Raw genomic sequence first — 93,119 nt, 5'->3', positions numbered from 1 at the left:
GCCACGGATGTGAAGGTGGCCACGGCGAGTGGTACGTCGCAGGCGCTGACCGGGTTGTCGGCGAGTACGTCGTACACCTTCTATGTGGTGGCGCGGGACGCGGCGGGCAACAGCTCGCAGGCCAGCAACCCGGTCACCTTCACCACGACCTCTGGTAGCGGGAACGGCGGCTGCACCGCGACCTACGCGATCACCAACTCCTGGCCGGGCGGCTTCCAGGGCGAGGTCACGGTCAAGAACACCGGCACGGCGGCGATCACCGGCTGGACGGTGAAGTGGACCTTCGCCAACGGCCAGACCATCAGCCAGCTCTGGAACGGCACCCTCACCCAGAGCGGGGCGAACGTCACGGTGAAGAACGTGAACTACAACGGCAACCTCGCGGCCGGCGCCTCCACCGGCTTCGGCTTCGGCGCGTCCTACGGCTCGGCCAACTCCGTCCCGTCCCCGGTCACCTGCACGGTGGGCTGACCGGACCGGTGAGCGAAAGGGGGCCCGGCGCCGGACACGGCGCCGGGCCCTTTCTCATCGCCGGGAGCCGGGCAGGTCAGCGCGCGGAGACGTAGGTGACCATCGAGGCCGACTCCTGCCGCGTCCCGCCCTTGTAGCACGCCACGTCACGCACGATCGCCTCGTTGCCGTACGTGGTCCAGGGCGCCAGCAGGTTGCAGAACGCCGGCCCGGAGCCGAACGCGGTGACCTGCACGTCGTCGGGCAGCACACCGACCTTGTGGAAGGTGACCAGGCGCAGCCCGGTGCCGGCGGTCTGGATCTCGTTGTAGGAGCCCACCGAGTTGTAGCTCACGCCGGGCGGCACCGGCGAGTACGGCCCGGGGTTGCCGGGGACGTTGTCGAAGGTGTAGGCGAAGTACCTCGGCGGGACCGCCCCACCGGTGATGGCACGCTCGTGGTGGTAGGTCAGGGTCCACCCGGTCGACAGCGGCGCGTCGGCCGCGTCGAAGCACCGCACCTGGATCTTCTGCCCGCTCCAGGTCGGCGACCACGCCGACGCCTTGCAGTGGGCGGGCCGCTGGGAGTCCACGGCGGTCACCTGGATGTTGCCCGCGGTGGTCGAGGGGCCGATCCCCGGCAGGTCGACGGTCCACACGCCCGGGGTGATGGACGGGCTGACGACGTTGAGGTTCCCGGCGGAGTTGTACGTCGAACCGATCGCGGCGCCGGTCCAGTACACGTAGCCGAACGCCCCGGGCGGGGTCAGGGTGCCCGTACTGGAGGCGAAGGTGATGGAGAACGGCGTGAAGATCGGCCGGCCGCTGTAGTGGTAGCACTGGACCGCGACGAGCAGGTCGGAGCCCGAAACGCCGTACTTCTGCACCTGGCAGTACTGCGGGCCGTCGGCGATCGCGGTGACGTGGGGCACCCCGTTGTTCTGGCGCTCAGGGGAGACGCCGATCGCGGGGAAGCGCACGTAGACCTGTCCGGTCGAGCCCGGGGTCACCGTGACGTTCTGGCCGGCGGGCCAGCTTCCGGCCTGGTGGGTGAGGTCGGGCAGCCCCGAGGAGATGTCGACCAGGGCGAAGCCCCAGCGGTCGGGTACGGCCGCTTGGGCGCCGGCCGTCGTCCAGGCCAGGCCTGCGGCGACCATCACGATCACGGTGAGCAGTCGTGACAGGGCGGTGCGTAACAGGGTCATGTCGTCCTTCCGTCCGGGTCAGGTCGGCGGCTCGCGTCGCGGCGCCGGCGGCGGATGCCAGGTGCCGGCGCCCGGGCGAGGGAACGGAGCGGCGCGGAGATCCGCGACGTCCAGCGTTCTTGTAACCCGGCCGCCCGCGGTTTGAGAAGGCCCAACGCCTTCGGCCCGCGCCGGCCCGTGCGCATCGGACCGTCCCCGGCCAGGGCATGGCGTGACCGAAACGCCGGTCGGGCTCAGGGGCGGCTCGGGGTCGGCTCCGCCCGCGGTCGGACGGCGAGTTCTACCTGCGGATGAGGCGGCCGGTGGAGGATCGCACCTATTCTGGACACATGAGCGGGCCGGACAGGGGGGGACGGGTGGCCGTAACCGACGAGCCGAGCGGCGACGCGGTGCAGACCGCGAAACGTGAAGGTTTCATGGGCTGGCTCGACGGGGTGCGCTCCACCCGCACCGGCCGGCTCACTCTGAAGATCGTCATCGGCGTGGTGGGCGCCGCCCTGGTGATCGGCGGCCTGCTGCTGGTGCCGCTGCCCGGCCCGGGCTGGCTGATCGTCTTCGCCGGCCTCGCCGTTCTGGCGACCGAGTTCGACTGGGCGCACCGGCTGCTGCAGTTCGCCAAGCGCACGCTCGCCGACTGGACCGACTGGCTCAAGCGGCAGAGCTGGCCGATCCGCATCCTGGTCGGCGCCGTCACCCTGGTCTGCGCCGCCGTCGTCGTCTGGGCCATGGTCAGGGTCAGCCTCGGCATCGACCTCGTCGAGCAGGCCCGCGCCTACCTGGCCTGACGGCTTCAGGTCGCGCCGCCCGTGCGTTCACGTCGTTGACCGGCCCGCGGTGAGACTGTCATCTCGGTACGAAAACCACCTATGCGAAATGACGCTAGACGTATAGCAATGTGGTGATCGTGGAGTAACGTCCGGATCACTGGAGCCGCCGGCCCGGCCGGCGGAGCCAAGGATCCTCGCCGGACCGAGAGGTGCAGAAGGTGAGCGCTGTCGAGGCTCGGGTGGGTGCCGCCCGGCGACGCGGGTGAGCGCGTACGGGGTCCCGGCGACACCTCAGGTGCCCCGCGAGTTCGCGGACGTCCTGCGCGCCCATCTCGCCGAGCTGACCGAGGAGATGATCGGCGAGATCCGGGCCGGTGTTCCCGAGTACTCCCGGCCCGGCGACGAGAAGTACGTCAAGGCCGTGCGCCGCGCGGTCGAGGAGGCGCTGCGGCTGTTCCTCGCCCGGATCGCCGGCGACGGCGACGAGCAGGGCAGGGCGCCGGAGGTCTACCGGGCGATCGGCAGGGGAGAGGCGAGCGAGGGCCGTCCCCTGGACTCCCTCCAGGCCGCGTTGCGGATCTGCGCGCGGGTGGCCTGGCGGCGGCTGGCCCTGGCGTCCGAGACGCTGGATCTGTCCCGCGAACGCCTGTGCGCGGTGGGCGAGGCGATCCTGGTCTATCTGGACGAGATCGCCGCCGCGGCGGCCGAGGGCTACGCCGAGGCGCAGATCAAGGTCGCCGGAGAGCTGGAGCTGCGGCGCCGTCGCCTGCTGGACCTGCTCGTCGCAGGCCCGCCCGCCGACCTGCGGGCCGTCGAGGACCTGGCCCGGGCGGCCGGCTGGACCATGCCGCGCTCGGTGGCCGGGGTCGCGCTGGCGGCCCGCCCGCTCGCGGCCGCGTTCGGCGACCGCGAGCCACCCGGCCACCCTGCCATGCCCCCGTCCGTCCTGGGACTCGCCTCCGCTTCCGCGGCGGTGGCCCGTACGGCGGGGCCGGTGAACGGCACCGTGGGCGGGGTGGCCAGGCCGGCGTTGCCGCCGGACGTGCTGGCCGCCCTCGACCGGCCCGACCCGTTCCTGGTCCTGCCCGACCCCGAGGCGCCCGGCAGGACGGCGCTGCTGGACCGCGCGCTGCGCGACTGGGTGGTCGTCCTCGGCCCGCCGGTGCCGGTACGGGAGGCCGCGCAGTCGCTCAGGCTGGCCCGTGAGGCGCTGGACCTGACCCGGCGCGGGCTGCTGCCGTCCGGCAGGGAGACGGGCGCGGGCAGATCGGCCCCCGCCGTGGTGCGCTGCGCCGACCACCTCGCCACGATGGTCGTCTGCAAGGACGAGGCGCTGGTCCGGATCATCCGCCGTACGCGGCTGGCGCCGCTGCGCGGGCTGCGCGCGGGACAGCGCGACCGGGTCGCCGAGACGCTCCTGGCCTGGCTGCAGTGCGGGCACAACGCCAACGAGGTGGCCGCACGCCTGCACGTGCATCCGCAGACCGTGCGCTACCGGCTGCGCCAGGCGATGGAGCTGTTCGGCGACCAGCTCGGCTCACCCGACGACCGTTTCGAGCTGGAGATAGCACTGCGCGCCCGCGCCCTCGAACCGCCGCGCACCGGCGGGCGCTGAAACCCGGGAAACCGTCCCGGGGAGAGCCAGGAGTTCTCTTCGCCGTGCCTGATGCGCGGTTTTGTCATCCGCGGACAGCGGCCCGGATTTCTTTCATTGTCCTGGACCAAGTCAGCAGGCCGGTTCCGGAAATACCGTTCTGCCGATCAGGCGTGCCCCCTCGCCGATCGGCGGAAGGCGGAAAAGGAAATGCGCTTTCGGTTCGTCCTCCCGGTGCTCGCCGGCGCGGTGCTGCTGTCCTCGCTCCTCACCGGGACCGCGCACGCCGAGACCTCTCCGCAGGGAGCGAACGACTGGACCTGCCGCCCGCCTGCCGCCCACCCGCGCCCGGTGGTCCTGGTCCACGGCACCTTCGCCTCCATGGCGGTGAACTGGCCCGCGATCTCGCCGGTGCTCAAGCGCGCGGGATACTGCGTGTTCGCGCTGAACTACGGCGGCGGGGAGGGCGCGCTCATCCAGGGCACCGGGGACATCGCCCGCTCCGCCCAGCAGCTGTCCGCCTTCGTCGACCGGGTGCTCGCCGCCACCGGAGCCGCCGAGGTGGACCTCGTCGGCCACTCGCAGGGCGGCATGATGCCGCGCCACTACCTGAAGTTCCTCGGCGGGGCGGCGAAGGTGCGCAAGCTGGTCGCCCTCGCGCCGTCCAACCACGGCACCACGCTCAGCGGCCTGGCGACGCTCGGCGACCTGCTCGGCCTCACCGGGCCGATCACCGACGCGTGCCCGGCCTGCGGGCAGCAACTCGCGGGGTCGGCGTTCCTGACCGCGCTCAACTCCGGCGGCGACACCGTGCCGGGTGTGGAGTACGCGGTCATCGTCACGCGCTACGACGAGGTCGTCACGCCCTACACCTCCGGCTACCTCAGTGGCGCGGGCGTGCGGAACGTGCGGCTGCAGGACGTCTGCCCGCTGGACTTCAGCGCCCACCTCGGGGTGATCTTCGACCCGGTGGTGCAGCGGCTGGTGCTCGACGAGCTGGGCGCGCCGCGCGGCGGGATCAACTGCCTGAACCCGCTCGGCTGACATCCGCCGGTCGCGGAACCCGGGCAGGGCCGCCCCCGGCGCGGCGCGGGGCCGGTGGGCGGGGAGACGAGAGGGCGGCGGCGAGCGCGGGACTTACAGGTACAGGCCGGTGCCCTGCTCGGTCTGCTGGGTGGCGATGGCGTGCAGGTCACGCTCGCGCATGACCAGGTAGACCTGGCCGTGCACCTCGACCTCGTACTGGTCCTCGGCGTTGAACAGCACCTTGTCGCCCACCTTGACCAGGCGGGCGCTCGACCCGGCACCGCACACCTCGCCCCAGATGAGGCGGTTGGCCATCTTGACGGTGGCGGGGATGACGATGCCCGCCGAGCTGCGGCGCTCCTCGGACTCCGCCTCGACCTTCACCATGACGCGGTCGTGGAGCATCTGTATCTCGAACTTGGGGTCAGCCACACCCGAAGCTTATGCCGAGCGCGCGCGAAGAGTGACCTCCTGCGTGCGGGGTGCTCCGGGAGCGCTCTCTCACCGGTGATCGATAAGGTGGCGGCAGGAGGGGTGATGACCGCAGATTTCAGCGACTGGCAGTGGATCAACGAGCCCGCGAAGTGGTCGGCGGACCCGGCGGGGACATTGCGGGTGACCGCGGACGCGCGCACCGACCTGTGGCGGGTCACCCACTACGGGTACAGCTACGACACCGCGCACCTCTTCGGCCGGACACTGCCCGGCGACCTGCGGGTGGCCGCCACCTTGGAGGCCGGCTACGCCGAGCAGTACGACCAGGCGGGCGCCGCGCTGCGCATCGACGAGGAGAACTGGATCAAGGCGGGCGTCGAGTTCGTCGACGGCCGGATCAACCTCAGCACCGTGGTCACCCGGGGTTTCTCCGACTGGTCGGTCACCCCGGTGGCCGGGCCGGTGGAGTCCATCCGCATCGAGCTGACCCGCGAGGGCGACACCGTGACCGTGCGGTACGGGCTCGACGGCGCGGAGCCGACCGTCATGCTGCGCCTGGCGTACTTCCCGCCGGGCGTCCCGGCGCTGGCGGGTGTGATGTGCGCGGCGCCGGTCGGCGACGGCTTCGAGACGCGGTTCACCGCGGTCGGCGTCGAGGCGTTCGGCGCGGCGTAACTCCGAATTAACCCATGTGGCGCCTGTTTCACCGGGAAGTCGGCCGAACGTGTGGGCGTGAGGCCTATATCGTGGTTCCCGGGGCAGCCAGAGTGCGATCCGGTACCTCTGGCGGTCGCCGTGGCCCGGTGACCCGGGCAGGCGCGTCGGCGGCATGGGAGGTGGACGGTGACCGAGGAAGCACGGCGCATGCGCGCGGCGCTCGACATCACCGCGCCGAACCACGCCCGCATCGCCAACTACTTCCTCGGCGGCAAGGACAACTTCGCCGCCGACCGGGAGGCCGCCGAGGCGATCATCGCCGTCGCCCCGGAGGTCCGGGTGATGGCGCGGGAAAGCCACCAGTTCCACGCCCGAGTGGTCCGCTACCTGGTCGAACAGGGCGTCACGCAGTTCCTCAACATCGGCGCGGGCATCCCGGCCGACCACAACACCCACCAGATCGCCCGCTCGCTCGCCCCCGACGCGCGCGTCGTCTACGTCTCCGACGACTCGGTGGTGCTCTCGCACTCGCGGGCGCTGCTCGCCACCGACCCGGGCACCGGGGTGACCGAGGGCGACATCATGCACCCGGACGAGCTGCTGGCCGACCCCGGGCTGCGGCGGGTCCTCGACGTCTCGCGCCCGATCGGGGTCATGGTGCCGAGCGCCCTGCAGTTCATCCCCGACGACGACGACCCCTACAAGCAGGTCGCCCGGCTGCGCGACCTGCTGGCGGTGGGCAGCCATCTGACGATCGTGCACGCGGTGTTCGACTCGCGGCCCGAGGTGGCCGGCCCGATCGTCGAGATCTACCGGCGGGTGCTCGGCCGTCCCGAGGACGCCTCGCGCAAGCGCGCTCAGGTGCTCCGCTTCTTCGACGGCATGGAGCTGGTCGAGCCCGGCCTGGTCTACGTCCGGCAGTGGCGTCCGGACAACCCGCTGAGCACGCACAATGCCGAGAAGTTCTGGCTGGTCGGCGGCGTCGCCCGCAAACCCGCCCCCTGAGCCGCCCGCACCCGACGGCCCCGCGCCGGCCGTCCGCCGCGCCGAGGGACGGCCTCCTCGGCGGCTCCGATGGCCGTGTCGCGGCGAGCAGCGGACGTGATGGCCGCGCGTGACAGGGAGCGCGGGCCGTGACCGATCAGCGGCCGTACGGTGATCGACCGCACCGTCCGGCGGTTCCATACTGTCAGGTGCGCTTTCGCTCCTGAGAGGTCTGTTACGTGCGGCTCGCCCCCTTCGCTCGCCTGTCCCGTCCGTTCCGCTGGGCGGCCCGCCTCCTCACCGCGCTGCTCGTGCTCGCGCTGCTGCTCGCCGCGGCCGGCGTCTGGACGGTGCGCCGATCGTTCCCGCAGGTCGACGGCAGCGTGCGGCTGCCGGGGCTGAGCGCCGAGGTGACCGTGCTGCGCGACCGGAACGGCATCCCGCAGATCTACGCGAGCACCCCGCGCGACCTGTTCATGGCGCAGGGGTACGTACACGCCCAGGACCGGTTCTGGGAGATGGACTTCCGGCGCAAGACCACCGCGGGCCGGCTCTCGGAGCTGTTCGGCGCCTCCACGCTGGAGGTCGACAAGGTGGTGCGCACCCTCGGCTGGCGGCGCACGGCCGAGCGGGAGCTGGCGCTGCTCGACCCGCGCACCCGGCAGGCGCTGAGCGACTACGCCGATGGCGTGAACGCCTGGATGCGGCAGCACGACGGCTTCGCCGAGCGGAGCCTGGAGTACGCCGTGCTGAAGCTCACCAACGGCTCCTACGCCCCCGAGCCCTGGGTGCCCGCCGATTCGCTGGCCTGGCTCAAGGCGATGGCCTGGGACCTGCGCTCCAACATGGACGACGAGCTGGAGCGCGCACTGGACGCGTCCGTCGTGCCCGCCGAGCGGGTGGCGCAGCTCTTCCCCGGCTACCCCTACGACCGGCACCGGCCCATCGTGACCGCCGGGGCCATCCGTGACGGCCGCTTCTCCGCGCCCTCGACCGGCGCCACCGCCACGACCGCCGTTCCCGGTGCCACGGCGTCCGCGCCCGCTAAGCCCACCGCGGTCCCCGGAGAGGCACGGGCACTGGCGGCGGTGGCGCGCACGCTGCGCGCGGTCCCCTCGCCGCTCGGCACCGGCGGGACCGACCGGGCGGGCATCGGCTCGAACTCCTGGGTGGTCGGCGGCGCGCACACCGGCACCGGCAAGCCGCTGCTGGCCAACGACCCGCATCTCGGGCCGCGCATCCCCTCCATCTGGTACCAGGCCGGCCTGCACTGCCGGGCGAAGTCGGCGGCCTGCCCCTACGACGTCGTCGGCTACACCTTCTCCGGGCTGCCCGGCGTGGTGATCGGGCACAACGACCGGGTCGCCTGGGGGTTCACCAACCTCGGCCCGGACGTCACCGACCTGTACCTGGAGCGGACCAAGGGGGACACCTACCAGGTGGGGGACGCCTGGCGGCCGATGGAGGTCCGCACCGAGGAGATCAAGGTCGCCGGACGGGCACCGGAACGGCTGACCGTCCGCGCCACCCGGCACGGCCCGATCGTCTCCGGCGTGCTCGGGAGCGCGGGCAAGGCCCTGCCGGGCGCCGCGGCGCACGCCGGTGAGCCCGCCGCCTCCGCCGACAACGGCCGGCTGCGGGCCGGCGGGCACGACCTGGAAGTGGCGCTGCGCTGGACCGCGCTCGACCCGGGACGCACCGCCGACGCCCTGCTGCTGCTGGACACCGCCGCGAACTTCGACGACTTCCGCCGGGCCGCGTCGTTCTTCGAGGCGCCCGCGCAGAACATGGTCTACGCCGACGTCGAGGGGAACATCGGCTACCAGGCGCCCGGGCGCATTCCCATCCGCTCGAAGGGGGAGAACGGGCAGGGACAGTGGCCGGCGCGTGGCTGGACCGACAAGGAGGAGTGGACGGGCTTCATCCCGTTCGACGAGCTCCCGACCGTGTACAACCCGCCCGAGGGGTACATCGTCACGGCGAACAACGCCGCCATCGGCCCCTCCTACGGCCGCTTCCTCACCGCCGACTGGTCCTACGGCTACCGTTCGCAGCGCATCACCGACCGCGTCAGGCAGGCGCTCGCCACGGGCGGCATCACGGCGCAGGCCATGTCCGACATCCAGATGGACTCCGCCAACGGCCTGGCGCCGCTGCTGGTGCCGCACCTGCTGCGTGCCGGGGCAGGCGTCCCGCAGGCGCGGGAACTGCTGTCCGGCTGGGACTTCACCCAGGGCCGCGACTCGGCGCCCGCCGCGTACTTCAACGCCGTCTGGCGCCACCTGCTCCAGCGCACCTTCGACGACGAGCTGCCCGAGGGCGGCCGGCCGGGCGGCGGCGACCGCTGGTACGAGGTGGTGCGCCCACTGCTGGACCGCCCCGGCGACCCGTGGTGGGACGACGTGCGCACCAAGGACAAGGCCGAGACCCGGGACGAGATGCTGGTGGCGGCGATGCGCGACGCGTCCGCCGAGCTGCGCGCCGCGCTGGGCGAGGACCCCCGGGCCTGGCGGTGGGGCGACCTGCACACGCTGGAGCTGACCAACGAGACGTTCGGCACCTCGGGCATCGCGCCGGTCGAGTGGCTGTTCAACCGGGGCCCGCTGCGGCTCGGCGGCGGTAAGGACGCGGTGGACGCGACGGGCTGGGACGCGACCGAGGGCTACCAGGTGGACTGGGTGCCCTCGATGCGCATGGTCGTGGACCTCGCCGACCTGGACCGTTCGCGCTGGATCAACCTCACCGGCGCGTCCGGGCACGCCTTCCACGCGACCTACGCCGACCAGGCCGAGCTGTGGGCCGGCGGCGGCACCGTCCCGATGCGGCAGACCGAGCCCGCCGTCCGCGCCGACGCCGTGGACACCCTCACCCTCACCCCGTGACCCGGCGTGCCGGGCACGGCACCCCTGTGCGCTAGCGGATCCGCACGCGGGTGCGCCGGCAGGTGGCGCAGCGCTGGGTGACCACGTGGCCGATGGTCTCCACGGTGAGCCACTGGTGGCGCAGATGCACCCGCGAGGTGAGGTCCCCGAACGTGCGCAGCAGCCGGCTGCGCACCTGGGTGCCCCGCCCGTCCGGGTGCCCTGCCGGCCCGCCCGCCAGGGACGCGGAGCGGTCGTGCTTCAGCGAGCTCATGTCCTCGCCCCCACTTCGGCCGTCGGCACGGCGGGAAGCGCCGTGTGGCGGAGGCTTCCCGCATAGTGCGCACTCATGCGCGAAGGGGGAGAAGAGCCAGGTCGGCGGCCATCTCCCCGTGGCCGCTTGCCGGTGATCATCACCGGCAAGCCTACCCGCTGGTGACCGAGGCGATCTCCGCGAGCGGGAACTCCAGGTAGTCGCCGGCCTCCTCGCACCAGGCGTCCAGGACGCCGCGCCGCAGCTCACCATGGCTGATCGTGGCGGTCAGCCCGTCGGACAGGGTGATGAGCGCGCGCACGCCCCGGTCGACGACGAAGCCGAGCAGCGACTGCTGGGCCGTGGGCAGGCGGGTGGCCATCCGGCCGATCACCGCCCACGTCTGCCCGGCCTGAACCTCTTCCCGCCCGGTCAGGGCGAGCCTGCGCGCGTGCTCGCGCGGGTCCGGCGTGGGCTCGGGCAGGTGCACGGGCGGCGGCTCCTCCAGCTCGGCCACCCGCCCCCCGGGCAGCAGGATGAGCCGCCCGCCCTGCGGCTCGCGCCGTACCGAGATCTCGCCGGTGTCGTCCACCGGCACAGGGGCGTACCCGGCGTCGCGCAGCGCGGCCAGCGTCCGGTCGGCGGGGGCGCCGCCGGCCAGCACGGTCGGCGCGAGCAGCCGCAGCCCGAGGCGGGCCAGGCGGCGATGCGCCGCGATCTCGGCGAGCAGGCCGGGGTCGGAGCCCTGGATGATGCAGCCCACCGTGGTCACGGTCACCTCGCCGTACCGGCGGGCGACGTCCCTGACCAGGTAGCCGAGCGCCTGGGGGACGGCACCCGCGGCGCGCAGCTCCTCCAGCAGCGAGTCGGCGGTGTACCCGGCGTCCAGGGCGCGGCGCACGCTCGCCGGGCTGAACCGCCACACCGACGCCGTGCCCCGCGACTCGCGGTCGGCGGCGCGGTCGAGCAGGCCGGCCAGCTCGGCGGCGGGCGGGCCGGTGACGACGGCGGTCAGGTCGGCACCGAACAGCGCGGTGCGCTGCGCGGCCGACAGCGCGTGCACCGACGCCTCCATCAGGCCGGGGTCGCGCTCGACCTCCGGCACGGTCTCGTCCTGCTCGTCCCCGGCGCAGCCTCCGCCGAGCGCGGCCAGGGCGCGGCCGAGCGTGGTCAGGGTGTCGGAGGCCACCAGGCCGAGCAGCCGTGCCTCGGCCAGCACGGCCGGGCCGCACTCGGCCAGCAGGTCGCGGTCGAGCAGCGGGGAGCGCCAGTGCACGGCCTGCACCAGCTCGGGCAGGCTCGCGAACGCGGCGTCCGGCGGGAGCGTGGCGAGGGTGGTCAGCACCGCCCAGCGGATGCGCGCCACCGTCTCCCCGGCGGGGTCGTCCCCCAGCAGGGTCGGGTAGCGGCCGGCGACGCGCCGCAGCGACGAGCGTTCCATGCGCCACCAGGCGGCGAGCAGCGTACGCAGCCGCGCCGGGGCCTCCTCCAGCCGCCAGGCGTCGAACCGCTTGGTCGGCACCAGGCCGCCGGAGGTCTCGTCCCAGGCGAGCAGCCGGGCCACGGCGCACGCCTCCAGCAGCAGCCGGGTCTCCTCCTCGGTGCAGCCGGTCTCCTTGGCCAGGCGGCGCGTCTCGCGGACGCCGACGCCGCCGCCCTTGAGCAGGGGGAGCGGGGTCTTGTCGGTGTTCTCCAGCAGGGCGGTGGCCCGGTCGACCGCGTGCGGCGCGGCCAGGCAGAGCTGGTGGTCGACGGCCTCGGGGTCGACGGGGACCGTGCCCGGCTCGGGCGGCTCGGGGGTGAACGGCGGGTGGTAGTCGGGGCCGCGCAGCGCGAGCGCGACCTCGCGCGGCATCTCGGCAAGGTCCCACTGGGGGCGGAAGAGCAGGCCGCGGTCGGCGGCCCACTTCTCCGGGGTGCCGATGGTGACGAAGCGGCCGCCGTCCACGGCGCGCACCGGCCCGTCCCAGGCGAACTCGTCCAGCAGGCTGACCGTGCCGTCGGGGGCGTCGCGCAACCGCCCGGCCAGCCGGTCGGCGTCCGACAGCGCCGCGGTGACCCGGGCGATCATCTGGCGCCTGCCGCCCTGCGTGCTGAGGCCGAGGTCGCGGCTCACGCGGCGCAGGCCCTCGGTGTTCAGCGTCCAGGAGTCCAGGTAGGAGGAGAGGGGCTCGCCGAGGCCGCAGGGCGCGGTCCACCATCGGGCGACCGCGCCGGCCAGGCGCAGGCGGCCGTCGGGGCCGGGCCAGGCGAGGGCGTGGTCGTAGAGCTCCTCCAGCCAGGGGAGCACCTCGGCCGTGGTCACGCCGAGGAAGCGGGCCAGCTCCTCCGGGGTGGCCCGATCACCGATGACCAGGCATGCCTGCAGGATCTCCAACGGGGGCAGCGGGAGGCCCCGCATGACCTCCATGACGGCGAAGGTGTCGCTCAGGCGCCGGGCCAGGGTGTCCAGACGGCGCGGCCAGGGGGCGGCGATCGCGTCGGGACGGTTGGCCAGGATGCGTGCGAGCCGGTCTTCATCGAGGGTCGTCAACCAGCCGAGCAGGTGATCATCCATCACAGCTCTTTCAAAGGTCTCGCGGGAGTCACCAAGAAGCCACCGTAATGCAGACACCCGCTTGACGGATCGGCCTTGCGGAATACACCCCCGAATCCTTTGGCTCGCCTTCACGTTCCGCGGGCGTCGCGTCTCGGAGAGCGAGGGGAATGCCCGCGAACGGCCCGATCGGGATGGTTCAGCTCTTCAGCACGGCCCAGACGACCTTTCCGGACGGCAGCAGGGGGTTCCAGCCCCAGCGCAGGCTCATCGACTCCACGATGTGCAGCCCCATGCCGCCGATCTCCAGCGGGGAGGGGTCGCGCATCACCGGCGCCGCGGAGCCGGGGTCGGCGAAGACGCAGCTCACCAGCGAGTCCATCCGGATCATCGACATCCGGATGGGGTCGGAGGGGGCGGGGCGGCCGGCGCCCGGTTCGAGCAGCAGGCCGTGCCGCAGCGCGTTGGTGGCCAGTTCGGAGACCACCAGTTCCATGTCCTGCACCAGGTCGCGCATCCCCCAGCCGGTGAGGCTGCCCGCGGAGAAGCTGCGCGCGGAGTGGACGGACTCGGGGCGGGGTGGCAGCACGAACGTGGCGCTCGACGTGCACGCTCCGGGTGGCACCAGATCGCGCGCGGGGTGGGGCCACCAGCCGATGGGGGGCCACCAGTCGAAGGCCGACCACTGGGCTCGACCACGTGTCAGGTCCGTGGAGTGCACAGGGATCATGATGGTCCATACTCATGTGCAGGTGCAAGAGCGAATGCACGTGCAGAAGAGTCGTGCAGGCGCTACGGTTGCCCTGGGAGTGACACCGAAGGGGGACCACACGCGCGATCTTTGACAGACTGTGAACCAGTCCACAACCGGAGGAAAGCAGTGTCCATCGATCCGCCCGGCTCAGGCTCAACGGTTCGGCGCATCATGTTGGGCGCCAGCCTACGCAGGCTGCGCGAGGAGCGCGGGCTAACGCGAGAGGTCGCGGGATTTCACATCCGCGCCTCCGAGTCCAAGATCAGCCGGATGGAGCTTGGACGGGTGGGGTTCAAGACGCGTGACGTGGAAGATCTGCTCACGCTCTACGGCGTCAACGACGACGCCGACCGGCGCGGGCTGCTCGAGATGGTCCGCGAGGCGAACACCCCTGGATGGTGGCACAAGTACAGCGACCTGCTCCCCTCGTGGTTCTCCACGTACGTCGGCCTGGAAGAGGCCGCCTCGCTGATCCGCACCTACGAGGTGCAGTTCGTCCCGGGGCTGCTCCAGACGGCCGCGTACGCCCGGACGGTCATTCGACTCGGGTATCCGGACGTCCCGGACGAGGAGATCGAACGCCGCGTGCATCTGCGCATGGAACGGCAGGAGCGTCTCCTCCGGAACGACGGGCCGAAACTCTGGGCCGTCATCGACGAGGCCGCGCTGCGGCGGCCCATCGGCGGCAAAGAGATCATGTACGAGCAGTTGCAGCACCTGATGGCCGTCGCCGGCCTGCCGGCCATCACATTGCAGGTGATGCCGTTCCAGTTCGGCATGCACGCGGCCGAGGGTGGAGCGTTCACCATTCTGCGTTTTCCGGAGTCCGACCTGTCGGACGTGGTCTACGTCGAGCAGCTGTGGGGTGCCCTTTATCTGGACAAGCGTGAGGACATCGACCCGTACCTCACGGCCATGGAACAGCTGTGCATCGAGAGCACAACTCCCGGGGGCACCGCCGAGATACTCGGCGACATACTCAGAGAGATCTAGATGAACCAGCCATACAACGGAATGCCGGCCAGCAGCCTCACCGGCGTCGCGTGGCGCAAGAGTGTTCACAGCAATTCGCAGGGCAACTGCGTCGAGCTTGCGAAACTCCCCGACGGGGGCGTCGCCGTCCGCAACTCCCGATTCCCGGACGGCCCGGCCCTGATCTACACCGCTGACGAGATCCGGGCCCTGGTGCTCGGCGTCAAGGACGGCGAGTTCGACAATCTGGTCGCGTAACACCCTGTTCACATATCGCGAGTCCGGTTAACCGGAGAGCGCAGATCGCGTAACCGGGGCCGCGCATCGGCCCGGCACACTTGGTCCATCCGCTTCGTGTGAAGTTCGTGGGGGCCGTGATGCTGGACCAGATGACTCTCTACCCCGTGGCCGATGATGTGCTGTTCGCACCCGGGGGCCGCGTCGTGATCCGTACCTACGGCGTCGCGTCCGCGGCCTCCACCGAGGAGGACGGCGCCCGCCCGGTCTCCTACCGCACCTGGGTCACCGGCGTCCGTGACCAGCCCCGATACTGGCGCTGGGGCCACTTCGAGGACGCCCGTCACGGCCACCGCAAGGTCCTCGAATGGCTGACCGGCCGAGGCCCCCAGCCCAAGCCCGTGGCCTCCGTCTGACCCCCTCCCGTCCCGTCCGGCCCTACCCGGCCCCCGCCGCACGCCGATCGGCCCTGATAGGCGGGCCTGCCAGAGGGGAATGGTCCCGCGCGAGTGGCTGTTGCACACGTCCGATCCACCGTCATCGGGTGAAAGGACGTCCGTCCCATGGTTCTGCCGCTGTCCATCCTGGATCTCGCGTACATCCGTGACGGGGGGACGGCGTCCGACAGTCTCGCCGCCAGCGTCGCCCTCGCCCAGCGGGCCGAGGAGCTCGGATACCGGCGCGTCTGGTACGCGGAGCACCACAACATGCGGTACATCGCGTCCTCGGCGACCAGCGTGGTCATCGCCCACGTGGCGGCGCACACCCGTACGATCCGCCTCGGATCGGGCGGCATCATGCTGCCCAACCACTCGCCGCTGACCATCGCCGAGCAGTTCGGCACCCTGGAGTCCCTGCACCCCGGCCGCATCGACCTCGGCCTCGGCCGGGCTCCGGGCAGCGACCAGCAGACCATGCGGGCCCTGCGCCGCACGCCGACCTCCGCGGACGCCTTCCCGCAGGACGTGCTGGAGCTCCAGGGGTACCTGAGGGGCGAGAGCCGCATCCCCGGAGTCGACGCCGTTCCCGGCAAGGGCACCGACGTGCCGCTGTACATCCTCGGCTCTTCCCTGTTCGGCGCCCAGCTCGCGGCGGCGCTCGGGCTCCCGTACGCGTTCGCCTCGCACTTCGCGCCCGATGCTCTTGAGGAGGCCGTCGCCCTCTACCGCCGCGACTTCCGGCCCTCCGCGCAGCTCGACCGGCCGTACGTCATGGCGGCGCTCAACGTGATCGCGGCCGACACGACCGAGGAGGCGCGGGAGCAGCAACTCGCCGCCCTGCGGCTCAGGGTGCACAACTTCCTCGCGGCCGGACGCCCGTACGACGAGGAGGAGGCCGACATGCTGCTGGCGTCGCCCGCCGGGCACCAGATCAGGCGGATGACCAAGTACTTCGCGGCCGGCGACCCGGCGCAGGTCGCGGCCTACGTGGCCGAGTTCGCCGAGCACGCCCAGGCGGACGAGCTGATCGTCTCGCTCGCCGCGCCGGACGCCAAGGCGTCGATCAGGTCGGCGGAACTCCTGGCCGAGGCGCACGGCCTGTCCACCTGACGGCACCACCCGGGCGATATCGAGAGGGCGTGCGCGATCTCCGGGACCGCGCACGCCCTCTCGACGTTCAGGAGGCGACCGGAGCGTTCCAGCGGATCAGGGCCGGCTCGCCGTGCTCGTACCCGAGCGCCGAGATGGTGCCGGTGTCCAGCACGAAGTGGCGGCCCTCCTGCGGCGGCAGCTCCAGCCAGCGGGCGGTCAGGACGCGCAGGAAGTGGCCGTGCGCGATCAGCGCGACGGTGCCCTCGACGTCCCTGACCCGGGCGATCACCCGGTCGGCGCGCTCGGCGACCTGCCCGACCGTCTCACCGGGATGCTCGGCGTCACCGGGGATCACCCCGTCGCGCCACAGGTACCAGCCCGGGCGGCCCTGCCGGATGTCCGCCGTGGTGATGCCCTCATAGCCGCCGTAGTCCCACTCCCACAGCTCCGGATCGGTCTCGGCGCCGGACAGACCGGCGAGCTCTGCCGTGGTCCGGGCGCGCCGGGCCGGGCTGGACAGGACGAGCGAGAACGTGACGCCCTTCAGCGCGGGCGCGAGGGCCCGCGCCTGGTCCTCGCCCCTGGGGGTCAGCGGAAGATCGGTGCGGCCGGTGTGCCGGCGGTCGCGGCTCCACTCGGTCTCGCCGTGGCGCAGAAGAATCAGCTCGTCCATAGCGCTCCATCATCCAGGGTCCCGCTCGCGCACCGGTGTCCGGGTACGTCCCCTCCTGTGCTGATGGCCGGATCCGAGGGATGGACGTCCGGCAGGACGGCGGCGCCCGGGGCGTTGCGCCTGAGAGAGTGGAGGGGAAGGTAAACCGCTCTGACCTGCAAGGAGTCCCTGATATGAGCGAGACGATCGCAGGCGTCGCCATCCCGGACTCGGCGCTCGCCACCGGCGCGACCGAGCTGGTGCGGTCGGCCGCGCCTCCGCTGCTGTACCACCACTCGCGCCGCGTGTACCTGTTCGGCAGCCTCCAGGGCCGGCGCCTCGGGTTCACCGCCGACCCCGAGCTGCTGTACGTGGGCGCGATGTTCCACGACCTCGGGCTGACCGAGACCTACCGGCGCACCGACCAGCGGTTCGAGATCGACGGCGCGGACGAGGCACGCCGGTACCTGCGGTCGCACGGCATCGCCGAGGCCGACGTCCGCAAGGTGTGGGAGGCCATCGCGCTGCACACCACACCGGAGATCCCTTACCACCTCGAACCCGAGGTGGCCCTGGTCACCGCCGGGGTGGAGACCGACGTGCTCGGCATCGCCTACGGTGAGCTGGACCGGGCCGACATCGAGGCGGTCACCGCCGCGCACCCGCGCCCGGACTTCAAGCGGCAGATCCTCGCCGCGTTCACCGACGGGTTCTCAGACCGTCCGGACACCACGTTCGGCACGGTCAACGCCGACGTCCTGGAACACTTCGTGCCCGGCTTCCGGCATATCGACTTCGTCGAGGTCATCCTCAAGTCCGACTGGCCGGAGTGACCCGCGAGCGGCCGGTCATGCCGACCCGGAGGCGCAGCGGTCCGGCATGACCGGCTGGGACGGCCCGGCGGGCCGGCCGTCGTGGTGACGGCGGCGGCCGGCCCGCCGGGAACCGCCCGCGGTCAGGCGGCCGATCCCCGTGGTGAGCACTTTTTGCGGAACCAGACGGTCTTCGCCGGGCCGTTCTGGGCCGGCTGGACGCCCCACTCGTCGGACAGGGCGGCCACGATGCCCAGTCCCCGGCCGTGCTCGGCCTCGCCGTCGTCGGTCCCGGGCTCGGGCCGGTCGGCGCCGTGGTCGGTGATCTCGGCGCACAGCGTCTCGCCGGTGATCCAGAGCGAGAACCGGATCGGCGGCAGGCCGTACAGCACGGCGTTGGTGAGCACCTCGCTTGAGGCCAGGACGATGTCGTCGGTGAGGTCGTCGGACTCGGCGAGGTCCCAGCCCTTGAGGGTCTGCCGGATCAGCTGCCGCACGTGCGCGAGGATGTTCGGGTCCCGGGGGATGTCCCAGTACGCGGTGCGTTGACCGTCCGCAGTGCCGACCATGCTCTTCCCTGTCCTTGCCGATGACCCGGATGACCCTACTCTGTCCGGGTTTGGGCTGTTAGTAGTGGTATGGCGTTGTGCGTAGTTCGATGTCAAACAGCAACGAATGGTGCGGACTTCCCGATGTCCGTCCGCTCGGCCTCGCGCATCAGCGACCGGAGCTCGCCCGGATCTCGCGCGTCCACCAGGATCGGCTCGTTCGCCCTCCAGGTGGCGATGGCGAAGTACCTGCGGCTCCACACGCCGTAGAAGACCGTCCAGGCCGGTTCGACGGCGTCCAGCGCCCGCGCCCGCGGCTCCCACTCCCGTTGCCGGGCCGGCGGCTCTTCGCTCCGGCCCCGCGCGTGCCGTCCCGTCCGCATGCGTTCCCATCTCCTCTCGTCCTCCCGTTGCCGCTGCCCTGTACGGCGAGGTGCAAGATCGTCCGTGCGCCATGGCGCACGGACGATCTTGCACCTCGCGGTCCGACGCGAATTCAGCGTGCCCTTGGGCGACGGAAATCGATGCTGAATACGGCGACATTGTGCGGACCAAGCGCTGTCCGGATCGCGTCACCATTCGTGTCCCATCGACCACGGCCGGTATGTCAAACTGCGGGAAACCGGTGGTCGTCCATTCGTCGGGAGGTGCGGTGGGGCGGGAACGCCATCTCGATCCGAATACCGGCCCTCGGGCCTTCTTCGGCAGTGAGCTGCGGCGGTGCAGAAAGCGGATCGGGCTGTCCCAGCCGCAACTTGGGGAGCGCACCACCTGCAGCCCGGACATGATCGGGAAAATCGAGCGGGGAGAACGTCCGCCGTCGCCGGAATTCGTGCAGAAATGTGATGAGATCTTCGGGCTGGACGGTCATTTCCACCGCCTCTACCAGTTCATGCTGCAGACCCCGGGCCCCGCCTGGTTCACCCGCTGGCTGGAGGAGATCGAGCCCCAAGCCACCGTCCTGCGCACCTGGGACCCCCTCCTCATCCCCGGCCTCCTCCAAACCGAGGACTACGCCAGGTGTGTCTTCCGCGGAGCGCCTGGCATCACTCCGGAGGAGGTCGAGGAGCGTCTGCAGATCCGCATGCGGCGAAAGGCGCTGCTCGAACGAGAGCCTCCGCCCATGATGTGGATTCTCATCGATGAATACGTACTACAGAGACCCGTCGCGGACCCCGAGACGATGACCGGGCAGGTGAGATATCTGGTCGAGGTGGCGCAGCGCCCTCACGTGACGGTCCAACTGGTCGCGGCCTCGTGCGTCACCGGAATGATGAGTGCGTTCATGATCGCGCAGCTTTCCGATGGTCGGCCCGATGTGGTCAACGTCGAATCCTCCGCTGAAGGCCGTATCACGGCAGATCATGAGGTGGTAGCTCAAATCTGGTCCCGATATGACACGATACGAGCATCGGCGTACCCCGAACACCTGTCGCGCCAGATGATCGAGGAGGCGATACCCGTATGGGAACGACGAGCCGGATTGATCTGAGCGGCGCCCTGTGGCAGAAGGCCTCGCACTCCGGGGACAGCGGGGGCCAGTGCGTGGAAGTGGCGGAGAACCTCCCTGACCTCGTCGGCGTCCGCGACAGCAAGATGCCCGATGGACCGGTTCTGCTCTTCCCGGCAGGGGAGTGGAGTGCGTTTCTCGCCGGGGTGCGGGACGGCGACTTCGGGAGCTGAGTGGTCTGGACCCGGAGATGGGGGCGATGGGGCGTGGGGGTGGGTCTTCCACGTCGGCGGTGGCGCCCAGTCCGCGGTCCCGGAGCCGGTGATCGGGGAGGTCATGGTGGTGACCGACGGCAGGCCGGTCGCGATGCCGCTGGATCCGTACCTCGCGTCAATGGTCGACATCGCCACGGTCGGAGCGGCCGTGGCCGTCGTCGCGACCTCGTGCATGCACGACCTCGGCCACACCTCGTGGCGGGCACCGGACATGTCGCGCATCCGGCGTGGCGGCAAGGACGTCGAGTTCGATCTCTTCCCGTATCTCGATCCCGCACAGGCCGCCGAGTCGGGGTACTCGCGTCCCGACCCCGATCCGGTGCCGTCCGGTTTCCCGGGGGATTCGCAGAGACGCCCGCTGACCGAGGCGGAGCAACTGGCCTACCGGGGCGCGCCGGACGAGCAGCCCGCCGACCCGCAACTCTCCGGGGGATGCCTGGGCGAGGGGGAGCGGAAGGTCCGCGGCGAGCACGGGAAGCTGCCGGCCGATCCGCGATTCCTGGCCGCCGAGTCGCAATCTCGCGCGCGCACCGACAGCAGGGTCCGCAAGACCATCGACGACTGGAAGCGGTGCGTGGCGGTGAACGGCCTGACCTATCCGGATCCGGTGCTCGCACGGCTCGGATGGCCCCGGGAGGCGAAGATTCCGGCAACGGCGGAGGAGAAGCGGGTGGCCGCGATCGACGCCACCTGCCAGAAGAGCGTCAACCTCGTGGGCGTCTACAAGACCGTGCGCAAGGCGTACCAGGAGCGGTTCCTGACCGAGCAGCGCGCCCAGATCCTGGAAAGCGCCCGCATCTTCACCTCATGGCTGGCCAACGCCAACAAGATCCTTAAGATAGGAAACACCTCCTGATCAGCTCGATCTCAGTCGCCGAGAATCCCAAGGAACCTGGGGCGCCTGATTGGAGGCAGTGGGACGCATGCCGGGTGCACGGATCGGCGAGGTTGAGCGGGGATCACCGAGTCGGCGGTGCGTCAGATTTTCGTGGCGGTGGTCAGGGTTGGAGTTCCGGGGGTGACTGGGCGCCGAGGGTAGTGAGCAGGCGGGCCAGGAGGGTGTCCAGTTCTCGGCCGATCTCGGTGATGTCCGGGTCGCCGTAGCCGGCGAAGAGGGTGCTCGGCTGCACGACCGTCAGATGGGTGACGTCGTCGGTGCCGGCGTAGATGACGATGCGCAGCGGGGCGTGCAGCATGACCGCCGGGTCATGGCGGAACATGCGCTCGGCGATGGTGTGGTTGCCGGTCAGGTACGTGCTGCACTTCCACGGGGTCCGCGAGGCGGGAGCCATCAGGGCCGCCATATCGCTCTTCCAGTAGTTCATGAAGCCGTGCGGCGCGTTGACCTTGGCGTGCTGCAGGATGGCCGGCCAGTAGTCGAGCCGTCCATAGCTCGCGAGGTCGGCGTCGGGAACGAGTTCCTCGAAGCGCTGGACGGCGCGCTCGTACGGCTGCGGCAGCGTCACATCGATGCGCCGGATGGTCTGTGACAGGGTAAAGGTGGTCATGGCGGTCCCCCTTCCAGCACCTTCCATCCTCGCTGACGGTATGGCCGGTTCCGCAGGCCGGGGAGGGAAGTGCGGATCGGGTGAACGACGAGGTCATCGACCATGCCCGGCCGATGACCCGGCTCCCGGGCTGTCGCCGGGGATGGGTGGGAAGGCCGTGCGCCAGGTCAGGGGATGAGGGTGGGGATGAGGCCGCCGTCGGACCGGAGGGCGGCGCCGGTGGTGGCCGAGGCGTGGTCGGAGCTGACGTAGACGACCAGGTTCGCGATCTCCTCGGGGCGGATCAGCCGGCGCAGGAGCGAGGTGGGGCGGTCCTCGGCCATGAACCGGCGCTCGGCCTCCTCGAACGGGACGTCCTCGCCGTACAGTTCGCCGATGAACTGCCGCACGCCCTCGGTGAGGGTGGGCCCGGCGAGGACGGAGTTGATCGTGACCCCGGTGCCGGCGACCGACTGCGCCATGCCGCGGGAGACGGCGAGCTGGGCCGTCTTGGTTATGCCGTAGTGCACCATCTCGGTGGGCGGCAGCATCGCCGAGTCGCTGCTGATGAAGATCACGCGGCCCCAGCCCTTGTCCACCATGCGCGGCACGTACGCCCGTGCCATGCGCACGCCGCTGAGCACGTTCACCTCGAAGTAGCGCCGCCACTCGGCGTCGGGGACCTCGAACACCGGCATCGGGCCGAAGACGCCCGTGTTGTTGACCAGGATGTCGACCTCGGGCTCGGCGGCGACGATGGCGTCCGCGCCCTCCTGGGTGGCGACGTCGGCGGCCACGCCGCGCACGCCGGGGTTGCCGGTCTCCTCGCGGATGGCGGCGGCGGCCTCCTCGGTGCGCTTGCCGTCCCGGCCGTTGACCACGACGCCGGCGCCCGCCCGGGCGAGCGCGGTCGCGATGGCCCGGCCGATGCCCGAGGTGGAACCGGTGACGAGGGCGGTGTGGCCGGTGAGGTCGATGTGCATGGTGGAACTCCGGAGAACGACGGGACGATGTGGGACGATGTCCCGCCGTCCCTACCCCGGCTCCGCCCTCGTCACGCCCGACCCGCCGAGCGGCGCGCGCGGGTCAGCCGGCGATCGGCTCTTTGGTGCTGCGGGTCTGCATGGCGTGCTGGACCAGGGCGACCAGCACGTTCTTGCTCGACTCCCGCTGCCGGGCGTCGCACAGCACCACCGGGATGGCGGGCCCGAGGTCGAGCGCCATCCTGATCTCGTCCAGGTCGTAGCGGCGGGCGCCCTCGAAGCAGTTGACCGCGACGACGAACGGCGTGCCGCGCCGCTCGAAGTAGTCCACCGAGGGGAAGCAGTCGGCCAGGCGGCGGGTGTCGGCGATCACCACGGCGCCCATCGCGCCCAGCGCCAGCTCGTCCCACACGAACCAGAACCGCTCCTGCCCGGGCGTGCCGAACAGGTACAGCACGTGGGCGTCGCCGATGGAGATGCGCCCGAAGTCCATCGCGACGGTGGTGGTCTTCTTCTCCTCCACCCCCGACAGATCGTCCACGCCGACGCCGCGGTCGGTGAGCGTCTCCTCGGTGCGCAGCGGGCGCGTCTCCGACACCGAGCCGACCATGGTCGTCTTGCCCGCCCCGAACCCGCCCGCGATCAGGATCTTGATCGCGGTGGGCAGCTTGGTCCGGGCCGCGCCGTTCGCGCGGGCGGCCGGGCCGCTGTCAGAGCGTACGGAGTCCATTGAGCACCGCCTTGTAGGTTTCCAAGTCCAGAACGTCCGTCTCGCGCGCGGGCTCCTGGATGGCGATGAGCCCTCTGTCGACCAGGTCGCCCAGCATGACGCGGACGGTGCCGGCCGGCAGGTCCAGGTGAGCGGCGATCTCGGCCACGGACAGCGGCCGCTCGCACAGCCTGACGATGGTGTGGTGCTCCGGGCCGAGGCCGGGGTCGACCGGCGTCGCCGGGTTGAGGGTCACGACGAGGGTGATCAGGTCGATCCTGCCGCGGCTCGGCTCGGTGCGCCCGCGGGTCATGACGTACGGGCGGACGATACGGCCGGCCTCGTCGTCGATCCACTGCTCCTCGGAGGGGTCGTCGGAAAGGTGCGTCATGTGCCGCCCTCCCGTCCGGACGCGGCGCCCGCCGTGCGGGCGGGGGAGGTGAGGAACTGGCCGACCCGGGTCACCAGCATCGCCATCTCGTAGGCCACCAGGCCCACGTCGGCGTCATGGGAACACAGCACGGCCAGGCAGGCGCCCTGGCCGGCCACCGTCACCACCAGGTAGGCCGACTTCATCGCGACGATCGTCTGCCGTACGGCGCCGCCGTGGAACCGCTCGCTCGCCCCCTGGGCCAGGCTCTGGATCCCGGCCGCCACCGCGGACAGGTGGTCGGCGTCCGCCTGGTCGAGCCCGTGCGACGAGGCCAGGAGCAGCCCGTCGGTGGAGAGAACGATCCCGTGTTCGGCTTCCCTCACCCGCTCGACCAGGTCGTCCAGCAACCAGGCCAGATCGGCGGTGGCACTCGTCCTATGCATCACTTGCTGTCCTCTTTACCGGCTCACAGTTCACAAACGTCGTCTCTCTTCGTCTCCGGCGGTCACCGGGCGGGGCGGGGGCGGTCCGCCCGGTGACCGCACGGGTTCATCCGATGCGCACGAGGCGCTCGCCGTGGGCGGGTACGGCGGGGGTCATGAGGATGGGACGGGGGGCTCGTCTCCGCGCGGCGGGCGGCGCGGCAGCTTGGCGGCGTCCGACCGCCCGCGCTCGGTGCCGCTCTGGAAGGAGCCCATGAGCCGACGCAGGTCCTCCGGCGACAGCTCGTCGTCCTCGGCCGCCTCCGCCTGGGGCGGCGTTGACGGCTGGTCGCGCAGCGCGGGGGCCAGGTGCGCCTGGGCGACGCGCCGGGGCAGCCCCGAGGGCGTGAACGCGGGCGCGGTGGCGTGCTCGTCTCCGCTCTCCTGCCCGGCCGCGTCACCGGCGCGCTCGCCCGTGATGTCAGGGGCGGACGCGCCGGCGCCGGGTTCGCCGGTGGTCAGGCTCGGCACGGGCGCGGGCAGCGGGCCCGCCTGACCGGCGGGCGTCTCCTTCCAGGGCGGTGCCACCGTCAGCAGGGGGCGGGCCTCCATGGCCTCATCGACCTCCTTGGGCTCGTCGGCGTACACGGGAACCTCCCCCGTCGAACGCAGCCCGCTCCGCCGGGGCTCGGGAGGGCCGCCCCTGGACACCCGCCGGGGCAGGACCTCCGGGCCGCCGGACGCGGGCTCGGCGTCGGAGTCGGACTCGATCAGGTCGCGCGGGATCAGGACGACGACGGTCGTGCCGCCGTACGCGGACGCCTTGAGCGTCACCTTGATGTGGTGCCGCGCGGCCAGGCGGCTGACCACGTACAGGCCGAGGCGGGGCGTGCCGCTCAGCCTGAACTCGGGCGGATCGGCGATCCGCTCGTTGGCCGCGGCCAGTTCCTCGGAGGGCATGCCGAGGCCGCGGTCCTCGATCTCCACGACGTAGCCCTTGGCGACCTCCTGCCCGCTGACCTGCACCAAGGCGTAGGGCGGCGAGAAGGAGACGGCGTTCTCGATGAGCTCGGCCAGCAGGTGGATCACGTCGCCGATCGCCCGGCCGGCGAGCCGCGCCTCGCCCATGGGCATCAGCGTGACCTGGGTGTAGTCCTCCACCTCGGCCAGCGCGCCGCGGACCACGTCCACCATCGGCACGGCGCGCCGCCAGGCGCGGCCGGGGGAGGCGCCGGACAGCACGATGAGGTTCTCGGCGTTGCGCCGCATCCGGGTGGCCAGGTGGTCGACGCGGAACAGGTCGGCCAGCTCGGCCGGCTCGGTCTCGCGCTTCTCCATGGCGTCGAGGATGGACAGCTGCCGGTGGACCAGCGACTGGGTACGGCGGGCCAGGCTGAGCAGGATGCCCCGGTAGCCGCGCCGCAGCTCGGCCTGCTCCACCGCGGTGTGGATCGCGGTCTCCTGCACGAGGTTGAACGCCTGGCCGACCTGCCCGATGGCATCGTTGCCCACGGCGAGCGGCGGCGCCTCGGCCGCCACGTTCACCTCGTCGCCGCGGCCGAGGCGCTCGACCACACTGGGCAGCCGTCGCTCGGCCAGCTCCAGCGCGGCGGCGCGCAGCTCCTCCAGCCGCCGCACCAGAGCGCGGGCGGTGGTGATGGACAGGACGATCGAGGCGATGACCGCGAGCAGGCCGAGGCCGCCGGCGAGCGCGAGGCGGACGATGACCCCGATCGCGATCGGGGCGGCCCGCTCGACCAGCGTGTCGCCGCCCGACTCGATGAGCCGGTCGACGTCGGAGTAGACCGCGGAGGTCACCGCCTGCCACCGCTCGCCGTCGATCGAGTTGACCTCGGGGGCGCCGGAGCGGATGAGCTGGTCCTCCATGCGGCGCAGCGCGGTGAACGCCTGGCCGCGCCACAGCTTCTCCCAGGCGGCGTGCTCGTCCGCCGGTAGCTCGGCCGCGGCCTTGGCCATGAAGAACCGCTGCGCGCCGACGGCCTGGGCGAACAGGCTCTGGTCGGTGCCGGTGAGGCCGCCCGCCGCGAGCGCGCCCGCGGCGAGGGCGTCCTCCTGCGCCAGCAGTTCGTTGGCGCGGCCGAGCTCGATGAAGGTGCGGGTGTCCTTGGCGAACTCGGTGTCGTCCAGTGTGGCCATCGAGTCGTAGACGCGGTACAGGGTGTCGATGACCTGGGTGATGGCCAGGGTGGCCCGCGTGCGGTCCACCTGGCCGTTGTCGACCTGCCTGCGCAGCGGGCCGAGGGTCTGCAACTGCCGGATCGTCTCGTTGATGCGGCGGGTGAGCGGGTCGCTCGCCGCGCCCCGCACCTCCGAGGAGGTGGTCTTCTCGCGGAAGTCGGTGATCGCGGTCTCGGTCCTGGCCCGCTGCGTGGTCATGACGGTGCGCAGCCGGGTGTCGGCGGGGTCGGCGAGGAAGGTGACGGTGAGCCGCCGCTCGCGCTGGAGCTCGACCCGCAGCCGTTCGCTCGGCTGGGCGACGCCCGTGTCCAGGGTGTTCACCCACAGGACGTTGAGCCCTTCGCGCAGCGTGACCCACGAGGCGAATGCCCAAAGGGCGATGAGTGACACGATCAGCGCCGTGACCTTGGCCCGTACACGCGGGTTTCGGAAGTGCATAACTCCATCCCTGGCGAAAGTCAGGAACCCACCTCACGGTGCACGGCGGATAACGCTATTTCTGGCGCTATGTCCTTATATGGTGCCGTATCACGTGGTAGGACGGTATTCAAGCGCAACGCACGAGAAACCCTAGCACGGTAGGAAATGTCAGGACGACCAACAAGAGTCATATACGGAAAAATGTCCCGGTTCGAAGGTTCAGGGCTGATGGGGGCTCGCGTTTTGTGGCACGGCATCCTGCTCGGCTGCCACCGCACCGTCACGCTGAGCGAGGTGCAGGGCCGCCAGGACGGCCGCCCGGACGATCGCGACGGGCAGGTACAGATCCTTGTCGTGCCACATCGGCGGATCGGCCGGCAGGTCCGTGCGTCCGGGCCTATCCCGCACGTTCGGCATGTCCGGCGAGGTGCCCGTGTCCCGTGCGCTCACCGTGTCCCGCGCGCGGAGCCGGTTCGCGCCGAGCAGGTACGCGTACCCGCGCGCGGCCGCCGTCCGCCTCGTCGCCCGGCGCGGCACGCGCTCGCCGGGGGAGGGCGGGCCGGTGGGCTCGGGGCCTTCGGTGAGCAGCATCAGGTGCATCGCGTACGCGGTCTCCTCGGCCGTCCCGTGCCACAGGCCCCACGAGCCGTCCGGCCGCTGCGTGGACAGCGCCCAGCGCACGGCCCGCCATACCGCCGGGCGCGACTCGGCGCCGCCGAAGCAGTGCAGCGCCAGCGCGCACGACATCGTGGCGTAGTACGGCGACGCGTGCCAGCGGTCCGACCAGCTCCCGTCCGGGGCCTGCCGCTCGCGCAGCCAGCCCGCTACCTGTGCCATGGCCTCGCGGTAGCGGGGTGCGGCCTGCGGGCACGCCGCCACGTACTCGCCGAAGGCGTCGAGCACGTGCGCGTTCACCGTGGTCGACGCGCCGTCCTCGCCCTGCCAGGTGCAGAAGTGCGCCCCCGCGCGGTAGGTGAGCAGGCTGCCGGGGTCGCACGGCTCACCCAGCAGCGCGAGCGCGTACAGCGCGACCGACGTGGTGTCGCTGTCGGCGGGCAGACCCGGCCCGGCCGGCATGCCGATGGGACCGAGGCCGTCGCGCAGGCTCGCCGTCAGCTCGCCCGGGACGGTCACCGGCACGCCCGCCCGCAGCAGCCAGCTCACCACCCAGCCCCGCTCGAACGCCGCGATGGGCGCCGCGCAGGGCACCGGCCCGCCGTACGGCTCGGCCGCCGCCCGCAGGTAGCGCTGCGCAGGGTGCCCCGGATCGACCGCGCCCAGCTCGCCGAGCCAGGCGGCGGTGGCCGCGGGGGAGGCGCCGACCGATCCGGCGGGGGTGAGGCGGACGCCGGACGCCTGGAACGCCGTCTCGCCTGCGATCTCCAGGGCGTGCAGCAGCTTCTCGGGGAGCGGCGCGCCGGCCCGCACCGCCGACCGGATCGCCTCCAGCCGGCGGGTGTCCATGCCCGCCGGCAGCGGTAGCGGTGCCCATCCCGCGCGCGCCGTCCCGCCCTTGTCCGTGATGCCCGCCCCGGCCGGCCAGGCCTCATCCAGCTCGGCCAGCTCGCGCAGGGACCGGTTCGCCGACTCGACCAGCGCCGGGACGATGAGCTCGATGGCCGGCAGGTCGGGCAGCCGCCGCCGGGCATCGCCCGGCCCGGCGAGCGGGCCGAGCAGGGCACGCAGGCCGAGGAGCCCGCGCCACGCGCTCTCGGCCACGGCGTCCCAGGTCAGGCGGGGATCGCGGGAGGGATCCGGTGCGCCCGCCGCGCCGCGGACGCACCGGACGAGTTCCGCCAGCAGCGCCTCGGTGGCGCTCAGCGTCGGGACCAGGGCGTAGTCCTCGTGCGGCCCCCACAGGCCGTCCGGCCGCCGGGTCGTCATCAGATACACCAGGCGCTCGCGGTGGCCGGGCAGCCAGGGGGCCAGCGCGACCAGCCGTCCGGTCTCGTAGACCGAGGGGGAAGGCTGTCCCTGCGGCCGGGTGACCAGGCCCGCCAGCAGCTCGCGTGCCGCCCCGGCGACGTCGGCGGCCATCCGGCCGGCGATCGCCGCGATCGGCTCGGCGGGCTCGGTGATCCCGGCGACGCGGCTGCCCGGTCGCGTGATGCCGGACAGGCCCGTGGCCCACCCCCTGATCCCCACGACCGAAGCGGTGCCGCGACTCGCCGCCGGCGCCGCGTTCTCCGCCGGCTCGTGCTCCGCGACGGCCGGGGCGGTTTCGGTGCGGCCGGCGACCTTCGCCGGCTCGACGGCCTCCTGTCCGGCCGGGCCGATGATCACAAGGCGCCCCAGTAGTCGGCCAGGCGGTAGAAACCGGCACAGAAGTCCATCTGGCGCTCCAGGTATCCGGCGATGTGCGGATGCGACCCGCGCAGCGGCTCGATCAGGCTCCGGCTCCGGGCGGCCAGCGAGGCGACCTGCCGGTCCACCTCCTCGCGGGTGACGCCGAGCAGCAGGGCGTTGAGGTCGCCCCAGGCCAGGTCCCGCTCGTAGGTGCCGAGGTCGTTCAGCAGGCGGATCACCCGCTGCACCGCGTGGCTCGCCCGCCGCACCGGCTCCACGTCCGCGGCGTCGGTGACCCCGCCGACGTGGATGAGGTGGGCGGCGAACGCGAAGGAGAAGCCGAGGTTGGCGGCGTTGCCGAGATACTCCTCCAGCGAGGGTGTCACCCCGGAGTCGCGCCACTCGCGCTCGCGGGACATCCCCTCCAGCATGAGCTCGAGCTCCTCGCGCCACACCGGGCCGAGCAGGGGGAACGAGGGCGACGCCGCCAGCTCGTCCCTGATCTCGCCGAGGAAGACGGTCAGGTCGTCACCCGCGAGCGGCGGGTCGCCCGCGGCCACGGCCAGGCACCGGCCCGCGATCTCCGCGACCTCCGGTGCGGAGGAGGCGACGTAGTCCACCAGCCAGTCGAGCCCGAACGCCCACAGGCACACCTTGTTCGCCATCCGCAGGCCCGCCGCGTCCAGCCACGGCCCGCTGAAGGCCATGGCCAGGGACAGGGTGCTGGACAGCGCGGCGTCGAACGGCCGGGCGGCGAACAGCCCGGGGTAGCCGGCCATCCACTCCTGCATCTCCCGCTGTGAGCGGCCGGCCACCGCGCAGATCGCCCCGGCGTCCACCGCCGCCGGCCACACGCGCTCCGCGCCGGAGGACGACGGCAGGGCGGGGGCGCTCACCTGGGGCTCCGCAGGGTGGTGCGGGCCGGGCGCAGGCGCAGGATGACCCGCCCCCGGGGGCGCAGCAGGGCGGTGCGTGCCGGGGTGAACGGTCCGCCGCCGACCGACACCGGACGGAACCGGCTGAGGAGGGCGGCCACGATCAGCGGCGCGTCCATGTAGAACAGGTGCTGGCCGAGGCACTGGTGCGGGCCGCCGCCGAAGGGGAAGTAGACGTACCGGTGCCGGCGGCGCGGCGCGTCGGGGGCGAACCGCTCGGGGTCGAACACCAGCGGCCGGTCCCAGAACCCCTCCAGCCGATGGGTGGCGTACGGGCTGATCAGGACCATCGAGCCGGCCTTGACGCGCGTCCCGCCGATCTGCTCGGACTCGGTGGCCATGCGCGGGAACAGCCAGCCCGCCGGGTACAGGCGCATGACCTCCTGCAGCACCATTTTGGTGTAGCGAAGCTCGGGGACGTGGGACGGCAGGGGTGGCCCCTCGCCGACCACCTCGTCGATCTCCGCGTACAGGCGGGCCGCCACCTCCGGGTGGGCGTCCAGCAGCGGCCACAGCCAGGTGAGGGTGGTCGCGGTGGTCTCCGAGGCGGCGGCGTACACGCTCACCAGGTCGTCGCGGATCCACCGCTCGTCCCGGGGCGGGCCGCCCGCGCCGTGGCAGAGCGCGGAGACGACGTCCACCTCGCCGTGGCCCGGTCCCTCGGCCTTGGCCTGGCGGATGACCGGGAAGACCACGTCGTCGATGGCGGCCACCGCGTTCATGAAGGCGCGGTCGCCGGGCAGGGGCAGCCGGTACGGCATGAAGGGCATCAGCAGCCGGACCGTGACCGCGGCATCGGCCGTGTGGTAGGCGGAGATGAGCCGCTCGCTGTCCCGCCGGGAGACCCGGTCGCCGAACAGCACCCGCACGACGCTCTGGTTGACGATCGCCGCCATCTCGCGGGCGGCGTCGATGGGCGCGCCGGTCCGCGCGAGGCCGTCCAGCTCGGCGACGCGCGCGTCGATGGTCGAGGCGATCACCCCGGCCAGCGAGGCGACGTACGGGGCGGTGAACAGCGACTGCAGGATCGCCCGGCTGGTCTCCCACACCGGGCCGTCGCCGAGGATGCCGTCGCCGAGCATGCGCTTGAGCGGGTTCCAGAACATGCCCTCGCGCCGGTAGTTCGCCCAGTTGCCACGCAGGACCTGCTGCACGTGGTCGGGGTGGGTGACCAGGTAGGGGCGGAACGGGCCGAGCTTGAGGCGGACGACCCCTCCGTGTGCTCGCGTGCCCAGTTCGGCGAGGCCGTTCGCGGGATCTCGGACGAACGTCGCCAACATCCGGGACATCAGGGGGTACCTCTCTGAACTCGGCGCGGGCGGCTTCGTTACCCTCGATAACGCCGCCAAAGCCACAACTGCCGCGAACGAGACAAGGGGCTACTCTCGCGGCAAAGTGGCCAATGGATCAATGAAGTATCACGATCAACTGACTCTCAGCAAGACGTGATGTCAATAAACTCCGGCACGTGTCACGAAGTGGCCACATATCGGAAGAAGCCCGTGAATAGCGCCATAGTCGGGGCAAGCTGCGCTTTTCTAGCGAACGGCCTGATCCAGGCGGCGTTCCGGTCTCCTTTGCCGCGGCGTTCCGGTCCGCCCGGACGTGGCCGGCGCTCCGCGGAATCGCACGAGCACGAGCACGAGCACGGGCACGGGCACCGGCCGCCGGATGAGGTTCGCGCCGCCGGATGGCCGGCGAGACGGAACGGCCGGGGGCGGCCTCGCCGGACGCCTGCGGCGTCGCCCGCGCTTGGGCTAGTCTCGCGACGATCGCCGGCGGGCGGGTTCGCGCACCGCCGGCGGGAATGACCGCCTGCGTATCTCGGGGAGCTGAGCGCCGTGGATCTGAGCGCCGAACGGCCGGTGTCGGTGGGCCTGATCGGAGCGGGACCGTGGGCGGAGGCCGTCCACGCGCCCACCCTCGCCGCGGGACCGCACACGCGGCTGGCCGGGGTCTGGGCGCGCCGGCCGCGGGCCGCCGCACGGCTCGGCGTCCCGGTGTACGAGCGCATCGAGGAGCTGTTCGAGGTCTGCGAGGCGGTCGCCTTCTGCGTACCGCCCGCCGTCCAGGCCGAGCTCGGCGTCCTGGCCGCCCGCGCCGGCAAGGCGCTGCTGCTGGAGAAGCCGCTGGCCGCCGACCTGGACGCGGCCAAGCGCCTGGCCCAGGCGGTCGGCGAGGCCGGCGTCGCCTCGCAGATGGTCCTCACCTTCCGCTACTCGGCCGCCACCAAGGCGTTCCTGCGGCGGGTGCGCGCCATCGAGCCGTTCGGCGGCTACGCCATGAACGTCTCCGGCGCGCTGTACACCATCGACTCGCCCTGGCGGCAGGAGCGCGGCGCCATCCTGGACGTCGGCCCGCACATGATCGACATGCTGGACGCGTCCCTGGGCCGGATCACCGGGGTGCGGGCGCACGGCGACAGCCTGGGCTGGGTCGGCCTGCTGCTGGAGCACGAGACCGGCGCGGTCAGCGAGGCGTCCCTGTCCATGGCGGCCCGGGTCGAGCACGGCTCCTCGCAGGTCGCCGTCTTCGGCCGCCAGGGCACCGAGACGCTCGACGGCGGCGATCTCGGCTACGACGTCTTCCCCGACATGGTCGCCGAGTTCGCCGCGACCGTGCGCCGGGGCGGCGGCCACCCGCTGGACGCACAGCACGGCCTGCGCCTCCAGGAGATCATCGCCGCCGCCGAGGCCCAGCTCCGCTGAGGGGGCCGCCCATCGGCCGGCCGCACCCGGCCACCCGCGCGCCCGTGCCCGGCGTCGTACCGGTCCCGGGGCACACGGAACCCGGTTCGCCCGGCCCTCGCATCGGCCCCGGCCACCAGCAAGTGCGACCGGGCCCGTCGCCAGGGGCGCCGCATCGCGGCGCCCTGGCCGCGGTCCTCGCCACCCGCGCGTTCCCCGGCGGGACGTGGGTTGGTACCGTTCCCCTGACGCGTGGCGCGCAGCGAAGTCCGGTGTGATTCCGGCGCTGTCCCGCAACTGTGAGGCCTGAAAGGCCCGAGCCAGGTCGCCTGCCCGCCGCGCCGACGCCATCAACCCTCGTGGAAAAGGGTGATCCGTCACTTCGCGGGTCTCTCGATTTCCCGGCAACAGGAGGAACCCCTCGTGAGGCCCGTACGCACGGCCGTCGCGGGCGCGTTGCTGGGTGCGCTGACGCTGGCCGGATGCGGCCAGTCCGACGACACCGCAGGCACCAGCGCGACCGCCCCCGCCACCCCCGCCGCCTCGGCGCAGGCCGCCGGTTTCCCGGTCACCGTCCAGGCCGGCAACGGCGCGGTCACCATCCCCGCCAAACCCTCGCGCATCGTCTCGATCTCGCCCACCGCGACCGAGACCCTGTTCGCCATCGGCGCCGGCCCGCAGGTCGTCGCGGTCGACGACCAGTCCGACCACCCGGCCGAGGCGCCCAAGAGCGACCTGTCGGGCTACAAGCCGAACGCCGAGTCGATCATCGACAGGAAGCCCGACCTGGTGGTGCTGGCCAACGACACCGGCGGCGTGGTGGCCGCGCTGACCAAGGTCGGCATCCCGGTGCTGCTCGAACCGGCCGCGACCAAGCTGGAGGAGAGCTACGACGAGATCAGCGACCTCGGCGCCGCGACCGGCAACACCGCCAAGGCCGGGCAGGTCGTCGCGGACATGCAGAGCCGCATCCAGCAGCTCGCCGCCGCCGCGCCCAAGGACAAGAAGCTCACCTACTTCCACGAGCTGGACAACACCCCGTTCTCGGTGACCTCCGGCACGTTCATCGGGCAGATCTACGGGATGTTCGGGCTCACCAACATCGCCGACAAGGCACCGGACGCGGCGGGCGGCTACCCCAAGCTGTCCACCGAGTTCGTCGCCGAGGCCGACCCCGACCTGATCTTCCTGGCCGACACCAAGTGCTGCGGCCAGTCGAAGCAGACCCTGGCCAAGCGGCCCGGCTGGGGCGGGCTGTCGGCGATCAAGAAGGACCAGGTGTTCCCGGTCGACGACGACATCGCCTCGCGCTGGGGCCCGCGCGTCGTCGACTTCGCCGAGATCGTCGACGCCGCCGTCCGTAAGGCGGCCGCCTGATCCGTCCCGCCCGGTACGAACCCGAGGAACCCGGGGAACGGCCCGCGGCACCCGAGCACATCCGACAGCACCCGAGCACCTGGAACACCCCCGCGACCATGAGCGGCAGCAGATCAGACCCCGGCCCGGGACGGCGGCCCGCCGTCCCGGCAGCGCCCTGCGCGCCATCCGGGCCGGAGGAGATCACGGCCGGGCCACCGGACGGCACCGGCCGCGTCGTCCCCGATCCGCGAACCGCCACGGACGCGGGGGAGCCCGGTGGGCCGGCCGTGGTCGCGGGGGCGCCGGAGACCGCCGTCGCGTCCGGTGCGATGCCGGTGGCGCGGCTGCGCCCGGGCGTGCTGGCCCTCGCGCTCACCGTGTTCGCGGTGTGCGCGCTGGCCGGGCTGCTGGTGGGCGCGGCGGGTCTCCCGGTCAGGGGCGTCGTCCTGGAACTGCTCGGCAGGCTCCCGTTCGTCACCCTGGACTCGGGGCTCTCCCCGGTCGAGCGCGGGCTGCTCCTCCAGCTCCGCATGCCCCGCGTCGTGCTCGCCGCGGTCGTCGGCGGGCTGCTGGCGTTGGCCGGCGCCGGATACCAGGGCGTGTTCCGCAACCCCCTCGCCGACCCGTACCTGCTCGGCGCCGCCGCCGGGGCGGGGCTGACCGCCACCCTCGTGATCGCCCTGGTGCCGTCGGCCGTCGGCATGGTGCCGATCGCCGCGTTCGCCGGCGCCGTCGGCGGGGTGCTGCTGGCGTACGCGCTCGGCACCAGCACCGCCCGCGGCGGCGGCACCGCGACCCTGGTGCTGGCCGGGGTGGCGGTGTCCTCCTTCCTGTCGGCGCTGCAGGCGTTCGTCCAGCAGATGAACTACGAGCAGCTCCAGCGGATCTACGTCTGGATCCTCGGCGGCATCGCCGGCGACTGGTCCCAGGTCTGGCTGATCGCCCCGTACGCCGTGGTGTCCTCCGTCGTCATGATCGCGCACGGCCGGCTGCTGGACGTGCTGTCGGTGGGCGACGACGAGGCGGTCAGCCTCGGAGTGAACGCCGCCCGTGTCCGCCTGGTCGTGCTGTGCGCGGCCTCACTGGCCACGGCCTCGGCCGTGGCGGTGAGCGGGCTGATCGGCTTCGTCGGCATCGTCGTGCCGCACGTCGTCCGCCGCCTCGCCGGAGGGTCCTACCGCGTGGTGCTGCCGGTCTCGCTGCTGGCCGGGGCGGCGTTCCTGGTGCTCGCCGACCTGGTCGCCCGCACGGCGCTCGCCCCGGCGGAGCTGCCCATCGGCGTGGTCACCGCCTTCATCGGCGCCCCGTTCTTCATCGGCGTGCTGCGGGCCACCAGGGCGGTGGAGACGTGAGCGCGCTGGAGGCGCGAGGGCTGTCGGCGACGCTCGGCGGACGGCAGGTGCTCAGCGACGTCGGGCTGTCGGTGCGGGACGGCGAGTGGCTGGCCGTCATCGGGCCGAACGGCGCGGGCAAGTCCACCCTGCTGCGCGTCATGATGGGCCTGCTGGAGGCGCGCGGGGAGGTCTCGGTGGACGGCGTGCCGGTGCGCGCGCTCAAACCGCGCCGGCGGGCCAGGCTGATGGCCTACGCCCCGCAGAACCCGCTGCTGCCACCGGGGCTGACCGTCGCCGAGTACGCCCTGCTCGGCCGCACGCCCTACATCGGCTACCTCGGCAGGGACGGCCGGCGCGACCGTGAGGTGACCGCCTCGGTGCTCGAACGGCTCCACCTGTCCGCGCTCGCCGCGCGCCCGCTCGGCCGGCTCTCCGGCGGCGAGCGCCAGCGGGTCGTGCTCGCCCGGGCGCTGGTGCAGCAGGCCCCCGTACTGCTGCTCGACGAGCCCACCACCGCCCTCGACCTCGGTCACCAGCAGCAGGTGCTGGAACTGGTCGACCGGCTGCGGCTGGCCGACGGGCTGACCATCGTCACGACGGTGCACGACCTCAGCCTGGCCGGGCAGTACGCCGACACGGTGCTGCTGATGGCGCAGGGGCGCCAGGTCGCCTCCGGCCCGGCCACCGAGGTGCTCACCGAGCCGCTGCTGACCGGCACCTTCGGCGCCCACGTCCGCGTCGCCCCCGGCGAGGACGGCCGCCCCCTCGTCAACCTCGTCCGCCCTGCCACTCCCTGATCAGCCGGCCTCCTCCGCCTGCTCGTCCCGCGCGAGGGACGGCGAGGCGGGGGCGAGGTGGAGGGCGGTCCAGGCGTGGGCGCCGTCGAGAACGGCGCGGTGCACGGCACGGGCCATGCGTGCACCCCAGGTGGAGCGGGGGCCGCCGAACAGCTCTTCCGGCCCGTCGGCGCGCGCGGCGACGCAGACGGCGTCCGAGGCGGTCCCCGTGCAGGCGTATCCGGCCTCCGCGAGGGCTTGGGCCTTGGCCTCGGTCACCGTCATCACCGCGTTGACCAGGGCCGCGTCGCTCATCGCCACCGGGACGGCCACGATGATGTTGATGGTCCCCGGGGCCGGGAACGTCTCACGGAGCTCACGGAGCTCACGGAGCTCGCGGTCGCGGACGCCCTCAGGGCTGGCGGCCCAGGTGGGAACGCGCAGGCCCACGGTGGCGACGGCGTCCACGCCACCGTCGTGAGCGCGGGTGTGATGGCGCACCGAGGCCGCGGTGAGCATGCCCACTCCAAGGCCGGGCGGCGCGAGCTCCAGCAGGTGCGCGACCGGGTCCATCCGGGAGTAGCCGGCCACGACCTGGGCGTTGAGCACCCATTCGACCGGGCCGATCCCGCCCCCCAGCATGGCCGAGGAGATCGCCCGCCAGCCGGGGCCGAACTCCCACAGCAGCGAGGCCAGGTGCTCGCCGTCCTCGTGCCGATGGCTCAGCGCCGGCATGCGATCTCCCTACGCCGTGGGGCGGAGGGCGGGGTCCCTTCCGTCCCGGACGCCGGCGTTCCGCCCGGGCGCCGGAAGCGTACAGAACGCCCCCGACCGTCGCCCCGGCCGGGTCAGGAGGTGAGCTGGAGGGTGGTGAGGATGCGGTCGATGGTGGGCTGGTCGCATCCGCCGGGCGGGCAGAAGAAGGCGATCAGGCCCACGGGCCGGCCCTGGCCCCGGCCGATGATGTAGGCGATCAGGTCCAGGCGTCCTTGCTGGGCGGGGTCGTTGACCACGCCGGTCAGCCGGAAGGCGGGGTGGCCGGCGACGGTGGCCGTGGTCAGGGCGGAGGCGAAGTCGGCGGGGCCGGGCAGGACGAAGCTCAGGCTCCGCTTCAGCGTCTCGGGCGGGTCGGAGGTGGTGATGGTGTCGTTGAGCTCGGCGAACAGCCCCATCGCCCGTTCGGGCCTGGTGCCGGCCAGGGCGTTGACCGCCGTCCAGTCCGAGGCGATGGGCACCGAGAACAGCGCGTCGAACTCCGCCGCCGCCGGCGAGACGATCACGTACTCGTCGGCGTGGGCGCGCGCCTCCCAGTGGCCGGGGTACTCGAACGACAGCGGCACCGCCGCGCTGCCGGGGTAGCGCTTGTCGCCCACGGGCGTGACCCCGCGGTCGACGAGCAGGGTGGCCGCGACCGCCACCGCGACCAGTACGGCCGCGGCGCCCGCCAGGACGCCCACCGGCCATCGCCGCCGGCGGGTGGGCCGGGCGGCGGCGGTCCCGGGCCGGGTCAGCGAGCCGTCCGCCATCACAGGAACGGGGCCGGGCGGCTGCGAGGTGCCCGGCGAACGCAGGGCCGTGGTCCGCTCGGTCCGGTCCGGGTGGCCGGGGTGGCTCGGGTGCGAGGGGTGCCCCGCCGGGGTGGGGACGGTGCCGGTGGAGGCCTGCCCCGCCGGCCCCGTCCGTGCCGCACCCCTGGTCTGGTCGTCGTCACTGATCGCGTCCCGCAGCGCGGTGACGAACTCCCGGCAGGTGGCGTACCGCTCGCCCGGTGACTTGGCCAGGGCCCGCGTCATCACCTGGTTCACCGGGTGCGGCAGATCGGGCCGGTAGGGGGTGAGCGGCGGCGGGTCGTGCGAGACGTGCGCGTACAGCAGCGCCAGCTCGGTGTCCCGCTGGAACGGCGGCAGCCCGGCCAGCGTCTCGTACACCACGCAGGCGAACGCGTACAGGTCGCTGCGGCCGTCCACGGTGAGCCCGCGGATCTGCTCGGGCGCCACGTAGCGCGGGGTGCCCATGAAGTGGCCGTGGCTGGTCAGCCCGGCCTCGGAGAAGGTGCTCTTGGTCAGCCCGAAGTCGGTGAGGTAGACGTGCTCGGGGTCGCGGTCGGACCCGTCGGCGATCAGGATGTTGGCCGGCTTCACGTCCCGGTGCACCAGGCCCTGCTGGTGGGCGGCGTCCAGCGCCGAGGCGATCTGGGTGAACAGCCGGTAGGCGCGGGCCACCGGCAGCGGGCCGCTGCCCTGGATGAGTTTGCGCAGATCGGCGCCCTCGACGTACCGCATGGCGATGAACAGCAGTTCGCCGTTCTCGCCCGCCTCGTAGATCGGGATGATGTTGGGGTGGTCGACCGCAGCGACCAGCCGCGACTCGCGGACGAACCGGTCGCGGAACCGCTGGTCGGCGGCAAGTTGCGGGGCCAGCACCTTGAGCGCGACCGCGCGGCCGAGGCGCTGGTCGCGGGCGCGGTAGACCGTGGCCATGCCGCCCTGGCCGACGACCGCCTCGACGAGGTAGTCGCCGACCTGGGCGCCGACAAGCGGCGGCATCGGGACCTGCCCGCTCATTGCTCCACCGGGTTCCCGCAGAAGCCGCAGAACCGGTGCGCCTTGCCCAGGCGCATGCCGCACTGGGTGCAGAAGCGCGCCTGCGTGCCGCCGGGCGCCGGCACCGGGACGCCGGCCGGCGGGGACGGGTCGCCGGCCCGCTCGGCCGGGTACGGCGGCTCCATGGCCTGCGTTCCCTGGGGCGGCCAGGACGCGCCACCGGGGGAGGGGACGCCGGCCGCGCCCGGGGCGGAACCGGCCGGCTGCGCGGCGCCCGGCGAGCCGGATGAGCCGCCGGAATCCCCAGAGCCTCCCGGGAAGGACGCCCCGGCGGCGCCCACCGGGCCGCCGTATCCGTACGCGCCGTCCGCACCGGAGTGACCGGACGTCGCCGGGAACCCGCCCGTGCCGGGCGAGCCGGCCGGGAGCGGTTCGCGGAACCCGCCCGGCTCCGCGAACTCGCCGAGCTCCGCGTGCTCCGCGAGCTGCGCGAACTCCCGCGGGCCGTGGGGATCGGTGAGGCCCCCCGGAGTCACGGCGGCGACCCGCCTGCGGCGGCGCAGCATGAGCGGCACCGCCACCGCGACCATGGCGGCCAGCGCGACCACCCCGGCCGAGACCGGCAGCAGCAGCCGGGACGCCGAACCCGCGGACGAACCCGTGACGGCCGGTGGTGTCGTGGACGGGCCGGGCGAGACGGTGCCGGCCCCGCCGCGGGCGGCGCGGGCGGTGCGCAGATGGTCCTGGGCGACCACGTGGTCGGGACGGAGCCTGAGCACCTGCTCCAGCACGGGGATCGCGCCCGCGTAGGACTTGTTGTGGAACGGGGCGAGCGCGGTCTCGTACACCACGTCGACCGGCCCGCGGCGCGCGGTCACGTCGGCGGCGACCAGCGCGGACCTGATGTCGTCCACCGGAGTCAGCGTCGCCGCGCCGCCGCTGCCGGTGAGCAGGCCGACGACCTCGCTCTTGGTGTCGTCGATCACCGCCGCCCCCTCGCCGTCGGCCTTGAGGAACGCGGCCAGCTTGTCCCGTTCGGCGGGCTTGAAGGTGCGGCCGCCCGGCGGGTCGAGGTGGGCGGTCTGCAGCACGGGCGGGTTCTTCGCGCTCGGCCGGCTGGGCAGGCCGGCGGTGTCCACCGACTCGATGCCGCTGCCCAGCGTGGTGCCGAGCGGCACGGTCGGCAGCGTGCCGTCCTCGCCGCCCTTGGCCAGCTTGAGCACGGCGGGCGATCCGGGCGAGCCACCGCTGTGCAGCAGGTCGGCCGGGTACCCCTCGGAGACCGGCGGGTCGGCGTAGGGGAACACCGTGATCTTCAGGTTCGTGGTGACGATGCAGTGGGAGTTGCGCGGCGGATAGCACGCCTGGAGCCGGGCGTTCAGCTCGGGGTTCTTCAGCTTGTGCCGGGAGAAGTCCGCCGGGACCTTGACCTTGAAGTGCTCGGCGAAGACGCGGTTGGCGGCGTAGACGGCCGGGTCCTTGGCCGGCCGCACGACGCCGGTGGCGGTCACCACGACACCGTCGGGGGAGACGGTGAACCCGCTCCCGGTGCCGGCCGGTGTGTCGTATTCGCGCACCACCTGCTGGATGACGCCCCGGTCGTCCAGCAGGTTGATGGTCACGTGGGTCGTGGCCTCGACGCGGACCGTTCCAGGGGTGACGCGGTCGGTCGAGCCGCTCGGATGCGGGTGGAGGGTGAGGACCAGTGATCCAAGGGCGCTCAGCCCCGCGACGAGGTGGTGCAGGCGGGGCATTTCCGCCTCCTGTTAGCGAGCCGCCGTGGTGCTCCCAGCGTCGCAGTGCATCCGGCGCCGGACAAGGCTCGGACGGCCGCCGACACGCACTTGCAATCGGTCGTTGAACGATCTGCTACCGGACGCGCCGGTGATCGCCTTCGCGCCTCGGGCGCCCTTCGAGCCCGTGGCGCACGGGTTTCCCGCTGCTTGGCGCACTGCATGTATATTTTCCGTACATATGCGGAGGAAGACGAAGATATTTCACCTACGGAGGGATGTGGCGGTATGAGGGCCTTTCCGCGAGTGCTGTTCGACGAGGCGCACAGCGAGTCCTGGACGATCCGCCGCGAGGTCGCCGAGGCGATCAACCCGGCGCACCCCGACGACAACAGCTACGCCCGCGCCGCGCAGGTCCTGTGCGGTCTCGGCCACACCGTCACCGCGCACACCGAGGGCCCGATCACCTCGGCCGTGCTGAACGCCTACGACGTCTTCGTCATCGCGCACCCCTCCGCCGACCGCTGGGAGCGCACCACCGGGCTCGGCAGCCCGGTCCTGCCCACCGAGGAGATCGACGCCATCGAGCGCTACGTCGCCGAGGGCGGCGGCCTGATCGTGCTCGCCGAGTGCGAGCAGGAGAAGTACGGCAACAACCTCGCCGAACTGCTGGCCCGCTTCGGCGTCGGCATCGAGCACACCACCGTGCAGGACCCGGGCGCCCGCTTCAACGGCGTGGCCACCTGGGTGCTCGGCCGGCCGGTCCCCGGCTCGGCGGACGACCTGACCGCGGGCGCCCGCGAAGCCTGCTTCTACCGGGCCGGTGTGCTCACCCCGCCGCCCGGCGCGACCGTCCTGTTCGAGACCTCCGCCACGGCCGACCCGGCCGGGCGCGCCCTGGCCCTGGCCCTGCGCCACGGCGAGGGCCGGGTCGTGGTCTTCGCCGACTCCGACCTGTTCGGCGACGACTCCATCGACGACCTGCGGCACGCCCGCCTGTGGGGCAACGTCGTCACCTGGGCCGCCCGCGTCCCGGCCGCCGTCGCAGGCGGGCGCACTCCGGACGCCGCGTTCGCCACGCTGAAGGCCGCCGTCGAACAGCTGCGCCCGCTCACCGCCAAGGACGGCTCGGTCGCCGACGCCGCGGCCGCCTCGCCCATCGTCGACCGGGTCGCCGCCGCCGTCGAGGCTCTCGCGCACCGCTTCCCGCACGACCGCGACTACCTCGCCGCCGTCGTCACCGACCTGCGCAAATGGCAGGCCACAGGATTCGGCGTGCCCGACTTCCTCGACTCGCTGAACGCCTTCCACCCCGACACCCAGCGGATCGACGGGCTGGAGCACCTGGTCGTCTTCCCGATGTACACCCAGAACGGCAACCCGGCGCGCAACCTGGAGGCCGTCTGGATCCGTACCGTCTGGCCCGGCTGGCTGGCCGAGCTGGAGCGCGACCGGTACGACAACCCGATGTTCGTGCCGATCACCTTCGTCGACTTCACCGCCGGGTACGACACCAACAGCGCCGTGCTGTTCCCCGAGACGGTCGCGGTGCGCGAGACCCCGCCGCGCTTCACCTGGGGCGCGATCTTCTGCGACCGCGAGGCCGCCCGGTTCCGCAGCGTCAGCCGCGCCGCCGCCGACATCCTCAAGCTCGCCCTCCCGCCGGACGCCGCCCGCCTGCTGTCGAGCCAGGAGCTCGCCCAGGACACCTTCGTACTGTGGGACCTCGTCCACGACCGCACCCACAGCCACGGCGACCTGCCCTTCGACCCGTTCATGATCAAGCAGCGCATGCCGTACTGGCTGTACTCCCTGGAGGAGCTGCGCTGCGACCTGACCGCGTTCGGCGAGGCGGTCGCGCTGGAGGAGCAGGGCGTGCCGCACGCCCGCTACGTCCAGTACGCCGTGCTGTTCGACCGGCTGTTCCGCTTCCCGATCACCGGCGAGCGGGTGCGCAACTACGACGGTCTCGGCGGCCAGCTCCTGTTCGCCTACCTGCACCGCAACGACGTGATCCGCTGGACCGACAACCGGCTGTCCATCGACTGGGACCGGGTCGCCGGCTGCGTCGCCGACCTGCGCGGCGAGGTGGAGAAGCTGTACCGGGACGGCATCGACCGCGCCAAGCTGGCGCACTGGCTGGCCGCGCACCGGCTGGTGGCCTCCTACGTCGCCCCGCACCCCGCCTCGGTGTGGAACCGCGGGGCCGACGCCCTGCCGGTGGAGGGATTCCCCAAGGCGGTGGTGGACGCGGTGCTGCCCGACGAGTTCCCCCTGAGCATGTTCTACGAAGCCCTGCGGCGTAAGCTTTCCGGAGTCATCGAGGCGACGAAGGGAATCCGCGCGTGAGCGACGGCGGCAAGGGCGCGACGACGGGCCGGGTCGTGGTGGTCGCGGGAGCGGGCGGCCCCACCGGGCGCGCGGTCACCGAGCGGCTGGCCGCGCGCGGCGACACCGTGATCGGCCTGGCCCGGCACGCCGCCGACGGCGTGCTCGCCGTCGACCTGACCGACCTCGAGGCCGTGCGCCAGGTCGCCGCCGAGATCAAGCGCGAGCACGGCCACGTCGACGGGGTCGTGCACCTCGTCGGCGGCTGGCGGGGCGGCAAGACCTTCGCGAGCACCGACCTGGCCGACTGGGACGCCCTGCACGTGCTGCTGATCCGCACGCTGCAGAACGTCACGCTGGCCTTCGAGCCGCTACTGCGCGACAGCGAGGACGGCCGGTTCGCCATCGTCTCGGCCAAGGCGGCCCAGGCGCCCACCCAGGGCGGCGCCGCCTACGCCGCAGCCAAGGCCGCGGCCGAGGCGTGGACGCTCGCCCTGGCCGACGCGCTGCGCGACACCCGCAGCGCCGCCACGATCCTGGTGATCAAGGCGCTGGTCAACGACGAGATGCGCGCCGCGAGCCCGGAGCGCGCGTTCCCGGGGTTCACCGACGTCGCCGACCTCGCCGCCGCCGTCGCCGCGCTGTGGGACCGTCCGGCCGCCGAGGTCAACGGCGTGCGCCTGGACCTCACGGGGTGACCGGCGGCGACGCGATCGGCACGCCCGCGAGCGGCGTGCGCGGGGAACAGGACGGGGGAGCGGGGCACGTGAGCCACGAGCGGGACGAAGGTCGGACGGCGACGCAGGCGCGGCGCCGGCACGACCCGGCGGTCAAGGGGTTCGCCAGCGACAACTACGCGGGGGTGCACCCGGAGGTCCTGCAGGCGCTGGCCCTGGCCAACGGCGGCCACCAGATCGCCTACGGTGAGGACGTCTACACCGAGGCGCTCCAAGAGATCTTCCAGCGGCACTTCGGGCCCGGCGCCCAGGCGTGGCCGGTCTTCAACGGCACCGGCGCCAACGTCGTCGGGCTGCGGGCGATGACCACGCCCTGGGAGGCGGTGATCTGCGCCGAGAGCGCGCACGTCAACACCGACGAGGGCGGCGCGCCCGAGCGCAGCGGCGGGCTGAAGCTCCTCACCGTGCCCACCCCCGACGGCAGGCTCACCCCCGAGCTGATCGACCGCCAGGCGTGGGGCTTCGGGGACGAGCACCGCGCCCAGCCGAAGGTCGTGACGATCAGCCAGAGCACCGAGCTCGGCACGGTCTACACCCCCGAGCAGATCTCGGCCATCGCGGCGCACTGCCGCGAGCTCGGCCTGCTGCTGCACATGGACGGCTCGCGCCTGGCCAACGCCGCCGCGGCGCTGGACGTGCCGCTGCGCGCCCTGACCAGCGACGCCGGGGTGGACGTGCTGTCCTTCGGCGGCACCAAGAGCGGGCTGATGTTCGGCGAGGCCATCGTCGTGCTCACCCCCTCGGCCGTCCGCGGCCTGGTCTACCTCAGGAAGAGCTCCATGCAGCTCGCCTCGAAGATGCGGTTCGTCTCGGCCCAGTTCGAGGCGCTGCTCGCCGGGGACCTGTGGCTGCGCAACGCGCGCGCCGCCAATGCGATGGCCGCACGCCTGGCCGCCGCCGTGCGCGACATCCCCGGCGTCACCCTGACCCGGCCGGTCGAGGCCAACGCCGTCTTCGCCGTCCTGCCCGGCGAGGTGGCCGACCGCGTGCGCAAGCGGTTCCGCTTCTACACCTGGAACGAGGCCACCGGCGAGGTCCGCTGGATGACCGCCTTCGACACCACCGAGGCCGACGTGGACGCCTTCGCCGCCGCCGTGGCCGAGGAGATGGGCCGCTGACCCGTCCCCCGGCCTGACGTCCGCGGGCCGGAGCGCGCCGCGGTCACCCGGCGGCGCGCGGCCCCGGTCGCCGCCGGCCGGAGTCAGGGTGCGGCGTCGCGCTTGGCGAGCAGGTCGGTCATGTAGGCGATCTCGCCGTCCTGGGTGTCCACGATGTGCTGCGCCATCGTGCGCACCTCGTCACGGGCGGTGAGCTTCAGCGCCGCCTTGGCCATGTCCACGCCGCCGCGGTGGTGGCGGATCATCAGCCGCAGGAACATGACCTCGGCGTCCTTGCCCTTGGCGCCGGCCAGCTCCTTGAGCTCCTCGGGTGTGGCCATGCCGGGCATCGCGGCGTCGCCGGTCGCCGCCGGTGCCGTGGTGGACGCGCTGCCGCCGTGCCCGCCGTGGCCCGCCATCCAGGCCATGGACGGCCGGTCGCCGGTCTGCGGCAGGCCCCACTGCTGCAGCCAGCCCATGAAAATTCCACGCTGCGCCGTCTGCGTCGTGATGATGTCGTAGGTGAGCCCGCGGATCGCCGGATCGGTGGTCTGGTCGCGGACGGTGAAGCTCATCTCCACCGCCTGAGCATGGTGAACGGCCATGTCACGGGCGAAACCGGCCTCGGGGGAGGCGTCGCCCGGGGGTGCGGACCTACCGAAGATCAGGAACGTGACGGCGGCCGTCACCGCGCAGGTGACCAGCGCGACGAGGACCAGGCGGAAGCGTGAGTTGACCATTGCCAGCCATGAGTTGGGGATCGTCCAGGACGTTGAACGCAAACGTTATTACCTACCCACTATCCTCCACATAAGTAATGGCAGCTTGACCGTACATGTCCTTAGACAGCCGCTGAAGGAGTCGCGATGGCCAAGGAGAGGACGCAGGCCCGGCGAGAGCATCTCGCCCAGCTGCGCGCCGCGCAGAAGCGCAAGGAACGGCGCACGGCGATGCTGATGTGGGGTGTCGGCGGCTTCGTCATCGTCCTCGTGATCGGGCTGGTCGGCTTCTACGTCATCAGGGAGAACAACGCGACCTCGCTGGGCGGGGTCAAGACCTTCGCCTACAAGGCCTCTCAGCACACGGCCGCCAAGGTCAAGTACGTCGAGGCCCCGCCGGTGGGCGGCGAGCACAACCCGAGCTGGCAGCGGTGCGGCACCTACGACGCGCCGATCAACTCCGAGAACGCGGTCCACTCCATGGAGCACGGCGCGGTCTGGATCACCTACCGGCCCGACCTGCCCAAGGCCCAGGTGGACAAGCTCAAGGCGCTGGTCACCTCCGACTACATCCTGCTGAGCCCGTTCCCCGGGCTGCCGGCCCCGGTCGTGGTCAGCTCCTGGAACAACCAGCTCGTCCTGCAGGGCGTCGACGACCCGCGCCTGCCGCGCTACATCTCCAAGTACAAGCAGAACCCGAAGACCACGCCCGAGTACGGCGCCACCTGCTCCGGTGAGGGCGCCACCGACAAGCTCGCCGCCGACAACCCGCTGCCCGCCACCGCGCCGTCCTCGGCGCCGAGCGGCTCGGCCGAACCGTCGGCGATGCCGACCTCCTGACGGCGCGGCCCGTCATCTCGTCCCGGCCGGGGAGGGAACCCTCCCCGGCCGGCGGCGTCTCCGGCGGCGCTGTTCAAAGGACCTCGGCCGGGTCGACCGCATCCAGGGCGTGCGCCTCGCCGACCGGGCGGCTGGTGAGCACGCCCGCGTGCGCGTTGAGCCCGAGGGCCAGCGCCGGATCCTCGCGCAACGCCTCCCGCCAGCCCTTGTCGGCGATCGCCAGCGCGTACGGGACGGTCACGTTGGTCAGCGCGTACGTCGAGGTGTGCGGCACGGCCCCCGGCATGTTGGCCACGCAGTAGAACACCGAGTCGTGCACCTGGTAGGTCGGGTGGGCGTGGGTGGTCGGCCGGGAGTCCTCGAACGCCCCGCCCTGGTCGATGGAGATGTCGACCAGCACCGAGCCCTCCTTCATCCGGGCGACCATCTCGTTGGTGACCAGCTTCGGCGCCTTGGCCCCGGGCACCAGCACCGCGCCGATCACCAGGTCGGCGTCCAGGACGGCACGCTCGATCTCGTAGCTGTTGGACGCGACGGTCCGCAGGTGCCCCTGGTAGATCGAGTCCACCTGGCGGAGCCGGTCGATGTTCTTGTCCAGCAGCAGCACCTGCGCCTGCATGCCGAGGGCGATCGCCGCGGCGTTCACCCCGGTCACCCCGGCGCCCAGCACCACCACCTTGGCGGGGTAGACGCCCGGCACGCCGCCCATGAGCACCCCGCGCCCGCCGCCCTGCCGCATCAGGTGGTACGCGCCGACCTGCGGCGCGAGCCGTCCCGCCACCTCCGACATCGGCGCGAGCAGGGGAAGCGCCCCGCCCGGGGTCTGCACGGTCTCGTAGGCGATGGCGGTCACCCCGGACTCCAGCACCGCCAGCGTCAGCTTGCGGGACGCCGCGAGATGGAGATAGGTGAACAGGACCTGTCCCTCGCGCATGAGCGGATACTCGGAGGCGATCGGCTCCTTGACCTTGAGGATCATGTCGCTGTCGTGCCAGACCTCCTGCGCGGAGCCGAGGATCACCGCGCCGGCCGCCTGGAAGTCCTCGTCCCGGATGGAGGAGCCCGCCCCCGCGCCCCGCTCCACGAAGACCTCGTGCCCGTGACTCACCAGTTCGTTGGCCCCCGCGGGGGTGAGGGCGACGCGGTGCTCCTGGTCCTTCACCTCGCGGGGTACTCCGACCTTCATGTGATCCTCCTTCCGCCCGGGGCAGCGGGCTGCCCCTGCTGTGCGCCGCGACCGGCCGTCCTCCCGGCTCCACCTGGCGCGCGGTCGTCCGCCGCGCCGATCCCCGCTGAGCGACTGCCCGGGACGGCGCCCGGCTCACCGGCTCTTTCCGTCAGATCACGGAGCGGGATGGGTGATTGATCCACATATATGACGCTTTGTAGAGATATGTTCAGCGTAGGCCCCCCTCCGGGAGGTCCGTCCCGCGGTTAGCTCGTACGCCCCGCCCTCGGTAGGCTCGGCCGAGCGATGTCGGTCACCGAACATCCCGGGCGGGAGCACCGCCCCGGAGGCTGAGGTGATGTCAAAGGGGTGAGGATGCGTAACCGTCCGGCGGCCGGCGATCACGATGATCGGGCCGGAGCCCTGCCGGGGCTTCCCGACTCCCCGCGGCTCGACCCCGGTGGCCGGCCGCCGAGCGCAGACCTTTCGGGGCGCACCCCGCACGAGCCGCTGCCCGGTGCCGAGGAGCAGGGGTACGGCGCGACCGAGGAGCTGAGCTTCGGGCCGGACGAGCCGGCCGCCGGCGGCGAGCGCCCCAGGGCCGTGACCGGCGACCCCGTGCCCGGCGACGAGCCGCCCGTCCTTCCGGGAACGCCCGGCGGCCCCGGGGAACCGGCCGATCCGGGCGTGCCGCCCGGCCCCGGCGGAACGCCTCCGGGCCCCGCCGCCCCTGATGGGCCCCCGCGCGCCGCCCGCGGCACCACCATCGCCCTGTTCGCCGGGCTGGTCGTGGCGATCCTGGTCAGCGGTGTCCTGGGCACGATCGCCGTGCTCATGACCCGGCAGCCCGACCTGCCCCTCGGTGCGGCCCCGCCGAGCCGCCTGGCCACGCCGATCCACTTCGCCCCGGTCACCGGGGTGCGGGCCGCGCCCTGCCCCGGCGCGGAGGCCGTGCTGGACGACGCCGGCACCACCTGCTACCAGGTCGCGCGCGGCGTCACGGTCGCCACCGTGGTGCGGATCGGCGCGGTCGCCGACAAGGACGGCACCTACTCGGTGCGCATCGTGCCCGGTCCCGAGGGCCGGGCGAGGCTCGCCGACCTGATCAAGGACACTCTCGAACAGCAACTCGCCATCGTGGTGAGCGACAAGGTCGTGGCCGCGCCGCGGGTCGCGCAGCCGATGACCGAGGACAGCCTCAGCATCGCGGGCCTGAGCAAGGAGACCGCCGAGGCGCTGGTGACCCGCCTGCTCGGCGGCTCGGCCCCGGTCACCGGCGCCACCCCGCCCGGCGCCACGACCGGCTCCACCTGCCCGCCCGGCACGGGGACCACGGGCGACCCCGGGAATCCGGGCACCGGCACCAATCCGGGCACCGGCACTGACCCCGGTACCGGCACGAATCCCGGTACCGGCACCTCCGGCGACTCGGGCACCGGGACCGGTGGGAACTCCGGCACCGGCGGCACCAGTGGGAACCCTGGCACGGGAGGCACCAGCGGGAACTCCGGCACCGGGACCATCGAGAACCCCGGCAGCGGCGCGACGAACGGGAACCCCGGCACCGGCGGGACCAATGGGAACCCCGGCACCGGCGGGACGAACCCGGGCACTGGGGGCACCGTAGGCGACCCCGGCACCGGGGGGACGAACGGCAGCGGCGCCGCCGACTGCCCGCCCGGCGGCTCGGGAGCCCCCACCCCGTCCGGCGCCTCACCGTCCCAGCCCGGCTCCGTGCCTCTGGTGCCACCCGGCAGCGGCGCCACCGGCACCACCGGCTCGCCCGCGAGCAACCAGAGCAACCAGAGCAACCAGAGCGGCCAGGGCGGCCAGGGCGGGCAAGGCGGCCAGGGCGGGCAGGGGGCGCAAGGCGGTCAGGGCGGCCCGACCGCTGCACCCCGGCCCACCGCCGCGGCGGTGCGCAACGCCGGGCGCACCCCCGACCCGCGGTTCGCGAGCTGCAAGCAGGCGCACGCGGCGAACTACGGCCCCTACACCAAGGGCGTGCACCCCGAGTACGAGTGGTACGTCGACGGGGACAAGGACGGCGTCGCCTGCGAGCGCGGCGACATCACCTGACGCATCGGCCGGCCGCGCCGCTGCCCGGCGGCGCTCGGCCGGGACGCAGGCCGCTACCGGGCCGGCGCCGCCGGGGCGAGGGCGATGTCCTGCGGGCGGATCGGGACCCTCGGGAGCGCCAGCCCGCTGGCGGCGCGGACCGCCGCGGCGATCGCCGGCGTGGAGGACAACGTGGGCGGCTCACCCGCGCCGCGCAGGCCGTACGGCGCGGCCGGGTCGGGGTTCTCCAGGATCGACAGCCGCATCGGGGGCATGTCGAGGATCGTCGGGATGAGGTAGTCGGTGAACGACGGGTTGAGCACCCGGCCGTCGCGCACCTGAATCTCCTCCATCAGCGCGAGCCCGAGGCCCTGTGCCGAGCCGCCGTGGATCTGCCCCTCCAGCGCCGGCGGGTTGAGGATCTTGCCGACGTCCTGTACGGCCGCCAGCTCGACGACCTTGACCAGGCCGAGGTCGACGTCCACGTCCACGACCGCCCGGTGGACGCACAGCGCGAGCTGCACGTGGGAGTCGCCCTGCCCGGTCAGCGGGTCCATCGGGTGGGTCGGCCGGTGCCGGTACTCGCGGGTCTCCTCGACCGGGCCGTGCGCGCGCAGCAGTTCCGCCGGCCCGAGACCGGGGTGCTCGGCGCGCAGCGCGGCCAGGCGCTCGCGCACCGCCACGCACGCCGCGCGCACCGCGCCGCCGGTGACGTAGGACTGCCGGGACGCCGAGCTTGAACCGGCCGAGCCGACCGAGGTGTCGGCCGGCGCGACGGTCACCCGGGCCGCACCGAGGTCCGCCAGCTCGGCCAGCTCGGTGCGGGCGATCTGTGCCTGCACGGTGACCAGGCCCTGCCCGACCTCGGCCGCGGCCGTGTGCACGAGGATGTGCGGCTCGTCGCCGAGCAGCTCCACCCGCACCCGGGCCGTCGAGTAGTCGTCGAAGCCCTCGGAGAAGCAGATGTTCTTGATCCCGACGCCGTACCCGACACCGCGCCGCACTCCCTCGCCGTGCGTCGTCTGGGCCACCCCGCCGGGCAGCGCGCGCAGGTCGGGCGAGCAGGAGGAGCCGGGCAGCGGCATGGCGGCGAGCTCGCGCAGCATCCCGGCGAGCGGCGCCGGGGAGTCGATGACCTGGCCGGTCGCCATGCGCGACCCCTGCGAGACCGCGTTGCGCACCCGGATCTCGACCGGGTCGAGCCCGCACGCCTCGGCGAGCCGGTCCATCTGGGACTCATAGGCGTAGCACGCCTGCACCGCGCCGAAGCCGCGCATCGCCCCGCACGGCGGGTTGTTGGTGTAGGCGCCGTAGGCGTCGATGTGGATGTTGTCCACCTCGTACGGGCCGACGCCCAGCGAGGCGGCGTTGCCGACGACGGCCGGCGAGGAGGAGCGGTACGCCCCGCCGTCCAGCACGATCTCGGCCTTGACGTACACCAGCCTGCCCTCGCGGGTGGCGCCGTGCTCGTACCGCATCCGCGCGGGGTGCCGGTGCACGTGGCCGAAGAACGACTCCTCCCGGCCGTAGACGAACTTGACCGGCCGTCCGGTGCGCAGGGCGAGCATGCAGGCGTGCACCTGCATGGACAGGTCCTCGCGGGCGCCGAACGCCCCGCCGACGCCGGCCAGGGCCAGCCGCACCTTGTCCTTGGGCAGGCCCAGGCACGGGGCGATCTGGTCCTGGTCGACGTGCAGCCACTGGGTCGCCACGAACAACTCGACGCCGCCGTCCTCGGCCGGGACGGCCAGGCCCGACTCCGGGCCGAGGAACGCCTGGTCCTGCATGCCGACCTCGTACTCGCCGGTGACCACGACCTCGGCGGTGGGCGGCACGGTTCCGACGCGCACCGGCTGGTGGCGCACCAGGTTGCCCTCGGGCCCCACCTTCGGGCAGCCGGGGTCGAACAGGGCGCGGCGCGGGTCGGTGACGGCCTCGCGCGGCTCGTAGGTCACGACGATGGCGTCCGCCGCGCGCCGCGCGGTCTCCGGGTGGTCGGCGGCGACGATCGCCACCGGTTCTCCCTGGTAGCGGACCTGGTCGATGGCGAGCACCGGCTGGTCCTTGTGCTCCAGGCCGTAGAACCGCTCGCCCGGGACGTCCTCGTGGGTGAGCACGGCGTGGACGCCGGGCATCGCCAGCGCGGGGCCGACGTCCACGGCGCGGATCCAGGCGGAGGGGTGCGGGCTGCGCAGCGTGGCGCCCCACAGCATGTCCGCCAGGTACAGGTCGGAGGAGTAGGCGAACTCCCCGGTCACCTTGAGCAGGCCGTCCGGCCGGGGGACGCCGGCGCCGACGCCGAGGTCACTGCCGGTGCCGCGTGCGGTCTGGGTCACACCTGCAGTACATCAGCCGAGCCCGGGACGGCCAATTGGCGTGCGGGTGAAACGCCGGGCGCGGGCCGCGCGATGGATTGGAGGTTCGTCCAAATCGACTGGTTAGCCTGGACAAGTGCGGATACGTGATCTCATAGCCATCGACCGGCTCGGTCTCAGCCTGCTGTCCGACGAGCGGCATCTGGAGCGGCGGTTCACCGGAGCGCACATCACCGACCTGCCCGATCCCGGCCGCTATCTGTCCGGGGGAGAGCTGGTGCTCACCGGGCTGATGTGGCGGCGGGGCCCGGAGGACTCGCGGCGGTTCGTCACGGCGCTCGCCACGGCGGGGGTCGCGGCCCTGGGCGCCGGGCGGGCGCTGCTCGGCCACGTGCCCGCGGACCTGGTGGAGGCGTGCCTGGAGCACGACCTGCCGCTGCTGGACGTCCCGGTCGAGGTGTCCTTCCGCACGCTGACCGAGATCGTCCAGGCACGGGCGGGCGGCGCGTCCGGCGATCCGCGCGGGGCGCTCGGCAGGCACCGCCGCATCGTCGCCGCCATCGCCGAGGGCACCGGGCTGGAGGAGCTGTTCGCGGTGATCGCCCAGGAGCTGGGGCTCACCGGGGCGGTGGTGTCGGCGAGCGGCGCCGTCGTCGCCGGACGGCTGGAGGGGGAACTGCCCGCGCTGCTGGCCCGCGAGTTCCTGTCGGCCACCCGGCTGCCCCACCTGGTGCGCACCCCGGGCGGGACGTTCACGCTGTTCGCCGTGGACCGGTCGCACCGGGCGGCCGGCTGGGCGCTGGCCCTGAGTTCCGACCTGCTCGGTCACGCCGACACCGGCTTCGAGCTGGCGGCGTGCGTCGCGCTGCACCGGGGGCGCACCGAGGAGGGGCGCCGGGTGGAGCGGCGGCTGGCCGAGGAGCTGATCGGCCTGGCCATGTCGGGCGCCGCGAGCACGGCGGAGCTGGCGGCCCGGTTGCGCACGTGCGGCATCGGCGCCGACGAGCCGTACGCGGTGGTGACCGCGGCGGTGCCACGGCCGGGTGCCACCGACGGGCCGGACCCGGCCACACTGGGGGGCCAGGTGCTGGAGGAACTGCTGGACCGCCGGGTCGTGGCCGCGCCGGGGGCGGACGGCGCCGTCGCGCTGGTCCCGCTGCGGGTGGCGGAGGCACTGGCGGGGGCCGCGGACTCAGCCGGCGACTACGGTGGAGGGCGCGGGAGGGAGCGCTCTCCCGGTGGCGCCGGGCCGGAGGGAGCCGAGGTGGCAGGGCGGTCCGACCGTGATCATGACGCTTCAGTAAGGACGGTTGCCGAGTCGCTGCAATTTCATCCGCAAGTGCATGGGCAAATGCAGAAGTATGTGCAAGCATTGGTACACACGTTGCGGAACCGTGCGACGGCCCTCTCGGCGGGCATCCCGAGGGCGCGGGTGGCCATTGGCGTGAGCGCCTGGCTCACCGGAGCCGCGGGCATCCAGGGGGGTGCCGAAGAGGCAGGTCATGCGCGGCGTCTGGCCGAGGCGCGAGGCGGAGGGGTGGTGACCAGTGACGAGATCTACACGCACGCCCTGTTGCTCGCCACAGTCCCCGCAGAAGTGCGCCGGTCCTTCTCCGACCGCCTCCTCGCGCCGCTGTTCGATTACGATCGGCGGCACCGGTCGGAGCTGGTCCGTACGCTGGATGTCTTCCTCGAGTGCTCCGGGTCATGGAACATGTGCGCTGAGAAGCTGCACGTGCACGTGAACACGGTGCGCTATCGCATCCGGCGGGTCGAGGGGCTCACCGGGCGAGATCTTGTGTCGATGGCGGACAGAGTGGATTTCTTCCTCGCCTTGCGGGCGAGTTGATTTGGCAGGCTCCGAAATGACGGATCAGCAGCAAAGGAAGTCGGCGCGGGCGTTGGGAGTGAGTGGGGATTCGGCAACGGCCATGCCATTGCCGGCGAGGGCAAGGGCGGCCGAGGCCGCGAGGCCCAAGGCGAGAAGCGCGAGGCGGCGGCGCAAGACATACTCCTGTCGGGCGTGGATAGTCGGGACTTACATCTTGAGGGGATGCCGGTGAGCGGTCAAGATCTTATTGGACAGCGAATCAGATTGACCCGCCGCCAGCGCGGTCTTTCCCAGGCGCAATTGGCACATCCGGAACTCTCCGACAGTTATGTATCACTGATCGAGAGTGGGAAGCGTACGCCCACGGCGGCCGTGCTGGAACTGCTGGCCGCCAAGCTCGAATGCTCCCTAACGTACCTGATCAATGGTGTGACGGCCGAGCAGATGCAGGAACTCGAGCTCCGCCTCGGCTACGCGAGCCTGGCCCTCAACAACGGCGAGGTCGCCGAGGCCAGGCAGCGCTACGCCGAGCTGCTGGAGGACGGCAGTCTGGTCGGGCTCCGCTCGCTGCTGCACCAGGCCGAGTACGGCTACGCGCTGGCGAGCGAGGCCTGCGGTGACCTCGACGAGGCGATCAGCGTCCTGTCGCGGCTGCGCGAGGCGGCCACCGAGACGCCGCCCACCGACCAGACGCTCGCCATCGCGGTGGCGCTGTCGCGCTGTTACCGCGAGCGCGGTGACCTCACCGCCGCCGTTCAGGTCGGGGAGGAGAGCCTGTTCGGCACCGACCGGCCGGCCTGGAACGACGGTCTCGTGGAGCTGGGCGCCACACTGCTCGGCGCCTACATCGTGCGCGGAGACCTGCTTCGTGCCCGCCAGTTCGCCTCGGAGCTGCTCGCCGCCGCCGAGATGCTCGGCACTCCCCGCTCCACCGTCGCGGCCTGCTGGAACGCCGCGGTCGTCGCCGACCTGACCGGTCGCGGCGACGAGGCGCTCTCCTTGGTGGAGCGTGCGCTCGCCGTGCAGTCGGAGACCGGCGACCCCCGCAACCTCGCGCGGCTGCGCATGGAGTACGCCGTCCTTCTGCTGCGCACGCGTCCCTCGGAGGCCAAGGCCTGCCGCGACCTGATGCTGCGCGGCGAGCGGGAGCTGGCCGAGTCCTCGGCGGGCACCGTCGACCTGGCGCGCGCGGCGATCTATCTGGCCAAGGCCGAGTTCGTCCTGGGCAACGCCAAGAAGGCGGCCGAGTACGCCCGCCGCGGCAGGGACATGCTCAACGAGCGCACCCCCGCGCTGCTGGCCGAGGGACGGCTGGTCCTCAGCAGTGCCCTTCTCCTGCTCAACGAGGCCACCGAGGCCACCGTGGAGCTGCTGGCGGTCGAGCAGTCGCTCGAACAGACGCCGAACTCCCGCAAGGCGGCGGAGGGCTGGCTGTCGACGGCCAGGGTGCTGGAGCGGCTCGACGACGGCGGTGCGGCCAGCGTCGACGCCTACCAGCGCGCGCTCGCCAGCGTCGGTCTCTGAGCCAGGAGCGCCCGCCGACGTCCCCGGCCGCTCACGGATCTCCCGTGAGCGGCCGGGGACGTCGTGATCTGTGCCCGCTCTCCCGCCCGCGAGCCGGGAGAGCGGGTGCGGCACGACGCGCTAGGGGGTGATGTGCGGTGGGGACCGGGCCCCGGGCTGAGTAGCCTGTGGGGCTATGAGGACTTCCCCACTGGCCGCCGCGCTCGCGCTCGTCTTCGCCGTGCTGTTCGGCGCGGTGACCGCCTCCCCGGCCCTCGCTCACACGGCGCTCAAGAGCAGCGACCCCGAGAAGGGGGCCACGGTCAAGACCCTCGACAAGGTGACGCTCACGTTCACCGAGTCGGTGCGCTTCCCCGTGGTGCTCGTCCGCGACGCCGATGGCCGCGACTACCAGGACGGCAAGTCCAAGGCGGACGGTCCCACGGTCACCCAGAAGATCTCCGGCGCGCTGCCCTCCGGGAAGTACACCATCGCCTGGCGGATCGTCTCCACCGACGGCCACCCCGTCGAGGGGGAGATCCCCTTCACCGTCAAGGCCCCCGAGACGAGCCCGTCCCCGTCTCCGTCCTCGGCGGCGTCCGATCCGGCCTCGCCGCAGCCGGCCACCTCCGCGCCCGCGGCCGCGCAGACCCCCGGCGCGGACGCCTCGCCCGCTCCCGCGACCCATGTGGCCGACGAGTCCTCAGATGACGGGGGCATCCCCGGCTGGGTGTGGATCGTGGTGTTCGGCCTGGCCGGCGTCGGCATCGGCGTGGCACTCAGCCTGCGGAAGAAGTCGTGAGCAAGACCGCCCGCCTCGCGGTCGCGGGAGCGTGCCTGGCGCTCGTCGCGCTCGCGGTCGCGCTGATCCTCGGCGGGGCCGCCACCCCGCGTGTCATCCCCGGCCTGCCCGACGAGGGCATGCTCACCCGCTGGGCGCTGCCGGTGTCCAAGCTCGCCATGGACACGGCGGGCGTGCTGACGGTCGGCCTGCTGCTGTTCGCCGCCGCGCTGCTCCCGAGCGACAAGGGCCTGCTCGGCGCGCCCGCGCTCACCTACGCCCGGGCCGCCTCCTGGACCGGCCTGCTGTGGGCGGTGGCCGCGGCCTCGACCCTGGTGTTCAGCCTCTCCGAGACCCTCGGCGCCCCGGTCGGCGACGTGCTGGCCGGCGAGGAGCTGACCAGCTACGCCAGCCAGGTGCCGCAGGGCATCGCCCTCACCCTGGTCGTGCTGTTCGGCACGGCCATCGCCCTGTTCGCGCGCGGCGCGATCACCGCGGGCGCCGCGGCCGGGCTGCTGGTGCTGTCGCTGGCGACACTGCTGCCCCCGGCGCTCACCGGCCACTCCTCCTCCGCGCCCAACCACGGGCTGGCCACCACCAGCGTCGCCCTGCACCTGCTGGTCATCGCGCCGTGGGTGGGCGGGCTCCTGCTGCTGTGCGCGCACGCCCTGCGCGGTGGCCCCCACCTCGACCTGGCCGCCCGGCGCTTCTCCCGGATGGCGCTGTGGTGCTACATCGGCGTCGGCCTGTCCGGCGTGTTCAGCGCCATCAGCCGGCTCACGTCCGTCGCCGAGCTGTTCACCACCTCCTACGGGCTGATCGTCCTGGTGAAGATCGCCGCGTTCGCCGCGCTCGGCGTGGCCGGGCGCCGGCACCGTTCCCGCACGCTCTCGGCCGTGGCCGCCGGCCGGCCGGGCGCCTTCGTCCGCCTGGCCGCCACCGAGGGCATGATCATGCTGGCGACGATGGGCATCGCCGTCGCGCTCTCCCGCACCGCCCCGCCGCCGCTCGACCTGCCGGTCGACCGCGCCTTCGAGCTGCTGGGCTACCTGGTGCCCCCGCCGATCTCCGTGGCGAACCTCCTCACCCTGTGGTGGTTCGACCTGTTCTTCGCGGTACTCGCCGCCCTGCTGGCGGGTCTGTACGGGGCGGGCGTGCTGCGGCTGGCCCGCCGCGGCGACCGCTGGCCCGTGGGCCGCACGGTGAGCTGGGGCATCGGCGTGCTGATGCTCGTCCTGTCCACCCAGAGCGGTGTCGCGCGGTACGCGCCGGTGCTGTTCAGCGTGCACATGGCCGAGCACATGGTGCTGTCCATGCTCGTGCCGATCTTCCTGGTGCTGGGCGCCCCGGTCACCCTGGCGCTGCGGGCGCTCAAGCCCGCCGCGCGGCGCGGCGACCGCGGCCCGCGTGAGTGGCTCACGACGATCCTGCACAGCAGGTTCGTCAAGGTCGTCACCCACCCCGCCGTCGCGACCGCCCTCTTCGTCGTCTCGACCTACGCCCTGTACTTCACGCCGTTGTTCGCCGCGGCCATGGAGGAACACCTCGGGCACATCGCGATGACCCTGCACTTCCTGGTGACCGGCTCCCTGTTCTTCTGGGTGATCATCGGCGTGGATCCGGCGCCCACCAAGCTGCCGCACGTCGGGCGGCTCCTGCTGCTGTTCGTCACCATGCCGTTCCACGCGTTCTTCGGCATCGCGCTCATGAGCATGGGCGTCCCCCTGGCCCGCGACTGGTACGACCAGCTCGGCCGCACCTGGGGCGCCTCCGCCCTGGCCGACCAGAGCACCGGCGGCGCCATCGCCTGGGCGTTCGGCGAGATCCCCACGCTGATCGTGCTCATCGCCCTGGCCTTCCAGTGGTACCGCGACGACCAGCGCACGGCCCGGCGCGCCGACCGGCGGGCCGACGCGCGCGCCGCCAGGGAGGGCGGCAGCGGCGACACCGAGCTGGACGCCTACAACGCCTATCTGGCCCGGCTCAACCGGTCCGGACGGGAGTGACGGCCGGGCGCGACTCGGCGACGTGCCGTGAGAACGAAAAGGTCAGGCCGTCGTCACCACGCGCCAGGCGGTCCCTGCGGGTAGCGTGGCAAGCAGAGAGTCAGGGCATAACCCCCTAGGACGGGCATGCGGACGACCCGTCCCGTGGGGTGGCGTCCCACTCCGAATTTTCTCGACCGCTCTTCAAGCACGCGCCGGTACGTGCCGCCGCCGGGATCCGGCGAAAGGCACGGTGGGGGCCGGGAGCACGCAGCCCGGGAGCGGCGCGCGGCCCAGGAGGGTTGGGGGAGTTGTACGAAGAGTTGCGCATGCGCGGGAAGCGAAGTCTGGCAGCGGCGATCGAGGACTATCTGACGGAGTGGTCGGAGCGCACCGGGATCTCCGTCGAGGTCTGGGCGATGCCCAGGGAACGGGTCACCGGCCCGGTCGCGGACGCCGTCTACGCCGTCGTGCTGGAGGCGCTGTCCAACGTCGAACGGCACAGCGGAGCCCACACGCTCTCCATCGCGCTCACCACCGGACGGGGCGGGCTGCGGCTCACCGTCAGCGACAACGGCATCGGTTTCCCGCCGGGGCGCACCGGCCGTGGCATGGACACCATGAAACGGCGCTTCAGCGAGGTGGGCGGCACGCTGACGATCAACAGCGTCGTCGGCGAGGGCACGACGGTCAGCGGCCACATCTGACCGGGCCGCCGCGGCGGCATGGTGTCCCGGCCGGGTCAGCACAGGGACGTGGAATCCTGCTGGGCGTACAGCCGGCCGCACTGGCGGACCACCACCTGATCGCCCTTGGGATCGACGGTCACCAGCAGGATCGGCCGGTCCAGGGCGTGCCGCCCGTCCGGCGCGCCGTGCAGCTTGACCAGTCCGCTGTCCCCGTCGATCTCGTGCAGGCTCGACAGGGCGAGCAGCACGCCCGCCCGGTCCACGACGCCGGCCCGCCCATCGGTGTTCGCCGGGCCGCCCTGACCGGAGAAGGCCACCTGGGCCGCGCGCATGAGCGTCTCGGCGGCGTCCTCGGCCTGCACGGCGTACTCCCTGGAGGGCCGGCGGTCCTCGGGCAGCCCCGCGACGCCCAGATCTTTGATCAGCCCGTCGAACCGCTGGTAGAAGTCGGTGCGGAACGACGCGGGGACGTTCCGCCAGGCGCTGCGGGCGGCCAGCGCCACGTACATCACCGGGACGCGCGGGTTGCCGCCCAGTTCGCGAGCGTGATCATTGACGTACTGCGTGATGTCGTCGTTGGCCATGACCGTCAGCTGGTGGCACTGTGACCGGGCGATGGCGCCGATGAACGTGCCGAACTGCTCGGTGCGCCCGGCGTAGTAGACCAGGTCCGGCTTGGCGCCCCGGGCGCACACCTCGATGACCTTCTCCTCCAGCCCGGCCGCGCTGGCGTACGGGAAGGAGGTGGCGCCCTTGCCGAAGGCGCTGACGAACCGCGCCCCGAGGTCCTTGGTGTACAGGTCGCTCAGCAGGGTGTCGGTGAAGACCGCCGCCGTGCGCGCCGGTGGCACCCGCCGCTGGGGGATGCCCTGCCTGGCCCAGCGGGCGGCGGTCTCGGCGAGCGAGGTGTTCGTCGGGGCCAGCGGGAAGTGGGAGGGGATGTAGGAGCCGTCTTCGCGCCGCCCGAGGCCGTCGTAGGTCGAGGTGGTGCTGATCACCGGCACGGCCTTGCGGGCGAGCATCCGGATCGCCGACCGCACGTTCTGCCGGCTCTCGCCGAGACCGACCACGCCGATCACGCTCGGGTCCCGGTCGATCGTGCGCAGGATCTCCTGGGCGACCTCCTCGGCGTACCGGAAGCCGGCGCCGCCATTGGCGATGAGCACCCGCATCTGCAGCTTGCTTCCGTCGCCGCTGTTGCCGATCAGCGTCGCCTGCTCCAGGGCGATCCCGGCCAGCTCGCCGTGGATGTCGGTCAGCTCGTCCTTGGGGCCCGTCCCGGTGGTGGTCAGTTTCCCGAAGTAGACCACCGTGGCATACGGCTTGCCGGAGGCGAGGACGGCGCGGTTCTGCGCGTCGATGCGGCCCAGGACCGGGGCGAGCTGCGGGGAGAAGACGAAGCCGCCGTCGCCGATGCCCACGCACTCGCCGGTGCCGGCCGCCCGCCAGATGCCCGGGTCGCAGGTGCCGGTGGCCGTGGCCAGCACCCGGACCAGCGACAGCGCGACCAGCGCGGTCACCGCGACCCACGGCAGGATCGGGTGCGCCAGCGCCGGGCGGCGCCGGGCGCGAACCGGCACGTGCGCCTTCTCCAGGATGGGCGCGTCCTCGGGCTCCATGTCGATGCGCAGCAGGCGATGCGAGCCGAGGGCGCGGTCTCTGCCCAGCTCGTGCCCCCAGCGCTGCCACAGCTCCTCGGCCAGCTCGGGCCGGCCGCTCATGGTCCCCGTCCGCGTCTCCCCGGGCTCGGGGAGCGGCAGGACGGGCCGATCGGGCGGGCCGGTGGCCACGATGAGCAGCGGGTCGAGCCGGGAGGTCGCCGCGCGCACCTGCTCGATGCGCTCGGCCAGGCGCCCGGAGTCGCCCTCGACCAAAAGCACCGGGTAGGAGGTGCGCGCCCAGGCGACCCGCCGCCACACCTTCCACAGGCGGCGCTCGTACCCCTGCCGCAGATCCTCCAGGAACGCGTTGACCAGCAGCAGCTCGATGCCCTCGTTCGCCTGGACGGCCTCCAGCCGCTTGCGGTCCTCACCCGGCTCGGCCTGCCGCTCGCGCTGCGAGCTCTCCACGCCGGCGACGCCGGGCGGCGCGGAGGGCGGGCCGCCGGGCAGGGCGGCCATCTGCGGGAGCCGGGCGGTCTGCCCGGCCGGAGGCGAGGGGGCCGGAGCCCGCGGCGCGACCTCGATCGCGGTGGCGCGGCGTCGCACCTGGAGCAGGCGCACGGCGAACGCGGTGACGTCGTGCGGCTGGTTGCGGCGCTGGCTCGGCATGACGAACGGCTGGCGGTGGAACCACCGGTAGCGGCGCCGGCCGGCCCAGCTACGCGACAGCAGCAGCACGTGGAACGATCCGATCACCGGGCCCGCGACGATCGCCGTGACGCCGAACAGTGTGGTGAGCTGGTCGGCCCAGCCCGCGCCGAGGATCGCGGTGGCCGCCGCCCAGGCGGGCAGCGGGCCCTCGGCGTAGGCGCGGACGTTGGCCCAGAAGTTGCGGCGATCCTGGCCGGTGCCCGCGCTGATCTGCCGGCGGCGCTGGCGGACGGCCTTCTTCACCCCGTCGTGCAGGCGGTCGGGCTCGTCCTCGGGCACCTGCAGGTCGAGCATCCACAGCACCTGCGCGAACAGGGGGAAGCGCAGGTGCGCCTCGCCGGGCGGGGCGACGGCCGCGAGCTCTCTGGCCGCCTCCCGCAGCCATGCGGCGAGCGCGGCGTACGGCGGGGCGGAGCGCTCGGGCGTCTCCTCGGGGTCGGGGGAGGGGCCGAGGTGGGCATAGGGGGTGCCGTCGCAGCGGGCCTCGAGCGCCTGCACGACGGCCGCGGTCTCCGCGTACTGCCCGGTGACCCACACCACCGGCAGGGGGACGTCGCCGCCGCGCCAGGACGGGCGGACGCGCATCTGGTCGAACACCCGCAGGAACTCCCGCACGCCCTCGTGCCGCCGCCGGTAGCTCTCGTCGGGATCGTGGCGCGGGGGCAGAAGGCTCACGTGGCGCACTCCGGGTCGAGATGGGGGCCGCCCTCGTTGCCGGACGCGTGCGGTGAGCGTTGTCCGTCTCGCGGGCGGATGACTCGGTGCAGGGACCGCGCACCGTTCCCCCGACGAAACGGTGGGTCACCGTGTTCCAGCATAAGCTCCCCGGCGGCGGCGCGCGGGGACCGCCGTGAACGGCCGTGTACCGGGGCCGTCGCAGGGCCTCGTGCCGCAGGCGGGGGAGGTGGGCTCATCGGACCGGCGTCCGGCGGGAGCGTGTTCGGGAGGGGATGGCGTCCGGAGGAGCCTCAGAGGAGGATGGGGTCCGGAGTGTCGCGGCCGGGGGTGGAGCGGGCCGCGCGAAGGGTGGTCTTCGGGGCAGGGCGGGGTGAGGCGGATTCGCGCGTGTGTCAGCGGGTGATCGAGCCGGCTTTGAGGGTGTCCACGAACGTGGCCCACGCGCCGGAGTTGAAGATGATGGGCAGGCCGTCGGGGTTCTTGGAGTCGCGGACGGCGATTGCGTCGTGGTCGGTCAGGTTGCTCGCAACTTCGACGCAATGGCCGCCGTTGTCGCCCGAGCGCGAAGACTTGCGCCATAACGCGTGTTTCAGGTCCATGTTTCGACCGCTTCCTTGATGACCTTGAGAGATTGGGATTGTGGGTATGCCTCCGACCTGATGGCGTCGTAACGAGCGGTGAGTGACGCGATGCTGTTTCGATCGCTCATCGTACGCCCGTCGGGTACCGAATCCACGTATACCGTATATGGGGTGCCACGCTGTTCGGCTATAACGAAACCGGCGAGCAAACCGGGTATGGCCTCGGCGTCGAACGGAACGATCTGGATGGTGACCCGCGGATGCGCGGCGATTTCCAGAAGGTGCCGCATCTGCTCGCGCATCACGTCCTTACCGCCGATCGGCCGGCGCAGAACGCCTTCGTCGATCAGGCTGAGGATCAGCGGCGGATTTTCCTGGCTCAGGACGTTCTTGCGCTGCATCCGGCCGGCCACCCGTTCCTCCACCATTTCCGGCGTGGCGTCCGGCGCCCGGGTGAACACGCGGCGGGCGTAGGACTCGGTCTGGAAGATCCCCGGGACCAGCAACGGGTCCCAGGTCTGGATGGCCGTCGCCCGGCGCTCCTCGAAGGCGAAACTGCGGAAGTGGTCGGCGACGGGGGGAGGAGGCGGCCAGCCCTCCACATGCAGGGCTTCCAGGACGCCTTCCAGGCCCAGAGCCTGGTCGCAGCGCCTGGCGAAGTCGTCGCTCGGGGTGCGCTTGAGATTCTCCACGGCGCCCACCAGGCTGCCGGAGAAGCCGACCCGGCGGCCGAGCTGCCCCTGGGTCAGCCCGGCGAGCAGGCGGTGGCGCTGCAACTCGTAGGCGAAACGCGAGCGCGCCGATTCTCCGGGGTTGATTTTCGTCATATGTGGCATTTGCAACTCCTATTCCTTTTGCCGGATAACACGCCGCGTGGCCGGGATCCGGGGTGTAGTCAAGTGAATACCAAAGGTAATGGAGGAGCGCGCCACGGGAAGGCGGAATTGTTATCGCATGGCCCATCGGCCCTGCTGGACCGGGTGAACCACGGGCGGTTCGGTGCCGACGGCGCGGGGCGGGCCGGCCGGACGCCGATTCTTCCCGTCCGGACGCCGGGCGCTCAGGTCATTTCCCCGGGGGTTGACGCTCTCGTGGCGCACTTTTCCGGCGGTCCTGTTCCTGCCCGCGGACCGGGAAGACCGCCATCGCCGTGAGAAATGCACGGTCCTTGTTGACTTGTCGTGTTCACCCGGCGGAGGGTGGCGCGATCGGTGCGCCGAATGCCGCTGTGATCGCGTCCGCCGGAGGGGGCCCCCATCGCGTGTGCCCGCCGTGACCGTACGGCGATGACGAGATGCGACGGTGGCTTCTCGCCGCCGATGTACGGCGACATGGCATAGGCGGAGGTTCACGCCGCTCCAGAAGCCGGGTTCGGAAGCGAAACGATCTCTTAATGGCACCGAATCAACTGAGAAGGGTGACGCGGCACCGCCGAGTCGGTAAGGCTCGACGACCACGTCCGTTTTCGCCGGGGCGCCTGTCAGGGAACGCCGAACTCAGTCAAGGGAGGACGAGTGTCGGTGGCTCGTTCGGACTCGGGATTCTCGCCCGAGGTGGCGGCGGCGCTCAGCCTGGCCGACCGCGGCATCCGTATGCGGATGGGCGATCATCACGCGCTGTTCGACTACTGGCGGTTCGCCATGAGCACCATCTGCGCCGTGGACGCCTTCTACGTCGGGTTCTACCGGGAGGGGCGCAGGATCGTCTATCCCTACACCTACGACGACGCCGTCCCGGTCGAGCGGTACGTGCCGCCGGAGGTCTTCGGATACGGGCCGAAGGGGCAGGCGGCCTGGATCCTGGAGCACGAACGCCCCTACGTGTACGCCAGCGACAACGGCCTGCTCCTGCACCACGGTGTCTCCTTCGGCGACGAGCAGCGGCCCTCCGCCGACGCCATCACCATCCCGATCTTCGCGGTCCGGGACGGCGGGCGGGAGGTGATCGGGCTGGCGTCCATCCAGAGCTACAAGAGCCGCACCTACACCGCCGAGCACGTGCGGGCCTTCGAGTGGACCGCGCGGTCGGTGGCGACGGTGCTCGCCCGGGAACGGGAGGACGAGCTCAACCGCGAGGAACTGGCCGTCGCCGGGCAGGGCCAGGAGACCGAGCGGGCGTCGGTGGTCGAGGTGGTCCAGGACGTCTCGGAGATCCTCGCCGGCCTGCACGCCAGGATCTGTGCCGTCGAGGAGGCCGTCCCGATCGGCGAGCCGGAGCTGGCGCGTCTGGTCAGGGAGCTCCGGCACGAGTGCGAGCGGGGGCAGACCGAGACCATGGACATCATCGCCCGGCCGTCGATCCGGGCGGAGAACCTGCTCAACTCGCTCTCCGCCAAGGAAAGGGAGATCGCCTTGCTGATCGCCCGCGGCGGCCTGAGCAACAAGGAGATCGCGGCGCGGATCTTCGTCACCGAATCGACCATCAAAGGCCATGTATCCCGTATATTGCGCAAACTGGGAGTAGAGCAGCGTTCGGGTATCGCCGCGAAGCTGGAGCGTTTCCTCGACTGAGACCGCGCCCGACCGGGACGGTCACGGGGCGGTGTCGGCCGCGCCCCGCGCGCCGATACCTAATCGGTACGTCCGCCCAGGTCTCGGCCGGGTTTGCACGTTACTTGCGAACAATAGGCAATTCACGTGCGTATGCACGGTCCACCGTCCCCGTATGGCCGCCATGTTCCGTTTGACGAGTTTTCCAGCCCGGCCGGTGGGCGCTCGATCGTCACCCGCTGTCCGCCCGGCTTCACCCTGTGCCTTCGGCCAGTACTTAGTACTGCGGGAGGGGTGCGAAAACCCGCCGGGTGGCGTGGCGCTATGGGTGATCGGTGTGGATATCTTCCTAATGTCAAGAGGGAGGGGTTTGTCGGCACCTGGCGGCTTTCGGCCGTCGACCGGGGGGAAGACGGGCCGGCGCCGCCGGCCGTGCCGGCATGTGCGAGGAGCAGGCTATGGAGGGGTTGACCATTGCCATCCTCGCGATCGTTCTGCTGTCCGGAGCCGGGTTCTCGTGGGTGGTCCGCAGGGGGGACGACGCGCTCGCGTCGATCGCCGGTGACTTCCCGCTGGCTCCGGAGGACGTGGTGAAGATCGCGAGAGAGGCCGGCCTGACGTGGCGGGAAAGGGCGGCGGGGCGGCATGTCCCCGTCGTCAGGGATGGGGATGCACTGAAGGTCGAGATCGAGTGCCGGGCCGGGGTGATGTCCTTCGAGGTCAGGCGGACGCCGTCCGGCAGCCGGGTCACCGCGCGGGCGCAGGCGGTCGCGGTCGTCCGCCTGCCGGAACTGGGCGGGCTCGGCGCGTCCGCGGCGGGCGCGCTGTACCTGCCCGCGGGGCTGCCGAGGAACCCGGCCAGGCTGCTGCGGCGGCGCGGCCGGGTCTTCCGGGCGCTCACCCGCGCGGCCACCGGCCGCGCGGTCCCGGCGACGGCGGACAGGTGGGCGGCGGACGCCGAGCGGGCGGCGCCGGTCACCGTCGGCTCACAGGGGTTCGGCTCCCGGTCGGTGAACCTCGGCGCCCTCGTCGAGGGAAGAAGGCGGCGTCGCGGGGAGGGGCCCGGCCGCGCGGCCGGGCCGTCGATCCCCGGCCTGGGCCGTCGCCGCGGGAGGAGGGGCGCACTGGCGTGACCGTGCCGTCCGTCCCCGGCCATCATGGCCGGGGACGGACGGCTCGCGGCGCTGACCGGTGTCAGGCGATCCGCGGCGGGTCTGGTGGTCAGTCCCGGAGAATGTGGACGTCCACCACGGCGGACCGGCCCGACTCGACCGCCTGGAGACCGCGCTGGAGGGCGGCCGGCAGCTCCGACCGGTCGGTCACCGTCTCACCGTGGGCATGGCACGCGCGGGCGACGGCCGCGAAGTCCGGCGGCGCGCTGAACCGCGTCCCCTCGGCGTCCCCGCGGGTCGCGGAGAGCCCGTCGGGAAAGAGTTCGAAGACCGGCAGCCGGCTCGCGCGGTAGCCGTCGTTGTTGAGCACCACGGCCATGATCGGCGCGCCGGCCTCGGCCGCCAGGCACAGCGCCGCCGTCGGCACGCTGAACATGAAGCCGCCGTCGCCCACGACGCTCACCACCCGGCGTCCGGGCGAGGCCATGCTGACCCCGACCGCCCCGGCCAGGCCCCACCCGAGCCCGGGGGCGCCGGCGCCGAACATGGTCGCGGGCTCGGTGCGCTCAAGGTGGTCGTGCAGGGCGCGGGCGTTGGTCACCGCCTCCTCGATGACCAGGTCGTCCGGGCGCAGCAGGCCGTTCAGCGCGCTGATGACCTCCGCGCCGGTGATCGGGCCGTCCCCGGCGGCCGCCGGAGCCCGGCTCGCCTCGGCGGCGCGCTCCTGTGCGGTGTGTCCCATCTCCTCCAGCCGGTCGGCGATCTGCCCGAGCGCGGTGGGACCGTCGGCGGTGACCGCCACGTCGACCGGGAAGGTCCACATCGGCATGCTCGTCTTGAGCGGGTCCAGGTCGATGTGGACGATCGTCGCGTCCTCCCTGGGACGGGTGAACCGCGGGATCCACGGCGCGTCGGCGTCCACCGCGATGATCAGGTCCGCCTCCTCGACCGCGCGCTGCGCGTCCGCCGCGGGCAGCAGGTTCATCGGGTGGGACGTCGAGATGCTGACGCAGCCGCTCTCGGCGAGGTCGATCACCCGCACGCCGGCGAGGTCGGCCAGGCGGGTCACCGCGTGGAAGCCCGCCGCCCGCCGGCCCACCTTCGCGGTGATGAGCAGCGGACGCTCCGCGGCGGCCACCTTGGCGGCGATCCAGGCGACGGTTTCGGGGTCGGCCGCGGGCGGCCGGGGGACGGCGTACCGGGTGGTGCGGCCGAGTTCGGGCGCGGGCGGGTCCATGAGGACGTCCCGCGACACCATCAGGTAGGCCGGGCCCGGCAGGCCGCCGGTGGCGACCTGGACCGCCCGGCCGATGGCGCGGGCCAGCATGCCGGGCCGGGTGATCTCCATCACCCACTTGGCGTACCCGCGGACCACCCCGGCCTGGTCGGGGACGTCCTGCTGCCAGTGGATGGTGTGCGAGCGCCCGCCGGGCGCGCCGGGCTCCTCGGCGTACGGGGTCTTCCCGGCGATGATGATCACACCGGCCCGGTCGCGCAGCATGTTGTGCATCATGGCGCCGAGGTTCTGCGTGCCCACGTCCACGTGGACGAACACGCACTGCGGGCGGCCGGTCACCTGCCAGTAGCCGTGCGCGGCGGCCAGCGCCAGCGACTCGAAGGAGCAGATGACGACCTTCGGAGTGGCGACCCCGGCCTTGGCCAGCGTGGCCATCGCCTCCTGCAGCGGAGCGGAGTCGGTGCCCGGGTTGAGGAAGAGGTGCTCCACGCCGTGCTCGGCGAGCAGCCACAGCAGGTGCTCGGCGGTGGTCGCCGGCTGGAAGTCGTCCACGCAGCATCTCCTGACATATCTGGCATAGAGGATTTACCTGATGAATCTTCGTCGAGAGCTGAGCGTAGAAGATCGACGCCCGGCCCGGCGCCCTTTCCTCACCGGCGGCTCTCCGCCAGCCGCTTGACCGCGAAGGCCACCAGAGCCAGGACGACGACCACGATCACGAACTTCGACATCACCCCGGCGTAGCGCTCCACCAGCGACCACTTCTCGCCCAGTTGGTACCCCGCGAGCACGAAGACCGAGTTCCAGATGAGGCTGCCGAGCGAGGTGAAGGTGACGAACGTGGTGAGCGGCATGCGCTCGACTCCGGCGGGCACGGAGATCAGGCTGCGGAAGATCGGGATCATCCTGCCGAAGAACACCGTCTTGGCGCCGTGCCTGGCGAACCACGCCTCGGCCTTCTCGATGTCCTCGACCTTGACCAGAGGCAGGCGGGCGGCGATCGCCACCGTGCGCTCCCTGCCCAGCGCCGCTCCGACGCCGTAGAGCGCGAGCGCGCCGACCACCGACCCGAGCGTGGTCCACAGCAGTGCCTCCAGCAGGCTCATGTCCCCCTTGCTCGCGGTGAACCCGGCGAGCGGCAGGATCACCTCACTCGGCAACGGGGGGAAGAGGTTCTCCAGGGCGATGGCCAGTCCGGCGCCCGGAGCCCCGAGCCGTTCCATCATTCCGATCGCCCATCCGGCGACTCCGTCAACGGTGGTGTCCATGTCCGACACGCTATTCAAGATCGGGCATCTCGCGGCATGAGGACGGCCACCGGCCCCGGCAGGGGGGTGGCCCGGCCGCCGAACCGTGGAGGGCCACAGGCCGGGGCCCTGTTAGAGACGTTGTCCACAGGGCAGAGGTCGGCCTGCTCACGGCGAAGATCAGGCCGTTAGTCTCGGGGCACGTCACCGAGTGGTCCCGGGCTGGAGGAGATGGATGTACCGGCCGTTGCGCGGTTTCGCATGCCTGACCCGGCGATGGCCGGCACTGGGGGTCGTCCTGTTCGCCCTGACTCCCCCTCTCCTCCTGGCGGCCCTCGCCCCGCCGTCCGCGGCGGCCACCGACCACCCCCGCACCGCCGTCGCCGCCGCGCGGGCGCCCCGGGTGGAGGCAGGGGCCTGCCAGGTGCCGGTGCCGGCGGGCACGCAGTGCGGCTTCCTGGTGGTGCCCGAGCGCAGGGACGTGCAGGGCGGCCGGGAGATCCGCGTCGGTTACACCCTGCACCGCTCCACGGCGGCCGACCGCAAGCCCGATCCCGTCGTCTACACCAGCGGCGGCCCGGCCTCGGCCTCCATCCAGCTCACCGGCTACCTCGCCGACATGCCCTTCGGCCGTGACCGCGACATCGTCGTGCTCGAACAGCGCGGCAGCCGGTGGTCACGGCCGCGGCTCGACTGCCCCGAGATCGCCCGAGCCCTCCTCGACACCCTGAGCATGCCCGGCGGGCCCGCAGACCCGGCCGAACGCGAGCGCATGGCCTCCGGCGCCACGGCGTGCCGCGACCGGCTCACCGGGCAGGGGGTCGACCTGCGCGGCTACGTGACCTCCGAGATCGCCGCCGACGTCGTCGACCTGCGGCACGCGCTGGGATACGACCGGTGGAACCTGTTCGGGGTCAGCTATTCCACCAGGTCGATGCTGGCCGCCGCCGAGGCCGACCCCGAGGGCACCCGGTCGGTCGTCCTCGATTCCTTCCTCCCCCCACTGACCCGCTGGTACGACGAGGCCGCCGCCGATCTGGCGGCCTCCATCGCCTCGCTCGGCCGCCGATGGCCGGGCCTGCCCGAGCGCTTCGCGACGATGGTCCGGCGCCTCGACGAGCGGCCGGCGCGGGTGCGCACCGTCGACCCCCTCACCGGCCGTTCGATCACCGTCCGGCTGACCGGGGACGACGTGGCCGCGATCCTGAAGGAGGCGATGCACGAGGTGGACGTCCTGCCGGTCGTGCCCGCGCTCGTGGACGCGCTGGCCGACGGGGACGAGCGTCCGTTGCAGGTGCTGGCCGACCAGGCCGGCGGTGGGCTGGTGTCCCACGAGTTCGGGCTGTTCTACGCGGTGCTGTGCCAGGACGAGGCGCCTTTCAACGCCTTCGCGGACCAGGGGCGCCCTCGCCTGTTCACGGTCGAGGGCGACAAGGCGGTCTGTGACGCCTTCGGGCTGCCCGCCTCCCCGTCCGCCCTCCTCACCCACGGCCCCGCCCAGACGGCGCCTCGGCGGGTCGTCAGCGCGCCGGTGCTGGTGGTGGGCGGGCAGTTCGATCCCGCGACGCCCGCCGCGAAGGCCAGGGCCGCGGCGCGGGCGCTGCCGGGCGCGAGGTTCGCCGAGTTCGCCGGGGTCGGGCACGCCGTGTTCCTGTCGAGCCGGTGCGGGCGCCAGACCATCTCGGCGTTCGTGGCCGATCCCCGGGCGGCGGCGCCGTGTGATCCCCGCCGGGCGCCGTACGAGATCTTCGGCCCGGGGGACTTCCACGTCACCCCGGTCGCCTACCGCGCGAGCACGGGCGCCTGGTGGCTGCTCATCCCGTTCGCCCTGTTCCTGGTCACGTCGATCGTCCAGCTCGTGGCGGGGATGCGGGCGCTGGTCCGGCAGAGCGCGACCGGCAGGGTCGCCTCGGTGGTGGCCCTCACCACGGTCGCCGGGTTCACGGGGGTCACGTTCGTCCTGCTGACGGCCGTCGGTCTCTACCGCGCCGCGGCGTCCAACGAGACCGCGCTCGGCATCGGCGTCCCCTCGGCCGTCCTGTGGTACGGCACCGTCGCGGCGCTGTCGGCCGCGCTGAGCCTGGCGGCGCTGCTCCGCGGCCGCCGCCCGCGCCGGTGGACCGCCGTCCCGGTGATCGCCGCCGTCACCCTGCTCGCGTGGTGGCTGCTGTACCTATGACCGGGCAAGCGGGTCAGGGGAGGGTGAGGATCTCGCTGCCGGTCTCGGTGACGACGATGGTGTGCTCGAACTGCGCCGTGCGCTTGCGGTCCTTGGTCACGGCGGTCCACCCGTCCGGCCACAGGTCGTACTCGATGGTGCCGAGCGTGAGCATGGGCTCGATCGTGAAGGTCATGCCGGGCACCAGCGTGACCGTCAGCGACGGGTCGTCGTAGTGCGGGACGATCAGGCCGGAGTGGAAGGAGGTGGAGATGCCGTGCCCGGTGAAGTCGCGCACCACGCCGTAGCCGAAGCGCTTGGCGTACGCCGAGATGACCCGTCCCACGATGTTGAGCTGACGCCCCGGCACCACCGCCTTGATCGCGCGCATCGTCGCCTCATGGGTGCGTTCGACCAGCAGGCGCGACTCTTCGTCCACCTCGCCGACCAGGAAGGTCGCGTCGGTGTCGCCGTGCACTCCGCCGATGTAGGCGGTGATGTCGACGTTGACGATGTCGCCGTCCCGCAGCACGGTGTCGTCGGGGATGCCGTGGCAGATGACCTCGTTGATCGAGGTGCACAGCGACTTGGGATAGCCCCGGTAGCCGAGCGTGGAGGGGTAGGCGTCGTGGTCGCAGAGGAACTCGTGCCCGATGCGGTCGAGCTCGTCGGTGGTGACCCCGGGCGCGACGTGCCTGCCGACCTCCTCCAGCGCCTGGGCGGCGATGCGCCCCGCGACCCGCATGCGCTCGATCGTCTCAGCGGTCTGCACGTCGGACTCGCCCCGGCGGGGCTCCTTGCGGCCGACATACTCCGGGCGCTCGATGTGGGCGGGGACCTTGCGGGTGGGCGAGAGCCGTCCGGGCCGGAGCAGTGTCGTCATGCGGCAAGTCTAGTTCCGCCGCGAGCGGGCAGGATCTGCCGCACAGTGAGTGCCCCGCACGTTCCGCGGCATTCTGGTGGTTCACCGTACAAGGAGGGGACATGAGCGCCGGCCAGTGGTGGTTCTGCCTGAAGCATCTGGCGGTCGAGCCGGACGAGGGGTGTCCGAACAAGGACCGCATGGGGCCCTATGCCACCCGGGAGGAGGCCGCCGCGGCCCTGCAGACGGCCGCCGCCCGCAACAAGCAGTGGCAGGAGTCCGACAAGGACTGGGACGGTGACTGACCGCCGGTGCCTCCCGTGGCGGCTTCGGCATCGGCACGGCCGAGTCGCTGTGTCAGGCCTTCGCTGACACCTGCGGCATCCCGCCCTCGCGTCCCCTGACTCGGGCCTCCGGGTGGCCGCGCCGCGGCTCGCACGGCTCCGGTCACCCCGGCACGGCGAGGCGCGCGCGGTGCTCGGCAGGCTGGAGGCGGCCCTGCGCGACCGGCCGGCCCGGTTCCGCACCCGCAAGGTATGCGAGGTTGGCGGTAATCGCCGGGATCGATGGGGTGCAGGGGGTTTTCGGGCGGTAAATGTACCCCTGAATAGGACGTCGTTCCGCTCGCTGCTGATGCCTGCCCAACCGGGTGGCATCTCGGGCAGGGGTCCGGCGCGATGGCGCGACGGATGGGGCGTACCGTATCCGTCAGTGGCCGCCGAGCGCTGTGAGCTGGGGAGATGGTGACGCCGCCCCCGGCCGGGACGGTGTGGTACGTCCCGGTGGACGCGCATGGAGAGCCGGTGGCCGCAGGCACTGACACCTATTGGGGAGGCCACGTGCGCCGTGCCTTGCTGAGGCCGAAATGTCACGCTATATCCGCCCAACACCTGGTCCTTCGCGCTCGCCGGCGGCGCTCCATGCGCACCGGAGACTGAGCGCGTGCCCCTCCTGGTCGACATCCTCGGCATGATCGGCGCGGGCGTGCTGCTCTACGCCTACGCCATGCTGTCCATGCGCAAGATGCCCGGGGACGGTCTCGCCTACCAACTGCTCAACCTCGGCGGCGCGACCGCCCTGATGATCAACTCTGCCTTTCATTTCGCCTGGCCGTCGGCGCTGCTGAACCTCGTCTGGTGTGGCATCGGCATCCTGGCCGTCTATCGCCTCGTGGTCGCGAGGTCCTGGAAGCGCCAGCTCTAGCGCGCGATCGACGCGCCTGCTTCCCTGCTCCTCTCCTCATCCCCACCGGCCACCATCGCGTGGCGCGGGCCGAAACCGCGCCGGTACGCACCGCCCCGCCGAAGAGCGGGGCTCAGTCGGGGACGCGGGGACCGGTGATGCGCTCGGCGAGGCGGGCCAGCCGGTCGATCAGCCGGCCCCCCGAGCGGGGACTCTCACCCGCGGCCATGCTGACCAGGTGCTGCGCGGCGTCGAAGGTGAACAGGCGCTCGTCCGGCGGCACCGCCAGCGCGTCGTGGGCCAGCCCTTCGAGGTCGGGATCTCCGCCGTCCAGGGCGAGGATCGTCGCCCCGGTGCGCCGGGCGTCGTCGACCCGATCGAGCAGGGGGGCGGGCGCCTTGTCCTCGGCGACGACGAACAGGGTCTCGCCCCGTCTCGCGGCCTGGATGCGGTCGATGCCGACGGCGAGGTGCGCGGGAGCACCGGGCGGTGGTGACCAGCGCACCAGGGTGGGGGCGAGTTGGCCGAGCCCGGACAGGCGGGCCTCGTCGTCGAGGTGGGCGGCGAGGTGCCACGGCTCCACCTCCGGGGTGCCCACGACCAGCAGCCCGCCCGGAGAACGGGTGGTGCGCAGGCGGGCGCCGAACTCACGGGTGCGCTCCACCCAGCGGGTCGTGGAGAGCGCCTCGCGCAGGAAGGCCACCGACGCAGCGTCCATGGTGACCATGGTGCATCATCGCCCCCGCCGCCGTCCCGGATTGGAAAAGCTGACATGATCGGATGGTCGGAGCGGGACAAGGAGATCGGCCACATGATGAGCGACGCGGCTGTGGACGTGACCGGGCTGTCGATCGGCATCCTCGGCGGCACGGGAGACCAGGGGAAGGGGCTCGCGCTCAGGTTCGCGCTGGCGGGGCACACCGTCCTGATCGGATCGCGAAGTGCCGCCCGGGCGCAGGAGGCCGCCGAGGCGCTCGGCCCGGGCCTGCCCGTGCGGGGCGCCGGCAACGCCACCGTCGCGGCCGAGGCCGACGTGGTGATCGTGGCGGTCCCCTGGGACGGGCACCGGGCGCTGCTGGAGTCGCTGCGCGCGGAGCTGGACGGCAAGATCGTCGTCGACTGTGTGAACCCGCTCGGGTTCGACAAGCAGGGCGCCTACGCGCTGGACGTCGAGGAGGGCAGTGCCGCCCAGCAGGCGGCGGCGGTGCTCACCGGAAGCCGTGTCGTGGCGGCCTTCCACCACGTGTCGGCCGTGCTCCTGCTCGATCCCGGCGTGCGCGAGATCGATCTGGACGTGCTCGTGCTCGGCGACGACCGTGAGGCGACGGACACCGTGCAGGAGCTCGCCTCGCGCATCCCCGGCGCGCGCGGCGTGTACGGCGGCCGGTTGCGCAACGCCGGCCAGGTCGAGGCGTTCACCGCCAACCTCATCTCGATCAACCGCCGCTACAAGGCGCACGCGGGCCTGCGCGTCACCGACGTCTGAACCGACGGCCGTCTACCGGGACGGATCTGACAATACGTCCTGTTTGACGTCATTCTTAGGTCTATGACTCCTTCGTTTCGCCGGGAAACGCGTGCCGTCCACCTGCCCAGCCCTTCCCTGAACGGCAGCACGCCGATCGCGCCGCCGCTCTACCAGACATCGGGGTTCGCCTTCGACGACGCGGCCGCCTTCGCCGACGGGATGGGCCGCCCCGACGGAGCGTTCGTGTACGGGCGGCTGAGCAACCCCACCGTACGGGCCTTCGAGGAGGCGGTCGCCGGCCTGGAGGGCGGCGTGGGGGCGGTCGCCGCCGGGTCCGGGATGGGCTCCATCAACACCGTCCTGTTCGCGCTGCTGAAGCCCGGGGACCACCTGATCGCCCAGCGGGCCCTGTACGGCGGGACCGCGGCCGCGGTCGCCGACCTGGAGAGCCGGTTCGGGGTCACGGTGACCTACGTGCCGCAGGACGACCCGGCGGCGGTGCGCGAGGCGGTCCGGCCGGAGACCAGGATGCTGTACCTGGAGACCATCGCCAACCCGATGACCCAGGTGGCCGACCTGCCCGGCATGTGCGCCGTCGCCCGCGACGCCGGGCTGCTGTCGGTGGTGGACAACACCTTCGCCTCGCCCATGCTCTGCCGCCCGATCGAGCACGGCGCCGACATCGTCGTGCACTCCGCGACCAAGTACCTGAGCGGCCACAGCGACGTACTCGCCGGGGTCGCCGTCTTCGCCGACGCAGACCTGCACGCCAAGGTCTGGTCGTACGCCGTCAAGCTCGGCGCGACCCTGGACCCCTTCGCCGCGTGGCTGGCCCTGCGCGGCATGCAGACGCTCCCGCTGCGGATGGCCCGGCACTGCGAGAACACCCGGCTGCTCGCCACCCGGCTGGCCGGGCATCCGGCCGTCGCCGCCGTCCACTGGCCGGGCCTGCCCTCCCACCCGTCCCACGACTTGGCGGGCAAGCTGCTGCCCGACTTCGGGGGAGTGTTCTCCTTCGACCTGGCCGGCGGCCGTGCCGCCGGCGAGCGGTTCATGAGCTCCATCCGGCTCGCGCTGCTGGCCCCCTCGCTGGGCGGCGTCGAGACGCTGGTCCTGCACCCGGCGACGACCTCGCACCGGATGCTCACACCGGAGGAACTGGCGCGGGTGGGCATCGGCGAGGGCACGGTCCGGGTCGCCGTCGGCATCGAGCATGCCGAGGACCTGTGGGCCGACTTCCGTCAGGCCCTCGAACGGGATTGACCCCCGCCCGGATCGCGGGCCGGCCGGGCCCGCGTACCGATCCTCCGTCGAAGGCCGACGAGCCTGGTGCGACCCGAGCATGACCGGCCGCGCGAGCGAGGAGCAGCCCGCCAGGTGAGGCTGCGCCAGGCCGGCGATCGTCATCGCCGGCACCTGGCGCTTCTCGCGGCGCGTGCAGCACGCCCCTGTCCCGGCCGCGTCGGCCGTGAAGCCGAGCGAGGACTCCGCCGGTCGGGCCGCCTCTGGCACGTGGGTCATGGCCGGTACGGGCGGAGGCGGCGGTGACGAGGGGCCGCGTCCGCCCGTACCGGCCGGGGCCGGGTACGGGCGGCGCGGTCGCGTGCCGCACCACGCCGGATCAGCGTCGCCGCCGGAGGTGTGGCGGGTGTCCGGGCGGCTGGGTGCCGGCGGTGCCCGGGAGTCAGCGGTAGCTGTGCTCGGGGGCGGGGAACGCTCCGGTGACGACCTCGTCGGCGAAGGCGCGGACCGCGTGGTCCATCTCACCGGCCAGGTCGAAGTACTTCTTCACGAACTTCGCCGGGTGCGGCGTGAGGCCCATGAGGTCCTGCCAGACCAGCACCTGCGCGTCGCAGGACGGTCCGGCTCCGATGCCGATGGTGGGGATGGACAGTGCGGCGGTCACCCGCGCGGCCAACTCGGCCGGCACGCATTCGAGCACGACGGAGAAGGCGCCGGCGTGTTCCAGGGCCTTGGCGTCGGCCATCAGCTCGTCGCCGGACTGGCCACGCCCCTGGACGCGGTATCCGCCGAAGACGTTGACCGACTGGGGGGTCAGGCCGAGGTGGCCCATGACCGGGATGCCGGCCGAGACCAGGGCCTCGACCTGGGGCAGGACGCGTCGGCCGCCTTCGAGCTTGACGGCGTGGGCACCGGCCTCCTTCATGAACCGCGCTGCGGAGGTGAGGGCCTGCTCGGTGGACGACTGGTAGGAGCCGAACGGCAGGTCGGCGACCACCAGTGCCCGGGTGGAGCCGCGGACCACGGCCGCCGTGAGCGGGATGAGGTCGTCGACGGAGACGGGAAGCGTCGAATCGTAGCCGTAGACCACCATCGCGGCGGAGTCGCCGACCAGCATGACGGGGATGCCCGCCTCGTCGAAAACACGGGCGGTCATCGCATCGTAGGCGGTGACCATCGGCCACTTCTCGCCGCGCTCCTTGGCGGCCGAGATGTCGCGGACGGTCACCCTGCGCCCAGCTTGGCCGCCATAGAGCGCGGTCGGCGAGCTGGAAATCTGTGACGTAGAGGACATCGTGGATCCCTCCAAGCCTCGAGGCGCCCTTGTGGCGTCCCCGGACGGTCAGATCATCGCATGTCTAACGGTCAGGACAACACCCTGGACCCCCTCTCCTCATCCCGCCGCCACCCCCTTTCCGCCCGGCCTCACCGGGCATCCGGCCGCGCACGCCCGGGCGCGCTGACCTCGGTGGACGCCGGTCCCGACCGTGACAGGAAAGGGCCGCACCCCTGGATCCGCGAAGCCTTCCCCCGAGCGCTCCGCGCGGCTCCGGCGCCCCTCTGTGGCACCGCCGGGGAGCGCCGTGTCCCCCCTTATTGGGGTTGTGGGCGGGTCGTGGACGTACGGACCGGTCGTCGCCGCACGCGTGCGCCCGGCCTTCTTGTCGCGAGCACGGCGGGGCGGCCATGCCGGCCGGAGTATCGAAACGGAACGGTTGCGTATCGAATGTAGAACCGCTACGGTGTCGTTGCGAAACTCGATCGTATCGAAATGTGGCAGTGCATCTCCCGGGGGGATGAAGAAGTGGAACAACCGACAGGTCACCCACGCCGATGGCAGATCTTGGGCGTGATGGTGTTCTCCCTATTGGCCATCGTGCTGGACAACACGATCCTCAACGTGGCCCTCAAGGTCATCTCTGATCCGGTGGCCGGGCTCGGCGCGACGCAGAGCCAGCTCGAATGGGCCATCAACTCCTACACGCTGGTCTTCGCCGGCCTGTTGTTCACCTTCGGCGTCCTGGGTGACCGGTTCGGGCGCAAGCGCATGCTGCAGGTCGGCATGGTGCTGTTCGGCCTGGCGTCCCTGGCCAGTGCCTACTCCCAGGACCCGACGCAACTGATCTTCGCGCGGGCGGCCATGGGCCTGGGCGGCGCCGCCGTCATGCCGGCCACGCTGGCCATCATCTCCAACGTCTTCGCCCCGCAGGAGCGTGGCAAGGCGATCGGCATCTGGGCGGGCGGCGTCGGCCTGGCCATCGCCATCGGCCCGATCACCGGCGGCCTGCTGCTGGAGCACTTCTGGTGGGGGTCGGTGTTCCTGGTCAACGTGCCGGTCGTGCTCATCAGCACGGTGCTGATCGCGCTCCTGGTGCCGGAATCCCGCAACCCGGACAAGGCCCAGCTCGACCCGGTCGGCGTGCTGCTGTCCATCATCGGTCTCGTCGGCATCGTGTACGGCATCATCAAGGGCGGCGAGCTCGGCACGATCACCCACCCCGAGGTGTGGCTGCCCGGTCTCGGCGGCGTCGCGGTGCTCGCGGCCTTCGTCTGGCACGAGCGCAGGACGGCCCACCCGGCCTTCGACGTGCGTTACTTCGGCATCGCGCGGTTCTCCACCGCCGTCGCCAGCGTCGGCCTGGTGTTCTTCGCCATGATGGGCGTGATGTTCTTCCTGGCGTTCTACCTGCAGATCGTCAAGGGGTACACGCCGTTGCAGGCGGGCGCGCTGGTGCTGCCGTTCGCGGCGGCGCAGCTCATCTTCTCCCCGCTCAGCGCCCAGATGGTGCGCAGGTTCGGCGGCAAGGCCGTGGCCACCGTCAGCCTCGTGGTCGTGGCCGCCACGCTGGCCGGTTACTACCTGATAGAGGTCGACACCCCGATCTGGGCGTTCGAGCTCCTCGGTTTCGTCCAGGGCGCGGCCATGGCCAACATCAACCCGCCGGCCACCGAGGCGGTCATGTCGTCCCTGCCCCGGGAGAAGGCGGGCGTCGGGTCGGCGATGACCAACACCGTGCGGCAGGTGGGCGGCGCCCTCGGTGTCGCCATCATGGGGTCACTGCTCTCGGCGAGTTACCGTGACAACATGGCCGGCCCGCTGTCGTCGCTCCCGGAGAACGTCCGGCACACGGCGGGCGAGTCCATCACCGCGACGCTGGGCGTCGCGCAGGCGCTCGGCCCCAAGGGCGCCGCGCTGATCGCACCGGCGAAGCAGGCGTTCATGGACGGCATGCACGTGACCGCGCTCTGCGGCGCGGCCGTCGCGCTCTTCGGCGCCGCGGTGGTCGCCAAGTGGCTGCCCGGCAAGAACGCGGTCGCCGCCCAGGCGCCGCGCCCGGAAAGCAAGGAACCGGCAGTAGTGTGATCTGACCATGATGAACGAGCAGACGGGGACGGTCCGATCGCCCGGCCGTCCCCGCAGCGAGAAGGCGGAGAAGGCGATCATCGACGCGGCGATCGACATGATCGCCGAAGGCAGCGGCATCGGTGAGCTGTCCATCGAGGCGATCGCCGCGCGGGCGGGCGTCGGCAAGACCACCATCTACCGGCGCTGGTCCAACAAGGAGGACCTCGTCGTGGACGCGCTGGCCAGCCTGAGGCCGCCGATACCCGAGCTGGCCGGCGGTTCGGTGCGCGAGGACGTCATCCGCTATCTCGCGGTGCTCCAGCGGGAGGGCAACAACCGGACCACCCGCTGCTTCATGAACATCGCGCTCAGCGAGCACGACCGCTATCCGCACCTCATGGAGCGCTTCCGCGCGACCGTGCTCCGGCCGCGGCGCGAGGTGCTGCGGTCGCTGCTCCAGCGCGGCATCGACCGCGGCGAGTTGCGCGCCGACATGGACATCGAGGTGGCGATGGCCGCGCTGTCCGGGGCGATGATGTTCTTCACCAAGTGGCACGAGGGCGACGGCGACCTGCCCGCCGACCTCGCCCAGCGCATCACCGACAGCATCCTCACCGGCCTGCTCGCCCCGAACACGGGCCTCGGCGGCGCCGTGCTCCACGGCGAATGACGGGAGGGGCGCCGCCGAGGTTCCACACTTGGGCAGAGACACGCCCTGTCGCCGTCACGCCGTAGCAGGTCGCCGGGGACCTGCTGGTGCCCACGCCGGCCGCGCCAACGGCAGGCCCGCTCCGTGCCCCCCCCCGCACTCCCCGCCAAGGAACGGGTCGCGCGTTGCGGGCGGGCGGGTGAACGGATCGGGGCCTGGCCGCGCTCCCGGCCAGTTGGTGGCCATGGTGCGGCCACGGTCCGGCCCGAGGAAGCGACACCGGTCCAGCCGGTCGTCGCGCTCGTCCACCAGGGGTCACCAGGCGGGAATCCGCCTGGTCGCCCCGGTGACTCCCGTCAGGTGGCGGGGGTCTCGCGCCAGCGGTTGGTGATGGGCAGACGGCGGTCACGGCCGAAGTTCTTCGGCGTGATCTTCGGGCCCGGGGGATACTGCCGGCGCTTGTACTCCGCCAGGTCGACCAGGCGGATCACCCTGGCCACCAGCTCGGCGTCGTGGCCCGCGGCGACCAGCTCGCCCTTGCCCATGTCGTGCTCGACGTAGTCGGACAGCAGCCGGTCGAGCACGTCATAGGGCGGCAGGGAGTCGGTGTCCCGCTGGTCGGGACGCAGCTCGGCGCTCGGCTCCTTGGTGATGGAATTCTCCGGAATGGGCGGCACGTCGAAGCGGCGCAGCAGGTCGCTCTCGCGCCCCGCCTGCTCGTTGCGCCACCGGGAGAGCTGCCACACCGTCGTCTTGAGGACGTCCTTGATCGGAGCGAAGCCGCCGGCCGAGTCGCCGTAGAGGGTGGAGTAGCCCGTGGCCAGCTCGCTCTTGTTGCCCGTGGTCAGCACCAGGTGGCCGTGCTCGTTGGACAGGCTCATCAAGAGCATGCCGCGCACCCGGGCCTGGAGGTTCTCGGCGGCCAGGCCGTGCAGGTCGATCTCCTTGTCGAAGGCGTCGACGATGCCCTCGATGGGGACCACGCGCGAGTGCAGCCCCTGCCGCTCGACCAGGTCGCGCGCGTCGCTCACGGAGTGCTCCGAGGAGTGCCGGGACGGCATCAGCACGACGTGCACCCGATCGGGGCCGACGGCGTCGGCGGCGATGGTCGCGGTCAGCGCCGAGTCGATGCCCCCGGACAGCCCGAGGATGACCGAACCGAAGCCGTTCTTGGTGAAGTAGTCGCGCACGCCGAGCACCAGCGCCGAGTAGACCTCCTCCAGGTCGTCCAGCCGGGGGGCGAGCGCCGGCGGCTCCGGCGCGTACGCGGGCAGCGGGTCACCGGACAGCACCAGCCGCTCGACGGTGATGGTCGTGCCGTCGCCGGCGTCCACCGGGAACGTGCCGGGGGTCGCCCGCGGGTCGGCGAGCGGCAGCTCCAGATCGGTGACCAGGAGCTCCTCACGGAACTGCGCCGCCCGTGCGACCAGCTCGCCTGAGGCGTCCACCACGATGGAGTCACCGTCGAAGATCAGCTCGTCCTGCCCGCCGACCTGGTTGGCGTACGCCAGGGCGCACCCGGCCTCCCGCGCGCGGTCGGCGCACAGCTCGAGCCGCACGTCGTCCTTCTCGCGCTCGTAGGGGGAGGCGTTGGGAACCACGAGCAGCCCCGCGCCCGCCTGGGCGACGGCGGCGACCGGGCCGCCGTCCTGCCAGAGGTCTTCGCAGACCGCGATCGCGACGTCGACGCCGTGCAGCCGGAAGATCGGCAGCCGGTCGCCGCGGATGAAGTAGCGGTATTCGTCGAAGACGCCGTAGTTCGGCAGGTGGTGCTTGGCGGTCTTGGTGACGACACGGCCACGGTGGAGCAGCGCCGCGGCGTCCAGCGGCGCCCCCTTCGGCTGCCCGGCGCGCGGCGTGACCCCGGAGCGGTCGACGTATCCGACGACCACCGGCAGCTCGCCGAGGCCCTCGTCCGCCAGCCGCGCCGCGGTGGCGGTCAGCGTCGCGATCGAGGCGTCGACGAACGACGTGCGCAGCACCAGGTCTTCGACGGGATAACCGGTCAGGAACATCTCGGTGAACACGACCAGGTGCGCGCCACGGTCCGCGGCGCGCCGCGTCCACTCGACGAGTGCCGCGGCGTTCGCGGAAAGGTCGCCGACCGCGGGGTTGGTCTGGGCGAGGGCAATTCGCAGTTGAGGCACGGTGTCCACCTTACGTGTGACACCGCCGCTCCGACGGCGCCGGACCGTCTCCTGTGGACGACCGGCCGCTCAGGAGGGCATCGGACCGGCAGCCTGTGGAAAACCCGGGCCGAGGGACATCCGCCCGAGCCCGGCGACGGCCGGACGCCTCGGGCGAGCCGTGGCGAGGGCACGCCGGCAGGCCCTTGCTCCAGCCCGCCGGCAGGGCGATGGCGAGGCCGTCACGCCGGGTTCACGAGGCAGGGCCGGAGACCAGGGGGGCGGTGGCGCGGCGGCGGATCGCCGGGCCGATCGCGAGCTGCCCCACCGCGGCCAGCAGCCCGAGCACGCCCACGGTGATCCACAGCACGCCCTGCCCCGCGGCGAGCAGGCGGGTGCCGATCAGCGGTGCCAGCAGGCCGCCCGCCGACCAGGCGACCCCGGACAGACCGTTGTAACGTCCGCGCAGGTGCGGCGGAGCCATGATCGCGACCAGCGCACCCGGCATGCCCGCGGTGATCACTTCGCCGGTCGTCCAGATCGCGACGGTGACCGCGTAGCCGGCCGCCGAGGACACGAGCGCGGTCAGCGCGAACCCCACCGCCGTGACCGTCAGGCCGAGGGCCAGCACGCGGCTGGGGTCGTGCCTGGCCAGCCAGTGCCCGATCAGCGGCTGGACGACCACGATGAGCAGGCCGTTCACCGCCATCGCCAGGCCGTACGCCGAGGCGGGCAGGCCCGCGGCCGTGACCGCCAGCGGCAGCGTCGTGTAGGCCTGCAGGTAGACGAAGGTGAACAGCAGTGTCAGCGAGACGTAGGCGACCATCAGCCGGTCCCGCAGCACGTCGCGGAAGCCGCCGGTCTCGCGGCCGCGCTCCGGCCTGGTCTCCGGCACGGCCCGCCACACCAGCGCGCCGAAGACGAGCGAGGTGATCGCGTCGATCCAGAACAGCCAGAGGAAGCCGGAGTGCGCCAGCAGGCCGCCACCGATCATCGCCACCGCGAAGCCGAGGTTGATCGCCCAGAAGATGAGCCCGTACGCACGCGGCCGGTCGTGCGCGGGGATGAGGTCGGCGAGCAGGGCCTGCGAGGCGGGACGGTAGGCGTCCATGACCAGGCCGAGCACGGCCATCGCGGCGACGATCGCCGGAAGCGAGGTGCTGTACCCCAGAGCGATCATGGTGAACGCCGTGGCGACCATCCCGCCCGACAGCGTGGCCCGGCGGCCCAGACGATCGGTCAGCCAGCCGGCCACCAGCTGCGACACGAGGGACCCCACGCCGAAGACCGCCAGCACCACGCCGGCGGCGGCCAGCGACATCCCCCGGGACTGGGTCAGATAGATGCCGATGAACGGCTCGACCATGGTGCCGAGCCGGTTGATGAACGTGCCGGTGAACAGGACCCAGAACGCGCGGGGGAACCCGCCGATCCTGGCTCGGAGCAGAGATGGCTTTTCGACGACGGTGCTGGTCACGCGGATAACCTTTGGACATGTCCGAATCCGGGTGCCAATCTTTTAGGCAGCACTAAAAGTTCGGCGCAGGGCGGGGGCCTCATGAGCGTGGAGTGGCGGTTCGACGCCGGTGACCTGGCCCGGCTGCGGTTCGCGTTCTCGCCGCTGTGGGAGCTCGTCGCGAGTCTGCGCGTGCTCCGCGCCCCGGCGCGGCACTCGGTGCACCTGCCGTGGGTGCGGACCGTGACTCCCCGGCTCGGCGGCATCGACCTGTCCGAGCTGTTCGCGCTCGCGCCCGTCCACGGGTACATCGCCGACTTCCTCACCCCGCCGCCGGACACTCCGCTGCCCGACTTCGAGGCCGAACTGGACCGCGTGCGAGGGACGCCGCCCGCCCAGGCGGCGCGTGAGGCCGGCCACCTCACAGCGGGCCCAGGCTCGGACATCGTCGCCCGGTTCCGGGACGATCCGGTCGCCGGGGTGCGGCGGGTGGCCGACGCCCTGGCCGCGTACTGGGACGTGGCGCTGGCCGAGTACTGGCCCCGGGTCCACGGGCTGCTGGAGGCCGACCTGATGTGGCGCACCCGGCGGCTGGCCACCGGCGGCGCCCGGGAACTGTTCGCCGACCTGCACCCCTCGGTGCGCTGGGAGGGCGACCGGCTCATCGCCGAGCGGCACTGGTGCCATGCCGGTGACCTGGGAGGGGACGGCCTGCTGCTGGTGCCGAGCGCCTTCCGCTGGCCGGACATCGCGATCATGACCGAGCCCTACCAGCCGATGCTGGTCTACCCGGCGCGCGGCATCGGCACGCTGTGGGAGACCGCGCCGCCGGCCGCGCCCGGCGCGCTCGCCGCGCTCATCGGCCGCACTCGCGCCCGCCTGCTGGTCTCGCTCCGGCACCCCGCCTCCACCACGGCGCTGGCCAGGCGGATGTCCCTGACCCCCGGCGCGGTCTCCCAGCACCTGTCGGTGCTCGGCGCCAGCGGGCTGGTCACCCGCAGCCGCATCGGCCGCGAGGTTCTCTACCGGCGCACCCCCACCGGCGACGTCCTCGCCGGCGGCTCCGGCGACTCCGGCGAGACGAGCCCCGCCGCCGATGCCGGTGCGCAGGCGGACCCCGATGCGGCGGGCCGCCGCACCGGCCGACGGGAGGCGGCGGACGGCCGGAGCAGGGGCGCGGTCAGCAGAAGAACGGGCGGGCGGAGGGCAGCGCGGTGAGCGGTGCGCGGCCGGGGGAGGCGCGCGGGTCGCCGGGGGAGGCGTCCATCGTTCCCCTGGCCGCGCCGGCCACCCGCCCCGCAGGGCCGTCGCCCGGCGCGCCGGGGACCCGGTGAGAGCCGGCCGACGCGGTCTCCCGCGACCGGCCGGAGGCGCCGGGCGTCCGTGACGCGTCAGCCGGGCCGGACGAGGCACTCGGCGCAGTTCCGGGGGCGCCGGGCGGCATGCCGTCGGCCCGCATCCCATCGCGTGCCGTGCCGCCGGACGGCGGGGGTGCCGCACCCGCGGGCGACGACCAGGCTCCACCCGCGGCGGTCCCGCCGCTCGCGGACGGCGGCCGAGGCGGGCGCCCTCCGGTCGTCTCGCCGGATGGCGCGGAGGTCCCGCCGGTGATGGACGGCGCGACACCGCCGCCAGGGGACGACACCCTCTCACCGGCCCTGTCCGCGGAGCCGCGGCCGGTCACGTCCGGGGACGTGCCCTCCTGTCCGCCGGTCGCCCGCGGAGGCATGGCGTTCGCGTCCCACTGCGACGTCCGTTCCTCCGCGCGGCGCGGACCGCGCCGCGCTTCGCCCGGCACGCCTGCGCCCAGCCGGGGCGCGGTGCCCCCCGCGGCCCGCCGCGCGGCCGTGCCCCGCACGGACGGCGCAGGAGTGGCGGCGGACGGGGCGTACAGCCGATGCTCGGTGCGCTGCAGCCTGCCGGGAATCAGCCGGATGCCACCGGCCACCAGCCGCTGTCCGTACACGTCGGTGACGCGCACGGTGTACGGCCCGGGGCCGGCGCCGCGACCGGGGAGGATCCAGTGGTTGTCGAAGGTGCGCGTCAGGTCGAGCCAGCGCCCGCCCTGCAGCATCTGCACCAGACGCAGCGGGTTGCCGTGGTCGATGGCCTGGATGGCGAACCGCCGGGCCGAGGAGCCCTGCTTGAGGCGGAACGCCACCGGGCGTGGCACCTCGGGGTTGCGTACGCGGTGGTAGCCGACCGGCACCACGCCTCTGCCCGGGCCGGTGATGCGGGCGAAGGCCCGGCGGCTCAGGTCGAGCTCGCCCGCCGGACACGACCGGCACTGGTCGACGACCTGGACGCGGACGGTGCCGCGCGGCCCGGTCACGTCGAGGTAGGCGCCGCACGCGGCCGAGCCGGCGTACTCGGCCGGGGAGACCGAGGCCACCAGGTCGTCCTGCACCGCGCCCGACAGCGAACAACCGCCGCCGAGCATCCGCACCAGCCATGCGGGCCGGTCGGGGCCGGGTGCCGCGGCGCAGGCGGCGTCCCGGCCGGTCTGGGCGCCGAGCAGCACGAGTGTGAGCGCGGTGCCCAGCGACAGCGCCCAGGCCAGCCGGTGCCACCCCGCTCCGCGCGGCGGACGGCCCTCGCCGCCGGGACCGCCGGACCGCGACCAGGCGGCCCCCGACCAGGGCCGGGCGGCCTCCGGTCGGGGGCGCCCGCCCCCGGCACGGTGGGCGGGCCGCCGCCCTCCGGCCCGCGCGCGCGACCAGAGCCGGGCCACCTGACCGGGCCAGGACCAGGACCGTGGCCGGAGCCAGGGCCGGCGCCGGAGCCGGAGCCGGGGGCGTGGTGCCACCGGGCCGGCGTGCCGCTGATCCGCCTCCATGTGGGTTCTCCTCGCCGGGCGTGACTCGTTGACGAATGCGGAACGGCACCATGCTGTCACATTGGGCAACCAGAGGCTGGTCTTGTCCCACCTCTGGTGTCGAATGGCGTTGAGAGGGCATTCGGTGACCGAGGCGCGCGCGGCGGATCCACCCGGTGGGTCCGCATCGACTCCTCACTACGGACCCGCGTAACGTGTGCGAAACACCAAGCGGGCAGACTGGTAGATGACCAGACATGTCTTCCGCCGACTCAGAGACTGGCTCAGCGTGACGACGATGGTGTCCGAACACCGTCCGGCAGAAGGGGATGCCTTGGACCGCCAGCAGGAATTCGTGCTCCGTACGCTCGAAGAACGCGACATCCGGTTCATCCGGCTGTGGTTCACCGACGTGCTCGGGTTCCTCAAATCCGTGGCGATCGCCCCCGCCGAGCTCGAAGGCGCGTTCGCCGAGGGCATCGGGTTCGACGGGTCGTCGATCGAGGGCTTCGCTCGCGTGTACGAAGCGGACATGCTGGCCAAGCCAGACCCGTCCACCTTCCAGATCCTGCCCTGGCGCAGCGAGACGCCGGGCGCCGCCCGCATGTTCTGCGACATCCTCATGCCGGACGGCTCGCCCTCGCACGCCGACCCTCGCTGGGTGCTCAAGCGCACGCTGGCCAAGGCCGCCGACATGGGCTTCAGCTTCTACACCCATCCCGAGGTGGAGTTCTTCCTGCTGAAGGGCAAGCCGGAGGACGGCGAGCGGCCGGCGCCCATCGACTCGGGCGGCTACTTCGACCACACGCCGCACAGCTCGGGGCACGACTTCCGGCGCAACGCGATCATGATGCTGGAGGCCATGGGCATCTCGGTGGAGTTCAGCCACCACGAGGGCGCCCCCGGCCAGCAGGAGATCGACCTGCGGTACGCCGACGCGCTCACGACCGCCGACAACATCATGACCTTCCGCCTGGTCATGAAGGAGGTCGCCCTGGAGCAGGGCATCTGGGCGTCCTTCATGCCCAAGCCCTTCACCGACTTCCCCGGCTCGGGCATGCACACCCACATGTCGCTGTTCGAGGGTGACCGCAACGCCTTCTACGAGCCGGGTGCCGACTACCAGCTCTCCAAGGTCGGCCGGTCCTTCATCGGCGGCCTGCTGCGGCACGCCCCCGAGATCACCGCGGTCTGTAACCAGTGGGTGAACTCCTACAAGCGGCTGTGGGGCGGCTCGGAGGCGATCGCGGGCCTCGGCGGAGAGGCGCCCAGCTACGTCAGCTGGGGCCACAACAACCGGTCCGCGCTGGTGCGCGTCCCCATGTACAAGCCGCACAAGGGCAACTCCACCCGGGTGGAGTTCCGTTCGCTGGACTCCGCCTGCAACCCCTACCTCGCGTACGCGGTGATCCTCGCGGCGGGCCTGAAGGGCATCGAGGGCGGGTACGAGATGCCGCCCGGCGCCGAGGACGATGTGTGGGCGCTCACCAGCGCCGAGCGGCGCGCCCTGGGCATCGAGCCGCTGCCGCAGAGCCTGGACGAGGCCATCACGGCGATGGAGCGGAGCGAGCTGGTCGCCGAGACGCTCGGTGAGCACGTCTTCGAGTACTTCCTGCGCAACAAGCGCACCGAGTGGCACGAGTACCGCCGCCAGGTCACCGAGTTCGAACTGGGCCGCTACCTGCCGGTGCTGTGACCACGGTCCGCCGGCCCGCACGCCGGCGGACGAGGTGCGGCAGAAGGACGCGACATCGGGTCGACCGCCTTCTGCCGCACCCACGTGATCATGTCCGGTGCCGCTGATGAACATCGGCGACTACATCGAGTTCTTCGATCCGGACGTGATCGGCGCGTGGCTGGACTGGGACGCGGTCACCTCATCGGACTGCCAGGTCAGCGAGACATGCTCGCGGTCGAGGGAGTACCTGGCGGGGTTGTACACCATGTGGTACGCGACCCCGGACGATACCGACGGCGACTGGCGAGGCGAGCGGGACCGGCCACTACGGGTGGGTGAAGCCCGGAGGACATCGAGGAGCTGGCCGCAAGGGCGGGCGAGCGGCGTCACGCGCCTGAGGGACGCCTTCGTACGGGAGAACCGCCCTGTTCACCTCGTACTGCCTGGATACTCGCTGGGGAACGGCCGGGTTCTGCTGCTCGACGGCACCCACCGCGCGGTCGCGGCTCATCTGTCCGGCCTCGAGGTACGGGTGATGGTGTTCTCCATCGAGGGTCCGCTCGACGCGGCCGTGCTTCCCGATCTCGCCCACTACTCGGTCTCTCCGGCCGGATCCGCCGGTGAGGTGGACGCGTAAGGAGGACGGGCGGCGGCGCGGCGGGCCAGGTAGTCGATGACCAGATTCTCCACCGCCTCGCGCTTCTCGGCGACGCGCAACCTGAGCAGCGAATCCAGCAGGATCGCGCAGAACAGGACGACGGCCGTCGGCGCGGCCACGACGGCCGCCCAGTGGAAGTCGAAGGCGACCATGAGGTTCAGCGACGAGAACAGGACCGGTGCCAGGATGGCCGCCAGGACGTTGATCTCCAACTCGGTCTTGTCGATGCTGTAGAGGGGCGCGTACGCCCGCAGCCAGAGCTTGCTGTACACGAAGCGGTAGTACTGGAGATCACCTGTGTGGTAGCCGCCCGTCGGGTGGAAGGAACGGCTCGCCGGCTCGGCCCGCCGGGTGGCCCCGTCGTCGTTCCGCGGGGGCGAGGCTTCTTCCCCCGAGGCCGCCTCGCCGGTCCGGGAGCTCTCGTGGTCCTCTCGGAGGGGCTCGCGCGATCGCTCCCGGTGCCGGAGATGCGCGTGGGCCTCGAAGCAGTCCGTGAGATCCTCCGGCGCGAACCACTCCTCCAGCCGGTTCTGCGCCCCTGTGCCGTAACGGCGCCTGACGAACTTCAGCCGCTCCAGGCGTCCCAGCAGCTTCAAGCTCAGCTCACGGCATATGTAGCCGAGGACGAAGGCGCCGGCGAGTGCGCAGATGGCGACCATCACGCCGAGGACCCCGGTGGCGCCCGCCAGTGCTTCCAGCGTCTTCTCGTGACGTAACTGGTTGACGAGCACGGTGCCCTCGGTGAGGAGCACCAGGCCCGGTGCGATGGCGCTGGACAGCTGAAGGCTGATGTAGAAGGACATGCGTCCGCGCGCCAGTTCCGTGCCTCCCAGAAGAGTGAGTGGATCCACCGTTCGCACCCCCGGAAGCGTCCGCAGCGACCCACCAGAGGTACCGATCGGGTGATCTCCCGTCAAGGGGGTCGCTCTTGTGCGTCATGTCGTCGTTGCACGCGGCTAACGGGTCCGTCATCGTTGCCTGCTGTAATGGTGATCAAGCGGTACTAGGTAATATCTGGCGGTACCTAACGGAATTTACGGTTCATCGCTCCTGTTGGGAGCAGCATTGGGGGTGCTACCGAAATGACAACGACGTCCGCAGGTGTGCAGACCACGCTGTCCGTGCCGGCCCGATTCCGCGGCCCTGAGGGCATCGCGAACGGCGGCTGGGTCGCCGGGACTCTGGCGGCGACACTGGCGGACAGGCTGGACTGCGCGCACGCGCTCGAGGTGACCCTGCGCCGCCCGGTTCCCCTGGACACCGACGTCATCGTGGGCCACATGGCCAACTCGGCGTCGCTCTCGCTCGATGGCGAGGTGCTCGCCGAGGCGATCCCCGTCGCCATGAACGTGACTCCGCCGCCGTTCGTGCCGTTCGCCGAGGCGGCGCGGGCCGAGGCCGGGTTCGCCGGGCTGACCGGTCCCCACCCCGCTCCCGGATGTTTCGTCTGCGGCCTGCGCGACCCCGGCGACGGCCTGCGCATCTTCCCCGGCCCCGTGGAGGGGACGGACCTGGTCGCCGCCGGCTGGCGGGTGCCGGTGACCGTGACCGACGACGACGGAGTGGTCCCCGACGCCGTGGTCTGGGCCGCGCTCGACTGCCCCTCCGGGTGGGCGAACGCCGCGAACGCCGCGAACGGCGGGCCCGGCCTGCTCGGGCGCATCACCGGACAGGTGTTCCGCCGCGTCTACCCCAACGGCACCTACTCGGTCGTCGCCCGCGCCACCGGCCGCGAGGGACGCAAGCTCTTCGGCGAGAGCGCGGTGTACGAGGTCGACGGCACTCTGGTGGCCGCCGCCAAGGCCACCTGGATCCTCCCCGCCTGACCCGCGTGGAGGCCGGGCACGTGGCGGTCACAGGGCCAGGCCGGTGCGCACCACCGAGACGGCCCAGGTGACGAGCAGCACCAGCACGCCGCAGCCGAGCAGGGTCGCCGCGCCGAAGACCGACCAGCGCAGCAGCTGGTAGGTCAGCGGCACGCGGTCCTGCCGGCCCCTGCCCGGCGCCCACGGACCGCGCAGGTCGGCCGTGGTCAGCTCCTCGTCACCTTCCGCGGTGTCGCCGTCGCCGGTCTCCTCGCGGTCATCCGCCTCGTCTGCGCCGTCCCCGCGGCGGCCCTCACCCGGGCCGCGCGGAGCGGGGACGGCGAGCCGCGGGTGGGCGTGGCCCTCCGAGCCGGCGTCGGCCGGCGGCAGGCCGACCAGCCAGGCGATCAGGCCGGCGATCGCCGCCTCGTCCGCCGGTAGCCCGGACGCCAGATAGCGCACCTCGCCCGCCGTCCGGGCCAGCTCGCGCACCATGTTGCCCAGCCCGATCCCGTCGAACCACTCCGGCAGCCGGTCGGCGTCGTGGCCGACGGCGGTGGTGCGCAGCAGGTCGGTCTTGGTGACGACGACGGCGACCCGTTTCTGCCCGCCGCCGTCCGACCGCGCGGCCAGCTCGTTCCTGACCCGCTGGAAGGTGTCGGAGGGATCCTCCGGGGACAGCACGACGCCCGCCTTCTGCAGGACCTGCCGTTCGGCGTCCGAGAGCCCCAGCTGCACCAGTGGCAGGGCGAACGGGTCCACCACGATCAGCATCGCCTCGCCGTGGGCCAGATAGCTCATCGCCTCCACCTGCGTGGCGCCGGTGAACCCCTCCCCGGACGGGTCGAAGAGGTACAGGATGCGGTTGCCGCTCCGGGTGCGCGAGCCGGGCAGCGTGACGTCCACCATCGTGGCCGACGGCGCGCGGGTCGTCGTCTTGGACACCCTGCCCAGGCGCAGCTCCTGCCGCAGCCGGGAGAAGGCGATCTCGTCCCCCTCCACGACGAAGCCGGCCCGACCTCGCGCGTCCTTCACCAGCCGGTGCAGCGCGTTGATCGCCAGCACCATGAACGTCGTCTTGCCCGCGTCGGGCCCGCCGACGAAGGGCAGCGGCTCGATGCGGGCACGCCCGATGCGCGGTGGCAGCGCCCGCCCGCACTCCGGGCAGTACGCCGGCAGGCGGAACCGGCCGAGCACGATGGCCGTCGGCAGGCGGGTGCCGCACCGGCACACGTGCCGGAAGACCCCGTCGAGGTTGGGCGACAGCCGCCGGTGCCGCCGGCCGCAGGTGGGGCAGGCGTACTCGGGCAGGGTGATCCGCGCGTAGCACTGCGGATGCGGGCAGGTCTGCAGGATGCGCCGCACGCGCATGAAGACGGTCTCGACGGCGAGCAGCAGCGTCAGGCAGGCGGCCCACAGCAGCGTCCCGGTCAGCGCGACCAGCACGTACGCGGCGGTGAGCGCGCCGGCCACGGCGGCCAGCGGGATCACCGCCGCCGCGACGCCCACGACCAGGGCGAGCCAGATGGGGAAGACGAAGAAACCCTGCGGGCTCCGCATCAGCCGCCGGGTCGCGCCGCCCAGCGCCGACCTCGCGGCCCGCGCCATCGCCGGCACCGCCGTGCGCTGGGTCCGCCACCAGTCGAGCGCCACCTGCCCGAACAGGTAGTGCCGGTAGGCGGGGTCCCGGTCGGACTCCGGCGCGCCCAGGCGATCTTCGGTCTCGCCGGCCCCCGCGACCACGGGGGAGGCGCCGCGCGATGTGACGGGCAGGAGCACCTCTCCGGCGCGCACGAAGTAGTGGCCGAGGCCGGTCAGGGTGGCCGCGGCCACGGTGGCCGCCGCCACGAACGGGAACCCGTACAGGAACCCGAAGTACATGCACACGCCCCACAGGACGACCAGGAAACCGACGACGAGCGGCATCAGCGCACGCTCGCCTTCCCGTGCCCGCCGCCTCCGCGGGGGGCCGGCGCGTCAGGACCGGTCATCGGGGGTCTCGCTTCCATGGACGGGCGCGGCGGCCTTTCGCCAGCTCTTTCAGCGCGGCGGAGAGTTCGGGGTCGTGCTTGAAGCGCGACTCCGCCGACCCGGGCAGTGACCAGCCGTTCAGCCGTCCCCTCGCCCACGTTTCCAGTTCGGGCACGGTCACCTCGGACTGGTACAGGCGGACGGCGGTCTCCAGCAGGGCCGCCTGCCCGTCGCGGGTCAGGCGGCCGTCCAGCCAGGCGCGCGCCACGGCGGACCGCTCGGGGCCCGGGAGCAGCCGGACCACCTCCGCGCGGAAGCGGGGGTCACGCTCGGCGAGGGCGCGGGCGGCGCGGGCGAGCACCTCCTCCAGCAGTTCCTCGTCGGCCTCCGGCCGCAGGGCGGCCAGGCGCCGCAGCGTCGCCGCCGCGCCGCCGGGGTCGGTGAGGTCGCGCACCGAGGCGAGCAGGAGCACCGCCTCGGCGTCCGCGGCGGGGTAGCCGGGCACGGTGTCCCGGACGAGCCCGGCGAGCCGCGCGATGTCCGCGTCCTCGACGTCCCCGGCCAGGAACGTGCGGGCGGGCAGGTCGCCGAGGTTGGGCGACTCTCCGAGGGCCGGGCCGAGCGCCCGCACCAGCGCCGCGCACTCTGGCACCTGCGGTGCCTGCTGCCACACCGCGAGCACCGCCGCGTCCAACTCGGCCGAGGCCGCCTCCTCCCCGTCTCCGGCGCGCTGCCCGCGCTCGGCCTCCGGCGCGCCCGCCGTCTCCGGACCGGCCCCGGAGACCCCCGGCCCACCGGGACCGGCACTCGCGTCGAGACCGGGATGCGTAGGGCCCGGCGCACCGCGGTCAGGGCCGGGGGCCGCGCCGGGGTCGGGGGCAGGAGGGCCGGATGTGCGGGTGGTGGCCGTCGCGCGGTGCAGGGTGACCAGGGCGACGGTGGCTTCGACCCGGGTGAGGTGGCCACGCCGCACACGGGACAGCAGCACCGCCGTCCCGGTGAGCGGAGCGGCGGAGAGGTCCAGCGACGCCAGCCCGTCGCACACCTCGTCGGTCAGCATCCGGCGCCGCACCTGCGGCGCCGCCTCCTCCACACCGCGGACCGCTCCGGTGAGCGTGGCCTCGCGCAGGCCGGCGGGCACCCGTGCCAGCAGCGCCCCGAGCTCGCCCCGGCCCTCGCGAGCCAGTGCGCGGGCCGCAGCGGCGAGCTCGGCCGTGCCCGGAGCGGCGCCCACCGCGGCGGCCACGGCCGCGACCTCGCCGAGCGCGCCCAGGTCGGCGGCCGTCGCGAACGCACGGGCGGCCTCGGCGCGCAGCCCCTCATGGGTGCCGCTCGCCCAGCTGGGGGGCGCGGGCGGCGGCAGGGCGGGGTCGCGCAGGGCCAGGACGGCGCAGCGGGCGGCGCACAGCTCGGCGGTCTCGGGCGGGGCGAGAGCGCGGACGGCGGCGGCCAGGGGGTACTCCATGCGGTCGCAGGCGCGGCCGAGGTCGGCCCACAGCCACTCGGGCAGGCCCGGCGAGAGGGCGCGGGCGATGGCCGCCTGCTCATCGCTGGTGACGCTGCCGTCGCCCCGGCAGAACGCCAGCAGCGCGGCACTGGTCTCCGGCTGGAATCCGCCGCCCGGTACGGCGTACCGCCCGCCGCCCGCACCGTCCGGCCCGGGTCGCCGGGACGCGCCGCCACCGCCGGGTCCGCCCGGCGTGCCGCGTCCGGTGTCCGGGCTCACGCCCTCGCGGCCATCGCCGCCGGTC

At 72.5% G+C, this 93,119-nt stretch carries 78 protein-coding genes, 1 pseudogene and 1 riboswitch; of the genes and pseudogenes, 42 read left to right on the top strand and 37 right to left on the bottom strand.

Annotation, left to right across the window (positions count from 1 at the left end):
* The coding region (locus IEY93_RS17065) for a cellulose binding domain-containing protein (RefSeq protein WP_189164045.1) at positions 1 to 471 on the top strand (471 nt) is incomplete at its 5' end.
* Positions 472 to 547: 76 nt separating this feature from the next.
* On the opposite strand, the gene IEY93_RS17060 is transcribed toward IEY93_RS17065, so the two are convergent.
* Positions 548 to 1,654 (bottom strand): hypothetical protein, encoded by a 1,107-nt coding sequence (locus IEY93_RS17060; RefSeq protein ID WP_189164044.1) that lies wholly within the window; start codon positions 1,652 to 1,654, stop codon positions 548 to 550.
* 329 nt (positions 1,655 to 1,983) lie between these two features.
* Here IEY93_RS17060 and IEY93_RS17055 point away from each other — a divergent pair, with 329 nt between their 5' ends.
* The 3 genes from IEY93_RS17055 to IEY93_RS17045 all read left to right on the top strand — a co-directional run bounded on the left by IEY93_RS17055 (position 1,984) and on the right by IEY93_RS17045 (position 5,059).
* Positions 1,984 to 2,439 (top strand): TIGR02611 family protein, encoded by a 456-nt coding sequence (locus IEY93_RS17055; protein ID WP_203967865.1) that lies wholly within the window; start codon positions 1,984 to 1,986, stop codon positions 2,437 to 2,439.
* Between the two features lie 244 nt (positions 2,440 to 2,683).
* Positions 2,684 to 4,036 (top strand): helix-turn-helix domain-containing protein, encoded by a 1,353-nt coding sequence (locus IEY93_RS17050; RefSeq protein WP_229691214.1) that lies wholly within the window; start codon positions 2,684 to 2,686, stop codon positions 4,034 to 4,036.
* A gap of 189 nt (positions 4,037 to 4,225) precedes the next feature.
* Positions 4,226 to 5,059: an esterase/lipase family protein gene (locus IEY93_RS17045; RefSeq protein ID WP_189164043.1), complete on the top strand. Its 834-nt coding sequence runs from the start codon at positions 4,226 to 4,228 to the stop codon at positions 5,057 to 5,059.
* Between the two features lie 93 nt (positions 5,060 to 5,152).
* Here the strand turns inward: IEY93_RS17045 and IEY93_RS17040 are convergent, their stop codons facing one another.
* The gene (locus IEY93_RS17040) at positions 5,153 to 5,473 is read right to left on the bottom strand and encodes a GroES family chaperonin (protein ID WP_189164042.1); all 321 of its coding nucleotides are present in this window, start codon (positions 5,471 to 5,473) and stop codon (positions 5,153 to 5,155) included.
* A gap of 105 nt (positions 5,474 to 5,578) precedes the next feature.
* Between IEY93_RS17040 and IEY93_RS17035 the strand changes: the two genes are divergently transcribed.
* The 3 genes from IEY93_RS17035 to IEY93_RS17025 all read left to right on the top strand — a co-directional run bounded on the left by IEY93_RS17035 (position 5,579) and on the right by IEY93_RS17025 (position 9,999).
* On the top strand, positions 5,579 to 6,151 hold the full coding sequence (locus tag IEY93_RS17035; RefSeq protein WP_189164041.1) for a DUF1349 domain-containing protein: 573 nt from the start codon (positions 5,579 to 5,581) through the stop codon (positions 6,149 to 6,151).
* A 168-nt stretch (positions 6,152 to 6,319) separates the two neighbouring features.
* Positions 6,320 to 7,138 (top strand): SAM-dependent methyltransferase, encoded by an 819-nt coding sequence (locus IEY93_RS17030; protein ID WP_189164040.1) that lies wholly within the window; start codon positions 6,320 to 6,322, stop codon positions 7,136 to 7,138.
* 218 nt (positions 7,139 to 7,356) lie between these two features.
* Entirely contained in the window at positions 7,357 to 9,999 is a 2,643-nt protein-coding gene (locus IEY93_RS17025; protein WP_189164039.1) for a penicillin acylase family protein, read from the top strand.
* 31 nt (positions 10,000 to 10,030) lie between these two features.
* Here IEY93_RS17025 and IEY93_RS17020 read toward each other — a convergent pair whose 3' ends face one another.
* The 3 genes from IEY93_RS17020 to IEY93_RS17010 all read right to left on the bottom strand — a co-directional run bounded on the left by IEY93_RS17020 (position 10,031) and on the right by IEY93_RS17010 (position 13,497).
* On the bottom strand, positions 10,031 to 10,252 hold the full coding sequence (locus IEY93_RS17020) for a hypothetical protein (RefSeq protein ID WP_189164038.1): 222 nt from the start codon (positions 10,250 to 10,252) through the stop codon (positions 10,031 to 10,033).
* A 151-nt stretch (positions 10,253 to 10,403) separates the two neighbouring features.
* The gene (locus tag IEY93_RS17015) at positions 10,404 to 12,788 is read right to left on the bottom strand and encodes a helicase-associated domain-containing protein (protein ID WP_189164037.1); all 2,385 of its coding nucleotides are present in this window, start codon (positions 12,786 to 12,788) and stop codon (positions 10,404 to 10,406) included.
* A gap of 178 nt (positions 12,789 to 12,966) precedes the next feature.
* Entirely contained in the window at positions 12,967 to 13,497 is a 531-nt protein-coding gene (locus tag IEY93_RS17010; RefSeq protein ID WP_189164036.1) for an ATP-binding protein, read from the bottom strand.
* A 150-nt stretch (positions 13,498 to 13,647) separates the two neighbouring features.
* Here IEY93_RS17010 and IEY93_RS17005 point away from each other — a divergent pair, with 150 nt between their 5' ends.
* From IEY93_RS17005 to IEY93_RS16990, 4 genes are all read left to right on the top strand, one after another.
* Complete coding sequence (locus IEY93_RS17005; protein WP_189164035.1) at positions 13,648 to 14,514, top strand: Sco1979 family transcriptional regulator; 867 nt, start codon at positions 13,648 to 13,650, stop codon at positions 14,512 to 14,514.
* Positions 14,515 to 14,751, top strand: coding sequence for a DUF397 domain-containing protein (locus IEY93_RS17000; protein WP_189164034.1), 237 nt, complete (start codon positions 14,515 to 14,517; stop codon positions 14,749 to 14,751).
* 131 nt (positions 14,752 to 14,882) lie between these two features.
* On the top strand, positions 14,883 to 15,146 hold the full coding sequence (locus tag IEY93_RS16995; RefSeq protein ID WP_229691212.1) for a hypothetical protein: 264 nt from the start codon (positions 14,883 to 14,885) through the stop codon (positions 15,144 to 15,146).
* A gap of 147 nt (positions 15,147 to 15,293) precedes the next feature.
* Positions 15,294 to 16,280 (top strand): LLM class flavin-dependent oxidoreductase, encoded by a 987-nt coding sequence (locus tag IEY93_RS16990; RefSeq protein WP_189164033.1) that lies wholly within the window; start codon positions 15,294 to 15,296, stop codon positions 16,278 to 16,280.
* Between the two features lie 67 nt (positions 16,281 to 16,347).
* On the opposite strand, the gene IEY93_RS16985 is transcribed toward IEY93_RS16990, so the two are convergent.
* Complete coding sequence (locus tag IEY93_RS16985) at positions 16,348 to 16,935, bottom strand: histidine phosphatase family protein (RefSeq protein ID WP_189164032.1); 588 nt, start codon at positions 16,933 to 16,935, stop codon at positions 16,348 to 16,350.
* A 173-nt stretch (positions 16,936 to 17,108) separates the two neighbouring features.
* On the opposite strand from IEY93_RS16985, the gene IEY93_RS16980 reads away from it, so the two are divergent.
* Positions 17,109 to 17,747 carry an HD domain-containing protein gene (locus IEY93_RS16980; protein ID WP_189164031.1) on the top strand — a complete coding sequence of 213 codons (639 nt, stop codon included), beginning with the start codon at positions 17,109 to 17,111 and terminating at the stop codon, positions 17,745 to 17,747.
* Positions 17,748 to 17,869: 122 nt separating this feature from the next.
* Here the strand turns inward: IEY93_RS16980 and IEY93_RS16975 are convergent, their stop codons facing one another.
* Together IEY93_RS16975 and IEY93_RS16970 are read right to left on the bottom strand one after the other, a co-directional pair.
* Positions 17,870 to 18,295: an ATP-binding protein gene (locus IEY93_RS16975; RefSeq protein ID WP_189164030.1), complete on the bottom strand. Its 426-nt coding sequence runs from the start codon at positions 18,293 to 18,295 to the stop codon at positions 17,870 to 17,872.
* Between the two features lie 92 nt (positions 18,296 to 18,387).
* Positions 18,388 to 18,657 (bottom strand): hypothetical protein, encoded by a 270-nt coding sequence (locus IEY93_RS16970; protein WP_189164029.1) that lies wholly within the window; start codon positions 18,655 to 18,657, stop codon positions 18,388 to 18,390.
* Between the two features lie 269 nt (positions 18,658 to 18,926).
* On the opposite strand from IEY93_RS16970, the gene IEY93_RS16965 reads away from it, so the two are divergent.
* From IEY93_RS16965 to IEY93_RS16955, 3 genes are all read left to right on the top strand, one after another.
* Positions 18,927 to 19,766 (top strand): helix-turn-helix domain-containing protein, encoded by an 840-nt coding sequence (locus tag IEY93_RS16965; protein ID WP_189164028.1) that lies wholly within the window; start codon positions 18,927 to 18,929, stop codon positions 19,764 to 19,766.
* Entirely contained in the window at positions 19,739 to 19,957 is a 219-nt protein-coding gene (locus IEY93_RS16960; protein ID WP_189164027.1) for a DUF397 domain-containing protein, read from the top strand. The genes IEY93_RS16965 and IEY93_RS16960 overlap by 28 nt, the downstream gene beginning before the upstream one ends.
* Before the next feature lie 103 nt (positions 19,958 to 20,060).
* Positions 20,061 to 20,855: a hypothetical protein gene (locus IEY93_RS16955; RefSeq protein WP_189164026.1), complete on the top strand. Its 795-nt coding sequence runs from the start codon at positions 20,061 to 20,063 to the stop codon at positions 20,853 to 20,855.
* Between the two features lie 142 nt (positions 20,856 to 20,997).
* Here IEY93_RS16955 and IEY93_RS16950 read toward each other — a convergent pair whose 3' ends face one another.
* From IEY93_RS16950 to IEY93_RS16910, 9 genes are all read right to left on the bottom strand, one after another.
* Complete coding sequence (locus IEY93_RS16950; protein WP_189164025.1) at positions 20,998 to 21,507, bottom strand: DUF302 domain-containing protein; 510 nt, start codon at positions 21,505 to 21,507, stop codon at positions 20,998 to 21,000.
* Between the two features lie 167 nt (positions 21,508 to 21,674).
* The gene (locus IEY93_RS16945) at positions 21,675 to 22,469 is read right to left on the bottom strand and encodes an SDR family NAD(P)-dependent oxidoreductase (protein ID WP_189164024.1); all 795 of its coding nucleotides are present in this window, start codon (positions 22,467 to 22,469) and stop codon (positions 21,675 to 21,677) included.
* Between the two features lie 103 nt (positions 22,470 to 22,572).
* Positions 22,573 to 23,199, bottom strand: coding sequence for a GTP-binding protein (locus tag IEY93_RS16940; RefSeq protein ID WP_189164023.1), 627 nt, complete (start codon positions 23,197 to 23,199; stop codon positions 22,573 to 22,575).
* The gene (locus tag IEY93_RS16935) at positions 23,180 to 23,569 is read right to left on the bottom strand and encodes a DUF742 domain-containing protein (RefSeq protein WP_189164022.1); all 390 of its coding nucleotides are present in this window, start codon (positions 23,567 to 23,569) and stop codon (positions 23,180 to 23,182) included. Before IEY93_RS16935 ends, IEY93_RS16940 begins: the two co-directional genes overlap by 20 nt.
* Complete coding sequence (locus IEY93_RS16930) at positions 23,566 to 23,994, bottom strand: roadblock/LC7 domain-containing protein (RefSeq protein ID WP_203967862.1); 429 nt, start codon at positions 23,992 to 23,994, stop codon at positions 23,566 to 23,568. The genes IEY93_RS16935 and IEY93_RS16930 overlap by 4 nt, the downstream gene beginning before the upstream one ends.
* 153 nt (positions 23,995 to 24,147) lie before the next feature.
* The gene (locus IEY93_RS16925) at positions 24,148 to 26,610 is read right to left on the bottom strand and encodes a sensor histidine kinase (protein WP_189164020.1); all 2,463 of its coding nucleotides are present in this window, start codon (positions 26,608 to 26,610) and stop codon (positions 24,148 to 24,150) included.
* 201 nt (positions 26,611 to 26,811) lie between these two features.
* The gene (locus IEY93_RS16920) at positions 26,812 to 28,875 is read right to left on the bottom strand and encodes a prenyltransferase/squalene oxidase repeat-containing protein (RefSeq protein WP_229691211.1); all 2,064 of its coding nucleotides are present in this window, start codon (positions 28,873 to 28,875) and stop codon (positions 26,812 to 26,814) included.
* Complete coding sequence (locus IEY93_RS16915; protein ID WP_229691210.1) at positions 28,872 to 29,774, bottom strand: terpene synthase family protein; 903 nt, start codon at positions 29,772 to 29,774, stop codon at positions 28,872 to 28,874. The genes IEY93_RS16920 and IEY93_RS16915 overlap by 4 nt, the downstream gene beginning before the upstream one ends.
* Positions 29,771 to 31,102: a cytochrome P450 gene (locus IEY93_RS16910; protein WP_189164019.1), complete on the bottom strand. Its 1,332-nt coding sequence runs from the start codon at positions 31,100 to 31,102 to the stop codon at positions 29,771 to 29,773. The genes IEY93_RS16915 and IEY93_RS16910 overlap by 4 nt, the downstream gene beginning before the upstream one ends.
* 552 nt (positions 31,103 to 31,654) lie before the next feature.
* Here IEY93_RS16910 and IEY93_RS16905 point away from each other — a divergent pair.
* The 4 genes from IEY93_RS16905 (at position 31,655) to IEY93_RS16890 (ending at position 35,990) form a co-directional block, all read left to right on the top strand.
* Positions 31,655 to 32,521, top strand: coding sequence for a Gfo/Idh/MocA family protein (locus IEY93_RS16905; RefSeq protein ID WP_229691209.1), 867 nt, complete (start codon positions 31,655 to 31,657; stop codon positions 32,519 to 32,521).
* A gap of 216 nt (positions 32,522 to 32,737) precedes the next feature.
* A riboswitch (adenosylcobalamin (AdoCbl) riboswitch) is annotated at positions 32,738 to 32,878 on the top strand.
* A 45-nt stretch (positions 32,879 to 32,923) separates the two neighbouring features.
* The gene (locus IEY93_RS16900) at positions 32,924 to 33,877 is read left to right on the top strand and encodes an ABC transporter substrate-binding protein (protein WP_189164018.1); all 954 of its coding nucleotides are present in this window, start codon (positions 32,924 to 32,926) and stop codon (positions 33,875 to 33,877) included.
* A 311-nt stretch (positions 33,878 to 34,188) separates the two neighbouring features.
* A complete protein-coding gene (locus tag IEY93_RS16895; protein ID WP_189164060.1) occupies positions 34,189 to 35,211 on the top strand; it encodes a FecCD family ABC transporter permease in 1,023 nt (340 codons plus the stop codon).
* Positions 35,208 to 35,990 carry an ABC transporter ATP-binding protein gene (locus tag IEY93_RS16890; RefSeq protein ID WP_189164017.1) on the top strand — a complete coding sequence of 261 codons (783 nt, stop codon included), beginning with the start codon at positions 35,208 to 35,210 and terminating at the stop codon, positions 35,988 to 35,990. The genes IEY93_RS16895 and IEY93_RS16890 overlap by 4 nt, the downstream gene beginning before the upstream one ends.
* Here the strand turns inward: IEY93_RS16890 and IEY93_RS16885 are convergent, their stop codons facing one another.
* From IEY93_RS16885 to IEY93_RS16875, 3 genes are all read right to left on the bottom strand, one after another.
* On the bottom strand, positions 35,991 to 36,704 hold the full coding sequence (locus tag IEY93_RS16885; RefSeq protein WP_189164016.1) for an adenosylcobinamide amidohydrolase: 714 nt from the start codon (positions 36,702 to 36,704) through the stop codon (positions 35,991 to 35,993).
* Positions 36,705 to 36,817: 113 nt separating this feature from the next.
* Entirely contained in the window at positions 36,818 to 38,533 is a 1,716-nt protein-coding gene (locus tag IEY93_RS16880) for a serine/threonine-protein kinase (protein ID WP_189164015.1), read from the bottom strand.
* Complete coding sequence (locus IEY93_RS16875) at positions 38,530 to 40,266, bottom strand: zinc ribbon domain-containing protein (protein WP_189164014.1); 1,737 nt, start codon at positions 40,264 to 40,266, stop codon at positions 38,530 to 38,532. The genes IEY93_RS16880 and IEY93_RS16875 overlap by 4 nt, the downstream gene beginning before the upstream one ends.
* 267 nt (positions 40,267 to 40,533) lie before the next feature.
* Here IEY93_RS16875 and IEY93_RS16870 point away from each other — a divergent pair, with 267 nt between their 5' ends.
* The 3 genes from IEY93_RS16870 to IEY93_RS16860 all read left to right on the top strand — a co-directional run bounded on the left by IEY93_RS16870 (position 40,534) and on the right by IEY93_RS16860 (position 44,428).
* Entirely contained in the window at positions 40,534 to 42,594 is a 2,061-nt protein-coding gene (locus IEY93_RS16870; RefSeq protein ID WP_189164013.1) for a DUF6421 family protein, read from the top strand.
* Entirely contained in the window at positions 42,591 to 43,271 is a 681-nt protein-coding gene (locus IEY93_RS16865) for an SDR family NAD(P)-dependent oxidoreductase (RefSeq protein WP_189164012.1), read from the top strand. The genes IEY93_RS16870 and IEY93_RS16865 overlap by 4 nt, the downstream gene beginning before the upstream one ends.
* Before the next feature lie 68 nt (positions 43,272 to 43,339).
* Positions 43,340 to 44,428 (top strand): threonine aldolase family protein, encoded by a 1,089-nt coding sequence (locus IEY93_RS16860; RefSeq protein WP_189164059.1) that lies wholly within the window; start codon positions 43,340 to 43,342, stop codon positions 44,426 to 44,428.
* An 83-nt stretch (positions 44,429 to 44,511) separates the two neighbouring features.
* On the opposite strand, the gene IEY93_RS16855 is transcribed toward IEY93_RS16860, so the two are convergent.
* Positions 44,512 to 45,147: a DUF305 domain-containing protein gene (locus tag IEY93_RS16855; protein WP_189164011.1), complete on the bottom strand. Its 636-nt coding sequence runs from the start codon at positions 45,145 to 45,147 to the stop codon at positions 44,512 to 44,514.
* Between the two features lie 126 nt (positions 45,148 to 45,273).
* On the opposite strand from IEY93_RS16855, the gene IEY93_RS16850 reads away from it, so the two are divergent.
* A complete protein-coding gene (locus tag IEY93_RS16850; protein WP_189164010.1) occupies positions 45,274 to 45,966 on the top strand; it encodes a thioredoxin-like domain-containing protein in 693 nt (230 codons plus the stop codon).
* A gap of 73 nt (positions 45,967 to 46,039) precedes the next feature.
* Here IEY93_RS16850 and ald read toward each other — a convergent pair whose 3' ends face one another.
* Positions 46,040 to 47,152 carry an alanine dehydrogenase gene (gene ald / locus IEY93_RS16845; RefSeq protein WP_189164009.1) on the bottom strand — a complete coding sequence of 371 codons (1,113 nt, stop codon included), beginning with the start codon at positions 47,150 to 47,152 and terminating at the stop codon, positions 46,040 to 46,042.
* 357 nt (positions 47,153 to 47,509) lie between these two features.
* Between ald and IEY93_RS16840 the strand changes: the two genes are divergently transcribed.
* Entirely contained in the window at positions 47,510 to 49,213 is a 1,704-nt protein-coding gene (locus tag IEY93_RS16840; protein ID WP_189164008.1) for an excalibur calcium-binding domain-containing protein, read from the top strand.
* A 53-nt stretch (positions 49,214 to 49,266) separates the two neighbouring features.
* Here the strand turns inward: IEY93_RS16840 and IEY93_RS16835 are convergent, their stop codons facing one another.
* Entirely contained in the window at positions 49,267 to 51,528 is a 2,262-nt protein-coding gene (locus tag IEY93_RS16835; RefSeq protein ID WP_189164007.1) for a xanthine dehydrogenase family protein molybdopterin-binding subunit, read from the bottom strand.
* 115 nt (positions 51,529 to 51,643) lie between these two features.
* Between IEY93_RS16835 and IEY93_RS38230 the strand changes: the two genes are divergently transcribed.
* The 5 genes from IEY93_RS38230 to IEY93_RS16805 all read left to right on the top strand — a co-directional run bounded on the left by IEY93_RS38230 (position 51,644) and on the right by IEY93_RS16805 (position 58,314).
* Positions 51,644 to 53,356 (top strand): PucR family transcriptional regulator, encoded by a 1,713-nt coding sequence (locus tag IEY93_RS38230; protein WP_229691208.1) that lies wholly within the window; start codon positions 51,644 to 51,646, stop codon positions 53,354 to 53,356.
* A gap of 204 nt (positions 53,357 to 53,560) precedes the next feature.
* Positions 53,561 to 54,862 carry a helix-turn-helix domain-containing protein gene (locus IEY93_RS16820; protein ID WP_229691207.1) on the top strand — a complete coding sequence of 434 codons (1,302 nt, stop codon included), beginning with the start codon at positions 53,561 to 53,563 and terminating at the stop codon, positions 54,860 to 54,862.
* Between the two features lie 175 nt (positions 54,863 to 55,037).
* On the top strand, positions 55,038 to 55,643 hold the full coding sequence (locus IEY93_RS16815) for a copper resistance CopC family protein (protein ID WP_189164005.1): 606 nt from the start codon (positions 55,038 to 55,040) through the stop codon (positions 55,641 to 55,643).
* On the top strand, positions 55,640 to 57,628 hold the full coding sequence (locus IEY93_RS16810; protein WP_189164004.1) for a bifunctional copper resistance protein CopD/cytochrome c oxidase assembly protein: 1,989 nt from the start codon (positions 55,640 to 55,642) through the stop codon (positions 57,626 to 57,628). The genes IEY93_RS16815 and IEY93_RS16810 overlap by 4 nt, the downstream gene beginning before the upstream one ends.
* A 308-nt stretch (positions 57,629 to 57,936) precedes the next feature.
* Positions 57,937 to 58,314 carry a sensor histidine kinase gene (locus tag IEY93_RS16805; protein ID WP_189164003.1) on the top strand — a complete coding sequence of 126 codons (378 nt, stop codon included), beginning with the start codon at positions 57,937 to 57,939 and terminating at the stop codon, positions 58,312 to 58,314.
* Positions 58,315 to 58,349: 35 nt separating this feature from the next.
* Here IEY93_RS16805 and IEY93_RS16800 read toward each other — a convergent pair whose 3' ends face one another.
* The 3 genes from IEY93_RS16800 to IEY93_RS16790 all read right to left on the bottom strand — a co-directional run bounded on the left by IEY93_RS16800 (position 58,350) and on the right by IEY93_RS16790 (position 62,694).
* On the bottom strand, positions 58,350 to 61,283 hold the full coding sequence (locus tag IEY93_RS16800; protein ID WP_189164002.1) for an ABC transporter substrate-binding protein: 2,934 nt from the start codon (positions 61,281 to 61,283) through the stop codon (positions 58,350 to 58,352).
* Positions 61,284 to 61,678: 395 nt separating this feature from the next.
* Positions 61,679 to 61,885 carry a DUF397 domain-containing protein gene (locus IEY93_RS16795; RefSeq protein ID WP_189164001.1) on the bottom strand — a complete coding sequence of 69 codons (207 nt, stop codon included), beginning with the start codon at positions 61,883 to 61,885 and terminating at the stop codon, positions 61,679 to 61,681.
* Entirely contained in the window at positions 61,876 to 62,694 is an 819-nt protein-coding gene (locus IEY93_RS16790) for a helix-turn-helix domain-containing protein (protein WP_189164000.1), read from the bottom strand. The genes IEY93_RS16795 and IEY93_RS16790 overlap by 10 nt, the downstream gene beginning before the upstream one ends.
* Before the next feature lie 693 nt (positions 62,695 to 63,387).
* Between IEY93_RS16790 and IEY93_RS38225 the strand changes: the two genes are divergently transcribed.
* The gene (locus IEY93_RS38225; RefSeq protein ID WP_229691206.1) at positions 63,388 to 64,377 is read left to right on the top strand and encodes a LuxR C-terminal-related transcriptional regulator; all 990 of its coding nucleotides are present in this window, start codon (positions 63,388 to 63,390) and stop codon (positions 64,375 to 64,377) included.
* Positions 64,378 to 64,814: 437 nt separating this feature from the next.
* Positions 64,815 to 65,489: a hypothetical protein gene (locus IEY93_RS16780; protein ID WP_189163999.1), complete on the top strand. Its 675-nt coding sequence runs from the start codon at positions 64,815 to 64,817 to the stop codon at positions 65,487 to 65,489.
* Between the two features lie 88 nt (positions 65,490 to 65,577).
* Here the strand turns inward: IEY93_RS16780 and IEY93_RS16775 are convergent, their stop codons facing one another.
* Positions 65,578 to 67,257 carry a thiamine pyrophosphate-requiring protein gene (locus IEY93_RS16775; RefSeq protein ID WP_189163998.1) on the bottom strand — a complete coding sequence of 560 codons (1,680 nt, stop codon included), beginning with the start codon at positions 67,255 to 67,257 and terminating at the stop codon, positions 65,578 to 65,580.
* Between the two features lie 98 nt (positions 67,258 to 67,355).
* Positions 67,356 to 67,973 carry a DedA family protein gene (locus tag IEY93_RS16770; RefSeq protein WP_189163997.1) on the bottom strand — a complete coding sequence of 206 codons (618 nt, stop codon included), beginning with the start codon at positions 67,971 to 67,973 and terminating at the stop codon, positions 67,356 to 67,358.
* A gap of 214 nt (positions 67,974 to 68,187) precedes the next feature.
* Between IEY93_RS16770 and IEY93_RS16765 the strand changes: the two genes are divergently transcribed.
* The gene (locus IEY93_RS16765) at positions 68,188 to 70,131 is read left to right on the top strand and encodes an alpha/beta fold hydrolase (protein WP_189163996.1); all 1,944 of its coding nucleotides are present in this window, start codon (positions 68,188 to 68,190) and stop codon (positions 70,129 to 70,131) included.
* A 13-nt stretch (positions 70,132 to 70,144) separates the two neighbouring features.
* Here the strand turns inward: IEY93_RS16765 and map are convergent, their stop codons facing one another.
* On the bottom strand, positions 70,145 to 70,993 hold the full coding sequence (gene map / locus IEY93_RS16760; RefSeq protein ID WP_189163995.1) for a type I methionyl aminopeptidase: 849 nt from the start codon (positions 70,991 to 70,993) through the stop codon (positions 70,145 to 70,147).
* Positions 70,994 to 71,094: 101 nt separating this feature from the next.
* Between map and IEY93_RS16755 the strand changes: the two genes are divergently transcribed.
* Positions 71,095 to 71,277, top strand: coding sequence for a hypothetical protein (locus IEY93_RS16755; RefSeq protein WP_189163994.1), 183 nt, complete (start codon positions 71,095 to 71,097; stop codon positions 71,275 to 71,277).
* A gap of 637 nt (positions 71,278 to 71,914) precedes the next feature.
* On the top strand, positions 71,915 to 72,175 hold the full coding sequence (locus IEY93_RS16750) for a CBU_0592 family membrane protein (RefSeq protein WP_189163993.1): 261 nt from the start codon (positions 71,915 to 71,917) through the stop codon (positions 72,173 to 72,175).
* Positions 72,176 to 72,287: 112 nt separating this feature from the next.
* On the opposite strand, the gene IEY93_RS16745 is transcribed toward IEY93_RS16750, so the two are convergent.
* Positions 72,288 to 72,872 carry a hypothetical protein gene (locus tag IEY93_RS16745; RefSeq protein ID WP_203967861.1) on the bottom strand — a complete coding sequence of 195 codons (585 nt, stop codon included), beginning with the start codon at positions 72,870 to 72,872 and terminating at the stop codon, positions 72,288 to 72,290.
* Positions 72,873 to 72,926: 54 nt separating this feature from the next.
* Here IEY93_RS16745 and npdG point away from each other — a divergent pair, with 54 nt between their 5' ends.
* Together npdG and IEY93_RS16735 are read left to right on the top strand one after the other, a co-directional pair.
* Positions 72,927 to 73,640, top strand: a complete 714-nt coding sequence (npdG, locus tag IEY93_RS16740) for an NADPH-dependent F420 reductase (protein ID WP_372444375.1) — start codon at positions 72,927 to 72,929, stop codon at positions 73,638 to 73,640.
* Between the two features lie 63 nt (positions 73,641 to 73,703).
* Positions 73,704 to 74,885, top strand: coding sequence for a trans-sulfuration enzyme family protein (locus IEY93_RS16735; RefSeq protein WP_189163991.1), 1,182 nt, complete (start codon positions 73,704 to 73,706; stop codon positions 74,883 to 74,885).
* A 421-nt stretch (positions 74,886 to 75,306) separates the two neighbouring features.
* Here IEY93_RS16735 and panB read toward each other — a convergent pair whose 3' ends face one another.
* Complete coding sequence (gene panB, locus IEY93_RS16730) at positions 75,307 to 76,158, bottom strand: 3-methyl-2-oxobutanoate hydroxymethyltransferase (RefSeq protein WP_189163990.1); 852 nt, start codon at positions 76,156 to 76,158, stop codon at positions 75,307 to 75,309.
* 558 nt (positions 76,159 to 76,716) lie between these two features.
* Between panB and IEY93_RS16725 the strand changes: the two genes are divergently transcribed.
* The gene (locus IEY93_RS16725; RefSeq protein WP_189163989.1) at positions 76,717 to 78,228 is read left to right on the top strand and encodes an MFS transporter; all 1,512 of its coding nucleotides are present in this window, start codon (positions 76,717 to 76,719) and stop codon (positions 78,226 to 78,228) included.
* A 7-nt stretch (positions 78,229 to 78,235) separates the two neighbouring features.
* Positions 78,236 to 78,880: a TetR/AcrR family transcriptional regulator gene (locus IEY93_RS16720; RefSeq protein ID WP_189163988.1), complete on the top strand. Its 645-nt coding sequence runs from the start codon at positions 78,236 to 78,238 to the stop codon at positions 78,878 to 78,880.
* A 335-nt stretch (positions 78,881 to 79,215) separates the two neighbouring features.
* Here IEY93_RS16720 and IEY93_RS16715 read toward each other — a convergent pair whose 3' ends face one another.
* Together IEY93_RS16715 and IEY93_RS16710 are read right to left on the bottom strand one after the other, a co-directional pair.
* Positions 79,216 to 81,006: an NAD+ synthase gene (locus tag IEY93_RS16715; protein ID WP_189163987.1), complete on the bottom strand. Its 1,791-nt coding sequence runs from the start codon at positions 81,004 to 81,006 to the stop codon at positions 79,216 to 79,218.
* A gap of 232 nt (positions 81,007 to 81,238) precedes the next feature.
* Positions 81,239 to 82,462, bottom strand: coding sequence for an MDR family MFS transporter (locus IEY93_RS16710; RefSeq protein ID WP_189163986.1), 1,224 nt, complete (start codon positions 82,460 to 82,462; stop codon positions 81,239 to 81,241).
* Positions 82,463 to 82,543: 81 nt separating this feature from the next.
* Here IEY93_RS16710 and IEY93_RS16705 point away from each other — a divergent pair, with 81 nt between their 5' ends.
* Complete coding sequence (locus tag IEY93_RS16705) at positions 82,544 to 83,659, top strand: DUF5937 family protein (RefSeq protein WP_189163985.1); 1,116 nt, start codon at positions 82,544 to 82,546, stop codon at positions 83,657 to 83,659.
* Here the strand turns inward: IEY93_RS16705 and IEY93_RS16700 are convergent.
* Positions 83,622 to 85,277 (bottom strand): expansin EXLX1 family cellulose-binding protein, encoded by a 1,656-nt coding sequence (locus IEY93_RS16700; RefSeq protein ID WP_189163984.1) that lies wholly within the window; start codon positions 85,275 to 85,277, stop codon positions 83,622 to 83,624. The genes IEY93_RS16705 and IEY93_RS16700 overlap by 38 nt on opposite strands.
* 313 nt (positions 85,278 to 85,590) lie before the next feature.
* On the opposite strand from IEY93_RS16700, the gene glnA2 reads away from it, so the two are divergent.
* Positions 85,591 to 86,952: a gamma-glutamylpolyamine synthetase GlnA2 gene (gene glnA2 / locus IEY93_RS16695; protein WP_189163983.1), complete on the top strand. Its 1,362-nt coding sequence runs from the start codon at positions 85,591 to 85,593 to the stop codon at positions 86,950 to 86,952.
* 106 nt (positions 86,953 to 87,058) lie between these two features.
* Positions 87,059 to 87,571, top strand: a complete 513-nt coding sequence (locus IEY93_RS16690; protein ID WP_189163982.1) for a hypothetical protein — start codon at positions 87,059 to 87,061, stop codon at positions 87,569 to 87,571.
* Here IEY93_RS16690 and IEY93_RS16685 read toward each other — a convergent pair.
* The gene (locus IEY93_RS16685; RefSeq protein ID WP_189163981.1) at positions 87,526 to 88,443 is read right to left on the bottom strand and encodes a hypothetical protein; all 918 of its coding nucleotides are present in this window, start codon (positions 88,441 to 88,443) and stop codon (positions 87,526 to 87,528) included. The genes IEY93_RS16690 and IEY93_RS16685 overlap by 46 nt on opposite strands.
* 231 nt (positions 88,444 to 88,674) lie before the next feature.
* Between IEY93_RS16685 and IEY93_RS16680 the strand changes: the two genes are divergently transcribed.
* Positions 88,675 to 89,418 (top strand): hotdog fold domain-containing protein, encoded by a 744-nt coding sequence (locus IEY93_RS16680; RefSeq protein ID WP_189163980.1) that lies wholly within the window; start codon positions 88,675 to 88,677, stop codon positions 89,416 to 89,418.
* Between the two features lie 27 nt (positions 89,419 to 89,445).
* On the opposite strand, the gene IEY93_RS16675 is transcribed toward IEY93_RS16680, so the two are convergent.
* Together IEY93_RS16675 and IEY93_RS16670 are read right to left on the bottom strand one after the other, a co-directional pair.
* The gene (locus IEY93_RS16675; protein ID WP_189163979.1) at positions 89,446 to 91,323 is read right to left on the bottom strand and encodes a TRAFAC clade GTPase domain-containing protein; all 1,878 of its coding nucleotides are present in this window, start codon (positions 91,321 to 91,323) and stop codon (positions 89,446 to 89,448) included.
* A gap of 61 nt (positions 91,324 to 91,384) precedes the next feature.
* Positions 91,385 to 93,119 (bottom strand): annotated as a pseudogene (locus IEY93_RS16670) (hypothetical protein); the annotation flags it as partial.

The organism is Sphaerisporangium melleum, assembly GCF_014646695.1.
In the GTDB taxonomy this organism is placed as follows: Bacteria; Actinomycetota; Actinomycetes; order Streptosporangiales; family Streptosporangiaceae; genus Sphaerisporangium; species Sphaerisporangium melleum.
Note: the sequence above shows the minus strand (reverse complement) of the source record. Positions and strands in the feature narration are given on the sequence as shown.

Bases quoted from the DNA above. Each gene is read 5' to 3' on its own strand.
- IEY93_RS16850 (WP_189164010.1), top strand. From the start codon at position 45,274: ATGGCCAAGGAGAGGACGCAGGCCCGGCGAGAGCATCTCGCCCAGCTG.
- IEY93_RS16735 (WP_189163991.1), top strand. From the start codon at position 73,704: ATGACTCCTTCGTTTCGCCGGGAAACGCGTGCCGTCCACCTGCCCAGC.
- IEY93_RS16935 (WP_189164022.1), bottom strand. From the start codon at position 23,569: ATGACGCACCTTTCCGACGACCCCTCCGAGGAGCAGTGGATCGACGAC.
- IEY93_RS16930 (WP_203967862.1), bottom strand. From the start codon at position 23,994: ATGCATAGGACGAGTGCCACCGCCGATCTGGCCTGGTTGCTGGACGAC.
- IEY93_RS16940 (WP_189164023.1), bottom strand. From the start codon at position 23,199: ATGGACTCCGTACGCTCTGACAGCGGCCCGGCCGCCCGCGCGAACGGC.
- npdG (WP_372444375.1), top strand. From the start codon at position 72,927: ATGATCGGATGGTCGGAGCGGGACAAGGAGATCGGCCACATGATGAGC.
- ald (WP_189164009.1), bottom strand. From the start codon at position 47,152: ATGAAGGTCGGAGTACCCCGCGAGGTGAAGGACCAGGAGCACCGCGTC.
- IEY93_RS16955 (WP_189164026.1), top strand. From the start codon at position 20,061: ATGGTGGTGACCGACGGCAGGCCGGTCGCGATGCCGCTGGATCCGTAC.
- IEY93_RS16680 (WP_189163980.1), top strand. From the start codon at position 88,675: ATGACAACGACGTCCGCAGGTGTGCAGACCACGCTGTCCGTGCCGGCC.
- IEY93_RS16975 (WP_189164030.1), bottom strand. From the start codon at position 18,295: ATGGTCGGCACTGCGGACGGTCAACGCACCGCGTACTGGGACATCCCC.
- IEY93_RS16690 (WP_189163982.1), top strand. From the start codon at position 87,059: ATGAACATCGGCGACTACATCGAGTTCTTCGATCCGGACGTGATCGGC.
- IEY93_RS17010 (WP_189164036.1), bottom strand. From the start codon at position 13,497: ATGATCCCTGTGCACTCCACGGACCTGACACGTGGTCGAGCCCAGTGG.
- IEY93_RS16745 (WP_203967861.1), bottom strand. From the start codon at position 72,872: ATGGACGCTGCGTCGGTGGCCTTCCTGCGCGAGGCGCTCTCCACGACC.
- IEY93_RS16755 (WP_189163994.1), top strand. From the start codon at position 71,095: ATGAGCGCCGGCCAGTGGTGGTTCTGCCTGAAGCATCTGGCGGTCGAG.
- IEY93_RS17060 (WP_189164044.1), bottom strand. From the start codon at position 1,654: ATGACCCTGTTACGCACCGCCCTGTCACGACTGCTCACCGTGATCGTG.
- IEY93_RS16675 (WP_189163979.1), bottom strand. From the start codon at position 91,323: ATGCCGCTCGTCGTCGGTTTCCTGGTCGTCCTGTGGGGCGTGTGCATG.
- IEY93_RS16895 (WP_189164060.1), top strand. From the start codon at position 34,189: ATGCCGGTGGCGCGGCTGCGCCCGGGCGTGCTGGCCCTCGCGCTCACC.
- IEY93_RS16885 (WP_189164016.1), bottom strand. From the start codon at position 36,704: ATGCCGGCGCTGAGCCATCGGCACGAGGACGGCGAGCACCTGGCCTCG.
- IEY93_RS16910 (WP_189164019.1), bottom strand. From the start codon at position 31,102: ATGTCCCGGATGTTGGCGACGTTCGTCCGAGATCCCGCGAACGGCCTC.
- IEY93_RS16925 (WP_189164020.1), bottom strand. From the start codon at position 26,610: ATGCACTTCCGAAACCCGCGTGTACGGGCCAAGGTCACGGCGCTGATC.
- IEY93_RS16705 (WP_189163985.1), top strand. From the start codon at position 82,544: ATGAGCGTGGAGTGGCGGTTCGACGCCGGTGACCTGGCCCGGCTGCGG.
- IEY93_RS16770 (WP_189163997.1), bottom strand. From the start codon at position 67,973: ATGGACACCACCGTTGACGGAGTCGCCGGATGGGCGATCGGAATGATG.
- panB (WP_189163990.1), bottom strand. From the start codon at position 76,158: ATGTCCTCTACGTCACAGATTTCCAGCTCGCCGACCGCGCTCTATGGC.
- IEY93_RS16820 (WP_229691207.1), top strand. From the start codon at position 53,561: ATGCCGGTGAGCGGTCAAGATCTTATTGGACAGCGAATCAGATTGACC.
- IEY93_RS16870 (WP_189164013.1), top strand. From the start codon at position 40,534: ATGAGGGCCTTTCCGCGAGTGCTGTTCGACGAGGCGCACAGCGAGTCC.
- IEY93_RS17000 (WP_189164034.1), top strand. From the start codon at position 14,515: ATGAACCAGCCATACAACGGAATGCCGGCCAGCAGCCTCACCGGCGTC.
- IEY93_RS16945 (WP_189164024.1), bottom strand. From the start codon at position 22,469: ATGCACATCGACCTCACCGGCCACACCGCCCTCGTCACCGGTTCCACC.
- IEY93_RS16855 (WP_189164011.1), bottom strand. From the start codon at position 45,147: ATGGTCAACTCACGCTTCCGCCTGGTCCTCGTCGCGCTGGTCACCTGC.
- map (WP_189163995.1), bottom strand. From the start codon at position 70,993: ATGACGACACTGCTCCGGCCCGGACGGCTCTCGCCCACCCGCAAGGTC.
- IEY93_RS16765 (WP_189163996.1), top strand. From the start codon at position 68,188: ATGTACCGGCCGTTGCGCGGTTTCGCATGCCTGACCCGGCGATGGCCG.
- IEY93_RS16985 (WP_189164032.1), bottom strand. From the start codon at position 16,935: ATGGACGAGCTGATTCTTCTGCGCCACGGCGAGACCGAGTGGAGCCGC.
- IEY93_RS16720 (WP_189163988.1), top strand. From the start codon at position 78,236: ATGATGAACGAGCAGACGGGGACGGTCCGATCGCCCGGCCGTCCCCGC.
- IEY93_RS16725 (WP_189163989.1), top strand. From the start codon at position 76,717: ATGGTGTTCTCCCTATTGGCCATCGTGCTGGACAACACGATCCTCAAC.
- IEY93_RS16970 (WP_189164029.1), bottom strand. From the start codon at position 18,657: ATGCGGACGGGACGGCACGCGCGGGGCCGGAGCGAAGAGCCGCCGGCC.
- IEY93_RS16995 (WP_229691212.1), top strand. From the start codon at position 14,883: ATGACTCTCTACCCCGTGGCCGATGATGTGCTGTTCGCACCCGGGGGC.
- IEY93_RS17020 (WP_189164038.1), bottom strand. From the start codon at position 10,252: ATGAGCTCGCTGAAGCACGACCGCTCCGCGTCCCTGGCGGGCGGGCCG.
- IEY93_RS16790 (WP_189164000.1), bottom strand. From the start codon at position 62,694: ATGACGAAAATCAACCCCGGAGAATCGGCGCGCTCGCGTTTCGCCTAC.
- IEY93_RS16990 (WP_189164033.1), top strand. From the start codon at position 15,294: ATGGTTCTGCCGCTGTCCATCCTGGATCTCGCGTACATCCGTGACGGG.
- IEY93_RS16960 (WP_189164027.1), top strand. From the start codon at position 19,739: ATGGGAACGACGAGCCGGATTGATCTGAGCGGCGCCCTGTGGCAGAAG.
- IEY93_RS16780 (WP_189163999.1), top strand. From the start codon at position 64,815: ATGGAGGGGTTGACCATTGCCATCCTCGCGATCGTTCTGCTGTCCGGA.
- IEY93_RS16875 (WP_189164014.1), bottom strand. From the start codon at position 40,266: ATGCCCCGCCTGCACCACCTCGTCGCGGGGCTGAGCGCCCTTGGATCA.
- IEY93_RS17035 (WP_189164041.1), top strand. From the start codon at position 5,579: ATGACCGCAGATTTCAGCGACTGGCAGTGGATCAACGAGCCCGCGAAG.
- IEY93_RS16795 (WP_189164001.1), bottom strand. From the start codon at position 61,885: ATGGACCTGAAACACGCGTTATGGCGCAAGTCTTCGCGCTCGGGCGAC.
- IEY93_RS16950 (WP_189164025.1), bottom strand. From the start codon at position 21,507: ATGACCACCTTTACCCTGTCACAGACCATCCGGCGCATCGATGTGACG.
- IEY93_RS16700 (WP_189163984.1), bottom strand. From the start codon at position 85,277: ATGGAGGCGGATCAGCGGCACGCCGGCCCGGTGGCACCACGCCCCCGG.
- IEY93_RS16980 (WP_189164031.1), top strand. From the start codon at position 17,109: ATGAGCGAGACGATCGCAGGCGTCGCCATCCCGGACTCGGCGCTCGCC.
- IEY93_RS16840 (WP_189164008.1), top strand. From the start codon at position 47,510: ATGCGTAACCGTCCGGCGGCCGGCGATCACGATGATCGGGCCGGAGCC.
- IEY93_RS17055 (WP_203967865.1), top strand. From the start codon at position 1,984: ATGAGCGGGCCGGACAGGGGGGGACGGGTGGCCGTAACCGACGAGCCG.
- IEY93_RS16805 (WP_189164003.1), top strand. From the start codon at position 57,937: ATGCGCGGGAAGCGAAGTCTGGCAGCGGCGATCGAGGACTATCTGACG.
- IEY93_RS16880 (WP_189164015.1), bottom strand. From the start codon at position 38,533: ATGAGCGGGCAGGTCCCGATGCCGCCGCTTGTCGGCGCCCAGGTCGGC.
- IEY93_RS17015 (WP_189164037.1), bottom strand. From the start codon at position 12,788: ATGGATGATCACCTGCTCGGCTGGTTGACGACCCTCGATGAAGACCGG.
- IEY93_RS16815 (WP_189164005.1), top strand. From the start codon at position 55,038: ATGAGGACTTCCCCACTGGCCGCCGCGCTCGCGCTCGTCTTCGCCGTG.
- IEY93_RS17045 (WP_189164043.1), top strand. From the start codon at position 4,226: ATGCGCTTTCGGTTCGTCCTCCCGGTGCTCGCCGGCGCGGTGCTGCTG.